This window comes from Leptospira stimsonii (assembly GCF_003545885.1).
GTDB classification, from domain to species: Bacteria; Spirochaetota; Leptospiria; order Leptospirales; family Leptospiraceae; genus Leptospira; species Leptospira stimsonii.
Genome location: NZ_QHCT01000004.1, coordinates 215,001 through 330,343, shown reverse-complemented (window position 1 = coordinate 330,343; position 115,343 = coordinate 215,001). Strand labels below are relative to the sequence as shown.

106 protein-coding genes and 1 pseudogene (2 of these 107 cut by a window edge) are annotated in these 115,343 nt (G+C 43.9%); 38 read left to right on the top strand and 69 right to left on the bottom strand.

What is annotated here, in order from left to right:
- Nucleotides 1–110 carry the start of a hypothetical protein gene (locus tag DLM75_RS16030; RefSeq protein WP_241547948.1) on the bottom strand. It extends 628 nt beyond the left edge of the window, so the window shows 110 of its 738 coding nt (coding positions 1–110); its start codon is at nt 108–110; its stop codon lies beyond the left edge, outside the window.
- Between the two features lie 119 nt (nt 111–229).
- Nucleotides 230–478, bottom strand: coding sequence for a hypothetical protein (locus DLM75_RS16025; RefSeq protein ID WP_118969629.1), 249 nt, complete (start codon nt 476–478; stop codon nt 230–232).
- Between the two features lie 535 nt (nt 479–1,013).
- On the opposite strand from DLM75_RS16025, the gene DLM75_RS16015 reads away from it, so the two are divergent.
- On the top strand, nt 1,014–1,352 hold the full coding sequence (locus tag DLM75_RS16015) for an ArsR/SmtB family transcription factor (RefSeq protein WP_118969628.1): 339 nt from the start codon (nt 1,014–1,016) through the stop codon (nt 1,350–1,352).
- Nucleotides 1,353–1,354: 2 nt separating this feature from the next.
- Nucleotides 1,355–1,864 (top strand): SRPBCC domain-containing protein, encoded by a 510-nt coding sequence (locus DLM75_RS16010; protein WP_118969497.1) that lies wholly within the window; start codon nt 1,355–1,357, stop codon nt 1,862–1,864.
- Nucleotides 1,865–2,193: 329 nt separating this feature from the next.
- On the opposite strand, the gene DLM75_RS16005 is transcribed toward DLM75_RS16010, so the two are convergent.
- The 4 genes from DLM75_RS16005 to DLM75_RS15990 form a co-directional block, all read right to left on the bottom strand.
- Complete coding sequence (locus DLM75_RS16005) at nt 2,194–3,327, bottom strand: carboxymuconolactone decarboxylase family protein (RefSeq protein ID WP_118969496.1); 1,134 nt, start codon at nt 3,325–3,327, stop codon at nt 2,194–2,196.
- A 136-nt stretch (nt 3,328–3,463) separates the two neighbouring features.
- Entirely contained in the window at nt 3,464–4,582 is a 1,119-nt protein-coding gene (locus tag DLM75_RS16000) for an alpha/beta hydrolase (protein ID WP_118969495.1), read from the bottom strand.
- 123 nt (nt 4,583–4,705) lie between these two features.
- A complete protein-coding gene (locus tag DLM75_RS15995; RefSeq protein WP_118969627.1) occupies nt 4,706–5,761 on the bottom strand; it encodes an alpha/beta hydrolase in 1,056 nt (351 codons plus the stop codon).
- A 16-nt stretch (nt 5,762–5,777) separates the two neighbouring features.
- On the bottom strand, nt 5,778–6,647 hold the full coding sequence (locus DLM75_RS15990; protein ID WP_241547947.1) for an aldo/keto reductase: 870 nt from the start codon (nt 6,645–6,647) through the stop codon (nt 5,778–5,780).
- 114 nt (nt 6,648–6,761) lie between these two features.
- On the opposite strand from DLM75_RS15990, the gene DLM75_RS15985 reads away from it, so the two are divergent.
- Nucleotides 6,762–7,673 carry an AraC family transcriptional regulator gene (locus DLM75_RS15985; RefSeq protein ID WP_118969493.1) on the top strand — a complete coding sequence of 304 codons (912 nt, stop codon included), beginning with the start codon at nt 6,762–6,764 and terminating at the stop codon, nt 7,671–7,673.
- 287 nt (nt 7,674–7,960) lie between these two features.
- Here the strand turns inward: DLM75_RS15985 and DLM75_RS15975 are convergent, their stop codons facing one another.
- The gene (locus tag DLM75_RS15975) at nt 7,961–8,692 is read right to left on the bottom strand and encodes a class I SAM-dependent methyltransferase (RefSeq protein ID WP_118969626.1); all 732 of its coding nucleotides are present in this window, start codon (nt 8,690–8,692) and stop codon (nt 7,961–7,963) included.
- Between the two features lie 62 nt (nt 8,693–8,754).
- Nucleotides 8,755–10,095, bottom strand: coding sequence for a hypothetical protein (locus DLM75_RS15970; protein WP_118969492.1), 1,341 nt, complete (start codon nt 10,093–10,095; stop codon nt 8,755–8,757).
- A 110-nt stretch (nt 10,096–10,205) separates the two neighbouring features.
- Between DLM75_RS15970 and DLM75_RS15965 the strand changes: the two genes are divergently transcribed.
- The 3 genes from DLM75_RS15965 (at nt 10,206) to DLM75_RS15955 (ending at nt 15,563) form a co-directional block, all read left to right on the top strand.
- On the top strand, nt 10,206–12,218 hold the full coding sequence (locus DLM75_RS15965) for a protein meaA (protein ID WP_118969491.1): 2,013 nt from the start codon (nt 10,206–10,208) through the stop codon (nt 12,216–12,218).
- Nucleotides 12,219–12,240: 22 nt separating this feature from the next.
- On the top strand, nt 12,241–13,191 hold the full coding sequence (locus tag DLM75_RS15960; RefSeq protein ID WP_118969490.1) for a P-loop NTPase family protein: 951 nt from the start codon (nt 12,241–12,243) through the stop codon (nt 13,189–13,191).
- A 575-nt stretch (nt 13,192–13,766) separates the two neighbouring features.
- Nucleotides 13,767–15,563 carry a transglutaminase-like domain-containing protein gene (locus tag DLM75_RS15955; protein ID WP_118969489.1) on the top strand — a complete coding sequence of 599 codons (1,797 nt, stop codon included), beginning with the start codon at nt 13,767–13,769 and terminating at the stop codon, nt 15,561–15,563.
- An 88-nt stretch (nt 15,564–15,651) separates the two neighbouring features.
- Here the strand turns inward: DLM75_RS15955 and DLM75_RS15950 are convergent, their stop codons facing one another.
- The gene (locus tag DLM75_RS15950) at nt 15,652–16,188 is read right to left on the bottom strand and encodes a DUF1564 domain-containing protein (RefSeq protein WP_118969488.1); all 537 of its coding nucleotides are present in this window, start codon (nt 16,186–16,188) and stop codon (nt 15,652–15,654) included.
- Nucleotides 16,189–16,314: 126 nt separating this feature from the next.
- On the opposite strand from DLM75_RS15950, the gene DLM75_RS15945 reads away from it, so the two are divergent.
- Nucleotides 16,315–17,523 (top strand): ankyrin repeat domain-containing protein, encoded by a 1,209-nt coding sequence (locus DLM75_RS15945; protein ID WP_118969487.1) that lies wholly within the window; start codon nt 16,315–16,317, stop codon nt 17,521–17,523.
- A 7-nt stretch (nt 17,524–17,530) separates the two neighbouring features.
- Here DLM75_RS15945 and DLM75_RS15940 read toward each other — a convergent pair whose 3' ends face one another.
- The gene (locus DLM75_RS15940) at nt 17,531–18,181 is read right to left on the bottom strand and encodes an NADPH-dependent F420 reductase (protein ID WP_118969486.1); all 651 of its coding nucleotides are present in this window, start codon (nt 18,179–18,181) and stop codon (nt 17,531–17,533) included.
- Between the two features lie 459 nt (nt 18,182–18,640).
- Between DLM75_RS15940 and DLM75_RS24125 the strand changes: the two genes are divergently transcribed.
- Nucleotides 18,641–18,922: a hypothetical protein gene (locus tag DLM75_RS24125; protein WP_147456647.1), complete on the top strand. Its 282-nt coding sequence runs from the start codon at nt 18,641–18,643 to the stop codon at nt 18,920–18,922.
- A gap of 198 nt (nt 18,923–19,120) precedes the next feature.
- Nucleotides 19,121–19,936 carry an acyl-CoA desaturase gene (locus tag DLM75_RS15925; protein ID WP_118969483.1) on the top strand — a complete coding sequence of 272 codons (816 nt, stop codon included), beginning with the start codon at nt 19,121–19,123 and terminating at the stop codon, nt 19,934–19,936.
- A 441-nt stretch (nt 19,937–20,377) separates the two neighbouring features.
- Here DLM75_RS15925 and DLM75_RS15915 read toward each other — a convergent pair whose 3' ends face one another.
- Together DLM75_RS15915 and DLM75_RS15910 are read right to left on the bottom strand one after the other, a co-directional pair.
- Nucleotides 20,378–20,851 (bottom strand): hypothetical protein, encoded by a 474-nt coding sequence (locus DLM75_RS15915; protein WP_118969481.1) that lies wholly within the window; start codon nt 20,849–20,851, stop codon nt 20,378–20,380.
- Nucleotides 20,848–21,768 carry an ATP-binding protein gene (locus DLM75_RS15910; RefSeq protein ID WP_069609463.1) on the bottom strand — a complete coding sequence of 307 codons (921 nt, stop codon included), beginning with the start codon at nt 21,766–21,768 and terminating at the stop codon, nt 20,848–20,850. The genes DLM75_RS15915 and DLM75_RS15910 overlap by 4 nt, the downstream gene beginning before the upstream one ends.
- 238 nt (nt 21,769–22,006) lie before the next feature.
- On the opposite strand from DLM75_RS15910, the gene DLM75_RS15905 reads away from it, so the two are divergent.
- The 3 genes from DLM75_RS15905 to DLM75_RS15895 all read left to right on the top strand — a co-directional run bounded on the left by DLM75_RS15905 (nt 22,007) and on the right by DLM75_RS15895 (nt 25,867).
- Nucleotides 22,007–24,406 (top strand): SpoIIE family protein phosphatase, encoded by a 2,400-nt coding sequence (locus DLM75_RS15905; protein WP_118969480.1) that lies wholly within the window; start codon nt 22,007–22,009, stop codon nt 24,404–24,406.
- 220 nt (nt 24,407–24,626) lie between these two features.
- The gene (locus DLM75_RS15900) at nt 24,627–25,526 is read left to right on the top strand and encodes an NAD(+)/NADH kinase (protein ID WP_118969479.1); all 900 of its coding nucleotides are present in this window, start codon (nt 24,627–24,629) and stop codon (nt 25,524–25,526) included.
- Nucleotides 25,523–25,867, top strand: a complete 345-nt coding sequence (locus DLM75_RS15895; protein WP_118969478.1) for an STAS domain-containing protein — start codon at nt 25,523–25,525, stop codon at nt 25,865–25,867. The genes DLM75_RS15900 and DLM75_RS15895 overlap by 4 nt, the downstream gene beginning before the upstream one ends.
- 7 nt (nt 25,868–25,874) lie before the next feature.
- Here DLM75_RS15895 and DLM75_RS15890 read toward each other — a convergent pair whose 3' ends face one another.
- On the bottom strand, nt 25,875–27,506 hold the full coding sequence (locus DLM75_RS15890; protein ID WP_118969477.1) for a PhoX family protein: 1,632 nt from the start codon (nt 27,504–27,506) through the stop codon (nt 25,875–25,877).
- A gap of 126 nt (nt 27,507–27,632) precedes the next feature.
- Here DLM75_RS15890 and DLM75_RS15885 point away from each other — a divergent pair, with 126 nt between their 5' ends.
- Nucleotides 27,633–28,133 carry a hypothetical protein gene (locus tag DLM75_RS15885; RefSeq protein ID WP_118969476.1) on the top strand — a complete coding sequence of 167 codons (501 nt, stop codon included), beginning with the start codon at nt 27,633–27,635 and terminating at the stop codon, nt 28,131–28,133.
- Here the strand turns inward: DLM75_RS15885 and DLM75_RS15880 are convergent.
- From DLM75_RS15880 to DLM75_RS15770, 19 genes and pseudogenes are all read right to left on the bottom strand, one after another.
- Entirely contained in the window at nt 28,114–28,689 is a 576-nt protein-coding gene (locus DLM75_RS15880; protein ID WP_118969475.1) for a hypothetical protein, read from the bottom strand. The two genes, DLM75_RS15885 and DLM75_RS15880, sit on opposite strands and share 20 nt — an antisense overlap.
- A gap of 17 nt (nt 28,690–28,706) precedes the next feature.
- The gene (gene htpG / locus DLM75_RS15875; RefSeq protein WP_118969474.1) at nt 28,707–30,536 is read right to left on the bottom strand and encodes a molecular chaperone HtpG; all 1,830 of its coding nucleotides are present in this window, start codon (nt 30,534–30,536) and stop codon (nt 28,707–28,709) included.
- The gene (locus tag DLM75_RS15870) at nt 30,537–32,201 is read right to left on the bottom strand and encodes a BatD family protein (RefSeq protein ID WP_429945478.1); all 1,665 of its coding nucleotides are present in this window, start codon (nt 32,199–32,201) and stop codon (nt 30,537–30,539) included. It lies immediately after the preceding gene.
- Nucleotides 32,198–32,890, bottom strand: a complete 693-nt coding sequence (gene batC, locus DLM75_RS15865; protein WP_118969472.1) for a TPR repeat-containing protein BatC — start codon at nt 32,888–32,890, stop codon at nt 32,198–32,200. Before batC ends, DLM75_RS15870 begins: the two co-directional genes overlap by 4 nt.
- Nucleotides 32,887–33,930, bottom strand: coding sequence for a VWA domain-containing protein BatB (gene batB, locus DLM75_RS15860; protein WP_118969471.1), 1,044 nt, complete (start codon nt 33,928–33,930; stop codon nt 32,887–32,889). Before batB ends, batC begins: the two co-directional genes overlap by 4 nt.
- Nucleotides 33,927–34,865, bottom strand: a complete 939-nt coding sequence (gene batA, locus DLM75_RS15855) for a VWA domain-containing protein BatA (protein WP_118969470.1) — start codon at nt 34,863–34,865, stop codon at nt 33,927–33,929. Before batA ends, batB begins: the two co-directional genes overlap by 4 nt.
- Complete coding sequence (locus tag DLM75_RS15850; RefSeq protein WP_118969469.1) at nt 34,862–35,731, bottom strand: LB_053 family protein; 870 nt, start codon at nt 35,729–35,731, stop codon at nt 34,862–34,864. Before DLM75_RS15850 ends, batA begins: the two co-directional genes overlap by 4 nt.
- A complete protein-coding gene (locus DLM75_RS15845; RefSeq protein WP_118969468.1) occupies nt 35,728–36,558 on the bottom strand; it encodes a DUF58 domain-containing protein in 831 nt (276 codons plus the stop codon). The genes DLM75_RS15850 and DLM75_RS15845 overlap by 4 nt, the downstream gene beginning before the upstream one ends.
- 8 nt (nt 36,559–36,566) lie before the next feature.
- Nucleotides 36,567–37,556, bottom strand: coding sequence for an AAA family ATPase (locus DLM75_RS15840; protein ID WP_118969467.1), 990 nt, complete (start codon nt 37,554–37,556; stop codon nt 36,567–36,569).
- Nucleotides 37,557–38,168: 612 nt separating this feature from the next.
- Nucleotides 38,169–38,783 carry an LIC20036 family protein gene (locus DLM75_RS15825; RefSeq protein WP_118969464.1) on the bottom strand — a complete coding sequence of 205 codons (615 nt, stop codon included), beginning with the start codon at nt 38,781–38,783 and terminating at the stop codon, nt 38,169–38,171.
- A 271-nt stretch (nt 38,784–39,054) separates the two neighbouring features.
- Nucleotides 39,055–40,374: an LIC20035 family adhesin gene (locus DLM75_RS15820; RefSeq protein WP_118969463.1), complete on the bottom strand. Its 1,320-nt coding sequence runs from the start codon at nt 40,372–40,374 to the stop codon at nt 39,055–39,057.
- A 75-nt stretch (nt 40,375–40,449) separates the two neighbouring features.
- Entirely contained in the window at nt 40,450–41,517 is a 1,068-nt protein-coding gene (locus DLM75_RS15815) for a DUF1574 domain-containing protein (protein WP_118969462.1), read from the bottom strand.
- A gap of 94 nt (nt 41,518–41,611) precedes the next feature.
- Nucleotides 41,612–41,983 carry a hypothetical protein gene (locus DLM75_RS15810; RefSeq protein ID WP_118969461.1) on the bottom strand — a complete coding sequence of 124 codons (372 nt, stop codon included), beginning with the start codon at nt 41,981–41,983 and terminating at the stop codon, nt 41,612–41,614.
- A gap of 59 nt (nt 41,984–42,042) precedes the next feature.
- On the bottom strand, nt 42,043–42,465 hold the full coding sequence (locus DLM75_RS15805; RefSeq protein ID WP_118969460.1) for an SRPBCC family protein: 423 nt from the start codon (nt 42,463–42,465) through the stop codon (nt 42,043–42,045).
- Between the two features lie 9 nt (nt 42,466–42,474).
- Nucleotides 42,475–43,288: pseudogene (locus DLM75_RS15800) on the bottom strand (SDR family NAD(P)-dependent oxidoreductase).
- 1,137 nt (nt 43,289–44,425) lie between these two features.
- The gene (locus DLM75_RS15785) at nt 44,426–44,878 is read right to left on the bottom strand and encodes a sugar:proton symporter (RefSeq protein WP_118969456.1); all 453 of its coding nucleotides are present in this window, start codon (nt 44,876–44,878) and stop codon (nt 44,426–44,428) included.
- 171 nt (nt 44,879–45,049) lie between these two features.
- Entirely contained in the window at nt 45,050–46,318 is a 1,269-nt protein-coding gene (locus DLM75_RS15780) for an NAD(P)/FAD-dependent oxidoreductase (protein WP_118969455.1), read from the bottom strand.
- Between the two features lie 24 nt (nt 46,319–46,342).
- Nucleotides 46,343–46,894 (bottom strand): low molecular weight protein-tyrosine-phosphatase, encoded by a 552-nt coding sequence (locus tag DLM75_RS15775; protein ID WP_118969454.1) that lies wholly within the window; start codon nt 46,892–46,894, stop codon nt 46,343–46,345.
- Complete coding sequence (locus tag DLM75_RS15770; RefSeq protein ID WP_118969453.1) at nt 46,870–47,616, bottom strand: SDR family oxidoreductase; 747 nt, start codon at nt 47,614–47,616, stop codon at nt 46,870–46,872. The genes DLM75_RS15775 and DLM75_RS15770 overlap by 25 nt, the downstream gene beginning before the upstream one ends.
- Nucleotides 47,617–47,766: 150 nt before the next feature.
- On the opposite strand from DLM75_RS15770, the gene DLM75_RS15765 reads away from it, so the two are divergent.
- Nucleotides 47,767–48,783 carry a GGDEF domain-containing protein gene (locus DLM75_RS15765; protein ID WP_118969452.1) on the top strand — a complete coding sequence of 339 codons (1,017 nt, stop codon included), beginning with the start codon at nt 47,767–47,769 and terminating at the stop codon, nt 48,781–48,783.
- Nucleotides 48,784–48,785: 2 nt separating this feature from the next.
- Here the strand turns inward: DLM75_RS15765 and DLM75_RS15760 are convergent, their stop codons facing one another.
- A complete protein-coding gene (locus DLM75_RS15760; RefSeq protein ID WP_118969451.1) occupies nt 48,786–49,184 on the bottom strand; it encodes a cyclic nucleotide-binding domain-containing protein in 399 nt (132 codons plus the stop codon).
- A 119-nt stretch (nt 49,185–49,303) separates the two neighbouring features.
- On the opposite strand from DLM75_RS15760, the gene DLM75_RS15755 reads away from it, so the two are divergent.
- Nucleotides 49,304–50,458, top strand: a complete 1,155-nt coding sequence (locus tag DLM75_RS15755) for an acyltransferase (RefSeq protein ID WP_429945488.1) — start codon at nt 49,304–49,306, stop codon at nt 50,456–50,458.
- A 10-nt stretch (nt 50,459–50,468) separates the two neighbouring features.
- On the opposite strand, the gene DLM75_RS15750 is transcribed toward DLM75_RS15755, so the two are convergent.
- The 3 genes from DLM75_RS15750 to DLM75_RS15735 form a co-directional block, all read right to left on the bottom strand.
- Complete coding sequence (locus DLM75_RS15750) at nt 50,469–51,071, bottom strand: NADPH-dependent FMN reductase (protein WP_118969449.1); 603 nt, start codon at nt 51,069–51,071, stop codon at nt 50,469–50,471.
- A 218-nt stretch (nt 51,072–51,289) separates the two neighbouring features.
- Nucleotides 51,290–51,997 carry a ParB/RepB/Spo0J family partition protein gene (locus tag DLM75_RS15740; RefSeq protein WP_118969447.1) on the bottom strand — a complete coding sequence of 236 codons (708 nt, stop codon included), beginning with the start codon at nt 51,995–51,997 and terminating at the stop codon, nt 51,290–51,292.
- Complete coding sequence (locus tag DLM75_RS15735) at nt 51,990–52,907, bottom strand: ParA family protein (protein WP_118969446.1); 918 nt, start codon at nt 52,905–52,907, stop codon at nt 51,990–51,992. Before DLM75_RS15735 ends, DLM75_RS15740 begins: the two co-directional genes overlap by 8 nt.
- Nucleotides 52,908–53,112: 205 nt before the next feature.
- Between DLM75_RS15735 and DLM75_RS15730 the strand changes: the two genes are divergently transcribed.
- Together DLM75_RS15730 and hemH are read left to right on the top strand one after the other, a co-directional pair.
- The gene (locus DLM75_RS15730) at nt 53,113–54,222 is read left to right on the top strand and encodes a putative porin (protein WP_118969445.1); all 1,110 of its coding nucleotides are present in this window, start codon (nt 53,113–53,115) and stop codon (nt 54,220–54,222) included.
- Nucleotides 54,223–54,240: 18 nt separating this feature from the next.
- Complete coding sequence (gene hemH / locus DLM75_RS15725; RefSeq protein WP_118969444.1) at nt 54,241–55,359, top strand: ferrochelatase; 1,119 nt, start codon at nt 54,241–54,243, stop codon at nt 55,357–55,359.
- A 375-nt stretch (nt 55,360–55,734) separates the two neighbouring features.
- Here hemH and DLM75_RS15720 read toward each other — a convergent pair whose 3' ends face one another.
- The 12 genes from DLM75_RS15720 to DLM75_RS15665 all read right to left on the bottom strand — a co-directional run bounded on the left by DLM75_RS15720 (nt 55,735) and on the right by DLM75_RS15665 (nt 67,880).
- Nucleotides 55,735–56,016 carry a hypothetical protein gene (locus tag DLM75_RS15720; protein ID WP_147456646.1) on the bottom strand — a complete coding sequence of 94 codons (282 nt, stop codon included), beginning with the start codon at nt 56,014–56,016 and terminating at the stop codon, nt 55,735–55,737.
- 28 nt (nt 56,017–56,044) lie between these two features.
- On the bottom strand, nt 56,045–56,617 hold the full coding sequence (locus tag DLM75_RS15715) for a hypothetical protein (RefSeq protein WP_147456645.1): 573 nt from the start codon (nt 56,615–56,617) through the stop codon (nt 56,045–56,047).
- Nucleotides 56,618–56,721: 104 nt separating this feature from the next.
- Nucleotides 56,722–57,999 carry a protoporphyrinogen oxidase gene (gene hemG / locus DLM75_RS15710; RefSeq protein ID WP_118969441.1) on the bottom strand — a complete coding sequence of 426 codons (1,278 nt, stop codon included), beginning with the start codon at nt 57,997–57,999 and terminating at the stop codon, nt 56,722–56,724.
- 118 nt (nt 58,000–58,117) lie between these two features.
- Complete coding sequence (locus DLM75_RS15705; protein ID WP_118969440.1) at nt 58,118–59,077, bottom strand: LA_0442/LA_0875 N-terminal domain-containing protein; 960 nt, start codon at nt 59,075–59,077, stop codon at nt 58,118–58,120.
- A 109-nt stretch (nt 59,078–59,186) separates the two neighbouring features.
- Nucleotides 59,187–60,536, bottom strand: a complete 1,350-nt coding sequence (gene hemN / locus DLM75_RS15700; protein WP_118969439.1) for an oxygen-independent coproporphyrinogen III oxidase — start codon at nt 60,534–60,536, stop codon at nt 59,187–59,189.
- Nucleotides 60,533–61,555 (bottom strand): uroporphyrinogen decarboxylase family protein, encoded by a 1,023-nt coding sequence (locus DLM75_RS15695; RefSeq protein WP_118969438.1) that lies wholly within the window; start codon nt 61,553–61,555, stop codon nt 60,533–60,535. Before DLM75_RS15695 ends, hemN begins: the two co-directional genes overlap by 4 nt.
- Nucleotides 61,545–62,237, bottom strand: a complete 693-nt coding sequence (locus DLM75_RS15690; RefSeq protein ID WP_118969437.1) for a response regulator transcription factor — start codon at nt 62,235–62,237, stop codon at nt 61,545–61,547. The genes DLM75_RS15695 and DLM75_RS15690 overlap by 11 nt, the downstream gene beginning before the upstream one ends.
- Complete coding sequence (locus DLM75_RS15685) at nt 62,234–63,148, bottom strand: sensor histidine kinase (RefSeq protein ID WP_118969436.1); 915 nt, start codon at nt 63,146–63,148, stop codon at nt 62,234–62,236. The genes DLM75_RS15690 and DLM75_RS15685 overlap by 4 nt, the downstream gene beginning before the upstream one ends.
- The gene (hemL, locus tag DLM75_RS15680; protein ID WP_118969435.1) at nt 63,148–64,473 is read right to left on the bottom strand and encodes a glutamate-1-semialdehyde 2,1-aminomutase; all 1,326 of its coding nucleotides are present in this window, start codon (nt 64,471–64,473) and stop codon (nt 63,148–63,150) included. The genes DLM75_RS15685 and hemL overlap by 1 nt, the downstream gene beginning before the upstream one ends.
- Nucleotides 64,470–65,423 carry a porphobilinogen synthase gene (hemB, locus tag DLM75_RS15675; RefSeq protein WP_118969434.1) on the bottom strand — a complete coding sequence of 318 codons (954 nt, stop codon included), beginning with the start codon at nt 65,421–65,423 and terminating at the stop codon, nt 64,470–64,472. Before hemB ends, hemL begins: the two co-directional genes overlap by 4 nt.
- Nucleotides 65,392–67,020, bottom strand: coding sequence for a hydroxymethylbilane synthase (gene hemC / locus DLM75_RS15670; protein ID WP_118969433.1), 1,629 nt, complete (start codon nt 67,018–67,020; stop codon nt 65,392–65,394). Before hemC ends, hemB begins: the two co-directional genes overlap by 32 nt.
- Nucleotides 67,005–67,880 carry a Rossmann-fold NAD(P)-binding domain-containing protein gene (locus tag DLM75_RS15665; protein WP_118969432.1) on the bottom strand — a complete coding sequence of 292 codons (876 nt, stop codon included), beginning with the start codon at nt 67,878–67,880 and terminating at the stop codon, nt 67,005–67,007. Before DLM75_RS15665 ends, hemC begins: the two co-directional genes overlap by 16 nt.
- A gap of 110 nt (nt 67,881–67,990) precedes the next feature.
- On the opposite strand from DLM75_RS15665, the gene DLM75_RS15660 reads away from it, so the two are divergent.
- Complete coding sequence (locus DLM75_RS15660; protein WP_118969431.1) at nt 67,991–68,203, top strand: hypothetical protein; 213 nt, start codon at nt 67,991–67,993, stop codon at nt 68,201–68,203.
- Here the strand turns inward: DLM75_RS15660 and DLM75_RS15655 are convergent.
- Nucleotides 68,174–69,034, bottom strand: a complete 861-nt coding sequence (locus DLM75_RS15655; RefSeq protein ID WP_118969430.1) for an HAD family hydrolase — start codon at nt 69,032–69,034, stop codon at nt 68,174–68,176. The two genes, DLM75_RS15660 and DLM75_RS15655, sit on opposite strands and share 30 nt — an antisense overlap.
- Before the next feature lie 627 nt (nt 69,035–69,661).
- Here DLM75_RS15655 and DLM75_RS15640 point away from each other — a divergent pair.
- A complete protein-coding gene (locus DLM75_RS15640) occupies nt 69,662–70,486 on the top strand; it encodes a 1,4-dihydroxy-6-naphtoate synthase (protein ID WP_118969427.1) in 825 nt (274 codons plus the stop codon).
- Between the two features lie 322 nt (nt 70,487–70,808).
- Here DLM75_RS15640 and metF read toward each other — a convergent pair whose 3' ends face one another.
- The 5 genes from metF to DLM75_RS15615 form a co-directional block, all read right to left on the bottom strand.
- Nucleotides 70,809–71,681 carry a methylenetetrahydrofolate reductase [NAD(P)H] gene (gene metF, locus DLM75_RS15635; protein ID WP_118969426.1) on the bottom strand — a complete coding sequence of 291 codons (873 nt, stop codon included), beginning with the start codon at nt 71,679–71,681 and terminating at the stop codon, nt 70,809–70,811.
- A gap of 10 nt (nt 71,682–71,691) precedes the next feature.
- Nucleotides 71,692–74,205, bottom strand: coding sequence for a discoidin domain-containing protein (locus tag DLM75_RS15630; protein WP_118969425.1), 2,514 nt, complete (start codon nt 74,203–74,205; stop codon nt 71,692–71,694).
- A gap of 25 nt (nt 74,206–74,230) precedes the next feature.
- Nucleotides 74,231–75,130, bottom strand: coding sequence for a helix-turn-helix domain-containing protein (locus DLM75_RS15625; RefSeq protein ID WP_118969424.1), 900 nt, complete (start codon nt 75,128–75,130; stop codon nt 74,231–74,233).
- Between the two features lie 374 nt (nt 75,131–75,504).
- Nucleotides 75,505–76,350 carry a ParB/RepB/Spo0J family partition protein gene (locus tag DLM75_RS15620; RefSeq protein ID WP_118969423.1) on the bottom strand — a complete coding sequence of 282 codons (846 nt, stop codon included), beginning with the start codon at nt 76,348–76,350 and terminating at the stop codon, nt 75,505–75,507.
- The gene (locus tag DLM75_RS15615) at nt 76,334–77,086 is read right to left on the bottom strand and encodes a ParA family protein (RefSeq protein ID WP_118969422.1); all 753 of its coding nucleotides are present in this window, start codon (nt 77,084–77,086) and stop codon (nt 76,334–76,336) included. The genes DLM75_RS15620 and DLM75_RS15615 overlap by 17 nt, the downstream gene beginning before the upstream one ends.
- A 360-nt stretch (nt 77,087–77,446) precedes the next feature.
- Between DLM75_RS15615 and DLM75_RS15605 the strand changes: the two genes are divergently transcribed.
- The 4 genes from DLM75_RS15605 (at nt 77,447) to DLM75_RS15585 (ending at nt 82,273) form a co-directional block, all read left to right on the top strand.
- The gene (locus DLM75_RS15605) at nt 77,447–78,814 is read left to right on the top strand and encodes a helix-turn-helix domain-containing protein (protein WP_118969625.1); all 1,368 of its coding nucleotides are present in this window, start codon (nt 77,447–77,449) and stop codon (nt 78,812–78,814) included.
- Between the two features lie 3 nt (nt 78,815–78,817).
- The gene (locus tag DLM75_RS15600; protein ID WP_118969420.1) at nt 78,818–79,831 is read left to right on the top strand and encodes a hypothetical protein; all 1,014 of its coding nucleotides are present in this window, start codon (nt 78,818–78,820) and stop codon (nt 79,829–79,831) included.
- 1,158 nt (nt 79,832–80,989) lie between these two features.
- Entirely contained in the window at nt 80,990–81,370 is a 381-nt protein-coding gene (locus DLM75_RS15590) for a phosphatidylinositol phospholipase (RefSeq protein ID WP_118969418.1), read from the top strand.
- A 687-nt stretch (nt 81,371–82,057) separates the two neighbouring features.
- Nucleotides 82,058–82,273, top strand: coding sequence for a hypothetical protein (locus DLM75_RS15585; RefSeq protein ID WP_118969624.1), 216 nt, complete (start codon nt 82,058–82,060; stop codon nt 82,271–82,273).
- A gap of 51 nt (nt 82,274–82,324) precedes the next feature.
- On the opposite strand, the gene DLM75_RS15580 is transcribed toward DLM75_RS15585, so the two are convergent.
- Entirely contained in the window at nt 82,325–83,776 is a 1,452-nt protein-coding gene (locus tag DLM75_RS15580; RefSeq protein WP_118969417.1) for a PP2C family protein-serine/threonine phosphatase, read from the bottom strand.
- A 160-nt stretch (nt 83,777–83,936) separates the two neighbouring features.
- On the opposite strand from DLM75_RS15580, the gene DLM75_RS15575 reads away from it, so the two are divergent.
- Nucleotides 83,937–85,385 (top strand): MBOAT family O-acyltransferase, encoded by a 1,449-nt coding sequence (locus tag DLM75_RS15575; protein WP_118969416.1) that lies wholly within the window; start codon nt 83,937–83,939, stop codon nt 85,383–85,385.
- Here DLM75_RS15575 and DLM75_RS15570 read toward each other — a convergent pair.
- The gene (locus tag DLM75_RS15570; RefSeq protein ID WP_118969415.1) at nt 85,370–86,911 is read right to left on the bottom strand and encodes a hypothetical protein; all 1,542 of its coding nucleotides are present in this window, start codon (nt 86,909–86,911) and stop codon (nt 85,370–85,372) included. The genes DLM75_RS15575 and DLM75_RS15570 overlap by 16 nt on opposite strands.
- Before the next feature lie 96 nt (nt 86,912–87,007).
- Here DLM75_RS15570 and DLM75_RS15565 point away from each other — a divergent pair, with 96 nt between their 5' ends.
- The 4 genes from DLM75_RS15565 to pyk all read left to right on the top strand — a co-directional run bounded on the left by DLM75_RS15565 (nt 87,008) and on the right by pyk (nt 93,179).
- Entirely contained in the window at nt 87,008–88,573 is a 1,566-nt protein-coding gene (locus tag DLM75_RS15565) for a hypothetical protein (protein WP_118969414.1), read from the top strand.
- 65 nt (nt 88,574–88,638) lie between these two features.
- The gene (gene asd, locus DLM75_RS15560; protein WP_118969413.1) at nt 88,639–89,688 is read left to right on the top strand and encodes an aspartate-semialdehyde dehydrogenase; all 1,050 of its coding nucleotides are present in this window, start codon (nt 88,639–88,641) and stop codon (nt 89,686–89,688) included.
- 12 nt (nt 89,689–89,700) lie between these two features.
- Nucleotides 89,701–91,668: a hypothetical protein gene (locus DLM75_RS15555; protein WP_118969412.1), complete on the top strand. Its 1,968-nt coding sequence runs from the start codon at nt 89,701–89,703 to the stop codon at nt 91,666–91,668.
- Between the two features lie 44 nt (nt 91,669–91,712).
- Nucleotides 91,713–93,179 (top strand): pyruvate kinase, encoded by a 1,467-nt coding sequence (gene pyk, locus DLM75_RS15550; RefSeq protein WP_118969411.1) that lies wholly within the window; start codon nt 91,713–91,715, stop codon nt 93,177–93,179.
- Between the two features lie 1,136 nt (nt 93,180–94,315).
- Here pyk and DLM75_RS15540 read toward each other — a convergent pair.
- The 3 genes from DLM75_RS15540 to DLM75_RS15530 are packed head-to-tail and all read right to left on the bottom strand — an operon-like array spanning nt 94,316 to nt 95,242.
- On the bottom strand, nt 94,316–94,570 hold the full coding sequence (locus tag DLM75_RS15540) for a hypothetical protein (protein WP_118969409.1): 255 nt from the start codon (nt 94,568–94,570) through the stop codon (nt 94,316–94,318).
- Nucleotides 94,567–94,950, bottom strand: coding sequence for an LBF_4227 family protein (locus tag DLM75_RS15535; RefSeq protein ID WP_118969408.1), 384 nt, complete (start codon nt 94,948–94,950; stop codon nt 94,567–94,569). Before DLM75_RS15535 ends, DLM75_RS15540 begins: the two co-directional genes overlap by 4 nt.
- A 13-nt stretch (nt 94,951–94,963) precedes the next feature.
- Nucleotides 94,964–95,242: a DUF883 family protein gene (locus DLM75_RS15530; protein ID WP_118969407.1), complete on the bottom strand. Its 279-nt coding sequence runs from the start codon at nt 95,240–95,242 to the stop codon at nt 94,964–94,966.
- Nucleotides 95,243–95,522: 280 nt separating this feature from the next.
- On the opposite strand from DLM75_RS15530, the gene DLM75_RS15525 reads away from it, so the two are divergent.
- Together DLM75_RS15525 and DLM75_RS15520 are read left to right on the top strand one after the other, a co-directional pair.
- Nucleotides 95,523–95,936, top strand: coding sequence for a hypothetical protein (locus DLM75_RS15525; RefSeq protein ID WP_118969623.1), 414 nt, complete (start codon nt 95,523–95,525; stop codon nt 95,934–95,936).
- A gap of 6 nt (nt 95,937–95,942) precedes the next feature.
- The gene (locus DLM75_RS15520; RefSeq protein ID WP_118969406.1) at nt 95,943–96,239 is read left to right on the top strand and encodes a 4a-hydroxytetrahydrobiopterin dehydratase; all 297 of its coding nucleotides are present in this window, start codon (nt 95,943–95,945) and stop codon (nt 96,237–96,239) included.
- 365 nt (nt 96,240–96,604) lie between these two features.
- Here DLM75_RS15520 and DLM75_RS15515 read toward each other — a convergent pair whose 3' ends face one another.
- Both DLM75_RS15515 and DLM75_RS15510 read right to left on the bottom strand, forming a co-directional pair.
- On the bottom strand, nt 96,605–97,126 hold the full coding sequence (locus DLM75_RS15515) for a DUF1564 domain-containing protein (RefSeq protein WP_118969622.1): 522 nt from the start codon (nt 97,124–97,126) through the stop codon (nt 96,605–96,607).
- 355 nt (nt 97,127–97,481) lie between these two features.
- Nucleotides 97,482–98,207, bottom strand: a complete 726-nt coding sequence (locus tag DLM75_RS15510) for a response regulator transcription factor (protein ID WP_069609813.1) — start codon at nt 98,205–98,207, stop codon at nt 97,482–97,484.
- A 227-nt stretch (nt 98,208–98,434) separates the two neighbouring features.
- Between DLM75_RS15510 and DLM75_RS15505 the strand changes: the two genes are divergently transcribed.
- On the top strand, nt 98,435–98,866 hold the full coding sequence (locus DLM75_RS15505) for a DUF4279 domain-containing protein (protein WP_118969405.1): 432 nt from the start codon (nt 98,435–98,437) through the stop codon (nt 98,864–98,866).
- On the opposite strand, the gene DLM75_RS15500 is transcribed toward DLM75_RS15505, so the two are convergent.
- Nucleotides 98,855–99,181, bottom strand: coding sequence for an STAS domain-containing protein (locus DLM75_RS15500; protein ID WP_118969404.1), 327 nt, complete (start codon nt 99,179–99,181; stop codon nt 98,855–98,857). The two genes, DLM75_RS15505 and DLM75_RS15500, sit on opposite strands and share 12 nt — an antisense overlap.
- Nucleotides 99,182–99,306: 125 nt before the next feature.
- Between DLM75_RS15500 and DLM75_RS15495 the strand changes: the two genes are divergently transcribed.
- The 3 genes from DLM75_RS15495 to DLM75_RS15480 all read left to right on the top strand — a co-directional run bounded on the left by DLM75_RS15495 (nt 99,307) and on the right by DLM75_RS15480 (nt 104,331).
- A complete protein-coding gene (locus DLM75_RS15495) occupies nt 99,307–100,254 on the top strand; it encodes an amino acid--tRNA ligase-related protein (RefSeq protein WP_118969403.1) in 948 nt (315 codons plus the stop codon).
- A 231-nt stretch (nt 100,255–100,485) separates the two neighbouring features.
- The gene (locus DLM75_RS15490; RefSeq protein ID WP_118969402.1) at nt 100,486–101,601 is read left to right on the top strand and encodes an OmpA family protein; all 1,116 of its coding nucleotides are present in this window, start codon (nt 100,486–100,488) and stop codon (nt 101,599–101,601) included.
- Nucleotides 101,602–102,057: 456 nt separating this feature from the next.
- Nucleotides 102,058–104,331, top strand: coding sequence for an aconitate hydratase (locus tag DLM75_RS15480; protein WP_118969400.1), 2,274 nt, complete (start codon nt 102,058–102,060; stop codon nt 104,329–104,331).
- Between the two features lie 344 nt (nt 104,332–104,675).
- On the opposite strand, the gene DLM75_RS15475 is transcribed toward DLM75_RS15480, so the two are convergent.
- Nucleotides 104,676–105,374, bottom strand: a complete 699-nt coding sequence (locus DLM75_RS15475) for a TetR/AcrR family transcriptional regulator (protein ID WP_118969621.1) — start codon at nt 105,372–105,374, stop codon at nt 104,676–104,678.
- Nucleotides 105,375–105,631: 257 nt separating this feature from the next.
- On the opposite strand from DLM75_RS15475, the gene DLM75_RS15470 reads away from it, so the two are divergent.
- On the top strand, nt 105,632–107,386 hold the full coding sequence (locus tag DLM75_RS15470; protein ID WP_118969399.1) for an ArnT family glycosyltransferase: 1,755 nt from the start codon (nt 105,632–105,634) through the stop codon (nt 107,384–107,386).
- Nucleotides 107,383–107,733, top strand: coding sequence for a Cys-rich protein (locus DLM75_RS15465; protein WP_118969398.1), 351 nt, complete (start codon nt 107,383–107,385; stop codon nt 107,731–107,733). Before DLM75_RS15470 ends, DLM75_RS15465 begins: the two co-directional genes overlap by 4 nt.
- On the opposite strand, the gene DLM75_RS15460 is transcribed toward DLM75_RS15465, so the two are convergent.
- The gene (locus tag DLM75_RS15460; RefSeq protein ID WP_118969620.1) at nt 107,727–108,323 is read right to left on the bottom strand and encodes a lytic transglycosylase domain-containing protein; all 597 of its coding nucleotides are present in this window, start codon (nt 108,321–108,323) and stop codon (nt 107,727–107,729) included. The genes DLM75_RS15465 and DLM75_RS15460 overlap by 7 nt on opposite strands.
- Nucleotides 108,324–108,427: 104 nt before the next feature.
- On the opposite strand from DLM75_RS15460, the gene DLM75_RS15455 reads away from it, so the two are divergent.
- Both DLM75_RS15455 and DLM75_RS15450 read left to right on the top strand, forming a co-directional pair.
- Nucleotides 108,428–110,725, top strand: a complete 2,298-nt coding sequence (locus tag DLM75_RS15455) for an ATP-binding protein (protein ID WP_118969397.1) — start codon at nt 108,428–108,430, stop codon at nt 110,723–110,725.
- Complete coding sequence (locus tag DLM75_RS15450; RefSeq protein ID WP_118969396.1) at nt 110,722–111,390, top strand: LIC_20245 family lipoprotein; 669 nt, start codon at nt 110,722–110,724, stop codon at nt 111,388–111,390. Before DLM75_RS15455 ends, DLM75_RS15450 begins: the two co-directional genes overlap by 4 nt.
- A gap of 76 nt (nt 111,391–111,466) precedes the next feature.
- Here the strand turns inward: DLM75_RS15450 and DLM75_RS15445 are convergent, their stop codons facing one another.
- The 5 genes from DLM75_RS15445 to alr form a co-directional block, all read right to left on the bottom strand.
- The gene (locus DLM75_RS15445) at nt 111,467–112,003 is read right to left on the bottom strand and encodes a DUF1564 domain-containing protein (protein ID WP_118969395.1); all 537 of its coding nucleotides are present in this window, start codon (nt 112,001–112,003) and stop codon (nt 111,467–111,469) included.
- 300 nt (nt 112,004–112,303) lie between these two features.
- The gene (locus tag DLM75_RS15440) at nt 112,304–113,098 is read right to left on the bottom strand and encodes a hypothetical protein (protein WP_118969394.1); all 795 of its coding nucleotides are present in this window, start codon (nt 113,096–113,098) and stop codon (nt 112,304–112,306) included.
- The gene (locus DLM75_RS15435; RefSeq protein ID WP_118969393.1) at nt 113,095–114,006 is read right to left on the bottom strand and encodes a hypothetical protein; all 912 of its coding nucleotides are present in this window, start codon (nt 114,004–114,006) and stop codon (nt 113,095–113,097) included. The genes DLM75_RS15440 and DLM75_RS15435 overlap by 4 nt, the downstream gene beginning before the upstream one ends.
- A gap of 19 nt (nt 114,007–114,025) precedes the next feature.
- Nucleotides 114,026–115,168, bottom strand: coding sequence for a 1-acyl-sn-glycerol-3-phosphate acyltransferase (locus tag DLM75_RS15430; RefSeq protein WP_118969392.1), 1,143 nt, complete (start codon nt 115,166–115,168; stop codon nt 114,026–114,028).
- A gap of 65 nt (nt 115,169–115,233) precedes the next feature.
- Nucleotides 115,234–115,343, bottom strand: partial view of an alanine racemase gene (alr, locus tag DLM75_RS15425; protein WP_118969391.1) — the final stretch only. 1,030 nt of this gene lie beyond the right edge of the window; only the last 110 of its 1,140 coding nucleotides appear in the window; the start codon falls outside the window, past its right edge; the stop codon is at nt 115,234–115,236.

The following is a 115,343-nucleotide window of genomic DNA, read 5'->3' as shown; positions in this document are numbered from 1 at the left end:
AATTGCAAATAAAAATCCGCCGGCATTTGTTTTGGCAAAGCGCTCAAACAAAACGTGGAAAACGTATGAATCAAAATCAAGAGCAGACAATTTCTTAAGAGGCGCATCATAAATTTTTTTACCTAAACATATCGCAAGGGTGAAGCGCTTCAATTTCAACTCAAATATGCGAAATTCAGAAAATCAGAACACGTAAACGAACCTGCTTATGAAATAGATCGTTCCCAGATCACTTCAGTCGAAATTGTTTCAGATCTAATTTATTCTTTACTGTAGCATTCGGATCATCGATTTCAACGACTTCGCCCCGGGAAATCATCGGTGCCACTGCTTGGATCACTTTCCCACGATTGATGAACGAATCCTTAAGGCCGATTCGTTTCACAAGATCCGGTAATGTCAAAGCCCCTCCGGCGTCCTGGAGTTCTTTTAGAATCAGAGGTTCCAATTTTTTTCCACGACGTGCAATCAGCGCCATAGACAAAGCGACTCCAATTCCGACGACGATACTCGTTAACGTTTTTTCATCCATGTGAATCTCCTTTTGCGAATCAATCTTTACGGAAAGTTCGAAAGCTCTGCCTTACTTTATCAGAAAGTTCAAGTTGTAAGAGTTCGAAACAATCTCCTAAAAAAATAAGCTGTCTCTTGCGATAAATCTAAATCAAGAAATTAATGTGTACAAAGGATCTATCCATTCAAATCGGAATGAACGGTTCGAAATAAGGAATGAATAGCAATCTTTTACGCAAATTGAATCGACCTATAGACAATCGATCCCGTCCTCCCTTCTTTTTAACAAATATCACACAGCAAACGGAGCTCGGAACATAAGAAACGAATCCGATTTCAAAACCGAAACGAAGAACTGGTCTTTTTCCAACCTTTTTCAATAAAAATGCCCCGAAATTTAGGCATAGACCCGATTCTCCTTTTTAAGCTCTATCCGAAAAAACATAAAAATGATTGACATTTTTTCTAATATAACTATTGAATTATATAACGGATTAACTATGGTAAACCTCGACAACACCTTTGCGGCCCTCGCCGACTCCACCCGCCGCGCAATACTCATGCGCCTCGCAAAAGGCGAAACGACGGTTACGGAACTCGCCAAACCCTTCAACATGAGCCAACCGGCCATTTCGCGGCACCTCAGGGTTTTGGAACAAGCCGGTCTTATCTCAACGTCGGTTCGTGCCCAGGCGCGTCCTCGCCGTCTTGAAACCGCACCGCTCAAAAAAGCAACGGACTGGATAGAGAAATACCGCTTAATGTGGGAGAAGCGATATCAAGCTCTTGATGGGCTTCTCGAAGAATTAAAAACGATACAAACAATAGGAGATCGATAAAGATGAAAGCAGATCAAAAAGAAGTGAAGATTGAACTTCGAGGAGAAACGGAAGTAGTACTCACACGGTATTTCGCGGCACCTCGGAAACTGGTATTCGACTGTTTTACAAAGCCGGAACTGATACTTAGATGGCTCACCGGTCCCGAAGGCTGGAAGCTCGAAATTTGCGAGAATGATCTAAAGGTAGGCGGCAAATACTTGTACGTCTTTTCCGACTCAACGGGAAACAAAATGGGCATCTATGGAAAATTCCTTGAGGTGATAGTTCCCGAAAAGTTCTCGAATAACGAGAATTATGCGACAGACATGTCTACGTTTAATCCTGATGGTCCGGAAAATCCGGATGCGACCGTCGAATCGCGCACATTCACGACGCAAGGTGAAGGAACACTCTTAACTCACGTATTCAAATATGCTTCGGCCGAAATACGCGAACTCGAGGCTGGCGCGGCTGACGGCTGGATTCCGCTCTGTTTGGAACTCGATAAATTATTGCTCGAGATCGGATAAATATTTTTGTAGATTGTTCTTTAGATTAACGGTAAATTTTTATGACGATTCGAAACGTTGCAACCTTGTAAAAATTTACCGTTTTTAAACAAGATTCTTATTTGAATTTAGGAACGCTCTAAATCAAACGATCTTTTTTATACACGTCTTCAGTTTTCAAACAAAAGTCGAAAACCAGAATGACTGGCCTGCCTTCTTACACATTGATCGGAGATTTCGAAAGAATGGATCCTTGCAAACTTGGAGGCAAAGTCGCACACGTTAAACGAAATTCTAAAATAAAGAACCGAGAGATTCGCGGAGAATTTCTTTTTTTCGTTCTCTCTTGATTAATGTGATTCTTCGTAACCGTTGTATTCTTTTTCGGTTACCGGATTTAACCAGATTACAGGTCCACTTTGCATATTGGTTCCGATCGCAAAATGGCTGAGTTCGCTCTTTGGCGTTGCGCCATGCCAATGCGGAACGTTTGGTAAACATTGAATCACATCGCCCGCTTTTAGCGAACGAATCGGTCGGCCTTTTTCCTGATAGTATCCTTCACCTTTCGTTACGAGTAAGATTTGACCGCCTGGATGATAATGCCATTTGGTGCGGGCCCCCGGCGCGAAAGTTACATTCCCTATTTGGGTGTTCCACGTGCGATTATCACCCAAAATCATATCTATCCAAACCTTCCCGGTAAAATTTTGGTTTAAAGTTTTGTTCTCTTCGGGTAAAGATTGGGACTGTGCATTGGGCTTTAGGTTATTCTCCAAAATTGTTTTCGCCTTTTGTCCGTTTTCCCAGCTTACTTTCGATTCAATTATGGAAAGAATACTTTGAAGTTCGTTCTCCGTTATTCCTATTTTGATAGCGACTTTTATATGGGAACGAAGCTGGGATTCTACACCTCCAAGGCTTGCAAGAATGGAAAGAGTTGCAATTTCCCTTTGCTGAAAATCTAATATGTCTCTGCTAAAAATATCCGCAAAGAGATGTTCTTTCAAAAATCGATCGATAACCGGCGCGAAGGTGTAGATTTCGCTCTGAGCGGGTGAGCCTATCAATTTCGTTTGAATTTCGGTTCCCAATTCAATTTTGTTTTTATTCTCGTGAATCAGACTTGTATCTCTACCAAGTACGTCATTGATCCCGCTTTGCTTGCGATCCTTCAAGACATGTAGAAATACGGAAAGTCCGTTTAGGCTTCGTGGAAAACCGGCATAAGCATAGACATGTATTAGAATCTCCTTTATTTCGTTAATCGTCAATCCTGCGTCTAAGCCATTTCTAATGGCGCGATTCAATTCGACTTGATCGCCTTTTGTCGTGAAGGCCGATATAAGAACTATACTCTCTCGTTTTGTATCGAATGATCCTCCCGCTTCGACTCGACTTTGTGAAAGAATAAGTTGATACGGCGTTGCTATCAATAGGGTTACAACGAGGAGATTTACATTGAATGTTTTTAAGAAGTACATCTTAACCTCACGAAAATTATATTTATAATTCGTCTTCGCTCCTTTGAGAGTATCTTTTGCCTATTTCCACAATTCTTTATGCAGGAATAGATCACAATGATTTGGAAGCATGAAACTCAGCGATGATTTTGAAACGTTAGTCGCTTTCGTCTGTCCAATCCAAACCTTTTCGATTCAGAAATTCAGACATTAAGTCGGCGATTTGAACGTTATTCAAATCAGAAAATGGGAAATGAGTGTTTCCGTTGATACCAATACTAGGCAAGTGAACAACGGTAACATCTCCACCGTATCGGTTCACAACCTCGGCCCATTGTTTTGCCATCGTTAAAAAAACGCGCCACTGTTCCTTGCCCGGATTTTCACTCGGTTTATCCGGAATATTATCACCGTAGTATAGAACGATTGGGATTTTAGTAAATTTTATGAATTCGGCTTTCGGGACGAAAATGGGCTGGAGCACTCGAGCACCAAGTTTAATCGGCTCGACGTTCTCGCCTTCCGGAAATATAAACCCTCCGCCCGGCTCATACGAGACAATTGCCCTTATGTTTTTATTTTTTAAAGCCAGCTTCCAGCCGAGTCCACCGCTGGCGGAATGGGTCACTAAGATCGCATTGCCGATCCGATCAAACAACGCAGAAGTTGCGTCCACGTAAAGATCCGATTGAAAACCGGGTCCAGCATCCGGAACCGCCTGCCTGAAAAATTGATTGAGAGCTTCCGGTTTTCGTGAAAAAGATACCCCCTCGTAAAAATTTGGCCAAACACCAAGACGAAAGATGCCGAACCAAAGTTGTTCATCCGCGGCCGCAGTAATCGCCGTTCCTCTGTTGGCCTTCGCGGCTCTTCCCCGTCCCGGCTGATCCATCAAATAAACCGGAAAACCGCGACACAAAAATATATTCTGAAATCCTTCTCGTCCGTCCGGAGTTGTCTCCCAAGTTTTTGCGGACTGTCCATACCCATGCCAAAAGACAATCGGATGTTTACGAGCTCCCGTTGGAATTTGATAAAAAACGTAAGCATGATCTCCGTGACGGGTTTGACCTACTGATTGTGGACCGGCCGGATCGAAAACACCGTGTTTGATTGGATCAAATTTTCCAGGCTCCACAAACACAGTTCCGCCAACCGCAAAACTACCTTGTTCTTGAAGTATGATGTTTTTTTGAGTTTCACTTTCTGAATCGGCGTTATTTACTAAACCGATAAATAACATTATAATTATTTGATATATAAATAACTTTTTCATTTTAATTCATTCCTCATCCTTGAAGATAGGCTAAACAACGTTCAAAATTCAATTTTAACTTTAAAATTCATTCTTCGATAATGGAATTGTACAATTACGCCTTGTTTTTGTTTTTTATTACTCTCATTTCATTCTCGCGAAAAATACGATCAGCTTTTTCATCGTAAGGTCAACGTATTCAGGTACCCAGTAGGTTTCGATATGGGAAGCTCCGTTGATTTTATAAAGTTCTTTATCTTGAGTCCCGATGGCTTTTTTATAGGCATCCTCAGTCATATAAAGGCTGTCCGCATTGCTCCCCGCGATCATCAGTAGAGGCTTATCGATCAATTCGATTTGATCGACGGCGTCAAAACTCATCAGATCGAGCAGACTACTTGTCGTATATTTGAATGTAGAATTCGGATGTGCATGGGTCTTCCAATAGTATTCATATCCTTGACGATACATTTCAAAAGGCAATTTGGCGATTTGCTCATCCGTAAGATTTGCATCGCCGGAATAAAGCACTTCTCCGCCAGCAACTTCCTGAGCTCGAGCTTCAGAAGCCTGTTGCAACCGCTTCTGAACCGTATTCAACTGCGAATCCGCAAAACCGTTTCGACGAACTCTTCCGGAATTGAACATACTAAGAGTTGCAACCATTTTGAATCTTTTGTCGGTTTGCGCGGCTTTCAGAGAATAACCACCTCCACCACAGATCCCAAAAAGTGCTAAGCGAGAGTTATCGACACCCGGAAAACGCATGATATAGTCTGCCATACCGTGAATGTCTTCGACACGATAGGATGGCTTATCCACGTTGCGTGGCTTACCTCCACTCGCACCTTGATAGGCGGCGTCTGCGGTGATAGTGATATAGCCAGATTCCGCCAAACGCTCCGCATATAATCCTGCAACTTGTTCTTTTACTCCTCCGTTCGGATGGGCCACAACGATTGCGGGATATTTTTTCTTCGGATCGTAGTATGCAGGGATGTAAACGTTAGCCGAAATATCCAGGCCGTTGAGTTGATAAGTGACAGGGCTGATATTTACTTTCCCTGGTTCGTTTTTCGTGATCGCCCTTGCATAGGTCAAGGTAAATGGATTTCGTTTGTAGTCTTCCGAATGAAGTTCACTTGCTAAAATCACTATCAGGATCGTAATATATGAAACATTCGATAATTTACGTTTCATATGATCATTTGCTAAATTAAACATCAAGTTTACGCTCTCCGAGCCATTTAACCATCGCCGGGTCATTGTGGTTAAAAAAACTGCTTACTTTTTTATCTAATCCTGAAATACGAACCAAATCTTCGGGGCTTAATTCGAAATCAAAGACGTGAAAATTTTCCTCAAGACGTTCTTTTTTAACAGATTTAGGGATTGCGACGATACCTCGTTGAATCAACCAACGGAGGACGACTTGAGCAATCGACTTCCCGTGCCTTTTTGCAATTGAAAGTAAAACTTCGTTTTTAAAAAGGTCGTTCTTTCCTTCCGCGAAAGGTCCCCAAGATTCAATTTGGATTTTGTTTTCTATTAGAAACTTATGATTCTCAATCTGCTGGTTGAAAGGATGGGTTTCTATTTGATTGATCGCCGGAATTATTTGATTATGGAGAATCAGATCCATGAGACGGTCGGGCTGGAAATTGGCGACGCCGATCGCACGAATTTTTTCTTGCCGATATAACTCTTCCATCGCCCTCCATTCTCCGTAAATATCTCCATAGGGTTGGTGAATCAGATAGAGGTCGAGATAATCCAATTGAAGACGGTTCAGAGTTCGTTCGAACGCTTTTTTTGTGCCATCATATCCGTCGCTTTGAATCCAAAGTTTAGAAGTGACGAATAAATCTTTTCTTGCGATGCCGCTTTTTTTAATCGCGTTTCCTACCGCTTCCTCGTTCAAATAAGATGCCGCCGTATCGATTAGACGATAGCCTATTTCCAGAGCATCAGAAACGCACCGTTCACACTCGGAGAGATCCGTTATCTGAAATACTCCAAAACCTAAAATAGGAATTTCTACGCTGTTGTTGAGTTTGACCGTTTCCATTGTGAAAGAACTTAGCATATTTCCACGAACCCGACAATACTCGTTTGTTTTGATTTCTTGCCTAATCCTCCTAAGATTCTGAAAAATGAATGCTTTTTCTAAGGGAAACGATAAGTTCATTCTAAAGCAAATATGAAGTCAGTAGAGTTACAGAGTAAGAGAGGACAAATTTCGGAACCCTTTGCGACCCTTGTTCCAGAGAAGGGAATTCTTCAAACGGAGATAGAAGGTGTAAGAATCTATCGAATCACGGAATCCTCACCAAGACAACCGCAATCCTACGGTCCGAGGATTGTTTTCCTTTTCCAAGGACAAAAGAGAATATTTTTAGGAGATAAAACTTTTGTCCAGGACGCCTCCAATTATCTCGTACTTGCGGTGCCTTTGCCGGTTGAATGTGAAATGACGGCTACCTTAAAAGAACCTTTGCTTGGTGTATCAGTGACCGTTACTCCGGAGGCTATCGTTGAAATTCTTCATCAGAGTAATGATAAACAAGGAAATGAGACGATCGTTCCCGAAGGTCCTTATACCGCTGAGCAAACTGAAACTATAATTGATACCGTTTATCGACTTCTTCAATCTCTAAGAAATAACCGCGATGCTCGACTCCTCGGACCCATGATCGTAAGGGAACTAATCTACAGAGTGGCCTTCGGAGATGGAGGAGAATCATTGCGTGCGATCGCCTACCGAAAACGACACTTCTTTATGATTGCGCGGGCACTGGATACGATTCACGAGGCGTTTTATGAAAATTTGGATATTCAAAATCTTGCCGCTGAAGCAGGAATGAGCATATCCATGTTTCATTCCTGCTTTAAGACGGTGACGAATACGTCACCCATTCAATACATAAAAAACATTCGGCTTCATAAGGCAAGAGCGCTCATGCTACACGATGGATTGAATGCTTTAGCCGCCGCAACCAGAGTAGGTTACGAAAGCCCATCTCAATTCAGTCGCGAATATAAGCGTTTTTTTGGTGTAACTCCGGGACAGGATACAGCTAAGATCCGTGAAGAAGGAAGAGTATCGATCTGAGCGCAAAATCTAAAGACAGTAGATACAGGTTAGCAAAGAATCGTTGGTGTAAAGACGGAATCCACAATCAAGTCGCTGAAGGAAATCATCGTTTAGTCAAAAGTGCTTTCTCTGCGTACGGTTACATACGACCAGAATTCAGTCAGTTGTATTTGGATGAGTTTAGTTTTTTAAAGAATGCGAATCTGTTGGGATTCGAAGATTTAGGGATCAACTTTTTAAGGACGAAAGTGGTGAAATCCTTTGACTCCGATCCGGTGAGGATTGGAGGGAAGGGATATTAAGGATTATTCATCCTTAAACAATTGATCGGTAAAACGGGAATCTGCGACAAGGCGACTTTCTAAAAGATTAAAACCGACTCTTCGGAAGTAAGGTTCAATCATCTTCATGTATTGCTTTTTAGTTCTTACGAATGCGTAAGGATCTTCAAAGTAGATCTCTTTTTTCATTCTTATATAGTCGTCTTTTGTGGGAACGGAGAAGTAGAGATACTTTACAATTCTATGAAGTTTCTCGAAAACCGGTTTGAGATCTCCCTCGATATATTGTACAACGGAATTACAAATTCCAAGATCAAAAGGAAGATGAACAAAATAAGACAAATCTAATTCTTGAACGGTTGTATTTAAGACGGAGATATTCCAGGCGCGGATCCATTTTTGCGCGATCAGTTCGTCGAGCATCTGCTCCGAAGGATCGATCGCGAGAACCCTTCCGGGTTTGAAGATCTTTACCATCTCTTTCAAAAGAATCCCTTTCCCAAATCCGAAATCGGCGATCGAGTTTACGTTGATCTCCATCAGGTTGAGGATTGATTTCGCATAACGTGCGTGTTCTTTTGCGTTGAATGTCGCGTCCACGTCCGTCCCGGAACCGTAGATATCCCTCCAATATGCGGTTTCAAAAGGAAGTCCGTTGGCTCCTATCGTCAAACCCTCATCCTCGGAAGATTCTTCTTTTTTGCCTCTTACGCGAAACTTTAGTTTTTCTTTATATTCTGAAAAAGAGACGGCGATCTTTTGACTCTTGGAAGTCGGATTCTTATCTTTTGAATTTTTCTTTTGATTCCAGATGGATTTCAAGGGTTCTCTTCCGGACTCAGCGCGGAGGACGTGAAGATTCCCGTCAGAAAACGATTGAGCCCTTTTTCTCCATTCTTAGAAAGCAATTGAGAATTCGCTTTTTCGACCTGGATCTTGATCTGCGTATTTTCTTTCTCACCGCTGATTACTTTTGTAAGAAAGCCGGTGATCAGAATTTGTTCTCCGGATAAAAAAACGTATTGTGGATTCTTAAACTTATATCGTTTTAAAAGATCTCTCTTGTCCGCGAGCCAGACCTCTTCTAAAAAGAGATAGTCCCGATTCTTCCATTCCTTCGGTTTGATAGAAAGAAGCCTTTGTTTGGAATGAAAATACACGTAAGACGAAACAGCGGGGCTTGCAAAGATCTTCTCCTCCGCTTGGATCACTTCCCTACTCTTTAAGTTTACAAGATCCTTTGTAAACGCGCCTAACTTCGTCGCGTTGATTCCGGTCGTAGGTTTCACCGAAAAATATGCCGAAACAAGAAGCGCCACGAACAACACCGCGCTCGCGGCGATCGTGCTCAGCTCCTTTTCCGATTTCAAAAGAAAACTTCCTATGTAGAGAATGAGGAACAAAGGACCGATATTGATCAGATAATTCCAGCCGAGTTTATAGAAACTCTCGAACGAGTGTTCTCCGTAGAAATCGACGTTTACCAGAATTGTAAGAAGAGCAAGAAGGGCTCCTAAATAAACGAGAAGGACGAGTTGCGGAATATTTCTTCTCTTAAAGAAAACGGACTGATGTTTTTTTCTCTCTTTGATTCCCACGGTTCCGGCTTTGATCACAAAGACCGTCATTCCGAAAAGAAAGACCGAGAAGTGGGAAAAGAAACTTCCTAGAATACAAACCACGAGCAAGAATATGTCGCCCAAGGTCTCCATTCGAAACGCAAGAAAGAGGATCAACAAAAACGAAAGACTGAACAACTCCGAGTAAAAATGCAAGGACATAGAAAATGTAAGCGGAGTCAGCGCGGATAGATAACAGATCAAATAGTGATTCGGCTTCCACTTTTCTCTCTGAAGAATCAAACCGATCACGTGTATACAGAACGAAAAAATAAATGCAGAGAGAGAATAGAAGGCCGTCGTATAGTTGAGTCCTGTGATCGATTTCCAAAAATCCAGAATGAAAAAGGAAAGCGGAGCTTGATCGGAGAAAAATTTTCCCTCTTCCGTAAGAGAACGAAGATTGGCAAGAACACTCAGAGCTTCCGGATTCAGAGGTTCTCCAAACCAGTTGTAAAGGACGGAAAGCACGACTGAAAGGCCGATCGCCGAGAGAAAAAGGTAGATTGGGTTGGCTTTGTTGCTTCTTTCTAAATCCATTGCGGGTCCGTTGGGTTTTTGCGGAAATCAGAGCAAGGATAAAAATTGAGGTGAAATTCTACCAACACATTTTGAAGTAACAATGAGAACCTCGAATCGGGACAGAATTCATGGAAAATAAAGATCATATCCTTTACGACAAAGCCGGAAAGCCATCCAAAGAAGCGGCCTGGATCTTCCGAACCTACGCGGGACACACGAACGCAAGAGAATCGAACGAACTCTTCCGAAAAAACCTCTCCAAAGGTCAAACCGGACTCTCCATCGCCTTCGACCTCGCGACCCAATGCGGTTACAGTTCCGATCATCCGATCGCAAGACCGGAAATCGGAAAAGTCGGAGTTCCGATCAACACCCTTGAGGATTTTAGAATTCTCTTCGACCAGATTCCACTCGAAGAAATGAACACATCGATGACGATCAACGGGACTTCGATGTATCTTCTGTCTCTTTACGTCGCCCTCGCTCAAGAAAGAGGCGTGGACATCGGACTCCTCCAAGGGACCACACAAAACGACATCATCAAAGAATACCTCGCAAGAGGAACTTACATCTTCCCACCCGCGCAATCCATCCGCGTGATCGTGGACATGTATGAATACAGTTTGAAAAACATTCCTAAATGGAATCCATCTAACATCTGTTCGTATCACTTGCAGGAAGCCGGCGCAACTCCGGTGCAGGAACTCGCTTTCGCTCTCGCGACCGCGATCGCAATTCTCGACGCGATCAAAGAAAGAAACTGTTTTACTCCGGACGAATTCGAACAGTGCGTGGGAAGAATTTCGTTCTTCGTAAACGCGGGAATTCGTTTCGTGGAAGAGATGTGCAAGATGCGCGCCTTCACCGATATGTGGGACGAGATCACGAGAGATCGTTATCAAGTAAAACAGGAAAAGTATCGTCGTTTTCGTTACGGGGTTCAGGTAAACTCTCTCGGTCTCACCGAAGAACAACCGGAGAACAACGCTTGGAGAATTCTCATCGAAGCGTTAGGCGTCACCATGAGCCGGGACGCTCGCTGTAGAGCGCTTCAACTCCCCGCTTGGAACGAAGCCCTTTCCCTTCCAAGACCTTGGGACCAACAGTGGTCCTTAAGACTTCAACAAGTTCTCGCGTATGAAACGGACTTATTAGAGTATCCGGATCTATTCGAAGGTTCTAAAGTAGTAGAGAGCAAAGTAAAAGATCTCAAAGAAGAAGCCTACAAAGAAATTCAGAAAATTCTGGATATGGGCGGAGCGATCAAGGCGATCGAGAACGGTTATATGAAATCGCAACTCGTCAAATCGCAAGCGGAACGTCTCGCAAAGATCAACAACAACGAACTCATCATCGTCGGAAAGAACAAATGGACGGAAGGAATTCCATCTCCTCTGATGACCGACCAAGACGGAGGGGTTTTCAAAGTGGATCCGAAGTCCGCGGAAGAAACACTCAAAGTTTTGGCGAAGACAAAAGAAAAACGAGACGCGAACCAAGTAAAGGCCGCTCTTGCCAAGCTCGAAGCGGACGCAAAAGCGAATAAGAATCTGATGACCGCTTCGATTGAATGTGCCAAGGCCGGAGTTTCCACGGGAGAATGGGCCGACGTCCTACGATCCGTTTTCGGAGAATACAGACCTTCTACCGGAGTCGAAGGACAAAAACTCAATCTCGAAACCGAAAAGGTAACGAGAGTCAGAGGAAAAGTCGAAGCCTTCCTAAAAACAAACGGTTCGAGACCGAAGATCGTAGTCGGCAAACCGGGGTTAGACGGACATTCCAACGGAGCCGAGATGATAGCGGTTTCCGCAAAACACGCGGGCTTTGACGTGATCTATTCCGGAATTCGTTTAACACCGGAGGAAATCGTTCAGACCGCCGTGGAAGAAAACGCGGACGTGATCGGAGTTTCGATCCTTTCGGGTTCTCACCAAGAACTCGCGGAACAGATCTTCCAGGAATTAAAACACTACAAAGCGAACATTCCCGTCGTTTTCGGGGGAATCATTCCTCCCGGAGATTTCGAGGCTCTTTTAAAACTCGGCGTAAAGGCGATCTTTACTCCGAAGGATTACGATTTGATGGACGTGATGGAGAAAATCATCGATATCATTTCCAAAACCGTAAAAGCCGCATAACGCGTCCTCTTCGGAAATGTCTGTGAATCCATCTAGGACAGAACTCGCGGAACTCATCGAGGGAGCGCGAGAGGGAGAAAAATTTCCTCTCGCGAAACTGATCTCGGGAGTGGAAAGGCCGGATTCCTTCGAATTTAGAAAAAATCTTTTTGAAGAACTCTACAATCGAGGTTTGACAGGAAAAAATTCTTTGACGGTGGGGTTTACCGGAACTCCGGGCGCGGGAAAATCTTCCTTGCTCGGAGAACTTGCGACTCAATTCTTAAAAGGCGAAAACGAAGAGACGATGGCGATCGTTGCAATCGACCCTTCGAGTCATATCTCCGGAGGTTCTCTTCTCGGAGATCGAACCAGGCTTTCTCTTCCGGCGAGAGAAAAAAGAATCTACTTTCGTTCCCAACCGAGCCAACTCGAACTCGGAGGAGTCAATCCTTACACGTATCACGTCATACGCCTTTTGCGTTGTTTTTTTCGTTATGTCTTTATCGAAACCGTCGGGATCGGGCAAAACGAAATCGAAGTCTCCAAGCTCACGGATCTTTCATTTCTCGTCTTGCAACCATTAGGCGGGGACCAAGTTCAGTTTATGAAGAGTGGAATCATGGAAGTTCCGGATTCTTTTATTTTGAACAAATGCGACGAAGAACAACTCGCGAATTCTAGCTATCATATGTTGATCACGACCCTGGAATTCTTAAAAGACATGATGCCGGGAAAAAATCTTCCTCCCGTTTTCAAAACTTCCACAAAAACAAAGGTCGGGATCGTAGAACTTCTGGAATTTATTCGAAAAGCAGTTCCCTCCGGAGACCGTTCGAAAGAAACCCTTCTTCAACTCAAAAAATGGATCAAGAACGACTATGGAAACTTCGGCCTAAAGTTGATCGAACATCTTCCCTACTCCGGCTCCACAAATTTTGAAACCTTAGAATCCCTGGCCTTGGATGAAATCAAAAGACATCTGAAAGTTTGAGTCCGATTCTTCGTTCTTTTTTACAATCAGAGCTCCCCGAAAAAATTTCGGATTCGATGTTTCGGAAGTGAAAGGCAACGATCGAAGATCCGTTTGAACGGGCTCGTATGCATTCAATTTTGAGCCTGTCCCAAAACCTCGAAATCCAGAAGAGATCCGCTTAAGAAAATTCTAATAAAACGTATGAGGTCCTACAAAATAGAGTCAAAGCCGACGTTTAGTACACTTTGATTGTTTCTTTTGATGTTAGAGTTCCCACATCCTAGGTTTTGGAACAGGCTCTTTTTATTTTAGAATTCGGATCAACTCGCAAACGTTTCGAAATTTCGGAAGAGTGGGAACTCCTCCGTTTTTAGATCGAGGGAGGAATTTCGGAATTCGCAAAAGAGGGCGTAGATAGGAAAATCAGGTAGGAACTCTTACAGATTCTTTTTCCGGTTTTGGGAGAAGCTCCTTGTTCGATTCAATTTTAGAGGAGATCGTTTTGAGTTACGGCAGTTCGATTTTTTAAGAGATTCTCTTTTTTAGAATTTGGAAAGGTTAGAATCCGGGACTTGTCCGAGTCGGATTCTCTCATGTCGTTCCAATCTTCTTTTTCGATTTTGATCCTCTCTTTTCCACTTCTTTCGTTTCCGATTTTTTCTCAGTCCGCCTATCCGGTGTTCGACTGGGAAACGGTTGCGAATACGGATTACGCCCAAGTCGCTCCCCCACAGAGCGAAGAGAAAGTCCGGAGTTTTCAAGGCGCCTTGATCGCGGGAAACTGGATCCTCTGGCCCGCGATTCTTCCGGGCGAAAATGGAAAAGAAAGTCACGGCTTGATCTTGCGGAATTTTAAAAACGGAGATTCGAAGCGCATCGATTTCGGAGAACCGGTTCGAGGTTTGGCCTGGGACAAGGAGAAGAATCAAATCTTCGCGAGACTAAAAAAAGAAATCGTAGTAATCGACGCCGATTCTTTCGAAACAAAAAGAAGGTTTCCATTCCCCGCGACGAACTCCGGTTGGACCTCCCTCGGATTTTTTCAGGGAAAACTCTTCGGAATCCAAGGAAACACATTCACTTTTTATGATAGAGAAAACGGGAATGAAATCGAAAGCAAAGAAGTGCCCGTTTCGAAAATCGCTCAGGCCTATGCCTGCTCGGAGAAGGAAATTTTTCTCTGGAACAACGATGGAGATTTCAATCTCCATTCTTACAACCCGATTCTAAACTCCATAAAAGATCGTTTTTCGGTGAAGATCGACGGGAAACTGGCGCCTAAGGTGACCTGTCGAGGAAAGGATTTCGCTCTGATGGATCCGGAGAAAGGATATTATCAAAATCTAATCAAGATCGGAAACCAGTTTTATCCCGTCGTTCCGGGAAACCAGATTCTCAAAGGGAATCTGAGTTATCGTTTTGCTCCAAAGAAGGAGAAAATTTCTTTTTCTCTCACGGTGAGTGCGAAGGAGAAGGATTCCCCGGAATCCGAAATCGCGGTTGCAATTCCTCCTAAAGAAACGGCATCGCAGACTTTGAGCGAAGAATCCGTTTCAAAGTTCGGCTCTTTTCAGGAAGACGCGCAAGGGAATCGGACCTTGTTCGTCAAAATTCCCGCCTTATCCGCCGGTCAGTCTTGGACGGAAGTCGTCTATTCTGCGAAGATTGAAAGATTTAACTTGGACTCCGGACTCTCCAATTTCAACACTTCTTGGGAAGATTGGAAGGTCGATCGGAAATGGAATCAATTCTTAGAAGATAAATCGGTATATTTGATCAACGATCCGGGGATCACTTCCATACGAGATCAACTCAAAGCGGAATCTTCCAGCGTCGAAGGTTATATCCAAGCGGTCTATAAACATATCACAAAGAATCTCGTCTATAAACAAGACGGACGTTTCGACGCGGCGCCCACAGTTCTTCAAAACGGTCATGGTTCTTGCACAGAACATAGTTACGCTCAGATCGCCCTCTTGAGAAGCGCTGGGATTCCTGCGAGGCTCGCTTGGAACTGGCTTCCGGTCTCTCCGAAGGTGGAGCTAAATCATAAGGTCGCCGAAGTCTGGCACCCGTCCTTCGGTTGGATTCCGATGGAACCTCTTTCGTCTCCAAGGACGAGAGCCGGGCTTACATATGCAAAACATATTATATTCGCAGTTTTGAATTCTCCTTCGCATTCGATTATCAAAGGCGGAGACGTCTTGCTGAATTTTACGAAACCTTCGGGTGGCGCTTCCAGGTCCTTGGAGATCGAGTTGTCCTCGGATGATTCGGTCTCTTCAAGGAATCTTTTGGATGTAGATTCTTCTTGGATGGATTCTTTCCCGAAAGTCAAACCGATTTCGAATCGAGTCCTCTTGAGAGGAGATGAGAGGAGCGTGGAATGAAGGTCTGTCCGTGCGGTGCCGAAAGTCTCGGCGAGGATTCGAGACCTTTCGGTTGGTTTTGGGTCCTTTTTTGAGAGGGGTGGTTTGTTTATGTGCCCTTGGGTGGGAGATGATAGGGGAAGGTGTCGGTCATGGGATTTGGTTCGAATTCCAGCTCTCGGGAAATGAGATTTTCTCGTAAATTGAGGGTCCAGATCATTCTGTAAGACTCGTGAAACCTAGGAACTCCTTGGTTCAAAGTATCCACGATAGAATCTCCGACCCCAACCTCATCCAACCAAAGCATATAATTAAAAAGATAACACCTCGAAACCCCGTGCGCGGCCGCGAGCGCACCGAGAAGAGCCCACGCTCCAGTGTTGACCCGAATACTCATCTTCTTCATCTTCCCGACGCCTCGATTGTATTTGATCTTTCCCGCTCTCCAATGAAGCCTCTTTAGAGAACTCACATACTTCCCGAATTTCCTCAGAAGATAGGGAAGCTTTCTCCGAAGAATTCTTCTCTCATCCTCGTTCAATTTATCCCAAAGGGAAAGAGGAATTAGAATCGAATCCGTCCCCAGCGGGCCTTCAATCAGAGCGGACTGAATTTTTCTCTCGGAGCTAAAAGATAGAATTTCCATACCCAGAACGGTTCCCTTCGCATTCAAGGTGCCGTCGTCTTACGAAAAAAAAAATCATTTAAGAATCTTTTTTTCGAGCCTACTTCTTCTTGACATAGGAAATTTCTTTCTTAGATTCCTTCCACTATGAATCCTTCGAAGATCCTCTTCTTATTCTTCCTTTTCACCTTCCCTATTTTTTCGGAAGGAGAACATCCCAATCACGCAATCGGAGAATCGGTCCTCAAAATCTCCAAACGAGCCAACCTTCCCGAAGCGACAATCTCCGGAAGCGGATTTAAGGCGGTGGCCATCGTAGGAGACGTCGACGGAGACAACGGTCCAAGCACGTTGGGTTATATTAAGAATATGCAAGAAGTGACGAAGGTTCTCAAAGCGAGAGGAGTTTCAGTCTTGGAATTTTATAGCCCTCGAACGCCTTGGGAACAAATCAAAGAGGCGATCAGAGGCGCGAACATCGTCCTCTATGCAGGACACGGAATCGGAAGCAATCTCACGAACTCTCCTTTCCATCAGAAGTATGTAGGAGGATTTGCATTGAAGGGGAAATTTGTTTCCAATGACGAAGTGGAGAATTCTCTGAAGCCCGCACCGGGTGCGATCGTTCTCTTCCTCGGCGCCTGCTTTACTGCCGGCAACATGGCCTATGACATGGGAGTCATAGACGCCGAGGAAACCAAACAAAGAGTCACCATGTATTCCGCACCTTTTTTAAAAGCGGGCTTTCAAGGATATTATGCGACATGGGCGCCTTGGACCGCGCAGAGTATCGTCGCCGATCTATTTACCGGAAAGAATTTCGGAGGAATCTACGATGCGCAGACAAAACTCTCCGAAGTTACGAAACTCGATCATCCTGGATTCTCCGGTGGAAAACTATTTTTTCATCGAGGCATTCAAGATTCAAAAGTCATTTTTGACTACGCTTTCTCGGGAGACCCAAACGCTAAACTTTCCAATCGAAACATTTCTGAAGAATCGAAACCCTCCAACAATCCGATCGTTTTGACACCGGAAGAACAGACTTCGAAAAATAACGCTCTCATCAAGGCGACGTATAAGAAGGATCTCAATACCGCTCTTCGTTTGTTAAACGAAGGAGCCGATCCGAATTCGGAGACGAAAGGATGGAGAATTCTCCACCTCTCCGTTTACTTTGATCTTCCTGAACTTACGAAAATTCTTCTGGAGAAAAAAGCGGATCCGAACTACCAAGTGGATGGATATACGGCACTTTCCTTAGCAACGGCTTATGAAAGAACCGCGATCATTCCTCTCCTCGAAGCGGCCGGAGGAACAAAATCCAGATCCGCTTCGAGCAAACCGAAACCGTAGTGGTCCCTTATTTTAAGAGTTTAAAAGCGTGAGTCCAGGATTGAGATAAGAATCCGGGAATACACCAGAGAATACAAAGCGGTTCGATTGCGCGGGCCGCTTCGACTTTACCCATGTCCTCCGTTTCCCAACCGAAAGTATCCAGGATCTCTTTCGTTTGTTTTTTTGCGTTCTCGTTATTCCCGCAGATAAACATGCTCGGCTTTCCTCCTTTCAATTGAGGATCCACCATCAAAGAACTCCCGACCGAACTGAAACACTTCACAAAATTCGACTTTGGATATTCTTTTTGAATCTGCTCCATAAGAGATTCGTTATATGTTGTGAAAAAATTAAGAACGCCGTTGACAGGCGCTTGATCACCGATCGGATTCGTTGTATCGAGGATCGTCTTTCCGGTTAGGAAATCGTTTCCGGCGAGCTTTAAGACATCCTTTGCCGCATTTCCTTTTGAAGCAAGAATGAGAATTTCTCCGAATGCCGCCGCTTCTCCGAAGGATCCGACCGAAGCCCCCTTCCCTGCTTTGGACAACCAGTCTTTGAGTTTTTCAGGATCTCTGGTCCCAATCTTAACTTCCGCCCCATATTTTAGGAATCCATTGGCCAATGTTTGACCTACGATCCCCGATCCTAAAATTCCAATTTTCTTTTCTTTCATTCAATTCTCCGTTCCTTTCTAATCGATTTCTCTGTAATTGATCCGATCTAAGTGGGATAAACGCTCGTCGTTCTTCGCCTTTTCTTTTTCCAGAATTCACTTACCCTGAGTCTCGAGACAAATCAGTCGGAAAAACGACATTCCACCGTAAAAAACCTCACCCCACCCTGATCTTGGGTGGAGGGGTGGGTGGTGGAAACTCCGAGAGACTTTTCTCTATCAGAGAATTCTAATTCTTTCAAGTAAAAAGTTTTTCCGAGTCGGAACTCCGACAATCGATGATTTCAAAACGCTTCCGAGTTGGCAGGCGAGAAAAACACTGAACAAAGGAGCGACCCCATTCTACTCTTACAAAGCTTTCCCTCTTAGACGTTCTTATACCCGAATCGAATTCCGCGAGTGGCTCCGTTCTTATAAAAAATGAGGCAGAGTCTCTTCAAGTTCACGACAGAAATAAAATTGGGACGAAATTCTTCTCTGCAACCGAAATCGCAAAACCAAACGATCTCAAAATGGTGCGATTGTTGTGCCCGACCTTGGAACGGACGATGGATATCGTGCACTGGAAAGTACGGAAGAATCACGCCTTGCCAGTGGTTGATCGCCAAAGTGACTGATGTTTCGGATCTCTACAAAGGAATCGCAACCGTTTCCGGAGGGAATAAAATCAAAGGGGCGGCATTCGCATTCCGGTTAAAACGATCCAAAAGGAAAATCATTTCCATCGAACCTTTTGTTTAAAAAAGTCGGGAATTCCCTTCGGTTTTTGCCTTTCCGGGAAAAGTCGGCGTTTTTGCGTTTCGAAAAGAACTTCTTTTTTTTCCTCGAAAATCGATTTTTGGAACGAGTTCGGATCCTTTTTTTAGAAAATTCCAAAACTTTTTTGCAACACGCGATCGGTGTTCGGCTCCTATTGAATACAATAGGAGCTAATATTCGATGGCAATCATCCTAACATTCTTTTTTGCGCACTGGTTTTTATCAGCGTTTGCGCAATCCTTCTTTCTTCACAGATACGCCGCTCATGCGATGTTTAAGCTGAACAAGTTTTGGGAAAAATTCTTTTATCTTTTTACTTGTGTCGCTCAAGGTTCTTCCTTTTTAAACCCTCGCGCTTATGCGATCATGCACAGACAACACCACGCATATAGCGATACCGCGAAGGATCCACATTCTCCGATCGCATCGAAGGGATTTTTGGATATGATGTGGAAAACGGCGCTTAACTACGAAGCGATCCTTGACGAAAAAGCAAACGTCGAAAAGGACTTCCGTGGAAATTATCCGCAGTGGCCTGCAATCGACAAACTCAGCGATTCTTGGACATTTCGCTTAACTTGCGGAACTCTCTATACGTTATTCTATCTTTACTTTGTCCCTGCGGGTCAATACGGCTGGTATCTTTTACTTCCGATTCACTGGTTGATGGGGCCTATTCATGGTGCGATTGTAAATTGGTGCGGACATATGTATGGTTACAGAAACCACAAAGAAAATCCGGATCATTCGATGAACACACTCTTTGTGGATTTTTTAATCGCCGGAGAATTGTATCAGAACAACCATCATGCTCATCCGAATTCTCCGAACTTTGCGTTTCGTTGGTTTGAATTGGATTTAACCTATCAAGTGATGAAGGTCCTTCATCTCCTAAGAATCATAAAGATCCAAAGAGCCGTCTGGACGGAAAAAGGGAAAAAAGTTCTTCGCGGTTCCGATGTAATCGTCGACCCTTCTCCCAGCGTAGCCGCCTAAGAATCGCTCCTATTAACAAGCCCGCCTTTCGGCGGGCTTTTCATTTTATAAACCAATTTCTTATTTAAGTCTTGTTCCGAAACAAGGAGCCGCTTCATTCATTGCTCTTCTGTGGTTCGTAACCAGAAACGCAGGAGTTCCCACAAATTGCATCGTGTAGCATTGTGAATTCTTTAACCAGAGCTCTTCTGTTAATTTTTGATTGGAGTTCCTACACCCTGTCCTTTCAGAGTTAGACCTTAAATGAAATCTTGGGATTGAGAGATCGTCTTTCGGCGGTCAAACTGGCCGGACCGATTCTTCCGACAAACGAATTCTTCGAAAAAACTACTTGTAAACGGACTTTAAGTCCGTCCGAGATAAAATTACGGAAAGACTTTGACTTTGCTGGAAAACAAAAAGTAGGAACTCACACTTTCAGAACGGTCTTTCAAAAAGATCCTATTCCAAACTCTCCAGATCTTTTAGAACTTCCTCTTCGTAGTTTTTCTTAAGATTCTCGAGAAAATTTTCCGGAAAGGAAATCTTTTCGTTTAAGACAAGAGAAAACAATTCGTTTAATAATTTCTTTTCTTCAAAGCCGGTAAAGAGCCATTCCAAAAGTTCCAGTGCAAGATCCATTTTCCCTTCGGAAGCGATCATCGTCCTAAATTCGTTTTTGATTTCTTCGGATTTTCCGGCTTTTAAAAAACCGCGAATCTTCTCCGGATAAAGATTCATCAACGTTTGTTTTTTTGCGTTGGGTGTGAATACGAAATCCTTTTGACCCGGCGGAAGATGAGAACGCACGGCCTCTTCCGCGGTTTCGGAGGCAACATTCGATTCCTTTAATGTTCTTAAAATGACTTCGCCGAGAAGAAAATCCTGGAACGGGTGAAACGGAAATCCGGTCCCCGATGAGGAATCGGAACTCATTCCTTTTCGATCTCCACTTGTTTACGGACCTTCTCGAATAAATTCTCCAATTCTCCGGGCGTGAATTCCCGAGTCGGCTCAAAAGAACAAAACACGGCTCTGTAATATTTATCCTTGTGCACAAGATAGAATCCGGCTTCTTCCATTATGGTTCTGAGTTTGGTTTCTCTGGAAGCGGTGACTACGATCGTCACGGAAGACAATTTGCTCTTCCTGTGATCGATATGAAAATAGCAGAGCGCTTCTTCCGGGTCCAACCGATCGATTTCTTCTTTGATCTCGTCGAAACTCGTTACGTCTCTCGGTCCCTTTGGGTCCCTATAATTGATCAAAACCCTTTTGAAATAATGGACTTTATTTCCTTCCGGAGTGATTTCAACTCCGTTCAGAACCCTTCTTTCGTCGGCGAGTTCTTTCATCAAAAACTCCCCTCTTCCTCTGGAACTTTCTATATCGAAAAGTTCCGAGGAGAAATCCCCTTTTTTTACGTTCTCGTTGATCTGAGAAAGTGTGTATTTCATTCCGGGTTTCATCTCGTGTTTGAAAGACATCTTAAAAAACGGATTTACAACTTCATTATGTAATTCTAATTCAATTTCGGCGTATTTTCCTTGTCCGTGCTCCACTATGTTTTGTGTGGCCTCGGTCGCGATGATTCGAATCGTATCCGGGTCAAGACCGGCTAACGACGAATAACGATGAACGAAATTCTTAATCTCGTACAGGGTTCCCAAACTTTCGTCAATCCTTCCACGGATCTCGTTTTCGACGATTTCTTCCCGAAAAATTCTCGCGTAATATCTTACGCTTGCCATTCCCTTTTTTAGATAAGGGGATTGAGCCGTGTTTTCGATCTGCCGTTTGAGTTTTTTGTTTTCATCTTCTAATTCTTGAATTCGTTTCTCTTCTGGGGACATAAAGCTCTTTATTTCTGTAACGAGATTTTCACATTCCCGATCTGAAAACCGGGGGATTTCTAAACTACCTTCCACTGCTATGGGTTCAAGTGATAATTCACTTTCGATGCTGAAAAAACAAATTGAGCCAGTTTTGACCTTTAGAATTTTTTTTCGAACCGGCTCGATCCCAATGAAAAAATTCTCAACATTTGAAATCGAATGAACTGAGTTTATCTCGAACCCGAGCGAGTTTTTTATGAGTTTCCGACAAAAAATATTTTTAATCCTCAGCGCAAGTCAGTTGTTTCTTGTTCTCATTCTCGCGTTTACTTTCATTCAGATGATCGACCGAGTCAAAAACGAACCACAGGATAAACGCGCCCTCGACAAATCCGTGGACTTTCAAAAAGAACTCAGGCATAAGGAAGAAACGATTCGTTTTATGCTGAAAGAGCTGGAACGAAATTCGAAAACGCTTTCCATCTTAGAATCCGGTTCGAACAACCGCGCCATCTTGGATTCACAAAGGGATTACTTTCTCGGAATCATGAAACAATACGACCTTTCGATCTTCGAAGTGATCTCCGCTTCCGGAAAAGTCGTTTATCGTTTTCACAGACCCGCGGATTTCGGAGACGATAAATCAAAACAAAAAATCGTCCAAGAAGCGCTTAACGGTAAAATCGCCTCCACTCTCGAACTCGGCCACAGCGGCCTCGGACTTCGTATGACATCGCCTCTACGAAACGGTTCCCTCGTTTTGGTGGGTCAGGTCGTCGACCAAAAGTTCACGGAGAACATCACGGGTTCCACTGACGTCCACATGGCGATCTACGAAAAGGACAAACAAATCTCTGTCTCCGGGGATCGAATCCAAAATTATCTGAAGAATCACCCGCTTTCCTCTCTCAAAAACGGCTCCCGCTTTGCCTTTGACGGAAAGTATTATTATCTCACGAGAATTCCATACGAGAACAAAGGCCTTACCAATTTAGCACTCGAATTCGTTCTTATGATCGACGAGACCGAACTCCACACGACCACACAAAACCTCTGGATCTACTGTGGCCTTCTCGCGCTTTCGATTTTTATAGGAATTCTTCTCGTATCGTATCTTTTTTCGAGGGACATCATCAACGCAGTCAAAGCCTTGAACTTTGCGATGAAAAATCCATCCGAAGACGAGACCACGATCATCGATTTGGATCGAACGGACGAACTCGGTCAGATGGGAGAAGTTTTCGTACACATGAAAAAGGAACTCTTGGACCACCAACTTTCTCTGGAAAGAAAAGTCGAAGAAAAGACACAAGAGCTACAAGATACTCTGAGCGAAGTCCAAGCATTAAAGGAAAAACAGGACGGGGATTATTACCTCACTTCCCTTCTCATACAACCTCTCACTTCGCTTCGATATTCGGATGAAAACACAAGAATAGAATCCGTTCTCAAACAAAAAAAGGAATTCCAATTCCGCACGAAAAATTCCGAGATCGGAGGAGATCTCTGTTCCATTCAAGAAATCACTCTGATGGGGAAAACGTATCTCGTCATTCTCAACGCGGACGCGATGGGTAAATCGATTCAAGGCGCCGGCGGAGCTTTGGTGATGGGAACCGTTTTTAAGGCAATCATCACAAGAACACAACTTTCTCGTTCCAATCAGAAAAAAAGTCCGGAGAAATGGTTAAAGGACTGTTATACGGAACTTCAGAACGTCTTCGTAACGTTCGACGGAAGTATGCTCGTTTCCGCAGTGATCGCGTTATTCGATCAGGAAACGGGCGCCTTGTATTCGATCAACGCGGAACATCCCTGGATGGTTCTCTACAGAGACGGAAAGGCGAACTTCCTGGATGACGAACTTCTTCTTCGAAAGATCGGTTTTACGGAAAACGCTTCGGAGCCGATCATCCGAGTGTTTAAACTAGAACCGAACGATTTCGTTTTTATCGGCTCGGACGGAAGAGACGACATACTTCTGAAAAGACCCGGTTCCGATGAAACGTTTATGAACGAAGACGAAACCTTATTCTTACGTCTCGTGGAACTCGCAAACGGAGACCTCGCCGATTTGGAAAAACTTCTTCATCACGCAGGAGAAGTCACAGACGATCTTTCTATTATGAAAATCGCATATAAGACCGAGGCGGAACTCCCCTTGCAAAAAATTCCTTCGGCAGGAGACGAATACAACCGCCTTGTTAAGGAAGGAATCCAGGAAATCCGTAAGAAGAATCTGAAAGTGACGAGAGAACTTTTTGAAAAGGCGCTTTCCATAAGCGACGCGGATCCGGGTCTTTACAAACAACTCGCAAGAATTTGTATCAATCAAAAGGATTTTTCCGCGGCCGCCGGATATTCCGAAAGTTACGTGGGCAAGTTTCCGTTCGACAACGAATTCTTATATTATACTTCTTTTACGTTGCGTAAAATCAAAGAATATTCCAAGGCGATCGAATATTCGGAACGTCTTCGCTCCCGCGAGCCGGAGAATATCCGAAATCTGAAACACCTCGTGGAACTCTATAGACTCGTGGGGAATCGCTCCAAATTCCGCTCTATCATGACGAACCTAAAAGCCCTCGTGGCCGAAAAAGAAGCGAGGGACGAAGACTTAGATCAGGACGTATCTTCGGAAACGATTTTGGTCTAATCCGGAAGCGAAGCGTTCGATTCTTACGAGCCTTTTGAAAAGAATCGAGCGCATTCTTATAGACCGATTTTCGATCGGCAAAGATCGCATTGTATAAAAATTCTTCTTTCCCGAAAACGTTTTCGAAAGAAGACTCCTCTTTTTTGAGCGGAAACAAAAGATCGGAGAACCTGAAAAATGGGTTTCTGTTTTCCAAAGGATCTTGTATTTGGATCATTCAATGCCTTTGGAGAAATTACAGTCCGTCAAACGAGTTCTCATTTTAGGGAAACGTACCAAGTTCGAATTGGATTTGGAAGAATGGGGTTCTCTCGAAATTCTCCAAAGAATCTATAAGATCCAAAACGACTCCTTTGCGAGAATCCACGAATCGCATCTCAGACAGGTCTCAAATCGGGAAACGCTCAAAAAACTCTTCCCCGATAGCACCTTTATCTTTCGTAAATCCATGGAGGAATTTCCGCCTTCTTCCTTCGACCTCGTGATCGCGCTCGGCGGGGACAATCATTTTACTTACGTCGCGCACCACGCAGTGGACACTCTCGTCCTCGGGTGTAATTCCGATCCTCCCACGTCGGTCGGCGCCCTCCTCTCATTTCACGTGGAAGACATCAAAGAAGCGTTGGAAACCGGTTGGAAAAACGCGATGATCGAAGAATGGCCTTTGATCGAAGTGAAGATCCATTATCCGGACGGAAGAAAGGTCAGCACTCTACAAGGAATCAGCGAGATTTCGATTCGAAACAATAGTCCCGATCTTACGAGCCGTTTTTTTATCTGCCACGGCGATGAAATGGAAGAACAAAAATGCTCCGGACTCCTGGTCTACACGGGCGCCGGTTCCACGGGTTGGGTTATGTCCTGTGAAAACAAGGATACAAGTTTTGACAAACAATCTCCGTTTTTCAAAGTCTATTGTAGAGAGCTTCGGAAAAAAGAACATACTCGATATACTCTGGACCATTTTACGGTCTCGGATAGTTTTAGTTTAATTTCCGAAATGAAAGGTGGAATTTCGATCGACTCGCTTGCGGAAACGATTTACGATTTTCCACCCGGCGCAAAAGCTGATTTTAAACTCTCTGAAAAAAAATTACATGTAGTGGTTCGTAAGTTATGAGTCAATTGACCATCAAAATAAAAGAGACATCTGCGGGAATTTTCGTTTATACGCTCGATGGAAGACTGGACGAAAGTAGCTTTACCGATTTTAAAAAAGACATCATCGATCCTCCGCATCCGGACGTCGTGATTCTCAATCTCGCCGAACTGAAATACATTTCCAGTTCCGGAATCCGTGCGATCTTTGAACTCAGAAACAAACTCGCAAACGAAAGTAAAAAACTTCTTCTCACCGAAGCATCGGACAAGGTCATTCAGATCTTCAATCTTCTGGGCTTGTGGAAACCGTTCACCCATTTGGAATCGGAAGCGGAAGCGATCGAAGTCGCCAAAAAATAACCGTTTACTACTTTAGATAAATTGCAACCACTCCCGATTTCGGGAGGGAATTTCCGCCTTGAGGCCAATGACTCGTCGGATTCCGATAATCCTTCGTGGTTTCTCCGGGATGTTGTACGGAAACGAACAATTCTCTTTCGTCCGGAGTAAACCACAACCCCGTCAATTCCGAACCGATCGGAGCGGAAGCGAACTGAAACGCCCTCCCCGAATCCGATCCCGCAGTCGGAATCACGAACATTCCGTTATTGCCGAATTTCTTATATACGGAAAGATTGAGATTCTTTTGGGAAACGTCCGTCACCATCCAAAGATTTCCTTGTTTATCGAAAGCGAGATTGTCCGGTGCGGCGAATCCGGAACCTCGACCGCCTGCGGCAAACACTTCGAAATCGAATTCCAATCCTGCGTGGTCGCCTGACTTTTCCTGAATTCTTACGATTTGTCCGAAAAAATTTCCGTGAGAATCGTTGTTCGTCATAGCGATAAAAACCGTTCCGTCGATCGGATGAATTTCGATGTCTTCCGGCCGGTCCATCGGAGTCGCTCCACAGATTTTCGCCGCGTCTCTGCAATAAACGAGAACGTCCGCTTGGGAAGAGAATCTTCTTTTGCCGTTTTCTAATTTAGAATTTTTTAATGTTTCATTGATTTCCAAATCCAGAGGAATCCAAGTTCCTTTCTCGAAATTGGCCGCGTAAAGAATCCCTTCCTCCAAAAGACTCGAATTGCCCGCTCCGAGTGAAGGATCGTAAGAATTCTTCGATATGAACTTATATACGAACTGATCCTTCGCGTCGTCGCCCATGTACACAACGAGTTTTCCTTCCGGAGATAATACAAGAGCCGCGTTCTCATGCGAGAATCTACCGAGAGCCGTATGTTTTACGGGAGTCGACTTCGGATCGAACGGATCGACTTCGATCACCCAGCCGTAGTGTGTTTCGTTCGGAAGTTTACAGGCTTCTATCACCCATTCCACGTTTTCTTCGCAGGAAAGAATCGTTTTCCAAAAGGTAGTTCCGCCCGCGCAGTTCGCAAAGGTTCCGAATACACGATTCGTATTTCCTACGACCGGACTTCCGGCGGCTGGACCCGTTAGACGAAATTCAGTAAGGCCGTTGATTCTTCTTCCGTATTTCGAATCGGGAGACATCTTCCATTCTCCATTCTCCTTAGAAACCCGTATAACCGAACCGCCTAACGCATACAGATGCTGTTCGATTTGTTTGTCCGTTCTCAGATTCGGACCCGGCTTCTGACTATCGTAGCCGTTTACGTAATATTCCAAAACGCCGAGCGTTTCGTGATTGTTCCAGAGAAGTCCGCTGTCTTTTTTTCCGTTAAACGGAAGATAACAATTGAAGTCGGAATTAAAACCGAACGTATCTCCTTGCGGGTTGATACGATCTCCGAAGAGTGCGATCGTATTGTATCGATATCCGTTAGGAAGAATCAAAGAATCCTGTTCGCTCGCGGAGATCGGTTGAAACTTAGGAAAGGAATTTTTTACGGTACGAATGGAAGGTTTGTTATTAGTGCTTTTATCGGAGCCGAAAAGACCGCCGGTCTTTGCAAGAGCGAGAGCTCCGATTCCCTTCCCTAAGTATTCTAAAAACTGGGATCGAGTCAGTGTCATACGTCTAAGTTTTCAGATTCTGAAACGATCGCCATCCTGAATTTCTCGAACGCTTCCTATTTTATCTGGTTGTAATAATCCGAAGCCATTGGAAACTATCTGACAGAACTTGATTCTTCTCATTCCATGAATTCATCTTCCTATTCAACTCCGTTTTATAAGATTCTGTTCGTTCTCGGGTTGGGTTCGATCCTCTTCTTCCTTCCTTTCTATCTCGTCGTGAACGGCGAAAACAATCATCTCGATCAAGTTTATCAAAGCCTAAGAGAACCGGGGCCAACCGTTTTTGGAACGCTCACGGAATCGGTTCGTGTAGAGAAGTCCGGGAAACGGGCTTATCTCGTTTCGTATCGGGTTCCTGACGAATCAGGAAAACTTCATGAGGTCACGGAACAGGTGGATGAGAATCTTTACCAGAGACTTCGGGTCGGCGACAGCATCGAAATCCGCAGAAAAACTTTCGAGACCTTCGGCAAAATCCGGGTATTGGCGAGGATCAAAAAAAATTCTCTCTTTATCAACGACTTTGACTTTTTGGAAATTTTCGCCCTGACCGGACTTTGTTTTTCCGGAATCCTGATATTCGCAGGAATCTATTACAGAGTTTTCAAGGGTCGGGAAGCTTGATAAAGAAAGGATTTTCCTTCTTAAATATCAACTGAACCTGATACGGTTCCATGACATAGCGGGAAGGATTCATCTCGTAGGAAATATAACAGAAATACTTATCATAGATTACGATGTACATATATTCTTGAAATCGAATGTGTTGCATCTGATTTTTGATTCCGCGCATCCATATCGAATCCGGTTGCACACGTTCGTAACGAACTCCGGACGCCTTGATCTGCTTTAGGTATTCGCGCGGGGTTTCCGGTTCTCTTCTTCTGAGTTCCAGCTTAAAGGAACGAACCAGATTGTATTCTAGTTTCGCTTTCTCTAACGCGTCTACGTCCGGAATCGTTCGGAAATAGTATTCGTAGTATTCTTTGTCTAGGGAAGCGGCGTTTTTGTGAGCGTCACCGTTTTCTTCGGGAGTTCTGGAGATAGGTTGCGAGGTCGGAGCGGAAGGTTCCTCCGCGTAGACGATTCCAGAAAGAATCAGCAGAAGGAAGAGAAATTGTTTCCGAAATCGGTCCATAAAACGCACATTATATGTATCGGACCGACTCCGGAATTCCAAGCTTTTTTTCCGCGTTTTTAGGACTTGCTGAGTTCCTCTAATGTCTCCGTAGTTCGTTTGAGATATTCCGCAAACTCCGCCTCCCCGAATATCTTCGATGAAAGAAGCGCCATGTCGTATACGGTACGAGTCAATTTGGCCGCCTTTTCCGCGTTAGGTCCTTTGGAAAGGGCAAGGATGTTTTTCACCAAGCCGGAACGAGTATTGAGAACCAACGTATGATTTTTCAGAAGATCCATCGGCTTTTGACCGCCCATGAGATTCATCTCGCTCAGACGTCGCAGATGTTCGGGAAGAAGAACCACGGCGGGAACTCCCTCCGCTTTGAGAGGTTCTGCCTTAATCTCCAATCCGTCCCGTTTGAGGGTTTGTTCAAAACATTCTTTCACACGATCGGCTTCGGTTTTATTTTCGGAATCGACCAAAGTAGAAGCGCTTTCCTTGTCTACGACTCCGTCCGCGAGTTCGGAATCCACTCTCTGAAACTTCATTTCTGAATTTTTCGATTCGATAAACTGAACAAAGTGAGAATCGATTCTGGAATCCACAAGAATCGCCTCTAATCCCTGCGACCGAAGAAGATCCATATAGACGGAGGAAGTTTCCGCTTCGTTGGCGTAGAAGACTTTTCCTCCGTTTTTTTCCTTATTCTTATTCCAATACTCGTCCAAACGAACGATATCTCCGTTCGACGTTTTGAAGAATACGAGATCCTTTGCGGCTTCGTAAAACTTATCGTCCGTCAACATTCCGTATTTTACGAAGATGGAAATTTCCTCCCAATTCTTCTTGAACTCTTCCTCGTTCTTTTTGAATTCTTCGTGAAGACGATCCGCGATTTTTTTAACGATATGAGCGGATATCTTTTTAACGAGAGGATCGCTCTGAAGATACGATCTGGATACGTTCAACGGAAGATCCGGAATATCGATCGTTCCTTTGAGAACCGTCAAAAACTTAGGCACCAATTCGTTCGCGTCGTCGCTTACGAATACGTGATTACAATAGAGTTTGATTCCGGACTGATTTACGTCGAGCTCGTGTTTTAATTTAGGAAAATATAATATTCCCTGCAATCGAAATGGATAGTCCACGTTGAGATGAACGTGAAAAAGAGGTTCTCCGGAAAACGGGAAAAGATAGTTATAAAATTCGTCGTATTTTTCCTTCGTTACCGAGGAGGGAGTTTCGGACCAAAGTGGAGTTTGTTTGTTCGCTTGTTCCGTTTTTACAAAGATCGGCACGGGAAGAAAATCGCAGTATTTGCGGATGAGTTCTTTTAACTTCCACTGATCCAGGTATTCTCCGGAATCGCCGTCGAGATGAAGTGTGATCTTGGTTCCTCGAGTGGACTTGTCGGATGCGCGCAAAGAGAACTCGGTTCCGGATTCGCTTTCCCAGACAACGCCCGCGGATCCTTTTCGATAGGACTTGGTTTCGATGACGACCTTCGTCGAAACCATAAAGCAGGAATAAAACCCGAGACCGAAATGACCGATGATCTCCGGTTTACCGCCGTCGCCTTGAAACTTTTTGACAAACTCTTCGGCGCTCGAGAATGCGATTTGATTGATGTATTTCTGAACTTCCTCGGAGCTCATCCCGATTCCGTTGTCCTCGATCGTAAGAATTCTTTTTTCCTGATCAAAATCGAGGTCGATCCTGTAATCGGTGCCACCTTCGAACTCTTCGGAAAGGGCTATTTTTCTCAACTTAGTGATCGCGTCGCTTGCATTGGACACGAGTTCTCGAATGAATATGTCTTTTTCTGAATACAACCATTTCTTAATGATTGGAAATATGTTCTCCGTCTCTACGGAAATTCTTCCTTTGATTTCTTCGCTCATTTAGGTTTCCTCCTTTAATTTTTTAACGATCGTCTGTGCGATCCGAAGCAAATTCTTTTTCCCATCGGAGTTCAATCGACGGGAAATTTCGACAAAGTTGGATTCCGTTCGGGAAATGTTTGCCAGAAAGGAAGCGTCCGATTCAGAGATCCCCTTTGACAGCAGAGATTGCTTTAATACCAAGCCTCTTTTGCTCCCTACCAACAAGTCAAGCTCTTTTAGAACCGGTCCCCCTGCGATCCAAAAGATTCCGGGAATCCAATCGAAAATTTGCAGTGTAATTTCCGTCTTTTTCCATCGGATCCAAATCGAAACGCAGACCGCGAGTAAAATCAAAAAACCGAATGAAAAGAATAGAATTCGTTTCGGAGAAACAAAGGCGGATTCTTCTTTCATTTTTTCGTCGAGTGGAGTTTTTTTTCTCTTGGATTCGCCTAACACTTCTATAGACGGAAATTCTAAGAATGCGTTTTTATAACTTCCGGAATCCGGATCGAAATAGACAAAAACCTTGGATTCTTCCTTCCAGATTCCCTTTTTGGTCATCGGAATTCCGTACTCGAACTTTGCGGTGGAATAGAATCCGTAACCCGAGTTTTCCAACTCCGTAAACTTCCAGGATCTATGTGTGTCATACAACGTGGCTTGCGGAAAACAATCCTTCCCTTCGCTACAAGCGGAAGACAAAGGATCGGAGACGGAAGAAAGATTTCCTTCTCCTTCGATGATCACAGTAAGATAAAGAGTGTCGCCTACGGCGACTTCATCCCGAGGATCATTTTTGATTCTTACCTGAGCCTTAAACTTACCGACTCCTCCGCTGAAATTTCCATCGTATTTCGGAAGAGGACGAACCGTGATCAGATTCGGAATTGTCGAAACTGTCTTTACGTTAAAGTAGGATTGTAGTTGTCCTTCCAACGAGAACGTAGTTTTTCCGAGATAAAAATCGCCAGGACGCAGAGGAATGAGAGAATAAATTTCCTTGTTGTAAACGGCGACGTCGTAGACATTTCCTTCGTATAAAATCTGTTCCGGAATTTTTACGGCCACCCCGGAGAGAACCTCGCTTCTAAAATAAGGAAACTGAATCGAGTCTGCCGGATTCCGATCAAAGTAAGGCTTTCGAACGTCTCGAAAATATAGGGTAAAATATCCGATGATCGGTTCTCCAATCCAGGCTTGTTTTTTACTCGTCTGAAACAAAACTCGAAGATCCGCGTTATCCGGAAGATCTTCCCCTTCAAATTGGAAGAATCGATCGAAGAAAGATCCTCCCCTACTCTTCGCGGTTTGTGCTCTCGCAAGAACCTGAACTTGGACCGCGCCGGGTGTAAACGTTTTGCCGTTGACTTCGATACTCAGAGGAGGAAGAGCGAAGGTCCCTTGTCTGGAAGGTTTGATTCTAAACTTCAATAACCTTTTGCGAAAAACCTGAAAGTTGATGATCGTCGTATTCTCTTCGATACCGGAATAGAAAACAGTGACGTCCCCGTTGGAAAAAGAGTTTTGAGGAATTGTGTATTTGGAATTGAGATCCATCTCGAAGACGGCGTAGGATTCTTCTCCGAGGTGAAACATGTTTCGCGTAACGTAGAATTTGGTTTCTTCCGCGGAAAGCGTGAACGCTCCGAAAAACAAGAAGAGAGTAAAAATCCGTTTCACCAAAAGACCTCTCTATCCCGACTTTTTCTGCTCTTTCTCCGGATCTGGTTGAGATCCAGAGAATCTAGAATTCTTTTTGCCTCTTCTTCGGTTAACTTTCCTCTTTTATCGCGAGAGGATTCTCCGGTTGTTTCTTCGTTTGAAGATCGTTCGTTCCCGTTCTGAGGTTGGTTTCCTTTTTGTGGAGTAGAATTCTTTTGATTCGGATTGGAGGAGTTCGGCATCGTGTTTTGAGAATTTTGAGGAGGAGGATTTTGTCTCAGATACTCGAGATTTTTTCGAGCCTCCTTGAGATCCGGATTGAGTTTGAGAGCCTTGATATATTCTTCCGCGGCCTTTTTGCGATCCCCGGCCCGCATATAACTGTTTCCCAAATTGAATCTCGATTTCCACTGCACTTCCGGTGAATTCGAGGCCGCCGATTTTTCAAAATGACGAATCGCCTTGTCTAAGTTTCCAGCCTTAAATTCGACCGCTCCACGATTGAATTCCAAACGTGGGTCGTCCGGAAAAAAGGATTCCGCTTCCTGGTATTTCCGCAAAGAATCCGGGTATTCGCCCTGATTATAGTGTTCCAGTCCCTCACTGATCCGATTTCCACCCGGATCCAGTTCAACCGCGTTTCCGGGCGCTGACAAGAGAAGAAGCATAAGAATTAAAGAATATTCTAATCTATGAATTCGTTTCATGATAGAGCCGGCTCCTTCTTTTTGGAGAACAAAAATGCCTCGACGAAGACCCAGTCAAAGATCATACAAAGGATCGCGAGAATCAAATACTTTGCAGATCCTTCCGCTCTTTTGAGATCCTTCTTTCGAGAATAGAGATTTTCTTCGAGGGAACGGATCTCTTTTTGAAAAGACTGCAAGTCCGGCGGATTTGTTTCCAAAGAATACAATTCTCCGCTGTTCTTTCTCGCGAGTTCCTTTAAAAAAACGGGATTCATCTTGGACTGAATGACACCGGGAACGTTTGCGTTCGGACTCAAGGTTCCATCCTTCAAGAGATAGCCGCTGAGTCCGGATTCTTCATCGTTGTATGCGATCGGTCCCCCGGTTTCCGTTCCGGTCGCCCAGATCTGAAAGTTCGCCGGAAAAGAAACGAGTTCCGGATCGTTCTGATCCTCTCCGTCGGTCACTAAGATTAGAATTCGATTGCGAAACACCTTCTCCGAGTTTAACAGATCTTCCGCTTTTTGAAAGGCCTTCTTTAGATCCGTTCCCCGATCTCCGACCATATCCACGTCCAATCCTCGGACATAATCCGAAAACGCGGCAACGTCCGAGGTCATCGGACAATAAAGAAAAGGACTCGCCGCAAAGACGATCATTCCAAAACGATTTCCGTTTAACGAAGGCAACATCCTCAGAAGAATTTCCTTAAACTTTGCGAGCCTGGTAGGTGCGTTATCGATCGCTTGCATCGAAAGACTTACGTCCACGAGAAAGAGGATATCGACCCCGCGAAAGGATTCCTCCTTTTTTTCGTCCTTATAATTCGTTTGCCATCCCGCGAAAAAGATACAGATCAAGATGACAAACAAAAGAAGAATTCTCGCGGAGACAAGACCAGCCCTTGGAAAGGAAGAGGTTCGTTCCAAACCGGGATATTGGATTCTCCAATTCGATACTTTATAAATAAGATATATTCGAATACTGGAATAGATGGACCAAAAAGCAAGAACCGTGTAAAATATATTCTTCAGATAAGAAGAGAACTCGTGACTCATACGTAATACCGGAACACAAACGATCGTAGAATCAAATCCATGAGAAGAACGGCCAGCGCTCGGTAGATCCAAAGCTCGTATTCGGTTTCTCGAACCTCTTTCGGTGGGGCGGCGAGCGGATCTTTTTCGAGCGAATCGATGGAAGTAAGAACTTCCTTCATTTCCTCCGGATCTTCGGCGCGGAAAAACTGCCCTCCCGTGTTTGCGGAAAGTTCTTGTAAGATTTCGAAATTGATCTCGTAAGAACTATCTTCCTTTCCGATTCCAATCGAATAGATTTTTGCCCCGATATGTTCGGCGAGATCAGTGGCCGTGACCGGATCGATTTTTCCCGTATTGGAAACCCCGTCCGTGATCAAAACGATCACCCTCGAACGAGCGTGAGACGCGCGTAGACGATACGTCGAGAGAATGATGGCGTCGCCGATCGCGGTCCCTTGCTCCGCCACGGTTTCCTCTTCGATCGTGCCCAGGATTTCGTTCAGTGATTCCCGATCGCCCGTAAGGGGTGCCTGTAAATAAGCCGCGCCCGCGAAGACGACAAGGCCGAGCCGGTCATTCTTCCGTTTTTCTATAAATCGTCGAAGGAGTTTTTTAGAAACACCCAATCTTGTTTCCGGAAGAAAGTCGCGACTCCTCGACATAGAACCGGAAACGTCGAGGGCGATCATAATGTCCACGCCCTCTTTTTCGTCCGGAAGAAAGGTCACCTTCTTTCCCGGGCCAGCGAGCGCGACGATCAAAAAGCTGATCGCAAGAGGACGAAGCAAAGGAAGAAGAACTCCGAATTTTTCCAGTTTGGAAAGTGAACTCTCTCTTCTTCCCGGAAGACGGGCTTCCATCCTGTGAAGATACATTTTATTTTTATAATATACTAAAGTCCAGATCCACACCGGAGCCAAAATTAAGAGCGCGTAAGGATATTCAAAATTCATGATCTATCCCAGGTTTCCTTCCAATGAGAGAATTTTTCTTCGGCGTCCTCTTTTGCGAGAAAGGCTTCGCCGGGTCTGAATTTTCTTTCGGTTAAGAATTTTCTCCAAGACTGAAGTTCCCTTTCTTCGAAAGGAAACTGATCGTATAAGAATTGAAAGAGTTCCGCTTCGGTGAAGGCAGACGTTTTCCTTCCGGAAAGGTTGGCCGCTTTTTCCCGAATATAACCCGATAAAAGTCTCGCAAATTCACGAGCAGAGATCGGTTCCTTTTTCAAAAGTTCTCTCAGACGAATTTCATACACTTCCATCCGTTCGAGCTGAGGTGTGGCCTGTATGATCGCGTCCATCGGAGAAGATTGTCTTGCATACAATCGATAAGCGTAGATTCCGAAGGTAAGAAGAATTCCGAAAAGAATTAGAAAGACGAGAAGTCTTCCCAGATACGATCCGGAAAAACTCAGAGGAGGAATGATATCGGATGGTCCCGTGTCCGTTTCGGAAAGAACGGATTCAACGATCACTTTTTTTTGGGAAGATTCCCGCTTTCCGTTTGAGAGAGTCCAGGAAACCGGGATCGGAAATTCTCCCGTGGCGTAATAAGAAATTTCGAGTGCGATTCTTGTGTCCTTTTTTTCGGAAAGAAGAACTTCGAACCAAGGGAGATCCGGAAGTCCTTCCGCAAAATGAATCCCGAGCTGAGGAGCGACGATCTCTTTGATTTCACCGGGAGCCCAATTGAGTTCGTAACGAACCCTTTGTGCGATCAGAACTTTTTCGGGAGAAAGGGTTTCGGCCGTTTCTCCGAACAAAGAAGAAGAATAAATTAGAATCCAAGAATATAAGAATATTTGAATTCCTCTTTTCATTTTGAAAAATACCGTACGACTTCCTTTGAATCCAATTCCGGCCCGGTCAGATCCAATAACGAACCCTGAAAAAAGGAGCGCAATGCCTTCGTCTCGTATTCCGGCGCGAGCGTTCTTGCGAATAGACCGCCGCCTCTTTCTTCCGGATCCCTCGTATAAAAAAAGGAAAGCATCGATTTCGGAGGTTCGAGTTCGATCGGATCCCGAAATCGGATCGCATGGAGAGAATAGAGTTTTTTTAGACTTGAATATTTTTTAAGAGTTCCGATTCCGATGAAGTCGCTTAACAAATAGACTTCCGCGTGTCTGTGGATTCGATTTTTTAAATATCGAAAAGGCAACAGAGGATCGGAAACTTTTTCTACCAATCCCTTCTTGGATATTTTTTGGAGGGTTGGAAGAAGTTCGTCTCGAGAACGGAGAAAGTCGGTCTCCCATTCCACACGATCGCTAAAAAGAAGAATCTTGACTCGATTCCCTTTCTGAACGTAGAGAAGGGAAAGAAGAGCCAAAACCTGAAAGGCATTTTCCGAACGCGAGAATTCTCCGGAGCCGAATTCCATAGAACTCGAGACATCGAAAAAGAGAATCGCCTGTCTTTCTTTTTCTTCGTAGAATTCTCTGACATAGAGTTCCCCAAAACGAGAAGTCACATTCCAGTCGATGAGACGAGTGTCGTCACCGAAACTATAGAGACGGACGTCCTTGAAGTCAAGGCCCCTTCCCCGTTTCGAACTCTCGGCGCTACCCGCCTTCTCCCGAAAAGAACGCGTTCTTCGACCTAGTTCCAGGCTCGAAAGAATGGATAAGAATTCTTTGCGAATCATAAGGATGTTTAAGGAACCGGAGTCGCCTCGACTACGGTATTGATCAGAGATTCTACGTTTAATTCTTCCGAAATCGCCTCAAAAGTAAGAAGAATTCTGTGTCTTAGTATTTCCACGAGAGAAACTTTGACGTCCTCGGGAATCACGTATGTCCTTCCGTTGAGAAGCGCATTCGCTTTAGAACTTTTTAATATACTCAAAGACGCTCTCGGAGACGCGCCGTGACGGATATAAGGAATGAGTTCCGGGATCGTTCTTTCTTCCGGTCTTGTATTTCGCACGAGTCGAACGATATAGGACTTGATCTTTTCTTCGATAAAAACATTGTCCAAGAGGGAGGAAAGTTTTAAGATCTCTTTCGAGGAGACGACTTTTTTGATCTTCGTATCCTCCGTATTGAGTCGTCCGTGTTGCTCGAGAATCCCGATCTCTTCCTCTAACGCGGGATAACCTACGTTGACCTTCATAAAAAATCGATCCATCTGCGCTTCGGGAAGAGGATAAGTTCCGTCTTGATCGATCGGATTTTGCGTTGCGATCACAAGAAACGGTCGATCCAGTTTGTATGTCTTATCTCCGATCGTAATCGTCTTCTCTTCCATACTTTCCAAAAGAGCGGATTGCACCTTTGCGGGAGCACGATTGATTTCATCCGCGAGGAGAACGCCTGTAAAGACCGGCCCCTTTCTGGTTTCAAACTCGGTCGTCTTCGGATTAAAAACTACGGTTCCCACAAGATCCGCGGGCAAGAGGTCGGGAGTGAATTGAATTCTTTTAAAATCCAAATCCAAGGCGGAGGCAAGAGATCGCGCGAGCAATGTTTTCGCCAACCCCGGCATCCCTTCTAAGAGGACGTGCCCTTGACACACAAGACAAACGAGAACGTTTCGAATCACCTCGTCCTGCCCCGTGATTTCCTTACTGAGTTCTTTTTTGATTGTTTCCAGAGTTACCCTGGCGAATTCGACGTCTTCTCCGGATAGAAGATCTTTTTCCATAATGTAAGAATCGGAAAATGTAGGATCTGCTTCAAGCGAATTCCCTCGATACGGTTCGAAGCGCCAAGAGAATGGTCGTCTTCTTTCTGATCTTATTCTCGGATTGAAATTCCGTTCTTTTGCTTGTTTTCGAAACCGGTTTTTTCTCTCTTATTGTTCTTTGTGAAAGCCGATCAAACCCAGGGAGATTTCGGAGAGGAAATCGAATCGAGAAAGTCAAGAAATTAGTATTCGCTTTGTCGGAGTTCCGACAATGGAATTTCGGAAAATCGTCCTTGCGAGAATTGTCCTTTTGTGATACAGGAAAATCCTCCGATTTTTTCCCGCCACCTCTCCTCCTCCGCCCAATCAGGGTGGGGCGCGCGACTTTCACGGAAAAGGCGTCGTGGCTCCGACGGATCTTTCTGGAGATTCAAGAACCTTGTCCAAATCGTACTTGCCGAATACGGGAAGAGCAAACTAACTTTCAATGCCAAAATCGGAACGCCGAAAAGGGTTCTCCGTTCGATTGATTTTTCGGAAGAGGACATTCTTTCGCCCTCTCTCATCCAGCCCAACTGCGTAGATCCTCACCTGATTCTTTTTTGGAGAAATCGGAATCGCGGCAAAGTTTTATTTCTTCGCTTCCCAGTTCCCGGAACTATTGTTTCCGCGATATGTTCCCGAGATGGAACGTCCTTCCAAAACTCCAATGTATTTTTGGGAAAAGGGAACGTTGCTTCCTATCTCCGAACATTTCGCTCCGGAACAAGATCTTACGAATTGAATTTGATTTCCTTTTATAAAAGGCGCTCCGACCGGTTCCCACTTTCCCTTTCCCCAATTGGAGAATTTTAGATTTCCATAGAGACGCCCATTCTTTCCTCCGAAAAGTTGAAGAACCCCTTTGTGCGGGCCGACCGTAAGTTGATACGTTCCGACGAAGAGTTTATCATTCGCAGAAAGTTCAGTGGACATCGTAGGATTTTCTTCGGCAAAGAATTCTATCTTTTCCACCGAATCCATCGCGATCTCTTGATCCGGATCCTTCAACCTCACCGTATTCTGATCCAAAAAAATAAGCGTTCCCTGCGTAAAAGAACCGTTATACGTCACCTTTGCAGATCGATGCATTCCCGATCCGCAGGTTCTCAAGAAAAAACCTAAAACGAAAAATAGAATGGCGGTGGGAATAAAAATCGTAAGATCTCGTTTCCAAAAAGAACGAGGATTGGTTTCAGTGCTCATACGATATTATCGGAGAATTCGAAAAAGCATTCAGGTCTGAAAACAAAAAAGCAGAAGTTTACCTCCTGCTTTTTCTTTGATTCTTAGATCCTTATTTTTCGATTTTTTAAAAACCGAAAGGTTCTTCCGAGAAAACGGATCCACGCACACACAAACCGTTTCAAAAAAATCCACCGAAATTCTACTCGAAAACGGACTTCAAGTCCGCTTCAATCTTTTTTCGACGCAACTCCTTTGTCGGAAGAACAAATACAGAGTAAAAAAGGGAGGACTATTTACAACCCTGCATTTCTCCCATTCTTTTGTTCTCGTTTCCGTTGATGTAATACGTCTTACCCGAACCCACAGACCAACAACCGTTCTTCTTGTTCGTTCCAGGCATGATCGGACCTTCCCCGAGTTTCGCTCCGCTTTCGTCGTATTCGATCGCTTTGGATTCGCTCAGGATCTCGAATTGTTTTGCCCCATTCTTATAATACGTAAACGGAATATCGGGTCTGTAACTCGCCTTCAGCTCGTTAGTCGCCTCGTCTATATTCATGATGGAAAATTGAAGTTTTCCTTTTCCGATCAGTTGTCCTTCCTTGTTGTATGCTTCCGCGGAGGACATCATAAACTCGTTCATCATCTCGCCTTTGTAAGCAGGATTTCCGTTGCTCCAGTTAAACTTCCAAACTCCCTTCCGAGTGTGTTCTCTCTGGCCTTCGGCAAAGACATTTCCATTTTTATAATATTCTTTCCAGTAACCGGAACGAAGCGCTTTTTTCTCTTTCGGATCTTTTTCCTTTTCATCCGCAGGCGCCGGTTTCGGTTTGTAACCGCCTTCCATCTGGATCGAACCGTTGTCGTAATATGTTTTCCAGATTCCTGTCTTCAAATCGTCTTTGTAAGAACCTTCACTCTGAACAGTTGTCCCGTCTTTGTGATAAGAAGTCTCCGGACCTTGTTTGATCCCGTTGGAATAAGTAGAAACTTTTTTCTTCGCTCCGTTCTGTCCTGGCTCGGCGTAATATTCCGTCCAAACTCCGTCCTTCTGGTCGTCTTTGTAAACTCCTTCTTCGTCCATCAGGCCTTCATTGTTTTTCTTCCAATAAGGGCCGTTTTTCTTATCCGCTTTGTAAACGGTGCTTTCAGTCTGAACTCCGTCTCTTTTGAGCTTCTTTTCTTCGCCTTCTTTTAAACCGGCGACATACGGAGTATCTCGAAGAACTTCTCCCGTTTCATACAACGTTTTCCAAGAACCTTCTCTTTTATCGTCTTTGTATTCTCCGGTGCGAATCAGGACGCTGATCTTCTTCTTGGTCGCGGAATCTTCCTTCTCTTGGTATTCTTTCCAAGCTCCATTCTTCTTAAACTTTTTGATCTGATCCGGTTTTAAACCGTCGAGTTGTTCCGGAGTACAAGGTTTGCCGGAACAATCCGTAACGACCGGACCTTCCGCTTTCATATTGAATGTATCTTTGTATTTTTCCACACGAATGTTTGGTGGAAGGATTTGAATTTCTTGATCCTTGCCTTTATTTTCCACGCCCGGAATCGTAGAGCAGGAAACGGCAAGAACGGCGAGCAGAGACAAACAGAATTGTTTCATGATATTCCTTATGAGTTTAAAAACTTCTCCCAAACGTTAAGGAGGTGAATCCAAAAGTCAAGAAATTCCGAAAAATTACTTCGGATCCAGGTAATAGTGGAGAAGAATAAAACGAATGAAGGGGCGATAACAATCCAAAGAAATATGACCGCTATCCGCAAACGTATTACAGGCGTAATAAGAATCCTTGCTCATGTCGACCAAAGGAATCCCCGCTTTTTCATGCATCGGCCTTACGATCTCAAACCAAGGTCCGGGAATATTCAATTCGTCTAAAACTTTTTCCATGGGAATGGAAGAACCGGGCTTTACGAACAAAGCCTTCCAGTGTTTTTCATTCAGCAAAGTAAGAATTTTCTGATAGAACTCATATTGCATTTCCGAAGGCGCGTAAGAAGGATAAATCCATCCCACCGTCTTTTTCGCGGATTCTTGAATCTTCCCGAAATCCCTTTCTACAAACGCACCCGCGGGAGAAATCGAATTCCCTTTGTCGTTCTTAAGGGTCGCGATCGTCATTGACTTCAGCATTTCTCCGATTTCAAAATTCTCATTCTTCAAACGTTTTATAACGTTACCGATATACGGTTTATTGTAACTTACTCCGAAAAGATAATTCCCGAAAAAATAGTTTACGTTTTCCTTTCCTAACGTCCAAGAATATTTAAGAATAAAAACCGGATCAAAGCTGTTTGCTAAATTCGATTTTTTGAATGTAGTACTGTTCTTATTGAATTGAAACGGATCGCTTTCGATCACCACGAGGTCCGGATGAACTCCTCCTTTCGCAAGCCCTTCCAAAAAATAGAGATAATAAGCGGGAGTTGTAACGGCGGAAGAAAGGTTGTAGATATCCCAATCCGGATAAAACGCCTCAAGATCGGAATTCTGAAAGTAGAGCATCCGGGAAGAGCCCATAAGAATCATGAGCTTTTTCTTTTTAGAGGAATCTTTCTCGTATTCCCCGCCGATCCCGTATTTGGAAACGATCTCTTTGAGAAGTTCTTTTTTGACGTCGTAGTAGATATATGTGAATTCTTGTTTTACGTAATCTCTTACGGAATCGAGGAAGAAAAGTTTATCGAAGAGAAAAATCGCGAAAAAAAGTAAGACTGGATACCAGAGGAAAGGCTTGGACTTCAAGAGATTCTCCAGAGAGAAGAATGTGTTAATATGAAAAGAGCCGGTGAAGACACCGGCTCAGATTCTTAGAGAAGCGGGTAGCTGTCAAATGAAATCAGGCAGTTACCATATCTTTCTGCGAGAACTGCTTTCGTTTCTTCTGAAGTTCAGCAAACCATTCTTCAGCGTGCTTATGATAAGCGACAAGACGTTTAACGAAGATCCTTCTTTCAGGCATAAGAACTCGCCTTGCTTCATGAATGATTTCCTCCACGATCTTTGCGTGAAACGTAAAGTGACTGGAGAAAAGATTGAAATAATCTCTTTCCGATGTTTCCCAGGGTCGAGAAGCAATATCAGAGAAATACTGTTCTAACTGTCCGATATCATGGTCAAAGTCTGATTCGTATGGAGAATTGACGACCGCTATGGTATCAGTGAGATCTGTGAGTGTTTGAAAGTAACTTTCTAAATCGGGTAGTTCCACAGGTAAAATCACCTTTCCTATAGGTTCCTTTTACCATCTTTTTTAGAGGCCTTGCCCGCTCAAGATTTTTTTAGGTATTCTCTCAAATGTTTTCCTTCTTCTTCCCATCCCTCAGAGGCCGCTTCGATCCAAACGTCGAACTTATCACCCATCGGATATCCGGAATTTGTTACGATGAGCTTGGAAGAATTCTCACCTAAGGATTGAAACTCGAGCTTTAATTCGATTTCCCCGGCAGGATGATCCTGCCAGTGCAATATCAATTCTTTTAAGGGAACTATCTTTTTATAAATCCCGTTTGTTGTAAGATCGCCTTCCATTCCAAGTCTCCAAGTCCACGCAAAATGTGCGCCTTCCTTCGGACGTCCCGTCACCTTGTCCGCCAACCAATGAATCAACTCTTCGTTAACGGTCACAGCGTTCCACACTCTCATCAGAGGATAGTCGAACTGAAATTCTTTTACAACACTTCTCGTTTCCATGCTTTCCTACTAGTGAAAATCTTTATAAAGTTTTTTGAATAGAGTTCTTTCTAAAAATGCCGGAGCGATATTCCGAAGCCATTTCAGGAAGAATCCGGAGCTGTCCATAATAACCAGCCTGGATTCCGGGTCTTCCACAGCGTTTAACATTCGCAAGGCGACTTCTTCCGGAGTTTTGATCTTCTTACTCGGATAAAAACCTTCGTTCAACGGTTTACCGTCTCCGTCCAATCCGCTTGCTCTCAGTTTGGTTTTCGTATATGGAGGACAAAAAATAATAAAAGAAAGTCCTTGTTCGGAGAGTTCGATTCTTGCCGCTTCCAAAGCGGCGTGGAGCGCGGACTTGGAAGAAGAATACGCGCTTCTTCCGGGAATTCCGTAGAGACCGCTGACGGTGGAAGTCGCAATCACCGTTCCCAGATTGAGTTTGATCTGCGGAAGTAATCTTTGTATAAGATAGATCGGTCCGAAAAAATTGATATCGAACGTTTTACGAAACGTCTCGATTCTCGTTCCGTCGAAACGAGAATGTGTGGTAACTCCTGCATTCGCAAAAAGAACGTCGACCCCTCTGTATTCTTTGGAGATTTTTTTGACGGCCTTATCGATATCCTTCTCCGAACTCAAATCGGTTTGGATATGGATCAAATCCGCGGCAAACGGATTCTTACGTTTTAAGAGTTCAGGTTGTGTTCTAGAAAGATTGATCAACTTACAGTCGATCTTAGAAAGAGTGGAAAGAATCGCTTCTCCAATCCCGGATGAACCCCCGGTCACAACGATGGTCTTGCCTTTCCAATAATCCGGATTCATTCCAGAGCATTTTGTCCGCGAGAAGAAGGGGTTCAAGGATTTTTTCAAGGAGAAAAGGGAAGAATCCGTTCCGCCGAAACAGGATACAATGCCCTGTATGTTCTATCCATTGAAGAAATGCGAAAGAATGTTTCTCTAAGGAAATTCCGTTAAAAAAAAATGAAGAAGAATCCATGCAAATGTTTTCCCGAAAAACGTTATAGAATTGAGTTTTTACAAAACAAAAACGTGTTTCAAAATAGAACGTTAGATATTTTATCTTTTCCCTTATTTTTTTCGTCTTCTCCTTTAGGTTTTGTAAAGAAGATTCCCCGGCGGATAAAAATCAAATCTAGGATATTACCGATAAGAACGGGCCGGATTTCGAAATGAAGAAGACTTGGATTGCGTTTGCAAACTCAGCCGAACAAAACGACCTTGTCGCGTTAAAAATCCTTTGCACAAAATGGTCTCAAAGCATCGACTGATTTGTCAGAGAAGAAGAATCATCAAAGAAAGATTTCTGGATTTGAACCTGCTTCTTTGGTATAAAAAGAATAACTCCGATTCGTACGAGCTCGATCTTTCCTCGATACCCATCAATCCATTTTTTCAGAAGAATCATTCAAACGTCTTTGACGAAGAAACAAAAAAGCTCTCAAAGATCCCAAACGATACGGCTCATCGTAGAGAGAAAAATCAAGAGCCAGAAATCGGCCACGTATCTTTTCGATGGAAAAACAACCAAACAACTCCGAAGCCTTCATCCATAAGGTTGTCTATATCTTAAAAAACTGTAGGAACAACGACACTTTTCCGTAAAAGCCGCGCGCCCCACCCTGATCTTGGGTGGAGGGGCGCGGTGGCGGGAAATTTCCGGAAATTTTCCTATATCACAGAATCCTAATTTTGCAAGAAAATATTGCCTTGTAGGAACTCCTAAATATTTCCTTTCCAATAGTAATTCCTCTCGCCTTGTTAAGCAAGGTTTTGATCAAACAAATTCGAAATTAAGAAGGCCGATTGGAAAACGAATCGAATTTGATAAACGAATTCCTCTCCCGAAAGCCGTTCAAGAGAAAAATCCATCGAAGTTTCGGAAACGACAGAGATACACTTCGTTGCTTATGCAGAATTTAAGAAAAGTCGATCTTAATCTTCATCGGACCTATTCCGCGTGAGACTGAAAATTTACAACTTTCCATTCTCCGCTTCGATTGAGACGAAGAGAAATTCGAAACGGGATCCCGCACGGATCGTATTCGACGTGGAGCGGATCGACTTCGACGGAACTTCGGTTCCAGAATCTACGAAACCGATTTCCATACGATTGTTTTGGATAAGAATCGCTGATCGAAAGATCACAATCCGTTAGTCGTCCTTGTCCCAACTCTTTGCCGACCTTCTTTTGAAATCTTTCAAAAGAAGTCCCCACGATCGCATTTTCATTGGTAAGGGTGTAAGCCTCTTCCAGTCGGTTTGTGGCCAACGATTTCAGAAAACGATCGGAAACGCTCCTCCCATCTTTCGGGATGTATTCTACATTCTTCAAAAAATAAAAAGACGCCAAAAGAAAACAGAGAAAGAAAAAACCGATCGCAACCAAATGCCTAATTTTCATTCGAAACCAATCCAAATTTTTCTCGGAACCTTTCCAAGAAACGGAGTTCTTTTTTTGAAATCGTTTTCCTTTTGCCGAAAGAAAACCGCATAACGTGGAAATCCGATTCCTTTGCGGATCGGAGTTTTGCGCCTCGAGATCGTTCTCGAAAATCGATTCTTTAAGAATTTTCTAGTCCTTGTCCGCGCTGACCTCGTCTTGGATCACTCTCGCTTCCGCGCTGAATGCGATGTAAGACCAAACCCAAGTGATCAAAATCGTGATCTTATTCTTAAATCCAACCTGATAGAACAAGTGAACGAAAAGCCAAGCGAGCCATCCAAAGAAACCTTTCATCTTGAGAAACCCGATTTCCGCCACCGCGTCCGTCCTTCCGATCGTCGCCATGGAACCTTTATCGATATAGTGAAACAGTTTCCTTTTTTTATTCTTTAGATCGTTCTTGATCAAGGCCGCGACGTATCTTCCTTGTTGCATCGCTACGGGAGAAACTCCGGGAAGAGGACGCTCCAAACCTTTCGTATAATTGGCAATATCTCCTATGACAAAAACTTCCGGATGGCCTTCTATATTGCAAAACTCGTCTACCATCACTCTTCCGGAACGATCTAAAGGAGCGCCTAACGTAGCCGCAATCGCATTCGCCTGAACTCCCGCCGCCCAAATCACCGTCTCGGAATGGATCGTCTTTCCTTCCAGATGCACTCCCTTCTCATCGATGTTCACGACTCTCGTCCCGGTCAGCACTTCCACTCCTCTTTTCTCCAATCTTCGTTTCGCAAATTCTCCAAGGGAAGGTGAAAACGCCATCAGGAGTCGCGGAGACGCCTCGATCAGAGTGATCTTGGAAAGCGCCGGGTCGATCGTATGAAATTCGTCCCGTATGATTTGGTGGGAAAGCTCTGCGATGGAACCCGCGAGTTCCACTCCGGTCGGACCTCCTCCGATGATAACATAGTTCAAAAGTGACTTTGCGATCTCCGGATCTCCCGAAAGTTCCGCTTTTTCAAAGGAGATCAAAAGTTTATGACGGATTTTCAAGGCATCCTTCAGATTTTTAAGTCCGATCGTATGTTGCGCCCACTGATCGTTTCCGAAATAACTGGATCTAGCCCCCGCAGATAATATTAGATAATCATAATTTGTTGAAGTGTTTTGATAATAGACGGTCTTATTCGAAATATCGATCTTAGTCGCCTCTCCGAGAACTACGGTGACATTCTTGCTTTCCCCCACAAGAGAACGAGTCGGAATCGCGATATCCGCGGGACTCAGAACAGCCGTTGCAACCTGGTAGAGAAGCGGTTGAAAGAGGTGATGATTTTTTTTATCGATGACCGTGATGTCAAGGTCCGAGTTTTGAGAGAGTTTTTTAACGGCCTGAAGACCGCCGAACCCCGCGCCGATGATGACTACTTTCTTCTTTCCGGATTTACTCATAGAGAGATTTTTTCCTCCCGGATATTAGGCTTTCAGATCCAGTTTTTTTGAGAGGAGGAATTCCAGAAAGTCTTCTGCGGTTTCCGAGACAATATTTTGCACCTCGTCGAAGTCCTTTAGAGTTCCATAAAACGGATCCGGAACTTCCGAATCTTTTTTGGAGTCTTTTTGGAAGAATCGAAATAGTTGTACTTTTTTTCTTTCTTCTTCCGTGGATGCAAAGTAGAGGATATCTTTCTGATTCGACTTATCCATCGCGAGAATATGATCGAATTCTTGAAAGTCCTCCTTTCGGAATTGACGAGCCCTGTGAGTGAGTTCGATCCCACGTTTACGCGCGGCTTGCCTCGTTCTCGGATCGGGAAGTTCTCCGAGATGAAAGCGGGACGTTCCGCAAGAATCCACGAAGAAGGCGGATTCTAAATTCTTCTTCTGAATCAAATCTAAGAATGCGCCTTCCGCCGCGGGAGAACGGCAGATATTTCCGAGACAGACGAACAAAACCCGGATCGGATTTCCGTTTTGTGCGCCCGTCCTTTCAAGAGGTAAATTTATTTCGGGTTGATCTTCGACCATAAAAACTCTGGCATATTTCTCATCAGGGAACCGATGAATGCCCAAGGGAACCAAGGAACTGTAGCCGATAAAACTTTGTTTTCAATTCTTTTATAAATTTTTTGTGCACCCTTCTCGACCGGGACTACAAACGGTCGTGACTTCATCTGATTGTTGATCGGAGTATCGATAAAACCGGGATGAATCACCGTTACGAGAATTCCATAACGACTTACTTCTCCTCTCAACGCTTCCAAATAGGTGGAAAGCCCTGCCTTCGAAGAAGAATAACTCGCAGAACCCGGAAGCCCACGAAAGGAAGCGACGGAAGAAATTCCAACGATCTGACCCGATTTTTGTTTTTGAAAGGTCGGAAGGACGGCCTCCACGCCTGCCATCGCCCCGATTAAATTGGTCTCGATCACTTTTCGATCCGCCTCAAAACTCCTTCCGCCAAACGAAGAACTGGTGGAAATCCCCGCATTGAGAATGATCAGATCCAGTCCGCCCAACTCCTTCACGAGTTTCGGAATCACTTTGAAATTTTGTTCGTAATCCGCCACATCCAAAGTTGCGAATACGATCTTCCCTTTTGCACCCTTTGTCTTTACATCATCGGCGATCTTTTTGAGAGAATCCTTTCTTCTTGCGGTCAACGCTACGTTAGCTCCAGCCTCGGCATAGAGCCTGGCTAATTCTTTTCCGATTCCCGAACTCGCTCCGGTGATGAGAACATTTTTCATAGAAACAACTTCCTGTTATCTTATAACTCGCTTCAAACATTAATTTCCGAGAAGATTCGCTTTATTTAGTTTACCTGCGAAACCTTGAAACGATAAATTTGTAAAAAGGCCTTTTTGGGCCAAGTGCGAAAAAGAAGGGTGGTGAGGTGCATGGACCGGAACCAGCAAGATGAAATTACCAGACTCAAAAGTTTAGTGGAACTCTACGAAAGAATTTCCAGGTTGAGCGAAAGCGAACTCTTAGAAGCGGAAAAAACTCTCGAAGCACAAGAAAACACGGCAGGAATGGCGAGGCTTGAACTCATCAAAATGAACGAACAACTCAAAGCCATCCGTAACATCGGTCCCGACCTCAAGACAAAAGTAATTTCTCTCCTTCACGATCACGAGTCCGGCTTGGCTGAATTCAAAACCAGAATCACGGAACTTGCCGTAAATAACCCGTTTTTTTATTCCGACTTTTTTAGAATCATCTCTCATCTCGAAATTCAAGAACCGGAAGCGAGAGAACTCTGGGAAGAAATTTATAAACACGGTGAAAATATGAGCGCTTCTTTGGGAAGAAGCGTAAACTTCATCGTTTCCATGCTCGATTACGTCTTTAGTAAAAATAGAATCATAGAAAATCCTAAAATCGTGGAGTTGTATTCTTTTGAAGAAATCATTCTCAACACGGTCATAGACGAAACGAGCGGAATCTATAACCGAAGATATTTCAACATCATACTCAACAAAGAGATCAACCGAAGTTCGCGTTATCGAAGGGATTTTTGTCTTTTGATATTGGATGTGGATAACTTTAAGATCATCAACGATACATACGGACACGGATTCGGAGACGATATTCTTCGATTGATCGCAGGAACCATGCTCTTCTCCTTTCGACAAGAAGACATCTGTTGCAGAATCGGCGGAGAAGAATTCGCGGTCATCCTTCCGGAAACGCCGAAAGAAAGCGCTCTCGTCGCCGCGAATCGTTTTCGAAACTATCTCTTAGAAGCATCAATGAGTCAGTATGGTTTGGCGGTCACTGTTTCCGGAGGAATCTGCCGATTCGGAGAAGATGGAAAGGATACGAACGAACTTTTTAAGAACGCGGACGCGGCCCTTTACAAAGCGAAAAAATTAGGGAAGGATAGGATTCTCATCCATTCTCCCGAACTCTAAACTCATTCGGTAGAATTTCCGAATTCCAATTCTCCAGAAGCGTATTCATCCAATTTGGAAATTAAGATCGCGTTTGTGTTCGCGAGGCGATCCGCAAGAATTCGCACCATCTTCGCGGAAAAATCGGGATTATTGACTAAAAATCTTTCGAGTTGTTGTTTACTTTCGATCACAGCCAGCTCGCAATCCACAATCGCTTTCGCAGTTGCGGTTCTCGGCAAAGAACGAAAAAGAGCCATCTCGCCGAAAAAATCACCTTTTTTCATGATCGCAAGACGCTGTACTACGTTTTTACGCGTAAAAAAAACTTCGACGGATCCGTTGAGAATCACGTACATCGCGTTATTCAGTTCGCCTTCGCGAAAGATAATTCCGCCAGCAGGAATCTGCACCTTGTTCATTTTTTAAACCGACCTAACAAATTAGATTCTTTACCAAAAACTTGCATATTGACAGATGAATATAATATTCACCCTGGAAAAAGTACACTCTTTTTATGAATTTACATCTTCAACTTTATATGGATCTGTTCGGCCTGATCCTCTTGTTCGCTTTCTTCTTTTTATCCGATCGATCGTCTCAAATTCTTCTTTCTTCCCCAGAAAAAGATAAAGTCGGCGGAGGAAGAAGTGAATCCATCGATTTTATCCGAGGTCTCGCGATCACAGGAATCGTTTTTATCCACGTAAATTCTTACTTTCAATACTTCGGACCGGCACAAAGCGCTTCGATCGTAACTCTATCCTTTTCAAATATAGCAAGATTTAGCGTTCCGGCATTCATCCTTTCTTCCGGAATCTTTTTGAAATATACAAACTTTAGAGACTACTGGAAATCGAAGATCCTTTCACTCATTCTTCCTTATTTCTTCGCAAGTCTCCTCGCGGCGTACGTGAAACTCGGGACATTCCCAGAGTTGGAGCCGTTTCTTACTGGTTTGTTACTCGGGACGTGGTGCACTCCCTATTATTTCGTCCCGCTCCTATTTTCATTTTATCTAATATTTCCGCTTTTTTCGAAAATTCAGGCGAAATTTAACACGAACAAGGCGATTTTTTCGATTCTCCTTCTAAGTCTGATTGTGAACCTGTTCTCCAATCATATCTTTTTTCTATTTCCGGAGGGAATCCTTCGAACGATAGAACCCATTTTGTTTACCGGGTTCGTGTTCTTTTTCACCTTTGGAATGTTAGCGGGAAAGTGGTTTAGACAACCGGAGAGTTTTTTGACTCTTTCGGAAGAGAAATCGACCGCCCTCCCCTACTCATTAAAGACGATTCTCTGGATCGGAATTTCGATCTACTTGGTGGGAATGATACTCGCAGGGATCTTTTGGAAATTCGACTCCTCGAACCATCTGCTCTTTTATCCTCTTGGAATGTTTCTTCTTCTGTTTTTCTGGTCACAGAAAGCCCAAGATCAGAAGAGACATAAAACCTTGATCCGGTGTTTTGCTTTCATCGGTAAGAATAGTATGGGAATTTTTCTCTTACATCCGATTCTGATTCATCTGATGCACGCCATCAATCCTTTCCATTGGGGAATCGCGGTTTCCTGGTTATTGATCCTGATTACAGGATTGATCAATGTTCTTCTTCCTCTTTTGGTATGGCTCGTCGTAAATCGAACCTTAGAGCTTTTGACAAAATCGATTTTGCCTAAATCCAAAACGTAAATCGGAAGAATTACATTCCGTTTGAGAATTCTTTTTTAACCGTTAGCCCTGACCCACGAACGGACCTCAGGGCCTCGCCGTAACTTACAAGTATTTTTAAGGCAAAGTCGATCCTTTCACGAATATAAGAATCTTCTTGGCTAACCGATTCTGGTCCGTTCAAAACCTTTTCGGCGTCCCTTACGATGATATGCTCCGGGATATAACACACTTTTGTGTTTTTATAACTACTCATCCTGAGTTCCGCGACCGGATAACTTCCGCCCCGCCCCGAAGAAACTGCTCCGATCAAAACGGGTTTATGCCCTAAGATCTTATTGTTGCAGTAGAGTAAGAAATTCTTTAATCCGGGAGAAGCCATTCCCGCATACTCCGGCGTCACGAACACGAGCGCGTCTGCTTGGTCCAACTCGGATTCGATCGGTTTCCAAATCGTATCCCATTCCGAACCGCCGTCCCAAAACGAATCATCCCAAATCGGAAGCCTATGATTTCCCAAATCCAACGACCAAACCTGGTGACCGAAAGAAACAAGACGAGTTTTCATCCAGTCCGCGACTTTGGCTGACTGTGATATTTTTCTGTGGGACGCCGATATGATGGCAAGCTTCATGTTTTCTCCGATCTCAAAAACGTTACGGTTTAATTTTTTAAAACTGGTTCATCTGCTTAAGAGCAGTTCCAAAAATTCCGAAACGAAAAATTACTTAATTATAACCTTAGAATCGTTTTCGAGATCGGCTTCAAGCCATTTTCAGAAGTCGGGTTTAGACAAAACGGAAAGAGCATGGTCCTTCCTTAGGATGGGTTTATTTTTTTTGCGAAAAATAATCAGTCCTTGAGGCCGTATTTCTTTTTTAGAGAGGAGAGCTCTTTTAAGAATTTTTCCCTTTGCTGAGATGTCAGCTTTCCCAGTTGTAAAACTATTTTTGCGGGGGTCGTCTTCCGGGGTGAAATCATTTCACCCCCTCTGCCTTCTTTCTGTTTGAGGAGGTCCTCCAAATTTTTAACGGAGGCGTCTTTTCCCGATTTTATAAGATCGGCTACCGACTTTTGATCCAGACGCGCAATCGAACTGAGTTGTTTTACGTATCTTTCCGTAAAACCTAAAACCTTAGAAACTTCCTCCGCGGTCTTTCTTTTTTCCTTTCGTAAATACTGGATCGCACGCCCAACTTCCCAGGGATTGAGGCTTTTTCTCTTTTCGTTTTCCGCCAGCGCCATTTCAAAACATTTATCTTCGGAAGCGGAAGTCTCAATTGCAGGGATCGCGTTCCATTTAAGAACTTTCGCCGCTTGATACCTTCTTTCTCCGGCGACGATTTGATATTTTTTTCCGGATTTTCTAACAACGATCGGCTCAATTAATCCGAGACGTTTCATAGACTCGACGAGGTCCGAAACCTCTTCTTTCCCGAAAACCCTCGGCTGGACCGGGTTCGGTATTATATCCGAAAGTTGGATTTCTGTTTTAGAAGATTCTTTTTCACCGAAGGCGGTGAGAAGATCCATTCCTGCAAAGTCAGATCGTTTAGCCATTGGAAATCCTCTCAATCAATTCGTCCGCAAGGGAGAAAAACATCTGCATCGCCTTGCCGTCATATTCTCCCAGGAGTTTCTTCTTCGCCTGAGCCTGAGGAATCGACTCTCTTCTATAAATCACGGTTTCAAAAACTCCGAAATACTTCCGAATCGCGTCGGCGAGACCGGCGAGCGCCCTTGCGTCCTCATACTGATTTAGAACAGCGCCCAAAAGGTTGAGGGACGGATTCGCTTTTTTTTTGATTTTCAAAATGGTAGAATGAAGATCCTTCAAACCTTGAACACTAAAAGCCCTTGTCTGAATCGGGATCAAAACGTGGTCCGCCGCGATCAAAGCGTTTTCAAGAATCAACCCAAGAGACGGCGGGCAATCGATGATGATATATTTATAACTGGAACGGACCGGCTTCAGGGCGTCTTTTAAAAGTTCGAAGTCATCCCTTTCATACGGGGTCGTAAAGTTTGCAAGATGTATCGAAGAAGGAAGAAGATCCAAGCCGTCTTTTAGTTTTACGATAAGGTCCTCAACCGCAACGGGTTCTTCACCTCTGTAGCCGAGCGCGTGAAAAACGGATTTTTCGACGGACCCAAAAAACAATTGTGTGATATTCGCCTGCGCATCCCAGTCCACAAGAAGAACGGGAGCGTTTTTAGAAAGGGCTTCCGCGAGGCAAACCGAAACGGTCGTTTTCCCTTCTCCTCCCTTCTGATTGGAAACCGCGATGATTACGGATTCGTAAACGGCCTGATCCGACTTCTGAAAGTATTTTTCGATCACTTCCCGGTCATACTTTCCTTTCCCGGAAGTTGGGATTTTCCATTCCTTTACTTTCGATAAAAACTCTTCTTCCGAAGAGATATCATACTCGTCTAAAACCTGGCGTGTTGTAAGGACTTTGGAACTCATAGAGATGGCGCTCGAGATCAGAATCGCTCGAACTATAGCGCTTTGTCAAATCAATACTATGTCTCATAGATTTACAACGCCTAAAAAACTGAATTGCGTGAGTAGGGTAGGGCGGTTATTCTGCCTTGATTCCCGGATCCAACCGACAAGGGGTGAAATGGTTTCACCCCAAAGCGATCGATTCATACTCGTTAAAAATAGATTTATGAATATAAAAAAACATTCGTTTAGAACATTCTTCTTAATTGCAATTATCCAGATCTTCCTTCCAACATTTCTTTTTGCTGAGAACGAAACAAATACCGAAGTACAACCTCCGAGGATCATTCAAGAAAAAGAAAAACCGTTGGCCGAAGAGGAATCATTGTTTCGAAAGATCATCAAACAATCCTCGTTTACTCTGATCGCGGGTAGAAACGGAGGGGACAATATTTTTGAAACAGGCACCAAATACGCGAATCTATCGGGACTAAAAGGCGGATCCAGAATCACGTATCAAAGGGACTTCAACTACGCGGGTCTGGGGTTCACTCTTCGTTGGAAAAAATGGGAGGCCAATTACGGGGGAAGAACCACAGGCTGGTACGTAAACGCGGGCGAGGGGAGAGACGAAGACTTCTTCTTAGGGGATCCCACGATCGAACGTGGAACAAAAATTTCAACGCGAGAATTCTCATACTACGACACACCTTATACGTTTATAGGCTCGAGAAATTTCGCTGACGGAAAGGGAAGACTTTCCATGAAACAGGATCGCCACTCCTTAATCCTAAGAAGGTATTTCGGAGACTCCGATCCCGACGCGAGAAAGGAAGGAAAAGGACTTTTTCTCACCGGCGGATTTCAATATACTTTTATGAAATACGTTCTCTACGACGTTTTTCAATTCTTTGATTCCAATCCGGTTTTTTTAAATCGAATCGGACTCGGACTGAGTCTTTCGTATTCCACTTATGAATTCCCTTTGGGTCTCGGATATCGTTACTCAAACAACGGCTGGTTCCTGGAAACATCCTTTTCCGGAGTTTTTTGGACGGGTCATTTTCGGGACTTCCATTATCAACGTGCTCTCAACTTCATTGGGGACGTCTCCGGCTTCGGGCTCGATTTCAATTTGAGCGCTGGGAGACTTTTCGGAAACTATTTGATCTTTCTTAAACTCAACGAACATAGACTTTTTGGGGACGGCCATTTTGTGACGAAAGGGGGTCTAAGCTACAACGACATTCTTTCCCAAAATCTTGGTCAGTATAAGAATTATATGAATCTCAAAGAATGGAATGTCGAACTTGCCATCACTGGCTATTTGTATTAATAAAAACTGGAAACTGGATTGAAAAATAAAATTCTTCTCATCAACTTAGGCGGACCACGCAACACTTCCGAAATCGAAAAGTTTCTCATCGACCTATTCGAAGATCCGCTGGTGTTCGACCTTCCACTACCTGAATTTCTAAGAATCAGACTCGCGAGATGGATCGCGGTAAAACGAGCTCCAAAGGTCGCGGTAACGTATGAATCAATGGGTTTTGGAGGCGGCTCTCCGATCGTATCGGAAACCGAAAAACAGGCGAAAGAAATTGCAAAAGCCCTGGTAAAACTGACCGGAGAAGAATGGGAAGGAGAAGTAACGATGGCCTGCGGATATCCGGATATCCGAGAACTGGACAAACAAACTCTCTCCCCTTCTAAAAACAATATTCTTCTCCCCTTGTTTCCTCATTTTTCAAGATCAACCGTCTTGAGCACGGCAAAGCTCATCGAGAAGACAACCGAAACGTGTCCCGTGGGTTTTGAAGGATGGGTTCCCCCGTTTCATTCTTCCCCTCTTTATTTGGAATCGGTCCGAGATCTCATTTTAGAATTTTTTCAAGGAAAGCTGGATAAGAATCTATTCTTACATTCGGATTCGTTTCAAGAAGTGGCAAACTGGCAAAACGTGGACCTTATCTTTAGCGCTCACGGAATTCCTCTTCGTTTGATTCAGAAGGGAGATAAATACCGAGAAGAAATCGAAACGAACGTAAGAAACCTAACGACTTTGTTACGAGAAAAGGGATTTATAGGAGAATGCCATATCTCTTTTCAGAGTAGGGTAGGGCCTTCGAAATGGACCGAGCCGAATACGATTACAAAGCTGGAAGAACTCGGCAAAAAAGGAATCAAACGAGTTGCTGTCTATCCGATCAGCTTTGTGAGCGATCACCTGGAAACTCTCGAAGAAATCGGAGAACAACTCAAAGAGATCGCACACAAAAACGGCATTTCGGATTATTACCGAATCCCGGCGCCGGGAATCTATCCGAAGTTTATTGAAGCGATGGCGAAGATTAGTTTAGAATCGACACGAGAAGTCAAAAAAGAATGTCTTTGTAAAACTTTAGGCGGATTCAAACCGAACATCAAAACAAAGGAATGTATTCTTTCCTCTGCGAATGCCGTAGATCGATAACTTAGTCCATTTGAAACCTTTGGAAATTTACGGTGATACTGTGAACGTGAAGTTCTATGGACGTTTTTGGTTCATGGAACTCATCTTTTGATACGCTCCATCTCCATCGCTCAAATCCAACCAGAATCATCCTGCGGTTATTGGAATATATTGATTCGAATGGTTTCCGTGCCTTTTGTTTTTGTTTGGCTCAAGAGAAACAAAAACAACCCGTCGTTTCCAAACTGATACGATAGGTCAGAATTCTAACTGCCTTCTATTGAATCATCAAAGCATATATAGCCCAGAAATTCTTGAGCTTGGCCGAAAACAGATAAATCTGCAAGAAAGCTCGAACTCATTCCGGATTGTGGAAATTTTGAAACGAGTTCGTTCTCACTCAAAAAATATTACGTTCTTATAGATATCTGAGTCGATCGTCAATTCCCACTCACGAGCAAGATGTCGCTCAAAGCCTTTCCAAGTATTTTCAAGATTCAAATCAGAGAAATAATCCCACACCTTTGGCTTTAATAAAAAATATTTCAATACTCCCCTTGCTAAGACCTCCAATTCGAAAGTAAGTTTTTGAAATTCGCCTTCGGTAAAACCTTCAAACCCCCGAAATGGATGGTGCATATGTTCAATGCTGGAGCGTAGGGAATACACTTTCTGCAATCTAGTCTTATCAGGAAATTTTGTAAGCTCAAAAAACCCGTTTGGCGAATTCTTTTTTGCCTTCTCCCGGCATAAGATAAATAAATGCCTCTAACGTCCTCACAAAAGAATGGAATCGATCTTCATAATGATAGGATGCGATTCCTTTCTCAAAAGCGCGGATCCCTCTGGCAATTCGGCCAAAAGAATCAATGTTTTCGTAAAGCGCAGACAATGAGTTCGAAATCTCATATACCGTTCTTATCGATTCTTTCGTGATTGCGTTCTTCGGAGAGACCAAAGAAATCGGCTTGTTTATTTCGGAAATCGTTTGTAATGTCACAGAATCCTTTTCATATTCTCCCGTAAGGACAAACGGTCTATGAGTGGGTTCGTTAAAGAAAATATCGTTGATTCGTAATGAAGAATCAATACGAAGAATCTGATCCGATAAAGACCGATTTTCATCTCCGATTTCATCCGGTCCCATTGCATCCCTAAAAATAAAGATAAACAAATTGGAATCTTTCATTTTATCCGCATTGATTTTCCCTAACCATTTCTCCCAAGTTGAATCCAATAAATCGCCGAGATTCGGCTTACAATAAAAATTATCATTCACCGTAAAATCAGCCTCCGCGAGTTCGGAGTCTATTTTCGTATTCAGGTTTATTGCGGCAAATTTTCTCATTGTTCAACGGACGTGCCGTTCATCGTCCTGACCAATCAAGCACGCATAACGTTCCAAGCGCGTTCCAAAATGGAGCTGAGCCCGATTCCGTATCTAAAGTTTCCTTCCACATAAACCCCGTCCGGAAGACTTCGATCCAATTCCTTGTTAAATTCAAGAAGAGCGGAATCGTAGACTGGAAGAGCCGATTTCCAAATTGTTACGTAGTGATTGATCGGTTCGTCCTTCTGCGAGGAGATCTTATTTCGGTCCGCTTCCAGGATGGAAACGATTTCACTTTCTTTTAGTTTTGAAATTTCGGTGTCCAGCGCGCCTCCGAAAATAAAAGTCTCGGAGTAGACTCCATTCGAAACCCTGCCGGGAAATATCGATGAATTCAAGAGAACACCTCGTGCCCGAAAACCGGAACCGGGAGGAAAAAGGATTCCGAACCCAGTTTTTTGACCCAGGAGCGGTGTCTTTCCGAATCGAGTCGCTGTGACAACTCCTAAAGTTCTACAAACCTTTTCATATCTTTTAAAAACTCGATCACTGGAAGCGAGGATTTTCAAAGTCGATTCTAAACCGCAGGCGATGGTGATTTTCGCTTTCGGATATTTTTTTCTAAGGGCGAGCAAGGAAGGAGCTTCTTCCGAATAGACAAACTTACTATTGGAAGCGGATTTCACCTTAGCTTCCATTGCGCTTAACAATTCACCGAGGCCGCCTCGAAAACTTACGGTTCCTCTGCGTTGTTTCGGCACTTTCGGCTCCGACTTTCTATTCTCCATCGTCTTCTTTAGATTCTTCCAGAGAGGCTCGTTCGAATGAACAAATCTTCCTAAAACGAGTTCCGCGGACATGTTTTTCAAATCTCCCGCATAGACGCCGGAAAGACCCGGTTCGATCACGCTCTTTACTGCGTCCTCCCCTAAAACTCTCAATCCCCAGTGATAGACGGATTCATCCCTTTGAAAGCCGGACGGAATTCTAAACAATCCGTATAACGCACGTAAGGCGCCCATAAAAGAAAGCGGGATTCTTTTGGGAACTCCGTCCTTCCAGATAAATCTCTTTTTGGAAATTTTTTGCGTAGGAATGATTTCTAAACCGAGAATCGTAGCCAATTCTTCCAAACGAAACGAGTTTAGAATTCCGTTCGCCGCAGTCTCTACGAGACCAAACGGGGTTTGAACGGATTGAATCAAACCTCCGAAGCGGTTTCTTTTTTCATAGATAAGAACAGATTCCCCTCTCTGGACGGAAAGGGTTGCGTGAAGTAGTCCGGTAAACCCGGCTCCAATGACGATATGATCCGGTTGTTGCGATGCCACGGATCGATTTTTATAAGAATCCGGAGATTGTAAATCAGCAATCTTCCTGTTTTAACGAAACTTTACGTATGATCCCTACCTTCGAATATCGAAGGGAGATTCAATCTTTAGAATCGACTTAAAAACTATATCTATAACCGAAAGTGTATTTGGATTCCCAGGAAGCGGACGAAGTTCCGCCGACCGTGGAGCCGGAGTTCGCCATCGGATTAAAATCAAACAGCAAACCTTTGCTCGAACCGTCCGAAATCCCCACTGTGGAAGAAACCGCGCCTCCGAAAATAAAAGCGTCCGCTAAGTTGATCAGATAAATCCCTGCTAATACACCGATGCTCGCCTGTAAATTCTTATACGCCTTATCTACCGCTTCTCTTTTGTTCTGATATTCATTGCTGGAAGTTTCGTTATAAACGTAAAGCGCCAACGGATCCGTTATCACGGGCGGAAGCGTCGGATTCGGAATACCTAATACGGATAAGGTGATCGCGTCCTTTGAATACGGATTTCCGTAACTTTCATATTCTTTTCTTGCGACGTGGTATTTTCGATTATTCTCATATACCGCATAACCGGCGGCCAAAAAGAGAGTAGGGTAGATAATCGCGGCAAATTTTCTTCCACTTGCCCATTGTCCCCAACCGGGAAGCGCCGCAGATCGTCCGAGTGCGCCTGCTCTCGATACGGAAGGTTTCGGAGGAGGTGTTGGAGCAACAGGTTGTTGATTTTTTTCCGCGGCCTCTTTTTCTTTACGAAGACGTTCTTCCTCTTCCTGTTGCTTTTTGAGATCTAAGTTTCTTTGTTTGGTTAGTTTCTCTTCTTCCAGTCTTTTGATCTCGGCGTCTCGGATTCTTTCTTCCTCTTCTTCGTCGATATCCTTATAGATCACTTTTAAAATTTCTTTTTTAGAGACGACTCGTTTCCCTTCCTTTGTCTGAAGAGTGATCGTCTTTTGATTTTGTGTGACGACCTTGCCGCGAAACGATCCTCCCTCGTGCAAGAGGACTGTTTCCGCAAAAAGCGATAACGGCAAAAGGAAGAATAGGCTGAGGAATAAAAATAGTTTTCTTAATAATTGCATCTAAACGGGCCTTCCCCGATCGAAACCGACTCGAACTTCAATAGGTACGAGTCGTCCTTCCTTATCAATAATTTATTGGACGACTTTTTGACTGAAATTCGAGCGATTCTTAGATGGCGCGTGAAAAAACCCTAGATTCAGGACTTTTTCGACGAAGTCGAAGATCCAGCCCCGTGCACGCGTTTCTAAGAAAAGGCCAACCCCTTTCCGTCAATGACAGGAGATTCCCCTCCCATCTAATAAGAGTATCGTCTTCCATCGAAGTCAAATAGAGTCGCACATCCTGCAAAATTTGATCCGGCACTCGAACCTTCCCGGTGGTAGAAAGCTGTAAGATCAAAGCTCTTTGAACAAGATCTTCCTCATCGAGTTTATGTCCCCTGAGTGTGGCGAACTTACTTTCATGAATGTGCTTCTGATATTTTTTTACGATCTTCTCATTCTGATGAAAACAATCCCAACTATCGGAAATTGCAGAAACTCCGAGTCCCAAGAGCATTTCCGTAGTTTTTGTTGTGTATCCCATAAAATTTCGGTGTAAAGTTCCGCTTTTCGCGGCTGTGGAAAGGGAATCCGTCTCCAAAGCGAAATGATCCATTCCGATTTCATGGTAACCTGATTGTAGAAACATCTCTCTTGAGACCTCGTAGAGTTCCCTTTTTTCCGTTCCGGAAGGAAGATCCGCTTCGGTAAAAAGCCTCTGCGCCGCTTTGATCCAGGGAACATGCGCGTAGCTGTAGAATGCGATTCGATCCGGACGAAGCTCGAGTGTTTTTTCTATGGTCCGTTTCATACTATCCAGCGTCTGTTTCGGTAGACCGTAGATCAGATCGAAGTTCACTGAATTGTATCCGATACTTCTGGAAACGTCCGTGATTCTTTCCGTCATCTCGAAAGGCTGAGTCCGATTGATCAGCCTTTGCACTTCGGGATCAAAATCCTGGACTCCGAGACTGATTCTTCTAAAACCGAAATCGTGAAGAACCTTGAGCTGTGTCTCTCTGGTCCTTCTCGGATCCACTTCGAGGGAAAAATCGGGTTTGGAAGAAACATTCATTCTTTTTAATATAGAATCCAATAAGAATTCGATGTTTTTCTCGGAAAGATACGTGGGGCTTCCTCCTCCGAGATGAAGTTCTTTTAATTCTCTTTGCCCGATCTCCGGAACCGCCGCAAGGTAGTTTTCAAATTCTCCGAGAAGCGATTGAATATACGGATCTTCCACGGTATGATTTTTCGTGATCGACGTATTACATCCGCAAAAGGAGCATAACGTTTCACAAAAAGGAATATGAAGATATAAGGAAAGGGAAGAATCTTCCGGACTCAGACGATTTCGTACCTTATCCAACCATTCTTCCGTCGTAGGGTTTTCGGACCAATAAGGGACCGTGGGATAACTCGTATATCGAGGAGCCGGAATGTCGTATTTTGCGATCAAATCTTTTGCTGTTTTCATCGGAATGTTTCTCTCACTGTTTCTACGAAAGTTTTTACGTTGTCTTCGGGGGTCTTCGGCATGACGCCGTGTCCAAGCCCGCAAACCCAACCGATCCTATCCTGAGGAGCAAGATCCTGAAACGGTCTCAAATATTGCATTAGGGTTTTCTTAAATTCTTCTCTTTCCATAAACAACAAGGCCTGGTCGAAGTTTCCCTGAATCATCCTCTTCTCGGTTTTGAAAACGTCTCGAAGATCCCATCTGTGATCAAGCCCGTAGCCGACGAGCGACGCAATCTTCTGCACGCTTTGAAAGTGCGGAGAAGCGGTTCCTCTACTATAATATCCGACTTTTCCAGGAAAGGCGTCGGCGAGACTTTTTATTCCGGGAACGACGATCTCTTCGAAAAGCGCGGGAGAAAGATCTCCGCCTGCGGTATCAAAGATCATAATCGCGTCCGCGCCACCTTCCAACTGCAAGGCGATATTGGCCTTTAAGAATGGGACGATCCGTTCCATAAATTCTTTCCTGACATTCGTCAATGTCTTCGGAAGTGAAAGATTGCCCTCGTGTTTTCCCGCGACGGCATATGTAAAAAGCGTCCAAGGTCCCCCAACAAAACCGATCAGCGATTTTTCCTGAGGAATTCTTTCCCGAGTCAGCTTCATCGCATCCTTTTGAAACTGCATAAAGGAAATCGAATCTTCCACGGACTTCAACTTAGCGAAGTCGTCCTTGGATCGAACCGCAAATCCGAGTTCGGGACCTGCGTCCGTATATTTCAAACCCATTCCTAACGCTTCCAAAGGGAAAAGAATATCGGAGAAAAGAATCGCAACGTCGAAGTCGAATTCGTCTACGGGACCAAAGGCGACCTCGGCGGCGAGTTCCGGAATCTTACAGAGTTCTTCGAAAGAATGTTTTTGCCGCAAGGCTTGGTAGTGTTTGTGATAACGCCCCGCTTGTCTCATCATCCATACGGGCGGAATTTTCTGCGCGATTCCTCGCAACGCGTTCGAGTAGCGTTCATTCGACATTTTTTATTTCTCCAGTCCATTGATAACCGACTCCTCTCACGGAACGAATCACACTTTCTCCGTCATCTCCGAAGGCTTGTCTGAGTCGCACGATCGAGTTGTCTATCGTTCTATTTGTAGGGAAGCTTTCTTCTCCCCAAAGTTTGTCCAAGATTTCGGCGCGGCTCACGGTGCGATCCCGTTCGCTCACCAAAAAATGGAGTAGGGCGCAGTCTCGTTTCGAGAGAGGAAATTCTTCCGTTCCTTTTTTGACCTGAAACCCTTGAAAATCTAAAATATAATCTTTATAACGAAATTTGGATTCTTCTATGGAATGTTTATGAGATTCTAATACGTGTTTAACGCGGATCAGTAATTCCTTAAGATGAAACGGCTTCGGGATGAATTCTTCCGCGCCTAACTCGAAACCCCTCAGTCTTTCAGGCGCTCCCGCCTGCGCGGTTAGAAATAAAAACGGAGGACAATCTTTTGTTTCTTTCAATTCTTCCGCGAGAGTAAAACCGTCTCCGTCCGGAAGTCGTACATCGAGAAGAATCAAATGTGGCCGTTCCTCTTTTGCGAGTTTTTTTGCTGAAACCGCGGAGACAGTCCAGAGAACCTCGTATCCTTCTTTCTGAAGCCTTTCTTGCAGAGTTTCCCCAAGAGAACGATCGTCTTCGACTAACAAGAGTTTGGCTTTCATGAAATCGCCTCGGGAAGAATCAGGTCCACTCGAAATCCGGAATTCAACGGAACGATCTCCATTCTTCCTTTCATCTTCTTCATCAATTTTTTTATGATATAAAGTCCGATCCCTGTTCCGCTCGTACTTGTATGTCGATTGAAAGGAATTCCGAGCGTCTTGTATTTCCCGTCAAAACCGGAGCCGTTATCGATTACGTTGATCCGGATTTCTCCTGCCTTCTGCCTTTCGGAAACGACAAAGAGTTCGGTCGCCCTTCCGTGTTTGATCGCATTCTCGGCGAGATTCTTAAAAATACTTTCCAGCGCTTTTCGATCCGCGGCGACATTCAGATTTTCCATTCGACTCACGTCGATCTTCAAATTCGGGAAATCATCCCGTATGGAATCGATCACTTCTTTGAGGTTTGTTTTTTCTATATAAAGAATTTCCGATCTGGTAAGACTTGCGAGATACATCGCACGATTCATCTGTGATTCGATACGGACCGAATCCATGAGCAAACGGGAGATGAGTTTGTTTTCGCTCGGATTTGGCAATTCTTCCTGAAGACTTTCCGCCTGAAGACGAAGACTTGCAAGAGGAGTTTTCATCTCGTGAGTCACCGTGGAAAAAAAATCGTGAATCAGCTTGTTTCTCAACGCGTCCTTATAGGAAAGCCAGATCAAAGTGCTTCCGCCTAACACAAGCATGGCGAGAAAAAAATGACCTTCCATCTTGATCATTCTGCTCTGTCTTTCGAGGATGAGAAGATTCTCCGTTCCCGCGGCGCCGCCGAGCTTCGTACTGAGTTCAGCGATCATATTCGTAAGTTTTAAACCGAGAAGAAACCACCAAACTCCGAGAGAAAAAGTTACAAGAAGCCACACGACCGCAAAAAGAATTCTTGTATTTTTCCAAACCGAGGACATCAGAGATTTTTCAGAGCTTTTCTTGCCGTCTCCAAAGTTTTTGCGATCACTTCGTCCGTATGTGCGAAAGAAAGAAAACCGACCTCGTATCCGGAAGGTGCGAGATAAATTCCGTTCTTTAGCAAAGCGTGAAATACCTTTGCAAAACCTTCTTTGTGTCCTTCCGGAATTTGTTCGATCGTTCGGATCGGTTCCGACGTTTTTTTATGAAACCAAAACAAAGAAGAATGAGAAACCGCCTCCCATTCTCCCAAACCGCTTCCGTCGAGAATCGCCTTCATTTCTTCCGCGAATTTTTTGGTCCTTGTTTCCAGAATCGAGTAAACGTTTTCTCTTTGTGCCTTTTGCAAAGTCGCCAATCCGGCTCTCATTCCGAACGGACTCGCGCTCAAGGTCCCCGCTTGATAGACAGGACCTGCGGGTGCCACAAGATCCATCAGATTCTTTCTTCCCGCGTAACAACCGACCGGGAAACCGCCACCGATGATCTTTCCATACGTTACAAGATCCGGATTGATTCCGAGAAGACCGGCCATCCCTTGGAAGCCGGCTCTAAAACCGGAAATGACCTCGTCAAAGACGACTAACGTTCCGTGTTTCCTTGCTATCTCGACGATCTTTTGAATATATTCTTTTCTCTGGATCAAAAGTCCGTAGTTCGCCGGAAGCGGCTCGATGATGAGAGCCGCGATCTCTTTTCCTTCTTTTGCGAACAACGTTTCCACGTTCTTTTCGTCGTCTAGCGGAAGCACGAGTGTGTTTGCAATCGTGGTTGCGGAGATTCCCGCGCTGTCAGAAGAGGACTCTCCAGCGAGACCCGATCCTGCTTTTACAAGAAGAGCGTCTAAATGACCGTGATAACAACCGTCGAACTTTAGAATTTTTTCCCTTCCGGTTGCGGCGCGAGCGACGCGTAACGCACTCATTACGGCCTCGGTTCCCGAATTTACAAAACGAACTTTCTCAGCCCAAGGAATTTGATTCGTGATAAATTCCGCTAGTTCAAGAGAGTAGGGCTCCGTTGCGCCGAAACTCCAGGCAAGACCCGTTGTCTCACGAACCACTTCCTCCACTTCCGGATCCCTGTGTCCGAGAATCAGAGGACCAAAACTCAGACAATAGTCTATGTATTCCTTTCCGGCAATGTCGGTTAACGTCGCCCCGTTCGCGGATGCGAAAAAGACGGGAGTTCCCCCTACGGAGCGAAACGATCGAACGGGAGAATGAACTCCTCCGGGAGAAACTTTCTTTGCACGTTCAAAAAGTTCTTCCGAAGTTTTTCCTTTCCATGAATTTCCGGATAATGACGTTTGGTGATGACTCATTGAAAAATCTCCTTTCCTCTTCTCGCCGCGTATGTGATGAGATACGCAGAGCCGGCCCTCGAAAAAATCTGCCATGTTTCGCGTAACGCGGAATCGAAATCACAAAAACCATTCTGGGCCAAATAGTGAATCGAAGCAAATTCTCCGCTCACTTGATACGCGCCCGTCGGCAAGCCGGTTTTTTCCCGGATCGGACCGATGAGATCGATCGAAGTCATTCCGGGTTTGACCATTAGAAAGTCTGCGCCTTCTTCTTGGTCTCGAATCGAGGAAAGAATCGAATCTTCCCGATTACGAACGTCGATTTGATACGAAGAACGATCTCCGTGTCCCGGAGCGGAATCAGCCGCCGCACGAAACGGTCCGTAAAAATTACTCTTAAATTTCGTGGAATAACTCATCACGGGAACCTGAGAGAATCCGTTTGTGTCCAGGATTCTACGATGACTTGCAACTCTTCCATCCATCATATCACTCGGTGCGATCCCGTCGGCGCCTGACAGCGCGTAGGCGAGCGCGATCTCCGAAAGATGTTTTACGGAAGAGGGATTATCGATGCTTCCATCCTTGTGTAAAAGACCGCAGTGACCGTGGGTCGTAAGTGAACACATACACGTGTCGATCCAGAGAAACGATTCCGGGAATTCTTTTTTAAGAGAAGAAATCGCACGCTCGTAGAATGACTTCGGAAGTTCCGTGTTTGATTTGAGTTCAGGAACCAAGAATAGGATAAAGTGAGTCACTCCGGCTTTCAGATCGGATTCGACTTGTTTGAGAACGCTCCGTTCCGTATCGCGAAAAACGTCGGGGAGAGAATCCATTTTCTCTCTTTCATTGAGACCTTCCACGATAAAGAGGGGCTGTATTAGTTTTTTATAATTGAGACTTTCCGAAGAAGCGAGATCTCTGAGGGCGGCGTTAAGCCGAATTCTTCTCTGTTTGGTTTCCAAGTTCCTTTCCTTTGAATTCCTCGAGCCCCAAACTCGCAAGCCAGGACTCGTAGTGTATAAAAATAGAAATGTTTGCGGATTCTCCCAGAACTTTTCGGATATGCGAAGAAGTAATCCCGGGCCCGCAGGCATGATAACGGTCTCTGATCTGGGGAAACAAAGAAAGCGCTTTGTCGAATTGGGAAGCGCTCATCCAAAAAAAATGGGTTTTATCGGAAAGATCCGGATGATCTTCGAGAGGAGTCGTTTGATAGGTAAGAACTCTTTCTAAACCGGATTCTATTTCCGTAGAACCGATGTGAGTGCATTTCACAAAATTCAATTTTTTTCCAAAAAGAGAACCCTTCGGCAATTCCTCTTCTCCTAAAGCATCGAGAGAACCGTGCACCCAGACGTCGCGTTCCGCGAGCTGAAGCCAAGTTTTAAGACCGCTCGTCCAGACAAGACCCTTGTGTTCCAAAGAAGAATCCAAATTCGGATAAGCGCTCCCTCTCGTCACAAGCCAATCCCTTTGGATCAATTCTTCCGGAAGAATGTGATTTCCCTTTTTTCCGTCCGCTGTGAGCACATAACCTTTGTTAGACGGAAGAGGGGTTCTTTTCTGTTTGATCGCCTCTCCCGGAACCGGATACGCTTTTTTTGCGGATTCTACCGAAGGAGCGGAGAAAGAAAAAAATTGTTCTTCGATTTCAAGGACTTCGCCGGCGTCCGTAAGTCCCCTTTGATATAAGATTTTGCCGTAAGGACGTTTCAAAACCGAAACCCCGATCTTTTGATGACAACCGCCGCCGAATTTGTGAAGAATGCTTCTTTCCTCTTCAACCGCGGCTACTACGTCGGCAATGCCGAGAGCTTTCAAAATATCCAGAGCCCAAACGTCGTCGGCTCTGACTTCGGCCGCAACGGCACCCTGAGCGGGAGCGGAAGGATTCAACGAAAGAGGAAAGATCTGAAAAACAGATTCTTCCAACGCTTCTTTTAAGAACATTCGTATTTCTTGATATTCTAATTCATCGGAATTGAGAAATTCCGTCGATAAAAGTCGATCGAGAGCGGCCTTAGCGACGACGAGCCCGTCCGCGTCCGATTCTTTCCATTTGCGAACTCTCGTCTGAATGTTCCCTCGCACAGGAAGAAAGGTCAGCTCGGAATCTTTATAACGAGAAGGAAGAAACTTAGGAAGAAATTTTTTGAGATTGTATTCCCTTCTCGGAGAAGAAGTCTGAATCTTCAATTCTTCCGGAGAATGTTTTAAAAGAGAAGATTTTTTCCAAAGAAGAACGTCCCTCTGATCCGCTCGATCCAAAACGCCCAGAATCGTGGTTCCAGGATGTCCTTCCAGATCCAAGTCCTTCCAAGAGTGAACAACAAGATCCACTTTTCCGTCGACGAGTTCTTTTGTGAGATCCTGAGTAAACACACCTCTTGTTCCCATCTTCCAGAGAGGGGTTTGTAAGTCTTGATCACCCGAAGCTTCTCTGAAATAGAGTTCCACTTCCAAATCCGGAAACTTTTTTCGGAGAGCACCGAGTACAAGGTAGGTTTGAAGTCTTGCGAGAGCGCTTTTGCGGGAGCCGATCTTTAGAACGCGGGACAAGTCAGGTCTTCCCAGCCGAAAATGAATTGTTGTGCTTCAAGTTCCCGTTCTTCAACAATTTCGTCTAACGCGGGCTGGATTCTTTCCCGAATCTGAAGGGCTCTTTCCTCGGTTTCCCGGAGAGAATCCAACATCGCCGCGAAAGAAACCGATTGAATCGTATCAGGAAGTTTTTTTTCCAGAGGAACTTCCCGAAAATCCACGATGCAGGTTCCCGGTTGAATTTGATCGAGATGCGGAGTCAGATCCAGTGGAGCCGCGACGACGATCGCGGAAGAGTCAGGCTTCCAGTCGCTTAATAATTTCGAATCCACTTCAAACATCGCTGAAAGTTCTTCCAAGCGCGCTTTGTTTCTACCCACGAGTGTCACCTTTCGATTTTTCAGCCAAGGGAGAATTTTTTCGGAAAGTTGACCCGTTCCGAGAAGAATCACATGAGACGCGTCTTTCAGATATTTATTTGCGAGTCCGCCGTAGGATTGTTCGCCGATGTTTTGAAGATAACGAGAACGGATTGTTCTTGAATCCTGAATGAGACTGTCGCGGAGCCTTGCTAAATATTCTCCGAATGCGGAAGAGGGAAGAGAAGAATTCTTAAATTTATCGCGGAACTGAGCGAGAACTTCCGTTTCACCCAGAAGTCTGGAATGAAGACCGGAGATGACTTCCAAAAGAAAACGATATCCTTCATAGCCGGAATAAACTTCCAGAGTGGAAGGAAGAAAAGAAGGACCGCCGTGAATACGGCTGTCAGCGATCCAAATCGTGCGCATACAAGTCATCCAGGAAAAAGAATCCGGATTCTCAATCATCTCTCTGTCTTTTTGAGTAGAATGATAAACGCGAAGTGTGGACCACATATTGTTAAAAGAACTATACCAGTTTCCCTTGTTTGATTGTCAAAGAAGTGTCACCGAACGGAAAAACTTTCCATTGACTTTATTGAGACTGATTTTCAACTTGGTCATATATGCAACTTGATATTCAAACTCAGGATTGGATCGTCTACGGAATCGTGAGTTTGACCGCAATTCGGTTGTTCTTCCCTCTTCTTTCCGTAATTCAAGAATTTACCGGAAAAACGTCTCATTCTAAAGACGAAGATTTCGGGTGTTATACACAGGCCTGCAAGTCTTGTGAAGTGAAGAGTTCCTCAAAAGGAAACGATCCGATTCTCCACTAAAGCAAGAGCGACTCCGTCTTCTTCATTGCTGTATCGCGTAACGTGCTTCGCGGAACTCTTGATTTCTGGAACCGCGTTTTTCATCGCAAAACCGACTCCGCTATGAAGCAACATTTCGAGATCGTTTCTTTCGTCTCCGAAGGAAACGACACCATTCCCATCTAAACCCTTTAAGGAAAGAAAACGAGAAATTCCGGACCACTTGGAAACGGAGAAGTTGATGATTTCCACACAATAGGCGACTCCGGGAATTTTCGTAAGAATACAACGAAGATCGGAGGCCCCGGGCAACGCGGAAATTTTTTGAACGAGAGAATCCAAATCTTCCCTTTGGAGCGATAAAAAACAAACCACAAGAATTTTATCGAGTTCGAGAGAAAGAAAATCTCCGATGGAACGTGTGCGAGAACGATCTCCTCCCGAATAGTTATGATAAATATCGCTCGTGATCGGAACTTCGGTAAACATGTCGATCCCTTCCTCGAATCGATCAACGTGAAGAATCGGAGGAGTATGAAATTCTTTTCCCAAGAGAAGGATCTGAGAAACGAGTTTCGGTTCAAGATAACTCTCGGCGATCCGCTCAGCGCTCGGAGAATGGCGCAAGATTTGTCCGTTGTTGGAAACAACGTGAACTTCTCCGCGAAACTCCTTCGCAAAGGAGAATGTGGAAAAAAATCTTCTCCCAGTTGCGATCACAAGATTCTTTCCTTGGTCGATTGCCTTCTGAAGGACGGAGTGGGTGAGGGGAGAAATTTTACTTTTTGAGTTAAGGAGAGTTCCGTCCAAGTCGACGGCGATCGTATGAATCTGAGAAGGATCGAATGACATGTTTTGTTTCAGGAAATCGCAAAGGAGAATTTAGAGAAAGGAGTTTTTCTTTTTCAAAACTCCAATGGAGGAGGAAAGAGAACGTTGGCTTTCTCGGAACGAAAAGCTTTTTTTTGCGAGACCGAATTCTCGCCAAAGCTCCAAAAAAAAAGCGAACGTCGCCAATCAGAAATTTCAGATTTTGTCGATTTGTTTTCTTACCTTTGTCGGAGGTACGACAAAGAATGGGAGAAGGAAATTCTCTGATATTGGAGCATTGTTGGAGATTCTTCTGAAACACTTTCTGAATCTTATAAGAACCTCTCGTAGGAACAACGACGCCTTTTCCGTGAAAGTTGAGCGCCCCACCCTGATTGGGTGGAGGAGGAGAGGTGGCGGGAAAACTCGGAAAAATTTCCCCTAACACAAAAAGACAAATCCCGCAACTCTATTTCGATCCTCAAAAATCTCGTCGGAACTCCGACAAAAAAAGAACCGAACGTTTTTCCAAAATGGAGAACCTTCCGCAAGTCCCTTCAAAAAAACATTCACATCGGAAGCCTTTCTTCAGAAGCTTCTCCAAAAAGAAAGAAGAGGCTTTCTTTTTTCGACAAAACCCAAAGAATGGGAATCTAAAGAAGAAAGAAGATGGAACTCAGCTTAGCCTATTCTCCCTGCCCAAACGATACATTTTTATTCTATCATCTCGCACATGGAAAAGTTACCGATCAATTTCGAATCCGAGAAGAACTCCACGACGTAGAAGAATTGAATCGAGCCGCTTTTTTAGGAAAATACCAGACCACAAAACTCTCCTTCGCAGGATATTTTTCGGTGATGGATCGATATTCGATTCTCGACTCCGGCTCTGCCCTTGGACGGAACTGCGGCCCTCTTTTAGTTTTTAAAAAAGGGAAAAATCTCCGATCGGCAAAAGGAAAAAAAATTCTCATCCCTGGGGAATTCACAACGGCAAATCTTCTCCTAAAATTATTCCTCAAAAATGATTTTCAGGCCGAGGCGATTCGCTATGACAAGATCATCCCACTCCTCTTATCGGGAGAAGCGGACTTCGGAGTTTTGATTCACGAAGAGCGCTTTACGTATGAAAAGCAGGGTCTCGAAAAACTCCAAGATCTGGGGGAATGGTGGGAAGAAACGACCGGAAAACATATTCCCTTAGGCGCCATCGCGATCCGGAGAGACCTGAGCCCGGACCTGAAATCGGACTTTGACCAAGCTCTCAAAAAAAGTTTGGATCTCGGATATCAGAACAGGGAAGAAACGTACGAATACATTCTCAAACATTCCCAAGACACGACGCGAGAAGTTGTGGATGCCCACATCGCATTGTATGTCAACGAGTTCACTCGTTCCCTGGGAACCGAAGGAAGAGACGCGATCTTGGAACTCTACCGGAGAGGGGTGGAAGCTGGCTTCCTTCCCGGAGGCCAAGAGAAGAACTTGTTTTAGAGAAGAAAAAAGATCCCAACCCGTTTCTTTCCGCGCAAAAAAAAACGGCGTTTATAAAAACGTGTCTAAGCCAACCGACGCAAAGAACGATCCTTACTTTCAATCTTTGACCGTCGGATCAACGACAACTCTTCCGTGAAAGTCGCGCGCCCCACCCAAATTGGGTGGAGGAGGTGGGCTGGCGGGAAAATTTGAGAAAATTCTCCTTATCACAGAAATTCTCCTTCGTAAAGAAAAATTCCCTATTGTCGGAACTCCGACAAGGAACGCCTCCGCAACAGAAGAAAGACTTCTTTTGAAAAGTAGGAACTCCTTCTTTTTTCTAACCCTTCAATTCTCTCACGATATCATAACTCGCGTGCGACTGATTCAGGGTATAAAGTTGAATTCCTGGCACGCCCATCTCCAAAAGTTCTCTGCATTGTTTTACGGTGAAATTCAAACTTCTCCTATAAAATTCTTCCGGACGATGTTCGACTTCTTGTAAATCCTCTATCAGAGAAGAAGGGAATTCACAGCCGGCCAACGTCTTAAATCTTTCGATCTGGGAAAAGGAAGTGATCGGCATAATTCCCGGAATCACAGGAATCTGAATTCCGACCTTTCTCACTAAGTTGAGAAAATTCTCAAAGGCAGAATTCATAAAAAAAAGCTGAGAAACTAAGAAGTCGGTTCCCGCGTCCACTTTCAACTTGAGATGTCGAACGTCTTCTTCCAAAGATTTTGCGCTCGGATGTTTTTCAGGGTAACAGCCGCCTCCGATACAAAAATCCATCTTCTCGGAACGAATAAAAGAGATCAGTTCCGTCGCGTTCTCAAAACCGCCCGGAGTTTTTCTAAATTCTCCTTCGCCTCTTGGAGGATCTCCGCGAAGAGCCATCAAATTTACGATCCCTTTGGAACGAATTCCCTGAAGCGTCTCGCGAATCTGATCTCGATTTGCTCCCACGCAAGTAAAATGAGAAACCGTAGGAACGGAATAATTCTTAGAAATTTCGGTTACGATTTCGATCGTCTTATCTCTCGTAGAACCGCCGGCTCCGTAGGTTACGGTTACGAAGTCCGGATGGACCTGAGACAATTCCCTTACGGTCTCCATCAACTTCACGTCTCCTTCCGGAGTTTTCGGAGGGAAGAATTCAAACGAATACACAGGCCCTTTTCGAGAGCCGTAAATTTCAGATACTTTTTTCATAAAATCTCGATCATTGAAAACAAAGAAGAATTTGAATCTGTCCTCTTCCCGAACGAAGCGGAGTCAACGCTTTCCCAAAAAGAGAACCCGGCCGAAGAGACTCCGCCGAAATTCGAACAGCGTGACCACCGGTCAAACCGGTCACGAGCAAACTTCCAGGTTGGATCGGATATGCAGATGCATCCGCGTTTACGGTAACAACACCCGAAACCGCAACCAGCCAATGAGTTCCGTCCGCAGGTGCAGATTCTCCGAAGAGTAGGGCCGCCGATTTTACGGCGACGCCGATCGCATTGGTTGCGTTAGCCGTCTTTGCCTTTTGCAAACGCCCGTCCTCTCCCATCACCAAGATGTCACCTTCTCCGATTACGTCGGACGGATTTATAGGAAAAAATCTCGCGATACAATCCGCGTTCTTTCCCGTCGAGATTCGAACACTTCCGGTAAATTCCGATTCTCCTTCGGCGAGGAACGCCTTTCCGGATCCGGTCTCTCCCAGAGAAGAAATTCCTTTTCCGTTTGCAAAAAGCGCGACGCCGGATCTCGAATGGAAGATTCCACCAAACCCACGTTTGGCAAGTCCCAAAACACCCGCCGAATCCTGGTCACCGGAAGAAGAATCCCCACGGACTCCAAACTTTTCTCCGTATCCGATCAAACCTGTATTGCGAGCGGATCCGACTACGCCGGCACCTTTTTCACTATCGTTTCGCGCATAGATCGGCGCATGATTTTCGGGGGGAGGTGCGATGTTCGTATAAGCCGCTTCCGTGGCGCCCTTAACTTTTAAGAATCCAGTATGAGAACTAAAGTCGTGATCGAGTGGCGCGTAATCGTGCGTATGTGGCTTCGGGTCTCTCTTGTCGGACAACCTCGGATCATCGGAAGAAACAACTTTGCCCGGTGCATTGTTTCCCAATGCGGCAATCTCTACGATTCCCGGATAAGAAGTCGTCGCGTTTCGAAGTCGCTTATCATTCCCCTGAACGACAAGGCCTTCTTTCGATTCTCCCGACTGCGCGAGTTGAACGATTCCATAGGATTCCGTACTGGCGATTTTTAGGCGTTTGTCATCGCCTTGCACAGCGGCTTCGGAAGAATCCTCTCCACTCTTTGCAAAACGAACAATCCCGGGAAACTCGGTGTTCGCTTTTCGAATTCTTGGATCATCGGCGGTCACAGCTTTTCCTGGTTCGGACGCACCCGGTTCGGAGAGGATCGCTAAACCGTATTTTTTGGTCGTTGCAATTTTCAAACGATCGTCATTTCCCTGAACTACAACGCCGTCTTTTGTTTCTCCATTCTCCGCCAACTCGACGATTCCCAAAGAGGAAGTAGTCGCCGCTTTCAAACGTTCGTCGTTTCCTTGAACAACTCTTTCCGCCCGATTTTCGCCATTTCCTGCGAGTCGAACCAAACCGTGCGCGAGTTCGGTTGCGTGTTTCAGTCGTTTATCGTTTCCTTGGACGACAACTCCTTCTTTCTCTTCTCCGTCTCCAGCAAGTTCTACGATTCCCTTATACTCGGTGGAGGAATCTCTCAATCTCCGATCGTTCGATTGAACCGCAACACCTTCGGAATTCTCGCCATCGACCGCAAGACGAACCAAACCGGAACGAAGGACCGTCGCGTACGGAAGCGGTTCCGAGGTCGGTTTGTTCGTGAGGTCGCTCAAATGCGGAGTCGCATAGAGTTCTAATTCTACAATTTTGGTCTGATAAAATTCTTGGCCTTTCTTTTCATTTTGACGCGCTACCAACTTCAAATAACGCACGTTTGTCGGAAGAAATCTCCACTGATACCAAACTCCGGGTTCGGATAAGAATTGGTTTTCTTCCAACAATTGATTCCAGGAAAGATCGTCTTCGCTATAATATACGGTGAATCGTTCCGGAAAACAAACCGGGTCCGTTTTGGAAGTAAGAAGTCGGAGCTCGTTCACGCGACTAATCGATCCGAGATCGGTAAGAAAAAATTCTTCTCCCGGTTTGGAAACTTCTTTCGATGCCCATCCGTAGTCAGGCCTTTGATCGATGAGGTTTTCTTTTACCCAAAATCGATCCTGTTCGGAACTGACTTCAATTTTCACGATTCCGGAAATGCCGACTTCCAGCTGACCAAGAGAAACCTTGTATTTTCCGGATCCGTCTTTCTCCGAAACCTGACTGATTAATTTTAAGAATTTTGCCTGAACAAGAGAAAAGTTCCACTGTCCGACCTTTTGATTTAAACGCCGAAATCCGGTCTCTTGGAGAATCGGTTCCCAAACGACTCCATCCATAGAAATCTCAAATCGAAACGTATCCGGAAAAAAAGCGACTTCTTGTGGGTTGGAATGAAGTCGGATCTGATTCAAACTCGAAACCCCGTCCAAATGTAGGGTGAGGGCGGAAATCCCGGGAGAATCCTTTGTCTCGTTGTAGCGTAAAAGTTTTCCTTCTTTTAAATCATAAGTTCCGGAAGATTTGATTTCCCGGATTTTTAATGGGCCGGGGTGGCTGATTCGAATCGATTCAGAGTTCATTCAAGATTTGTCCTGGTTTCTCTTTTTAATGTTTTGAGGAAATAGTTCGGTTTTCTTCAGTTTTTGCGGAAAATATAACCAATATCGGAGGACGGATTTCCTCTGTGAAGTACTTTGCGATGATCATTCGAAGAGACTCGGGTACGCTGTCTAAGACGCAGAGCGTCCTTCCGTCCGGTTCGATTCGGATTTGTTCTAAAATTTCCTGGCTGGAACGAGTGAGCCGTTCTCTCGACCAAAGCAAGAATCCCTTCCAAGTCGGATCTTTTTCTCCCATCCCAACCGGAGAAGAACTTTGATTAAATTCGGGCATGGGCACGGACTCTTCTGTCCCCATTAGATTCTTACAAATCCCTTGGACATATCTTAGGTTTGCTTCCATTCCTCGAAGTTTTGCAATTCCAAGTGCCTCTGACAAAATCGAAGTGCCGTATTTTTCTTCTAACAAAGACAAACTCAATGGCGTATTCTTCTTCCCTGGTTCTTGGTTTTGATTGTTGGTAATAGTTATATTGATATGGTTTGGGGACCCTTCCGCAGACCCCTGAGGTGCCTTTTTTGAACCCTCAAAGGATTCCATTTCGCCACCCCTGGGGGTTCCAAAATTATACCCCTGAGGTGGAATCTTGGAACCGGGATAGTTGAAGCAAAAATAATATCGAGAACTCGTATGTCCGGTTCCTGGTGTGACTTGAAGGAGCCCTGCTTGGATCAGATCTCTCTTTCCCTGGATGATAGATTTTTTCGTTTTGAATCCCGTAAGCTTTAAGAGGATTTCCGTGCTAGGCCAGACCGGCTTAAAGTGCTGGTCGCTAAATTTAAGCAGGACCAGATACAACGTCTTTGCCGCAGAGGAAAGGCTTGCCCAGACACCGGAGTCGATGATGTCGGCAAAAAATTTGATATATGGATAATGCTCGCCCATTTCCCTTCGGGACCCTCCTTGCTGGAAAGTACATTAATTTTAAGCAAAAGTTCCGAAGGGAGTTGACATTATCGGACATAATGATACTTATGTCTCATCCAACAACATTCCTTCGGGAAAATCCGGCCCCTGGTTAGCCAGGGGAATTTTTTTGTCCGGATCCAAAATAAATACGCCTTCGGCCTGAATCCTTTGGGATCGAGGCTTTGTACTATATTTCCGTTTACTATATTATGTCACATTAAACTCAATGTCGTGACTTTGTCAATCCCATTGGCTCGTTTTTGGCTGTTCTCTAAAAATTCTTTTTGCTAAGTACCTGTATGTACTTATTCTAATGTCGCTTAACAAAATTATTAAGCGACATTCATGCATTATTCGGAGTCGAATTTTTTGCGGATTTCTTTTTTGATTAACTTTAGGATTTCCGATAGGAGCTCGTCGTTCTCAGAGCTGATTTGAATCAATCCCGGTTTTTTCGTGATTTTATATTCTGTGGATTTTGATATCGGATTTTTGGAATTTGACGTTACGTTTTGTTTGGAAGAGAAGAGGCCTTCTTCTTCTCGGTTAAATGATTTTGCGTCCTTAACCGTCTTTAGCGCTCCGGTTGAGAATAAATTTAAGAATTCGGAGAAGGTGCCTTTTCTAGACGCGGAGACGGCTTGGATCAGTAGATTCTTACTTTCAATTCCCGCCTCTTTGCAGGAACGGAGTTCGTCTTTGCTGAGATCCGAAATCCCCAAAAGTTCAGTCATATAACTTCTGCTTTTTCCAAAAAGAGTTGCGAGCTCTTGATCTGTGTATTTGAAGCTGACTTTCAAATGGGACATCGCCTCTACTTCTTCGTAAGGCGAAAGATTTTCTCTCTGAAGGTTTTCTATGATTGCGAGGCGAAAGGTTTCTTTTTCATCTCGGTCTAAAATTTTACATTCGACCTCGGTCCAGTTTAGTTGTTTTGCCGCGTGGAATCGTCTTTCTCCGGCGACAATTCTGTAGTGCTCGTCTTCCGGATTTTGTTTTGTTACTATGATCGGCTGAAGTAGTCCGTCTTTGTCCAAGCTCCTTGCTAAGTCCTCGACTCCTTTTTTTCTGTCTTGTCTGGGTTGGTTGTCGGAAGGGAGAATTTTGTCTAATCGAATTTTTCGAATCGTTCCTTCTAATTTTTCCGCCTGAAATACATCGGCAAGAGAGCCTAATCGTTTACTTTTTGAGCTCATTCAAAAACTCCTCAATAAAACCTTCGTATTCTTGTGCCTGCTTGCTCGACTTATTGTATTCGAATACGGATTTTTTTGCCAGATGAGATTCTCCAACGGCGACTCCATCGGAAATGCTCGTCTCAAAGATTCGAAAGTATTTCGTTAATACGGGGACGATGGTTTTTGTCAAAAGGGTCTGGGGTTTGAGTTGGGTGATGAGCGCACCCAAAATTTCAAGATTGGGGTTGATTCTTTTTTTAATACTCGTGATCGTCTGTTGAAGTCCTACGATTCCATCCACCGAAAACTTTTCAGCCTGAAGAGGAATGATTACGTAATTTGAGCCGACCAAAGCGTTGATCGTAAAGATCGAAAGACTGGGCGGGCAATCGATGATACAAAAATCGAATCCTTCCAGTCCTTGGAGAGCGTCTCTCAAAATATAGGGCGCGTCCACGGAACTCCCGGATAGGGTTTCTACCTCCGCGAGGTTTGTCTTTGAGGGAGCTAAAAAAAGGTTCGGGAGTTTGGTATCTACCATGATTTCTTTGATACTCATTCTGGAGTTAAAAACTCCGTGCATGGATTTATCCAGAGTTTCCGGGTTGATAAAAATGCCAGTCGAGTTCGCCTGTGGGTCAATGTCGACGAGCAAGGTTTTTTTTCCTCTTCTCGCGAGCCCCATGGACAAATTGAGAGAAGTGGTCGTTTTTCCTTCTCCGCCTTTCTGGTTTGCAATGGATACAACTATCATGATTCTACCTTATATTCTATTGTCGGACATCCGACATCGAATCCTTATCAAGACGGAATTTTGATTGATAAGAATTTTGATTTTCGAAAATTTCTGTGCTTTCACGACCTAAGAAGAGGAGTCGCTGTTTGAATCCGAAGGTCTTTTTTGGGGAACGCGTTTCGCGAACTTGCCTTTTTTCGAAGTTAATTTTTATTAAAAACGAACGAAGCAATCTTCTTTTATGACTCCGTTTCCAGATAGAGTTAAGGTTTTTTATCTTCAATCATTTATCTAAAATTGGCTCCTTTTTCGTTAAAAAAAGAATTCAAAGTTCCGTTTGTCGGACGTCCGACATCGGCTCTGTACTTAGTTGACAGGATGCTTAATTTTAAACATCTTCCCTTTGTGCATCCGTCTCTTCTCAATCTTTTGTTTTCCGAGAATTCTTCTTCTTTGCGTAAAAAAGAAGATTTCTCAAAAGCTTTTGAAGATTGGATTCGGCTTTCGAATGCGCTCTGCGGAGTCCTTACGTTTAGCTTTGATCAGGGCAAAACCCTGGAAGAAGTTTCCGCCGTCGGCTACGACGAAGATGGTTTTTTTTATTCCTTTTTATCCCGTGCTACGGGAAATCTGGAGACCTTGAATCGGGAAAATTTTCCCCTCTGGTTTTCCGCTAAGGATCACGATCTTTTTGATTCTCGGGCTACCGGTTGTTTGGTGATTGGAATCCGTGGAGAATCTTTCTTGGACGGGTTTTTTCTGGCCGAGTTTTTAGAAAAACCTTCGGATGCGATTCTTGCTCTTTGGGGTTTGGTAGCGAAAAAAATTTCCGAAAGTCCTCTCCCTGATCTTTCCGTTTTAAAAGCTTCGTCTTCTTCTTCCATTCTTCGCCCCGAGTTTCCCCGAAAAGAAAATGTCGGCGAATTTTTGGCGGAAATATGTGAGGTCGCCATCGTTCCTGATTGGCTCAAAAGAAGTTCTTGGGTCCGAATTTTGGGCTCTTCCGGTGCGGGAAAAAAGACTCTTGGAAAATGGATTCATCGGACCTTGAGTCCGGAAAAAGGGATTCTCGTTTTAGGGTTTTTGCCCGAACAAATTTCAAAACTGGAAAAGTCTTTTGAAGAATGGTCTCGGATGACAAATTCCGGTACGATTCTAATCGAAGGGGCGCAGAAATTTACTTCGGTCCAACAGAAATTCTTTTTCAAAATTCTATCTGGAGAATCGAGTCCATTTCGTCTCATTTTTACGGAGACAAGCGGACCGGATCCCAACGAAATTTTCAGACCTTTTCGAGAATTTCTTCTTCAGAGGACGATTTCCGTTCCTGAATTTGCGGACCTAAATTCTTCGCAAAAAGAATCCCTGGTTCGGTTTCTCTTAGAGGAACTTAAGGAATCTTTGGGTCGAGAGGACCTTCGACTTTCGGAGGATAATCTGGCCAAGATTCTCCGAATGGATTTTAGGAATAATCTTTCCGGCTTGCGTAATCTTTTGGAAGAATCTATCTTGAGTTCCTCCGGTTCCGAGATCGGAATCCAGGAAAAAAAAGAGCGCAAGGATCGAATTTTAACGATTCCGGATTCGGAAGACTTGGATCTTCGCCGGGCGGTCGAGGCCGTCGAAAGACAAAAAATTCTTCTGGCCCATAAATTGTTCGGCGGAAACCAGATTCGAATGGCGAAGGCCCTCGGAATTTCCCGAGGTTCCTTACAATACAAACTGAAACAGTTGGAGATAGGTTAAAAAGTGGATCTTGATTCTTTATACGAAGAGCGGAAAACCCCGGGTGGCTTTTTAGTCAAAGTTCGTTTGGCGAAAATGACCTACGTGGTTTTTACCCAAAAAGGTCCCGAAGTTCCTCGAGGAGCCAAAAATAGCTCGATTGTCGTGGCTGTTCCCAGAGTCGTTTTTTTAGGTTCGGAATTCAATCTCGCTCATTTTCGTCTGGGAGAATTGAGTTTTGTGAACGTAAAACAAGGAAAACTTGTAATTCCGTATCAACATTCCAATACCGGGAACGAGGTCCGAACTATTTTTCTCAATTCGGGGAGCGATTGCGACGTTCTTCCCGTCGTTGTGTATCATTTTCAAAATAACGAAGACTTAATTCGTTCTCGGGACGAGGGCGTTGAAATGCATCATTTGGTCTTGGATGAATCCTATCCTCGACAGGATTTGATCACTTTGAAGATCCGTTTTCCGGCTCTAAACATGTTGATCGTTCGCAAAAAAGTCGCACTTCACAAGGCGGCGGAAGCCGCTCCCGCAGAAGTCACAAAGGGAAAAGAATCCGGAATCGTAGATTTCAACCGAGTGCGCGCGGCGGATATTATGGATTCCGGAAATCTGAATATTCACTCCGGAAATCCGGTCTTCTTGGCTCGGATTCATTTGAGAAGAATGGATATAGAAAAGGTAAAACAACTTCTTCTCGATTTCCAATTAAAGCCGGAAGAGGTCTCTTTTATTCGAACTTTTTTCTCGGTCATGATTCGGAATGAATTTGAAAAAGAGGAACTCAAACAAATAAAACCAAAACTTCAAAGTTTGGATGAAGGGTTTCGTCTGGCGGAATTAATCTTAGAGATGAAAGTTCCCGAATTCGAAATCGAACTCGAGAAGAATTTTGGTCCTGAGATTGCAAGTATGTGTTACGCGCTTTTGGAAAAAGAACAGGAGCGAGCCGAAGAAGAGGAAAAAGGAATTATTCTTTGGGAATGGAAGCTCCGCGTGAAGCGGTTTTTCCGGAAGAGCGCGTAGGGAAAATTCTTAAAAAAACACCGAAAACGGTGAAAAAATGCTTCCTTTTTCCTGAAAAACGGCCAAATTAAAGAAAATTGCTATGTTTTTTCGATCTCAAATAAATTTTTTGGCACAAATATTGCTTATCGGGTCTCTCGGGCTCGGTATGTCCGGAACCTTGTCCGCCGAAGAAAATGAGATTTCGGAAGTTCCGGAAAAATCGATTCATCAGTCGGAAGTGAATCGCGTTCTTTCCTCTCCCTTGGTCGGCAATATCGATTTGGATTGGGAAGTTTCTCCTTTCTCTCAGAAGAATCGGGCGATCTTTTCTTCTAAAAATAAAATCTCGAAAACCTCGTCGTTGAAAATTCAGAATTCTACTTCTTCCTCCTTTACGCAAACCGGCGACGAAAGGTGGAATCAAAATGGGAATCTTTGCCTTTCCGTTTTGCGCGCCGTCGATTTTGGTTTTGGTTCCGCTCTTTTCTCATTTCTAACCGAAGACGTTTCCGCCTCTCGAATGGCTCACCAGTGGCCAAGGGTTCTTGAAAACTCTTCTGTGAAAAAGGATCGTAAAAACGGAGTTCGCTCTATTTTCCAAACCGGATCGGAAGAATGTTCCCTTGTTCTGCACCGTTTCGCGGGAGAGAATTCCTGTTCCTTCGATAGAGAGCAGGGGGTTTTTGCCATTGCGCGGAGTAAGAATTTTGGCTATTTCCCTTTGGCTTTAAGATTGGATTTGTGGTCTAAAGAGCCCACTCGGTTTGTTTCTGGTTTCAGGAATATGAATACGCCGATCTCGGAAGATCAAAATTCTGGGCCTACGGACTGGGATTTCGTTCGAACGTTTAGACCGGGACAATCGCTTGAGGATTTGGGTAGATCTCCACTCTTTTTGCAGAGAACTTCAGCGATAGAGAATTGGGAGTCAAGCCATAGTGAAGCAATCATTTCTGCCTACTTCCAAAGAACTTTGCGGGAGCTCCTGTCTTGCATGAAACCTTCCTGGGAACTAGAACAAATCACAAAAATGGGTTCGCACCGTTCTTTCGTTAAAAACGAACTTCAAGAAAAATCAAATCCCTCATCTTCCAAGAAATTCTCTCCTCCTAATTCGCTGGTCGGATAAAATCTAAATTTGTTTGTTTTTCAGCCCGAGGTTGAAAATCTTTGTCTATGGCTTCCAAAGTGAAACGGTCCTCTTTTCAAAAGTTGCTCAATGCAATGAAAAAGATGTCTCTCGAAGTAAATGATTACGAAATTTGTAAACGTCTAGAGACGATTATGATGACTAGCAAAGAGGACCTGAGCCAGGTCGTAGTAAAATCTCTTTTAGACAATCCGACCGACTTTGATCCTAAAACGCTCCCGGAACCTTATGGCCAATACATAAGACATTTTGTGTATATGGTAAAAAGAAACCGAAAGCAGGGGATCGACACGAACTTTGACGCGCCGTCACATTCGAAGACTTCCGAAAAACAAAATGGGCTTTCTTCGGAGCCTCCAAAAACCACCGCAAAAAAGACTTCCTCCAAAAAAGCAATAAAACGCTAAAAAGTCCCTGTGCGGCGCACAGGGCGGAAACCCAATTTTCTAAATGCCAAAAAACGGGCACTTGTGGACTGAGAATGGCCAAGCCTGCCGATCTCCCGTTTTGGTCGCCTAATTGCGGGCAGTTGTAGAAGTGCCGGATGTCCGACATGCTAAAATTTGGGCGTTTTCGATCTTTTTATCCCGTCGCGGGCAGATTGCCAAAGAAATGATTTTCTACGCATTGGAGGCGAGTGAAAAAAACTATGTCTCTTAAATGTGCTGCTCATTTTTAGTCAGTTTTTTATCAGCGGAAGCGCCTGTCCTTACAGGGGGTGCCGGATTTTCGACTTTAAGCAAGGACTTTAGGTAGTAACTGGGCAGACGGGCAGGATACCCGGCCTCTCTGTGAGAAAAATTTTCCAAAAATTGATTTAATCCAATCTGCGAGAAAAAAGAATCGAAGTGACTACATCATTCGAAAACGACGAAAAACGGGCAGGTGCAAGTTCCAGGGAAACGTTTCATAGAGGGCTTATAGAGTTGCCCGTGCCTTTCTGCACGATCCAAAGAAAGGCAACTATTTGCATTTAACTTATGTTTAAATACTTGCCAGAATGTCATGTGTAGGAAGAATTCCTGCAAATGAAGGCCTGGCAGGAAAAGTGTTTTACGAATGGCGCCGTAATCCAGAGAATAGAGACCAAACTCATGGCTGAAGTAATAAAATTAAGAGTCCGCTGTCATGCCTGTTCCTATATGATTGAAGGCTCCGCGAAATACGGAGCGGGTCATTATGTCCCGGAAGGCGTCGATTTTGAGTTCGTAGCCATTGGAAAGGTAGAAACTCCGAAAGGAAGGCGTGTGAAAGCAGAGATTACGGCATTATGCCCAAATTGCGGCGTAAAAAACAAATGGACAGTTTGATTGAAATATTGATTAAATATACTTATATATAAGTGATTAAAATTAATCAAATTATTGAATATCGATTATAATTAAGCAAATATCGTCTTCTGCTCGAGGATCCCCGCGAAAGGTTGAAAGGTCTTTTTCGATCCTTTGAATGACTGAGAGCGGGAGATTTTCTTCAGCAGTAGGTTTTTTCGCGATGAGCCAGCGGTAAAGCTCTCGGTCCCCAAGCATTTGTTGATCCAGATTGTGGGTTTCAGGGATTCCATCGGTGAAAACGGCGATTCGATCTCCTGCCTTAAGCTTAAATTCTCGTTCTTTGTATTCCATTCTTGGAAAAATCCCAAGGACCTTTCCACCTGGAGAGAGAAAGCGCAGTTTATTTCGCGCTTCTATGTGATTAAAAATAATCCCTTTATTATGCCCAGCATTGGCGTATTTAAGGGTCTTTTTCTTCACATTCAGGTAGAGGTAGATTCCAGTTATAAAATTATCGTTTAACTTGCCATAAACCTCTTCGTTGATCTTTCGGAGAAGCTTCCCAGGCCTTTCCCAATAAGCGGAGTTTTTTTCGAAACTGGACTTGAGAGTGTTAAAGAAGAGCGCGGCTCCGATTCCATGACCGGAGATGTCGGCGATAAAAATTCCATATTCGGTGCCGGAAATTCGGCGGACAGTGTAGAAGTCCCCACCCACAGGAAGCACCGGTTTGTAGAGAATTTCGATTCTTACTTTTTCTTCCGGCCCTGGAACGTCCGCGTGTAGCGATTTTTTCTGAATTTTTTCCGCCTGTCGGAATTCTTTTTCTAAATCCAGTTTCTCCTTGAGTATGTGCTCGTGTTCTAACTGCCGTGCATTGAGCAGTTGTTCGAGCTGGTTTGATATGACTTCGTGAAGCCTTTGGATCAGAGAGTCCGATTCTTTTCCGAGAATTTCCGCGGAAATCAGGTATTTGAGTCGGTTTTCGACGCCGATTCTTCTCAAAAGAAAAAACTGAAAATTCTTACGTAAGAGAAGTTCTGCATCGTAGATCTGAGTGAAGTTTAACCCGGAGCTTTCGGGAGAGAGAATCCTTTGGATCACCTGTTCCGGATTCTGATACGTAAAAGGACGATCTTTGCTGAATGAATAAAGTTTCCAGCGATAGATCTGGAACGTGTCCACAACCCTTTGCAGGGAAAACGTCCATGTTTTGGAAAGCCCTTGGAACCACGATTCTAAGAGCGAAATTCGGGAGTAATCCCTCCCCGGATGCGGATGATGATAGTTGCCCAATTCTTTCAGAATCGCCAGAATTTCCCTGTGGATCGGAGTGAGATCAGGAAAGGACTCGTTTACGAACTCCGTTCCCGAAAGAATTTTTTGAAGAGAATAGACCATGTCTTCTCTTAAGAATAGGAACAGAGTTTGTCGAATTTCAGCTCGATCGAACTCTTCCTTTGGATTGGATTCTTTCCATCCTAAAAGTTTTATCTTGGATAGAAACATCTCCACTTCAAATCGAAGCTCCTCTGACATCGATTCCGGAATTTCGGAAACGGCTTTTTGGATCGATTGGATGATATCGTTCGATAAATCTTTCAGATTCTTTTCTCCTCGGAATCCGCGCTGAATTGAAAAACGACTGGAGGATTTCGGTTTTATACGAATCCTGGATTCGGACGCACAAACTCTTTCAATGAATTTTACGACTCCACAGTACTTTCTTTTTTTTGCAATCGTTTGGTGTGTCCGTTGGCTCCTTACGGCGATTTATCCAAAGAGAAGTTCGTTCGTTCTCTACTTTTTGCTTTTTGTAAGTTATCTCTTTTATCTTTCCTGGGATTATCGTTTTGGCGTTTTGATCCTTTTTACGACGATTTTGGATTATTCGGTGGGTCGTGCCTTGGAGTCTCAGGAGAATCTTCGAAATCGAAGGATTCTTCTCGGTTTGTCTCTTTTCGGTAATTTATCGGTTCTTGGATTTTTTAAATACTTTCACTTTTTTACGGATTCGTTCCGGATTCTTCTTTCCTCTTTGGGTTTTGAAGTTTCGGAACCTACGTTACGAGTCGTTTTACCGGTTGGAATATCGTTTTATACGTTTCAATCTTTAAGCTACTCGATCGACGTTTATCGAAAGGAAATCCCTTCCGAAAGAAATTTCCTTCACTACTCCCTTTTTCTTTCCTTCTTTCCTCAGTTGGTCGCGGGGCCGATCGTGTCCGCGAGAATTCTTTTGCCCGCACTTCGATCTCTTTTTAGCTGGGAGAACATTCCTCTTCGAGAAGCGATCTGGCTGATCCTTGTGGGTTTCGTGAAAAAGGCGGTGATTGCGGATCGAATTTCGGTCATCTCCGATTTCGCTTATCAATCTCCGAACGAAGTCTCAAGTCTTTTTGCATGGATGGGAGTTCTTTCCTATTCCGTTCAGATCTACTGCGACTTTTCGGGTTATTCGGACATCGCCATCGGTTCGGCGCTTCTTCTTGGAGTTCGTCTTCCGGACAACTTTCGACTTCCGTATACGGCAAAGAGTTTTTCGGATTTCTGGAGGCGTTGGCATATCTCTCTTTCGGGTTGGCTTCGCGAGTATCTCTACATCCCGCTCGGAGGAAATCGAATCGGCGGTTTGTTTACGTATCGCAATCTTTGGATCACGATGATCCTCGGCGGTCTATGGCACGGTCCGAGCTGGAACTTTGTGATCTGGGGCTTTTTGCACGGAACTTTTCTTGTTTTGGAACGTTTTGTTCGGGACCGTTTGCGTTTTCCCTGGATGGAATCAACCGCCGCGCGGAAGGCAGTTGATTTGCTATATCAGATTTTCGTAATTCTTACCGTTTGTCTGATTTGGATTTTTTTTCGTTCTCGTAGTATAGAGACTTCGTTCGGAATTTTAAAAAAACTTTTCAGTTTCTCCGATGGAATCGATCCCACATACACGATGCAGTCTCAATTCTTGACCGTTTTCTTCGTTTTGGCTTTTGCGACCTGGATCGGGAAAAAGGAAGAATCTTCCGGTTCGTTTTCCCGGTTTCGCGAGAATCTTCACTGGTCGCTCTTCGCCTTTTTGAGCGCGCTCGGTTTTATGATCGGTGTCGTCCTGACGGTCGAAACAAAACCGTTTCTCTACTTTGTCTTCTGAAACGGACGTTTGAGGGCTTCTTGGATTTTCGTTGAATCCTTGTAGAGAAAGACCGAAGTTTCGCCGCAAACCTCTTTCATGGACGGAACTCCGTACACTTCCAATACCCGATTCTCATCCAATCCTTTCGTGAAAACCGCGAAGGTTCCTTTGTAATCTTTTAAATACCAATCCCGATTGGAAATCGTATGAGATCCTTCTAATGTTCCATAGGCAACGTGAAGAGCGGGAATTTTTTTCTCGGAAAAGATGAGAAGTTTTTTTGCAGTCCAAAAATCGGCAATGGATAGTGTGATCGGTTCTTTTTCCGCGATTTCGTTCAAACACACGGTTTCCTGTGGTACCCACTGGGAGAGTCGAATCAGCCTATTTTCGAGTCCTTCCGGCGATTTTTCGGAGATTTTCCAAATTAGAAGAAATAAAAGAAAAATGCCTAGGGTAAGATTTCTTCTCGGAAATCCGGCGATCGAGATCAGAAAGAACGGAGCGAGGATGAGCGCCGGTGCCGCATAACGTAAGCTGTATTCGTCGATATAAGATCCGCTTGCGATCGGTGCGACGGTAAGAATCAAAAAGAAGAAAAACAGAAAGGCGCACGTCTTACTTTTTCGAATTCTCACAAGGCCGAAAAGAAGGGAGATCAAAAGAAAAACGAATAAAGTTGCCGCCACTGGGAACCCTTCCCTAAATCCCGAGTTGATCCAGGTTTGCGCCTCGGTAAAAAAACGAATTCCGTCTTTTTGGGCTTGGGAAAAAGCGACTAACGTTGGAATTTTTCCGGGCCTTTCAATGAATAAAAACGACTTAAGAATCGTATGAAGAATCAAACCTCCGATTCCCGCTAAAAGAAGAATCTTTGAACTTTCCGGAAAAAATCGTTTCCAACTCCGATTCGAGGATTTTGAATCCGAAAAGAAAAACCCGGCTAGAATTCCGGGAATTACGAGTTCTATCACAAGGATCCGATCCGAGGCGATCGTCAATACGATCCACATAAATAGATAAGCGGCTCTTCGTTTATCAAGTTTGTTATGAAGAAGCGGCCATGCATAGAGCGCGACGAGAAAGGCGCTTGCGTGGATCGAAGGAAGAAATAGAATATAAAGGGTCGGGAATTCCGGTGCGGCCAAAAGCAAACCGGAAACAAAAAGCAGAATCCAGGATTTGATTCTTCTTGTATCTTTTTTCGTCAGCGGTGTTCTCTTTTTTTCCTCCCTTTGAAAGATCCAAAATCGTTCGAGTAACACCGTACATAAAATCGTTTGTAAAAACGCGAACGTCAACAATGCCCTTTGTGCGTTTCCGAAGATCAAAAATAGAATCGATACGATCGGGAAGTCTGGAAAAAAATAGGGAGAGGGAGTAAAGGACCAAGAAAAAAAATTCCCTTTGTCTCGAAACAGGTCCAAAGCCAGGCTCGGCAAATAAAGAATGTCCGAGTTTTGGTAGATTTCTTCCGGACTCAAGGCCAAAGAAACAAAGAGGGATAGGAAGAATAGGATTAGGGTGATTCCATACTTGAACATTCTCTCCGAAAGGATTTATAGATTCTCCGAAGGGTAAAGCTAAAAAAAGAACTAATCCTGGACAAGCCAAGGCTTTCTCGAATCCTTCTTCCTAAGATGAGTTATTCGGCGGGAAAGAAACATTGGATTTTATTGGGAGCTGGTTTTTTGTTCCTATTCGTTTTAGATTTTCTTTTTTTCCGCGTTTTGATTTGGAAAGTCCCGAACGAATCTCCCTGGAGCTCGAATCACTTTTATAACTTTCTCTACGAGTATCATTCTCTAGTTTCTAAACCGAAACTTCGTCCGCGCATTCTCATCGTCGGTTCCAGCATCGCACACTATTCCTTCGATCGCGAGTCCTTTCAACGTGAAATTTTGAAACGAACCGGAAAAGAAATCGAAGTGGAATTTTTATCTTATGCAGGAATGACTCCTTTGGACGCTTGGCTGTGTAGAAAGAAGATCGCGGATTTGGGACCGGACTTTGTGATTTTCCCGATCAACTTTATCGACTGGAGATTACACCGCGCGTATTCTCTCGATCCTTCGAATAAAAACGAAACGATCCCTTCCGAGATTTTAGTCTTGGACGCGTTGAATTTTTTTGAAGCGCCTCAGTCTCGATTTATATTCCCTCTGGAGACTGCGAAGGAATTTTTTTCCGTCCTTGGTTTTGCAAAAACCTCCGAGTATATCACGGCGTATCTTTTCGGATTCTATCGTTATAAGGATATTTTTTGGAAGAATCTTCGTTCCCTCTATGATCACCGTTACGGAAGGAATACGAGCTATCACGGCTACAACGGAGTGCAGATTCCGGAGCGTGTGACTTCTCTCGGCTGGACCGGTAAGAAGTTTTCCTTTCTGTTGACTCCGAAGATGAGAAAAGAAGGCTTTTTGGTTCAGATCGTTCCCGAAGTTCTCAAATCCGGTCCCGTGAAAATCACATTCCGAAATAAGAATGGAGTTCAAGCGTTTACGTTTGCCGATCCCGGTTGGAAAAAAATTCTTCCGGATCGAACGTTCTCGGACGGATCGGAGAATGTCCCGATCACCGCGGAACTTTCCAATACCTGGACTCCCTTTTATGCGGAAGGGGAGAATAAAGATTGGAACTACGATTCTCTGGGAGTTCGTCTTCAGCAAACCTTCGGAACGGACGTTCCTCGGAACGGAATGCAATACACAAGAGAGGAACGTCTGGAAGACCTTCGATATTTAAACATGAGTGATTTAGAATATTCTAAATACTTTAATTTTCGATTACTGGACGATTACGATAAAAGACCGGGGATCGGATATCTGATCGCGCTTCGCGACGCCAAACACCGAATTGCCGAAGAAAAGTTCGTCCCCGTTCTTCATTTTGAGTATTTGCAAAAACTGACCGATTTCTTAAGGAAAAAGCGAATTCCTCTCTGGATCATCAACAATCCGGAGAACCCGATCAGTCTGGATTGGTATGAGAATTCTCCTTGGTATCGGGACCATCTTACATTCTTAAACGGTCTTTCCGGGGAAGGTGTTGTTTTCAGTGATTTGAGACATTCTCTCCGAATGCAGGACTTCAGCGATTATCATCATTTTACTTTTCCGGGAATGATTAAAATGAGTTCGATTTATGCAGAAGAATTCGTCCAAATTTCTGAAAGACAAGGTGATAAACCTGTAAAACCTTGATAAACAAGCCGTATGCGGTTAATTTTATAAATTGAGAGGGCGGGTTTCACCGTTTAAAATATAATATGAGCAGGGTCAAAGTTGCCGTTTTAGGCGCCACTGGTTCCGTAGGTCAGCGATTCATCCAATTGCTGGAAAATCATCCGTACTTTGAGGTCACACACCTCTGCGCTTCCGAAAATAGCGCCGGTAAGACGTACGGTGATGTAATGAAGAAGAGATGGAAAATTTCTTCCGATATCCCTGCTTATGCTAAGAATATTGTCATCACAACTCCCGAGCCCGAAAAAACGAACGGTGTCGCATTAGCATTTTCCGGTTTGGATGCGAGCATCGCCGGTGAAGTGGAGACCGCCTACGCTTCGGCGGGGATTCATATCATTTCGAATTCTAAAAATCATAGGATGGATCCGATCGTTCCGATTCTTTCCGCAGAAGTGAATGCTTCTCATTTGGATGTTCTCTCTTCGCAGAAGACAAAGGGAAAAATCATCACGAACTCGAATTGTACGATTATGGGCGTGACCATTTCGCTCAAACCTTTGTATGATCTTTTTGGAATCGAGTCCGTTATGCTCTTTTCGATGCAGGCGATCACCGGTGCGGGTTACCCTGGAGTTCCTACGATGGATATTCTGGGGAACGTGGTTCCTCATATCGGCGGTGAAGAGGAAAAGGCCGAAATTGAACCTCTGAAATGTCTCGGAAAAGTGGAGAATGGCAAGATCGTTCACGCGGATTTCCCGATTTCAGCGCATTGCAACCGTGTTGCCGTTTTCGACGGACATACCGTTTGTGTTTCCGTGAAATTCAAAAAGAAAGCCTCGAAAGAAGAGATTCTTTCCGCTTGGAAAAATTTTTCCGGAGAACCTCAGAAGTTAGGACTTCCTCAGGCTCCGAATCCTCCGATTCTTTATAGAGAAGAAGAGGATCGTCCCCAGCCTAGACTGGATCTGGAGACCGGACGGGGGATGACTACGGTTATCGGACGTCTGAGACCGGACCCGATCTTTGATTGGAAATATGTCGTCTTGAGTCATAATACGATTCGAGGCGCGGCCGGCGCTGCGTTATTAAACGCAGAACTTCTTTACAAAAAAAAATTCCTAGGATGATACTGTCATTCGATGTTGGAACCACAAGCCCCTGAATTAAAAGTCGCAGATTATAATACTGCATTACAGTTGACTCAGTCGCTGGAATCCAGGGGTGATTTCCAATACAAGGGAATTCACAAACTTTTGCTAGTGATCGGCGATTGGACGGATAAATACGTCGCGAATAAGATTCTTCCCAACGCCGATCAACTTACTCGGGAAATGAACATCGAAAAAGAGAAGATCGATCAATATCTTCGCGAACTCTGCACAAAATACAATCCTCCGATCGTAAAAAAAATCTGTATGGTGGATTTTAATCCGACCGGAGACGCTTCCGATGGTAAGATCGATTCTTATCTTCGGCTCAATCCAGTCTTTGCAAGGCCGCAACCGGCCGACGCTTCGACGAGTCATCGTTATGTGGACGGAGTGAACTCCACGACCTTTTCTTCGATCCAAAGATGGGCCAAAGAAAAACGGATTTTTCCCGGCAAGGAAGAATTTATCAAACGAATTCATACAGCAATCTTAGAGAATAAGCTTACGGATACATATGCGTCTACGGAGATCGGAAGTCTTTTCAACGATCCTCTGGATGTCACGCCAGGACTAAAACAAGTCACGGTAAATATTCATTTGAAACCGGTTCTAAAAAAACTCGTGGAACAGAAGACTTTATTCTTCTTTCGAAACGAAAACGCACTGAACCCCGGAAATCGTTCCGTATTTTACTATAATGTTCAGGATGAAATTCTCGCGAGAATCGAAGCATACAAATCGTTTCTCAACGATCGATTGCTTCCCGAACTCCAAAAAATCGGAGCGGTAGGATCCTTGTCTTCGGAAGAACAAGAAAGCACGCGCGCACTCGTGAATGCAGTTATGCCTTATTTGAGTCCCGCGTACGGGGATCAAAAGACTGCAATGGAAGAACTCTTAGCCCTCATTCACTTTGAGGAAGAGGATAAAGAGAAAAAAGAAAAGGAAGAAAAGAAGGTCAAACTCGGTGAGATTCTGGATTATATCAAATCCGCGAACCGTCTCGTGGATTTGAACTTCCTTCGCTTTCGCGGTCAGCAGATCGAAGAAGATATCCGTAACCTTGTCGCCAACCACGAACAGATTCTTCATACCGAGTTTGCGGATAAGAACACGCTCTATACCTATGTCCTTCATAAACTTTCGATCTCCGGCGCGATCGAAGCCGCAAGAAAAGTTTTTGCAACGACCGGAAACGACAGTGAGATCCGTATCCTGGATAGAATGAAGATCAAAGACTTTATCGATAACAGAGATCTGATTGCAACCTATGATAAATTAGAGATTTCCAGTCTTTTTAAATACCTGCCTTTTTTCACTCGTCTCTGGAGAAATATTTTCGGGAATCCGACCGTACACAAATACGAAGCGGAACAGATCCGAGCTCACAACGCCGTAGAATTAAACAAACGTGTAATGGAAGCGAGAACCAAGAAGATCCAAGAGGATGCGGCCAAACTCGCGGAAAAACGAGTGAAAGAGAAGGAAGCGAAAGAACAGTCCGAGAAGAATGCTCGTAAACAAAGTTCTTCTCAGAGTAAGGATGACAAGGTTCCTTCGTCGAGTGCCTCGAAGGATATTGATCCGATGAATGCCAAACTTCTCGAAAGAGTTTTGGACGTGTTGGACGATTATTGGTCGAACCGGCAATACCCGGATCGGAACATTCTTCTTTATGAAATGGAAGGAGAAATCAACGAGGAAGGTTTAATCAACTTCTTGAAGAAGTTCGGGAAGAACGAGATATTTTCTTTTATGGTTCGAAATCAAGAGGAAAGATATACGTTCCCGATTCTTGTCACCAAACGGTATCTAAAGAAGAACGGAAGAGATCTGATGGAAAAGGCATCCGCCATTATTAACGAGCAAAAGGATGCGAGTATGCCGGACCAGGACCTTTTTGACTTCTGTATTTCCCTCGATGATTTTCTGAAGAAAACCCTGCCTAAAATCTGATTCCCGATTGTCCAAAGCCCCGCTCTCCCGAATAAAGGTACTACATGAAGAGCGAATCCTCTGTTTTTAGAAAAACCAAAATTATTTGTACCATTGGACCTGCGACCGCCGAGAAAAAAATGATTCAAGCGCTGGCGGAAGCCGGGATGAATGTGGCGCGTTTGAATATGTCCCACGGGAATCATGAGTTTCATAGAAACATCATCCGAAATATCAAAGCCCTCAACAAAGACGTTCTTAAAAATCCGATCGCGATTCTACTCGATACACAAGGCCCTGAAATCAGAACGGGAGATCTTCAGGTGGACCATCTTGATCTCAAGGTTGGAGAAACGTTCACGTTTCATATTATTCCCGGAGAAGAATCCGAGGAACAATCCGTATTCGTAAACTATAAGGACATCGTAAAGGATCTCAAAGTAGGAGACCCGGTCACCGTAGACAACGGTTTGATCAATCTTGTCGTGGAAGAAATCAACGACTTCGCTTTAAAGTGTAAGGTTTTGGACGGGGGAAGGCTCGGCTCCAGAAAACACATCAATCTTCCCGGAATCCGAGTGAATCTTCCTTCGATTACCGCTAAGGATCAGAAAGATATTCTTTTCGGTTTGGAAGAAGACGTGGACTTTATCGCTCTTTCCTTTGTGCGCTCCGTCGAGGACATCAATCAATTAAAGAAGATCATCGACGATAATAAGGGCCACGCACAGATCATCGCAAAGATCGAAGATCAGGAAGCGGTTCGAAATATGAAAGAGATCGTCGCGGCCTCGGATGGTGTGATGGTAGCGAGAGGGGATTTGGGTGTAGAAGTCCCGATCGAAGAACTTCCGATCTTACAAAGAGCTATTATCAAAGAATGTGCGCTTCGCGGTAAAAGAGTGATCGTCGCGACCCACCTTTTGGAGTCGATGATCAACAACCCTTCTCCTACGAGAGCGGAAGTTACCGACGTCGCGAACGCAGTATATGAGGAGGCGGACGCTATTATGCTTTCCGGTGAGACTGCCGCTGGTAAATTTCCCGTTCGTTGTGTGGAGATGATGGATAAGATCGCACAACGTGTCGAACGGACCGGCGGTGTCGACTATGTGAGGGAAAAAATTCCTCAGGATAAAAAGGAACAAATGGCGAAGTCCGCTTCGGAACTTGCGGATTCTCTCAAGTGCCCCGCGATCATCGTTATCACGAGGAGAGGAACGACGGCTTTGAATGTGGCCGGCTTTCATCCTTACTACCCGTTGATCTACGCCTTTACCAATATGACAACGGTTAGACGAAAGCTATGGTTGACTCGAGGTGTAATTCCCTATCGTATCGATTTCTCCAGAGATCCTGAAAAAACGATTCGTCTTGCGATTGAAACCTTAAAAAAAGCGGGAAGGCTCGAAGACGGAGATCAGGTAGTGATTCTATCCGATATCATCGCGGGCGAGGACAGAGTGGAAACGATTCAGATTCGAGAAGTCAAGACCTATCCGGCAATCGAAGCGGAAGCCCTGTCCAAATAATCGATCGCGTGAATTATTAGCTTAAGAAGAAAACCGTCTTATTCGCACGAATGTCCGGGCAAAGACGGTTTTAGATTTTTTATAACCCTTTCTCTAAGTTCCAGAATCTGTTGAATATACTTTTCAAGTTTTTAGCTTTCAGAGTCAAAAAATTGAGTTCGGTATAAAGTGCAGTGGATAAGCGACAACGCATAATTCTTGCAGAAACGTTTTCGCATCGGGATGAGATTCCCACTCGCGGGTAAACGGTGATTTTAAGATCTTAAATCGTCTTTTCGAATCGAAAGATTATTATTTTTACGACCCTTAGAAACGTGCCTCCATTTTTTGAAGATTTGTCCGCGAGGATAATCTCGGAAAGAGAAGGAACACTTTTCAATTGAAAGATTTTTTTGTCTCCTTATAGGATCATTGAAGGAGTCGATGGTTCCGAGTCGAGAGGGTCCTTAGTGGAAACTATCCGCGTGAAATTGACTTCAATCTTGGGTCCGTTGGTTCTCCTTAAATTCTTAGATTGAATGAGAATTTGCAAATCGCAATGGAAAAGAGCGTTGAAAACAATACTGCCCTTTGAAGAGGTTCCCTAACACGACTCGGGGATGATATTTTGAGGGTGCACGCAAGTTTACGAAAAGCGGATTCATTTTTAATTTTATAAAAAAAATTCCAGCATATACTCGTCTTAAAAACTTCTATGGAATGAAGATTGCGAATCGAACTGCGGAAGGATATATTCTACGCAACTCAGGAGCGCATCTATTGAAATTGCTTGATATGGGTGCATTCACTTCCAAGAGAAGAAGACAGTATGGCCTTTTCTTTACTTGGATTCTTTTTTGAGAATTGCGATGATCCACTCGCTATGAAGCGGGCGATAGATAGATACTTCTAAAAAAGACCAATCCATCCTAACCTTAGAATGTCCTAGTGAGCCAGCCCGTAGAGTTCCTTTGTTTGAAAATACGAATTAAAAGGAAAATCAGGAACGAATTTTACGATGTAGATTGGAAAATTACAATCTGCGAGTGGATAGAATAAGTTGGTTACCGAAGAAACCATAAGGATAGAATTCGATGCTAAAAGAAGGCGGAAGAGAAGGTTAAAACCGGACTGGAGTCTTACGGCTTCAGCAAAAATCAATCTTTTGGAGAAACGTTATCCGGCACCTTCAAAAAAGATTGTAAGAACTCTCCCATTCCGAGTTTTTCGAGGGCTTCTACAATCATTCCTGTATAGTTGATTGAAGATTGAAATTTTTCAAATTCGAGGCGGACCCTAAGTTTCTGAATATGAAGGTATAACTTCAATTCTTCCATACTCATTTCAGAAGGATCTTTGCCAAGAAATCGGTCACTTCCTTCAAAAGGATTGAAATCCGGAAATTCTTTCATTTTCGATCCTTGATCTTTAAGGAAGAGGCCGCGAGCCAAAGAAAGACGAATGCGAAGAGAGAACTGGCTCCTCCGGTTCCGAGACTCGAGAGGAGAATGTCTCCTCCCGTGATTCTAAACAAGAAAAAGAAGAAGGCCCCTAAAAAAGAAACGGCTCCGATCCCTAAAAAGAAGAGGCCCAACTTTAAGAAGATATAGGCCTGGATTCCCGCCTGAAATCTTCTTAATAAATATTTTTGTCCATAGAGAAGGAGGGTCTGAAAGTATTCCAGGATGGAATCTACAAGGGAGAGGAAATGCGATTTGAGATCGTTTCCTCTTTTCGTATAATCGGAGTCATATGATTCCGTCGTGGAATCTGATTTTCTTTTTTTTGCCATCTTTTCCGTTTCGTTATTTTCTTCGGATCATCATTCCGATGAGGAGCCCGATTCCAAGTCCTACTCCGAGTCCGATGAGAGTTGCTTTCTGCGGATTTTCTTTGATATAAGTTCCGGTTTCGTCGATAATTTGTTTCGCTTTCTCGGAAGTGTCGCCTGAGATCTGTTTGATTTTCTCTTTGAGATCGGAGACGTGCTCTAAATATTCTTCTCGCGCCTTTCCGGTGATTCTCTTTGCTTTGTCTTTGAGTGATTCTACTTCTTCATTGAAATCTTCCGCTCTGGATGTCATGGATGATTCCTCCCGGATTCTTTTTCTAAGTTTTATACCTGTGGAATCAACCACTTTCGTCCTTTTGGGAACAGGTTTTTCTCTCGAATTTTAGGGTCTAATGGAAAGGATGGAAAGAATCTAACTTCGGAGATCTGTGTTTCCGAGTCTTCAGAATGAAAAGATAGAATCTTGGAGTATTTTCGGCCCAAGAGTGATGAACTGGAAGCCGATAAGAATTCTGACATTCTCATGTGAAATTTTTTTTTCAATAAGAATCATAAAATATCAGGACATACGTATGAATTGGATCAGCAAACTGGTTCGTCTCAGAAGACGTCAAAAGCAAAGAATCTTCAATAAGGCGTATCGCCAGGCCTTGAAGTTGATGAAAAAAGAATTCAAGGCAGAAAGAGAACGGCATCTTCAAGCTGAGAAAGAACTTGAGAAATATTATAGAAAGGACGTTGATACAGAAGCCAAGAAAACTCGGAAGAAAATTCAAGAACTGGACAACTTCAAACTCTTACTTGAAAGGAGAGAAATGGAATTGGATTCTAAGATTGCATTTTTGAACGAGCAACTTCAGAAGATTGAGGAACTCAAAGCAAGGATGGATGGGGCGGTGAACTTGATGGCGAGAGCCGGTTCTCTTTCGAATGGCGCAGTGGATGACGCGGAGAAAATCAAACAAACCCTCAAGAAAGTTTTTTAATTTTCTATGGATCCTTCCGAGCTGAAAAGAATCGAGGAACGAACTCCTTCCGGTTGGAAAATTTCTTTTCGGGACGAGGTTCCGGTTTTGGAGAAGATTTTTTGTTTCAGGTCCTACAAATCCGCCGTTGAATTTGTAAATGCGTTGGCCGGGATCGCGGAGGAGATGGATCACCATCCGGATCTTACGCTTCGGTATGACTCCGTTACCGTCGAGATCACCACGCATTCTAAGAGAACCATTACCGATCTAGATTTTTCCTTTGTAGAGAAGGTTGAGAGGGGATATCCTACATTCTTGTAGAGAATGTTCTTTTCTAAGGGGATTTGCGAATATAGCGTTCTTAACTTGGGAAGTCCTACGGACTGGGAATTGCCTTTAGGAAATATATGGTCATCTCTAAAACAAGTCTTACAAAATTACATACAGATTAGCTGACATCACCTTCGCATTTTTAAGTGGTACCTCCTATTTCAATTAGATTGGAGCCGGAGATTCCTCCTCTGAAAAATAAAATTATCTAAATTAAAAACCTCGCGAAATATTCCTTTTTTGCGTAAGTTTTTCCGAAGAATCTTTCGTTTCAGAGTTCGAAGAAAATTCTTTTCTTATGAAAGAGCCGCACTGAACTAGAATGGAAAATCGGAAAGGATTAATTGATTCTTTTCCTATGTTCGAGGAAAGGAGAAAATCGGATTCGGTTCAAATTCAAGACGCTTTATTATTCTATTTTTTGAAAGATCGAGAAGAAGAATGAATTTATAATATTTGTGAAAGGTGGGAGATCCTGAATTAAAAACATTTGAAATAGAATTTCCGACTCCCACTTCATCGATCCAGAGGAGATAGTTGAAAAGGTAGCAACGCGAAACACCGTGTCCTTGGGCAAGGGTTCCGAGGAGTATCCAATCTCTTGTTCGAATTCTTGCGTTGATTCTTTTCATTCTTCCCTTCCCGGCGTTTGCTTGGTAGAGAGTCTTTCCGGCTTTTCTATTCAGTCGTTTCGAAGAGGCGATGTATTTACTGTATTTTTTTAGAAGTTCAGGAAGCCTTTTCGGAAGTTTTTTGCGATCTTTCACATCGAGTCTTTGGAGATACTTTTTTGGAACAAGCAATGTGACTACATCTGCTGAATTTTCATTAAAGGAAGAATGAATTTCAAAATCCTGATTTAAGAATAACGCCTTCATACCTCTTACGGTTCTCAAAAGTATTTTTGCATCGTCCCAATTTGAAAAAAATCTCCTTTTTCAATATTTTTTTTACTGGAGGAGAAGACTCTGTTTATTGGAAGTTTTTCGAAGGTGAGAGTTCCCACGTCTTCTTGTGCCAAAGTTCGAATTGCGCTTATTAGGAAGGTTTGAAAATAGAATTCTTCTTAAGTATTTGGTGAACGAAGTAAGGAATGCAAATAGAAGCGTGGAGAAAGAGAAAATTCTTCGAAAAAAAATAAAAAGCCCGGAAATATTCCGGGCTTTTTATTAGGAGTTCCCACTATTGTTCTCGGTGGACACTCCCTTCAATGGGAGATTGATTTTACTTACTTCAGTCTGGGATTACAATATTATCATAGTTGTCGGTAAAGCGATATCCGATTCCCCAGATCGTTTCAATCCATTCCGGTTGCGCCGAGTTTTTTTCAAGTTTAGAACGAATTCTCTTCACGTGAGAATCTATCATTCTTTCAAAGCCGTCCCATTCCATTCCCCAGACTGCTTCTAAGATCATTTCTCTAGAGAAAACCTTCCCCGGGGAAGCGGCCATCAATTGTAGGATGTCAAACTCTTTCCGGGAAATATTCACGATGTTATCTTTGAGAGTGACTCTTCTTCGAACAGGATCGATTTTCAGAGAACCGCGGATAATTTCCCCGCTTGCGCCGACGTTCGGTTTGATTCCCGCTTTTTTATCCCATCTCCTAAAAAAAACGTCGACCCTTGTCTTGAGTTCTCTAACGGAAAAAGGCTTTGTAATGTAATCATCCGCACCCAATTCGAGTCCCATGATTCTGTCGATTTCTTCATTCCTTGCAGTAACGATGAAGATTGGAGTATTTTCGTCGTTCCTTCGGACGGTCCTGCAAACTTCGATTCCATCTATGTCGGGAAGGGAGAGATCCAAGATGACCATGTCGGGATGGTTTGCTTTGTAGAATTTAAGACCTTCCTCTCCGCTTGTCTGGAGAGTGGTTGAATAGTGCGCCGAATCTAAGGATTTTCGAATTAAATTTCCAATATCCGGATCGTCCTCAATCACTAAAATTGTTTTCATTATCAAGCCCCCGAGAGAGATTAGAGGATAAATTTACCTTATCTGCAACAGATAAAACCGATGAAATGTTAATAAAGGAAAATTTTTTATCCGACACATTTTTACCAGATTCTCATCCGAATTTATATTCTGAGAATATTGAAAACAGTCCTCAAAGGTGAAAAAACTGTGAATTGTGTTAAATTGTATTTAAAACGACTTAAAAATTAAAACTGTGTGCTAAATTCATGAATGCGTATACAAGCAACCCGCTTACCTGGGCGATCCTTTCAGTAAATGAAGACGAACTCAATTCAGAAGATGTTACGAGACAATTGGACTTAAAACCTGATTTCAGTACCCCGAGGATGGCGACCGATAAGGAAGGAAAGCCTCTCGGTTTTGGTCACTGGCAACTTCATTCTACCTTGGATGCGCATGCGCCACTGGAAGAACATATTCTCCAGATTTTAGAGAAAATTCTTCCTTCCCGCCATAAGGTGAAAGAATTCTCCGGGAAACATAGCCTCTGCTTGTATGTCTCCGTAGAATTTGCAGATCATTCTCTAAAGGAGACGGAGATATCCCCGAAACTTCTCCTTCTTTTGGGGAGTCTCGGAATCAAGTTAATTTTTCAGCCTTGGAAGAGGGAAGAAAAGAGAAGACGTTCAGAAGATTAAGAGAGAACGATCCATTCTATAGAATTGAATGAGCTTCTTAAAAGCTGGACTCGCACCGGTTAGAACCAAGGTTCTGTTTTTCAATCTCAGGTCGAATGCGAATGAAAGAATTTTCATTGCGACTGGAAGAGGAAGGACCTGAACCCCTCCGAGATTGATCTTTACATGAAGGCTCGACTGATAGAAGACAAGCGCGAGGATGGATTTTAACTCATCGAAGGATGATTCGTCGAAGATCGCGGTTAGAGGTACTACTTCCGTGGACTGTCGGTTCTTTCGGATTTCGAAATGCTGATACCTTTGGATAGGGTCCATTTTTTTTCTTCAATCGTATCTTTCTTTGGAAGCCTTTTTTGTGAGACATCCTACAAGAGAAAGATTCTAAAAGTCAGGAGAATCTTTTTTTGGAATGAAATCAAGGAGGAAAAAGCTAAAGTCAGATGAATGAATTGAGCCGGGAAATTTTGATTCGGAGAGCCAAATTCTTATCCGTTATAAGAAACTTTTTTGAAGAGAAAGATTATCTAGAGATGGACACGCCTTGTCTAAAAGCCGTTCCTTCTATGGAACCGTATCTGGATCCTTTTTTGGTTCATTCCCCTTCTCAAAATGAGAAGGGATATTTAATTACGTCTCCTGAATATTCTCTTAAAGAAATTCTCTCAAAAGGATTGGAGAGAATTTACGAAATTACCCACACGTTTCGTTCGGGAGAAGAAGGGAGTCCTTTTCATAGCGCGGAATTCCTGATGTTGGAATTCTACACTCTCGGAATGAGTTTGGAAGGTTTGATGGACTTTTGCACGGAATTCCTTGAAGTCCTCGAGAGGAGATTTCAGCCTTTCGGTTTTCAGAGGAGCGACGTCCGAAGAATTTCCGTCGAGGAAGCTCTCCGAGAATATGCCGGATGTGGGATCTCTCACGAGGAACTCAATCGTGTAGTGAAGGACCGAAGACTTACAGCAAATCCGGATGAAGAGAGGACGTATGAAGATTCTTTTTTCCTTGTCTTCTTAAATCTCGTGGAATCAAACCTTCCGAAAGGTTTTAATTTCCTCTATCATTATCCTCCGGAGCTTGCCGCTCTCTCTCAGATTGAAAACGGTTTTGCGAGAAGGTTCGAGCTTTATTTCGGAAACTTAGAATTGGGAAACGCGTTTCAAGAGCTTACAGATCCGGAAGAACAGTTTTCTCGTTTTCGTTCCGAGCAGAATCTTCGGAGAACTTTGGGAAAGGAGATTTTCCCGATCGACCCCGGGTTGGAACGGGCCCTCCGAGAAGGAATTCCGAATTCTTGTGGGATCTCCATCGGTTTGGATAGACTTTTCTTGTCTATCCTCGGAGGGGCCTCTCTCAGAGAAACGAGCCCTTATTATGGGAAGTTCTGACAAACAAAGGGTCAACAATTCGTTTCGAAAGTTCGATACTATATATACATAGCTTCTCTCTAACAAAAATTTATTCTTTTATAGGAAGACCTGAGATAGAATGGGAAAGTAGGACCTCCATCTTTCAAGGGGATTGCCTGGAAATTCAAAAGATAAAAAAAAGAATCCCATTACGGACCCGTAATGACATTTTGAAGAGAAAGAACAAAGAGAAGGGACTAAAAACTTTGGTTGCAGGGAATGAATTCTTCCCTAAATCTTGGTGCGGCGGGGATCATGGCGAAAAAAGAAAACTACTACGTTACAATCAAGGGTAGAAAGTACGACCGAGAGCTCATTCAGCTTGCGGAAGAATTTACTTCGAGCAAACGCGATGGTAGAATTTCGGTGAACGACGCGAAGCAACTCTTAAAAGCGGTAAAAGATAATAACAGTTATACGGATATCGAGAAAAATACGATCGAGCACATTCGGGAAAATTACAAATTCACGGAAAAAGCGGACGAATGGTTTCGGACCGAAGTTCGAAAATGGGCGGCAAAACGGGTTCAAGACGGCAAAAAGAAGAGTGAGAAAAGTGTCTCTCTTCACGTTCCGGAAGAAGAATCTCCTGAGGCAAATTTCCCCGCGAGTTGGGGAGAAGAAGACGTGGGAACTCCCCAAGAATCTCCAGCGAGAGAATACACGAATTATATCCCGACTCCTTCCGCAAAGCCGCATCTTAAAAAGGACAAGACGGTTCCGATTCTTATCTTCCTCGCTGGACTTCTGATTCTTCTTGGATTGATCTATTTTTTCTGGACCCTTTTCTCATCCGAGAATAAAGAAAGACCGATCGAAACGGCAAGAGTCGTTGAAGAGAAAGTTCTCCCGAAGGAAAATGTGGGAACTCCCAAAGAAGAAAAAAATCTTCCCTCAAAAGAGAACAAGGCAGAATCCGAAAAACAATCCTCTTTCTCTTGGTTTGGAAAAGGGGACGCGGAAACATTCTCTTCCAATCCGAAATTCAAGACGATTGAAACAAATCCGATTCGCTTTGAGAAAAATAGCATCCAGGTTCATAAGGAATCGAGACCAAGTCTCAATCAACTTTCAAGATGGATGAAAGAGGATTCTAAGATTCGTGTGAAAATCATCGGGCATACGTCTCTCGAAGGAACAGAGGCCGTAAACCGAAAGGTTTCCCTTCTCCGGGCCGAGATGGTTCGGGATTATCTTGTCGGAAACGGGATTTCCGGAGATCGATTTGAAATCATTCCTAAAGGTGCGAGTGTTCCGATTGGAGACAATTCCAAAGAGGAAGGAAAGGAAAAGAATCGAAGGGTAGAACTTAGAATTCAGAACTAAAATCTTTATTCCCCTCGAAAGAATCCGGAGAAAAAATTCTCCGGAGGACCTCCCACTTTTTCTCATCCAAAACCGGTTTTTTTCGGGATCATTTCTCCCTGATCTTGAAAATTAGAATTTCATCATTGGATTCTAAGAACTTTCTTTTGGTGTGGGAACTCTCACCTTTTCAAAATCCTATTTTTCAATCTTCTTCTGAAAAATCCTATACAAACTAAATGCTTGCAAGAGCATGAATTTATAACTTGTCCCCATATTCGATGAACTAAAAAGGACAGTGTTTTGGTGCGGATCCGATCTTGACGAAAGAAGGAAATCCAAACGTTCCCTTCCCCAAAAAGGATCCCAACAAAACGGACAGCGCTGAAGGCATCTTTGGATGCGCCTTAAGAACTCTTCGGTCCGCTCTCTTTGGTGTCGCACCAAGGACAGGTTTCAATATCAACGGAGAAAACAATGGCATTCGATATAGAAATGATTCGCGCCCGATACGCAAAGATCGGGGATCTTGTTACAAAAGCGAGAAACGTTGTTGGACGACCTCTTACTCTTACCGAAAAAATCCTCTATTCTCATCTCTGGGACGGGGAACCAAAAACAGCTTACGAAAAAGGAAAGTCTTATGTGGACTTTGCTCCCGACAGAGTGGCGATGCAGGACGCGACCGCGCAGATGGCGCTTCTTCAGTTTATGTCCGCAGGAAGAAACACCGTCGCTGTTCCTTCTACGGTACATTGTGATCACCTGATTCAAGCAAAAGACGGCGCAACGGAAGATCTAAAAACCGCAAACGACGTAAACAAAGAAGTCTATGATTTTCTTTCTTCCGTTTCCAACAAGTACGGAATCGGATTCTGGAAACCGGGTGCGGGAATCATTCACCAAGTCGTATTAGAAAATTATGCATTCCCCGGCGGAATGATGATCGGAACTGATTCTCATACCGTAAACGCGGGTGGCCTCGGAATGATCGCGATCGGAGTCGGTGGGGCCGACGCGGTGGACGTGATGGCGGGAATGGCTTGGGAATTAAAATTCCCAAAACTCATCGGAGTAAAACTCACCGGTAAACTTTCCGGTTGGGCTTCTTCGAAAGACGTTATCTTAAAAGTGGCCGGAATTCTTACCGTAAAAGGTGGAACCGGCGCGATCGTAGAATACTTCGGAGAAGGCGCGGAAAGCCTTTCCTGCACTGGAAAAGGAACGATCTGTAATATGGGCGCGGAGATCGGAGCTACCACTTCCGTTTTCGGTTACGACCAGAACATGAAAGAATATCTCTTGAACACGAATCGTAAAGACGTTGCGGAACTCGCGGACAAAATCAAGGAACATCTCAATGGAGACAAAGAAGTCTACGCGGATCCTTCGAAATATTTCGATCAGGTGATCGAGATCAATCTTTCCGAACTCGAACCACATATCAACGGTCCGTTTACTCCCGATTTGGCGACTCCTCTTTCCAAGTTCAAGGAAGCGGTCGCGAAAAACGGTTGGCCGACCAACTTGGAAGTCGGACTCATCGGTTCCTGTACGAATTCTTCTTATGAAGATATCACACGCGCGGCTTCGATCGCAAAACAAGCTTCCGAGAAGAATCTGGAAGTCAAAGCGGAATACACCGTGACTCCGGGTTCTGAGATGATTCGTTATACGATCGAAAGAGACGGACTCATCAAAACATTCTCCGATATTGGAGGAGTGGTTCTCGCGAACGCTTGCGGTCCTTGTATCGGTCAGTGGAGTCGTCAGACAAAAGATCCGGAAAGAAAGAATTCTATCATCACTTCGTTTAACAGAAACTTTGCGAAGAGAAACGACGGCTTTGCGGGAACTCACGCGTTTGTCGCGTCACCCGAAATCGTAACCGCATTTGCGATCGCCGGAAAATTGGATTTTAATCCGTTAACCGACACTCTGAAGAGTAAAGACGGAAAAGAAGTAAAACTCGATCCTCCTACTGGTTTGGATTTTCCTCCAAAAGGTTTCGACGTAAAGGACGCGGGCTTTCTCGCGCCGGCAGAAGACGGCTCCAAAGTAAACGTTGCGGTGGATCCCAAATCCGATCGTCTTCAATTGCTTTCTCCGTTTACTCCTTGGGAAGGAACCGATCTAAAAGGATTAAAACTTCTCATCAAGGCGAAGGGAAAGTGTACGACAGACCATATTTCGATGGCCGGTCCTTGGTTGAAATACAGAGGACATTTGGATAACATCTCCAATAACCTTTTGATCGGCGCGGTAAACGCCTTTAACGATAAAACCAACGCGGTGAAGAATCAGCTAACGGGAGAATACGAACCCGTTCCTCAAACCGCAAGAGCTTACAAGGCAAAGGGGATCGGATCGATCGTAGTAGGGGACGAAAACTACGGAGAAGGTTCTTCGAGAGAACACGCGGCCATGGAACCGAGACATCTCGGCGCGAGAGCGGTTCTTGTGAAATCCTTTGCGAGAATTCACGAAACCAACTTAAAGAAGCAGGGGATGCTTGCTCTTACGTTTGCAGACAAAGCGGACTATGATAAAATTCAAGAAGAGGATACGATCGACATTCTCGGTCTGACTTCTTTTCAAGAAGGAACTCCTCTGACTCTCGTTTTACACCACAAAGACGGATCTAAGAATGAGATCAAAGTGAATCATACGTTCAATGCTCAGCAGATTGCTTGGTTCAAAGCGGGAAGCGCTCTGAACCTGATCAGCGAAGAACAAAGAAAGAAAGGGTAAGCTTTTTCGATCGTCTTCTTTTTAAGATTTTTTCTTAGAAAGAAGACGTTTTCTCTCCTTCTCGTAATTCCTTTTTTCCCATAAAAAGTCGTACCTCTCACCTTCGATGAATCACTTTACCAAGAAAAGAAACTGAAACAAGAATCGCCAAAAAGTGAAGCGTTTTTGTAGGAGCTCTTACTTCTACATCATAGTAAAACTCTGTGAGAGTTCCCACATTTTCCTAAAATGAAACAATTTCGCGTCGAGGAGGAGAGAAGAGGTCGACAAAGCGACCGAACAAGCCGGAAAGCTCTTGTGGGAACTCTCACAAGATGCAAATTCTTCTAGGAAACGTTTTTAACTTACTTCGAAGATTTTTTCTTCGTTTCGGGTTCCAAACCTTTTCTGATGACTCTTGCAATTTCTTTAATCGTAGCTTGGATTTCTGCTGGGGGAATTTTATAGACGCACTGGCCCATAAAACCTAACGCGAAGGTAAGAGATGAGATTGCATAAGCGATCGATTTGAGGTCCGCTTTGGGGTCGATTTTCCCAGCCTTCTTGAATTTCTCAAGTTCGGCGGTGAACTCGGGAAGAGCCTTCGTATAGATTTTTTTCTGGATGATCTGACTGACTTCCGGATCCAAGATGATTTGGCTCACCGCGACTTTCATAAAATCTTCGGCTTCTCGAAAGTCTCTGCATTTTCCGGACATGGAATACTGAAGACTTGCTTCTAAATCTTGATAACTCTCTTGGTTTTTTTGACGCGTTGAGGTTTCATCCGAATTGATTTCATCGGATCGGGTAAGAATGGCTTCCAAAAGACCTTTTTTGTTTCCAAAGTAACGAAAGATCAAGGCTTCGTTGGCATTGGCAAGTTTCGCAATATCTTTTGTATTGGCCGCATCATATCCTTTTTTCGCAAAAACTTGTATGGCGGCTAAGAGAATGGCGGTTTCGGTGGCCGAACGGTCCCGTTTTCGGATGATCGTTTCACAAGCATTTTCATCCTTTATGAGTTGTTCTGAGTTGTTTGCCTTCGACCTTGCCGATTTCATTTTGATCCCTATAAAAGTTACGTTGGAAGCGGTGTCACTCACTATTTCCAGAGAATTCCCTGATAGGAAGTCTTTCAGAACGGAGTCGCATTAACACACGTTCGCTTGAATAAGACGCCCGATAACGGAACATCCTTTCAATGAGACCCTGTCTTCCCTTTTTTCCGTTCTGAATTTTAATCTAGATTGTCATTTTCTGAGCGTTTGAAAAAGATTGCAATAAGTAAGTAAGCAATTACATAAAAAGAGGACGTAAAATGACGCCAAACTCCTCCCGGAAGATCGGTTCTTCTTTCATTTCCAGTGTTTCGCAGGAAGGTTCTTTACAAAAGATTTCTTCGAATCGAAGGGACCTCCTGATCGCGGCGGTTCTCTTTGTGATTTCGGTGCTTCTTTTATTTCCCAACATCGGATCAAGGGCAGTGCTTCCTCAAGGAGACGAAGAGATGCACATCGCCACGATTCGAGAGAGCATTCAGAGCGGAGAAATTCTTTTCCCCAGATTCGAAGGGATCATGAACCTATATAAACCACCCGTACTCTTTTGGACTGGTATCGCATCCGATTTGATTTTTGGTATGAGTCTAACTGCGGAAAGACTTCCTTCTTTGTTTCTCTTTGCAGGTACGGGAATTTTGATTTATTTCGCTTTGAGGCTTTTCAAAGCGGCTCCGATCTATTCTGCGATCATCGCATCCAGTTATCTTCTTACCTTGGGAGTTTTTAAATTTTCGAGACTAGTGATGATGGAAGCGTTGATGACTTTTCTTCTTACGCTTTCCACGTTTCTCTTGCTCGTATTTTTCAAAAAGAAAAATCGTTCTTATTTGATCGGAGCCGCCTTCGTATCCGGGTTTGCTTGTTTGGTAAAAGGGCCATTGTTCCAAGTATATTCCGGAACTTTGTTGGCGGGTTGGGCGTTCCTTCACGCGTTTCAATTCACAGCCAATGGAGAATGGTCCGGTAAAAAAAGATTTTTCAGGATGACATTGGATCAGATTCTCTTTCACACGATTTCTCTCGGCGTCCTTGCGCTCTGGGGAGGAATTCTGACTTCACTTTCACCGGCAGGAAGCGCCTTTCTCAAAGTATTCTTTTTTACCGAGAACTTAGGAAAATTTTCTAACGCTACGACGAATCAAAATGAGTTGATTATCCTTTTGGGGTGGGTCCTGTACTGTCTTCCTTTTACACCTTTCCTTTTGGAAACGATGTCGAAGTCGATTCTAAAAGTAGCTCCTAGTTTTGGAGGAATGATAGGCAGGACCCTTATTTTTTCTACGGTTGCAATTTCCATAATACACGAATTGCCGAATCGAAAGGATTATTACTATATTCTTCCGTTGATTCCTCTAGCGTTTATCGGAGTCGGCCTGTATTTTTCCAGAAGCGAACAAGAATCCGCGTTATCCGGAACACTATCGAGAAACTTTCAATTTTTGGTCGTGGTCTCCATCGTCTTAGGACTCGGTAAGATCCTTTTGGATTTTCGGTCAGGGCAGGAAGCATGGGTGGATCTCCTCTGGGTCGGTTTTGCGAATCTTGTAGGAGCCTTCTGGATGATTCCCGAAAGAAAAACGGTGCTTTATAAGACTTCCCTGACTCTCTTACTCGGAACCGGATTCATGTTTTATCTGCAACTGATTCTGATTCCTTCGGTAAATCTTCCCGACGTTCCTTTGAGTGGAAGAATCCAGGAAAGTAAGAATCTTTGTGTCATATCCGAAAATCCTTGGGTTGCATTGACGTTTAAGAACGCATTGCCTACCGCGAAGGTGGAACATTCTTTACCCGGAGCGCAGAGGAATTGTATGGATGGAAAACGAGACGTAGTTGTTTACAGAACGAAAGCTTCGCTTCCGAACGTCTATTCGCCCGCACAGTCTTGGTCGATTTGGAAAAGAGATCTGGGAGTTAAAGAAATTCTAATACACCAGGATTGGTACGATAGAATCCAACTTTACAGCTCCGAGGCGATTCTTTCCGAAAACTCGAAGTCGGTTAACAAATGAATTCTACACTTCGACATCTGGTCCGGTACGCACCGGTTTATGTACTTTTGATTTTGATGTTCGGTGTAATGCTCATCAAATACGGAAGGGCGATTCAAAAGAACGAGTTCTATTCGGAAGAATCCAAAGAAGTGTGTCTAACGTATTGTACAAAATTGACGGGCTGTGTAACGGAAATGTTTCCCGGAATGGTGGCAAAGGAACAATCCGCGAAGATCGAAAATTCATGTCTTAGAGGATGCAGAAAACACTTCGACAAGATGCAGGTTTGTCTCTCCGAAATCGAAACCGCGAGTTGCAAAACTCTCACGGGATGTCTCGAAACCGAAATTAAAAAATACTATTGAGCTTCTTCGTAGAATTTTTTGACTTTCGCGACGTATTTCTGAGTTTCTTTGTAAGGTGGAATTCCACCGTATCGATCGACGGCGCCCGGGCCTGCGTTGTAAGCCGCAAGGGCGTGATCTAAATTCTTATATTTATTTAAGAGATCGCTTAAGAATTTCGTTCCGCCGGCGACGTTTTCAGCCGGATCAGAAGGATCGTCGACGCCGAGGAGACTCGCGGTCGACGGCATAAGTTGCATCAAACCGATTGCGCCCTTCGGGGAAACCGCGTTCGCTTTGAATCCGGATTCCGCTTTGATGACGCTCTGGACGAGAGTTGGGTCGAGGTGATTCTTTTCCGATTCCTTACGAATGATTTCAGCGAGGGTAGGTTCGACGCCTTTGAGTTCGCCTCTTGCGTTTCTCCAGGATTCCGTTTCCGAAGCAGGCTTCGGAATTTCTTGGGCCGATTTGAGAATCGATTCAAAGTTCGCGCTCTGGGTTTTTTGAATCGGGGCGGGAGCCTCCCGAACAAATTGACTCGGAAGACTTTCGATCTCGCGGATTCGATTCAAGATGGACTGTACGGTGGGAAGTTCTTCGATCCTCATATTATGTCTCTCGGAAGATTTCTCAAAAAGGATGACCTTTTTTTCTTTTTGATGAAAATTCAAGGGATTCTTGATAATTTGAAAGCCTGTCAAATACTGCCGCTGTGATTGAAATTGCCATCACTTCCAGAATTTCGGCATTCCCCATCTTATACGCAAAGTCCCGGGGCTTTTTTGAAAAAGAAGGCATCCAAGTTCAGGTGCGGATTCTTGAGAGTTACGATGCCATATTAGCATTTTTAGGTACTGGAAAAATCGAAGCAGGAGAAATTCCGTTTACGACTTGGTTGGACCTGCATCTCAAAAGGACCGCTCCGAACAAGTCGATTTATCGAGGAATGATCCTTTCGAGAATGATTCACTCTTTTTATTCAAGATACAATTCCAGTACGGATTCGATTCTGGATAGTACGCCGTATTTAGTTCCCGTCTTGCAAAATACTTCTTTGGATAAGTTGCTTGCACAGGAATTTTTGAGATCGAGCAAGTTTCGAAAAAAAATCAGCTGTGCCTACGTCTCCTCTCGCCCTTATCTTTTGGAATATGAATTCTCCCAGACGAACACGTTAGGGTTGATCGGTTCGGTTCAGGAATCCCATTTTTTAAACAACGGCTTTAGAATTTCGGACGGAAGAGATCTTCCGCCGTATCGTCTTCCCGTGAATATGCTCGCGTTCAGCGGAAAATTCGCGAAAACGTATCCGGAACGAATTCAGAAGGTTCAGAGCGCAGTGACGAGAGCGATCCAATCCTTGATCGAGAATACGAACGAATCTACGGATCACGCGATTCACGAAAGTGTTCCCGAATTTAAGATCGAAGCGGACCAGCTTCATTATTTTTTTAAACAACCGTCTCAGGATTTAAAGGAGATGCTTTCTCCGTCGGCCGATCCGGAGGAATTGGAATATCTCGGAAGAATTTATTGGAGATCGATGGATCATTTGACAGAGCCGCCTCCCGTATTGCTGGAAGCGCTACAGATCGCCGCAAAAGACCCGATTCCTCAATATCCGGAAGCGTTGAAATCAAGAAAGACTGCTCTGATGGAAGCGCAGTTTAGTAATAAGAATGAATCCAGTCTTCTTTTACAGAAGGCGGGGGATAGAAGAGAACTGGGAGATTTGGTTACGGATCTTCAGAATCTCGTACTCAATATCTATAATTCCAAAAAAACGGCCCGTCTGCCGATGATCCCTCTTAAGGGTACTGCCTCGGCGATTCGAACAGGCATCAATTCTATGTTGGATTATCTCTTTCAAGAAATTCGTGCAAAAGAAATTCATAATTTAGCAATAGATAATGTGTTGATGATGCAGGGATTAGAGATGGACAAACGGGCGATGGAGCTTCAATTCTCCGAAGATCGTTTCAGCTATCTATTCGAATTTTCTCCGATACCCGTGATTCTTCTGGATTCCATATCCGGAGCCTTGATCGGAGGGAATTATAATTTTCGAAGTCTTACCGGATATAGTAAAGACAACGTAAACAATCTAACTCTGGAAGATTTGTTTCCCGGTTTAAGCGAAATGAGCGAGTGGTCGTCTCCCAATAAATCGGCAGAGACGATGTTGCGCGTGGATCAGGCGAAGATGAGACTCAAAGATAAATCCGAAATGCAGGTGTCTTTGAGTATTACCGCATTATTTGAAAGGGCGAGAAAAATCTATCAGGTTCATATCCTATTCGATTCCGAAAAGAAGGAAACGGAACAGGCGAAGCACGAATTTATTTCGAATATAAGTCACGAACTTCGTTCTCCAATGACGAATATACAGGGTTACTTCGAACTTTTAAGAAATGAGTTGAATTCTTCTCTTTCCAAGGATCAGAGTGGAATGTTGGACGTGATCGAGAAGAATATCAAACGATTGAATCATTTGATCGAGAACCTGTTAAAATTCGAGGAAGTGAGAGGAGACGATAATTCAGGTTTGGTTGAGAATTTCGATCCGTCTCTTGTGATCGAAGAAGTCGTTTATTCCAACGGGCCATCGGCAAAAGAGAAGGGATTGGAAATCGAAGTCGGGTTATTGAAAAAGTTGAAGATTCGAGGAATTCGTTTTGAATTCTCGCAGGTAATTACGAATCTATTCGTGAACGCGATCAAATATACGGAAAAGGGAAAGATAGAGATCAAGATGATTCAGCCCGAAGCAGGAAAGCTGGAGATCCTTATTAAGGATACGGGAGTTGGAATCGATCCGAAGTATATCGAAAAAGTGTTCGAACGGTTCTTCCGAATTCCGAACGACAGAAATAAGAGGATCGGAGGAACCGGTCTCGGTCTTTCCATCTCGAGAACGATCTTACACAAGATGAACGGAGAGATCACTTTAGAATCGAGAGTGAACGGTGGAAGCACGTTTAGAATTTTCTTACCTCTACAAACAGAATGAAAAAAAATATATTTTATGCGAGTCTTGGGATCGCCATCCTATTCTTAATTTATCTTGTTTTTGCGAACGGAGAAACTCGATTCTCCGGAGAAAATGAAAAATTGAAGAGTGGTCTGAGCAGAAATACGGTTGTTCAAGATGAGAATTCTCTTTTTGAATCCGGTAACTTTTTGGATTTTTCGAAATCGGAAGTTGCCGAAAATTCAGAGACGGACTCGGGTTCGAATGAGGTTTCTTCTGAAGCCGCCGAAGGCGGCTATTCCAGTCTTTCTCCCGAAGAAAAGGAACGGTTGAGAAAGGAAGTGATCCAGAAAGTCAAACCTCTCGCAGAACGTTTTCCGAATAACAGTATGATTCCTCGAGAATTGACAAAGGAAGAAGAGGAAAAAAGAAGAAAAGACGAAGAAAGAATTTCCGAAATTCGGACCGCGTTGCTTGAAGGAAGAGAAGTTGAAAAGCCGGAGATGAAATTCTATTTGGATTCTAAGATCAAACGATCCAATGATATGGAGGAAATCTTAGAATACAGTCTGAAGTTTTTCAAAGATTCTCAGAAAAACTTTCCCGATTCTTCTTTAAAAATCATTCAAGAGCGTTTGCAAGTGATTCAGAAAAGTAGAGAAGAGTTGGTCCAGGTTAAGAAAAATTTGGACACAGGGGAATAAAATTTATACTTGGTTGCCATTTGCAAATTTTGACAACGCGTCGGTCATTGATCAAAATGAAGTAGTTTTGTTTGCTCTAAGACGTTCTTATCCAATAATCCCCGTAAAAAATTGGGAAAATGGGGTTCGGAGTGAACTCTAATTTTCTGAAAATCCTTTTGCTTTGCAGATCCAAGTGCCAGATGAAACTGTAATAGCTGTGAAATGTGGGAGCTCCCGCATTTATCGTTTCCACGATAGAATCTCCAACTTCTACAGAATCCAAAGCCAGCATATAATTAAAAAGAAAACACCGAGAGACTCCGTGACTCAGCGCAAGTAGACCCAAAATATTCCACATTCCGGACTCGACCCGAAAATTGATCCGAATCATCTTGCCTTGATCTTTTTGATAAAGAATCTTTCCCGCCCTTGCGTTCAGCCGAGAAGCTCCAGCGAGAAATTTTCCATACCTTCTTAAAAGTGCGGGAAGTTTCCTTCTAAGATTCTTTTGTTCTTCCGGTCCGAGACTATGATAATAGTTTTCTGGAACCAGAATAGTCACTACGTCGTTTTTTCTTTCCGTTAAAGTAGATTCGATGAATTGGTCCGCGCGAATTGAAAGCATTTCCATACCTTTTACGGTTCCGATGGCGGTCTTTTCCGTACTTCGATCGTTTCAAAAAAGAGAATTTTTTTAAAATAAAATTCGTTCTCGGAAGAATCGATCGGAAGTTCCGGCTCGGGAAAGGGTGTATCGCTTTTGAATATCAACGGGGACAAGGGGCCATCGATCATCCGACCAATAAAGCCGATTTCGGAAAAGCGGATGAAGAGCTTGTTTCAAGATTGAAATTAAGAATCGAAAACTGAAATTTCAGAAGGCAACAAAACGAAGCAACAACGAGAAAATAAGAAGGAAGGAATATTCGAATTATTTTATGTTCTTTCGTTTTTTTGCCGGAGTTTTTTTCTTCGCCTTTCCCTTTTTCTTAGGGACTTTTTTGGAAGACTTCTTCTTCTCTTTTTTCGCAGAGGAAAGCCCGGGAAGTTTCATTCCGGCGATCGTATAGGCCAATTCGATCAATTCTTCTAGACCCAGAACACCCATGATGTGGAGATTCTTCTCGAAACCTAGGGTTCTTAAAAACAAAAGAAGATTCTGAACTCCGAAAGCCTGAATCAGTCTAGGAATGTCCCCAACTCCTCTCTTTCGAATCCAAATCCCGGATTGTTCCGGTGTCAACTCTTGGACAACCGGAATCAATTCAGTCGGCGGAATCTGCAAGGAAAGTTGGATGAAATTCTGAACACCCACTTCCTTAAGCAATGCGACCGACTTAGCCGCACCGATATTTTTTAGAAGTTCCGCGGATGATTCTTTGCCGGTTTTCAAAGCCATTTCGGCGATATCGGACGCGGGGAGAGATGTGGACAAAAGCACCAAGTCGTCCATGGGAATACTATTTGCAAAATACGTAATGTCTCCGGGCTTCACCGTGGACAAAAGTACGACTAAGGTTTCTTCGGGAATTCGATTTAAGAATTCGACGATCGTTTTTTCATCGAGATTTTGGCTGATATAAAGAAGAGTTTTGTGATCTACTTTTTCGGAAAGGGAATATAACTTTTCGTATCCAAGAGAACGAAACAGTTGAAAAGATTTACCCGTACCAAGTTTATCAAGATATTCTAATGCCTTTCCGATCTGATTGATCACTTTTTTCATCCAAGCACATCCTCCAGAAGTCCGGATACAAGTCCAGTCAGCGGTTTTTGTTTATGGATTGCAAGAATGTTCGTAGCCGTGTTCTTGGAAACCTGATCGCGAAAACGAACGTATTCTTCTTCAGAATATCCTATAAATTCTTTTAGAGTTTCTCCTCTGTATTCGTTTAAGACGGAATCTCTCAGGTTTTCGTAGAACTTCTCCACACTCGTTTCCAAAAGAGGATCTTTGGCGACCGAATCCCTTAACTTTTCGAGATGTTTTCTCAAATCAGTCGATTCCAAATGACCCATTTCCGAAAATCCGGATTGAAAAAGAATTTTTAACGTATTGCGAATCAACGTCTTCCCCGCTTCGCTCTCGGAAGAGGAGTGAAGAATCTCGGCCATTCTTTCCGTAAAACCCGGAAGGAGCGTTCCCAAGAATCCTGAAATTTGTTTTTCAAAGCCAGCGGCTTGAAACACTCCAGCAAGAGGATTCAGTTTTTTATTAAATTCTACTAATATCTTTTCCAGACCTTGCGAAAACATTTCCTGTATCGGAGATTGATTGAGGATCTTCATCAAAAAAATCTTGGATGGAGCGGCGACCGTGCCGGTCGCCAATTCTAAAATCGCTTCCTGTGTTTCCAAGCTCATCGCTTCGGAAACCGAATTGAATGGGAGCAGGGCCTGAACATCCATTCCTTGCAGAATGATTCTTACCTTTTCTTCTGGAATTCGAATCCCAGCGATCGGTTCTAAAGAAATGGAAAGCCTTTCCGGCAAAAGTTCCTTCAGAGTGGAATTGAATAAAAAGTCCAGACTTCTATTTAAACTCTTTTGAACCTTCTCTGTGTTTTCGATCCATTCCTTTGCCGCGGTTTGGTATTCTCTTTTCGGAGAAAATAGACGTTTCCAAAATCCCATTCTTATTTGAGTTCCTTGATTAAGCGAGAGAAGGAAGAATTTTTTCCAACTCCGGTTTGTGATACGTGAGCTGATTGGCGTGATACAAGAGAATATTTTTTTTCAGAAGATTTCTCGTATCCCCTTCCTTTTGAAGTAACTTATCCGTTCCGGAAACGTTTCCGTTTCCATCGAGCTTCAAGAGTTTATGATCCAATCCTTTTTTAAGAATGTTTTGAAACGAGTCTTCCAAGTGATTCGTAAATAATTTCCCTGAAATATGAATCCCTTTGCTTTTTTCTTTGAGTTGGGAAGCCAATGTTTGCAGACGTTTGAAAAGAATTTCTTTTCCAAGCTGAGAATCCGGTCCTAACTGCATTAGAATTGTGGAAAGTAGATTCCCCGATGTCGCCACGTAATTCTTTCCCAATCTTTCCTTTACGATGTTCGTCACTTCGTCGCTGGTTGCGTCTTCTGAAATTTCGAAATTCTCACCGTAAGCGATATGAAGTTGGGCTTTCTTCGCGGAAATATAATCGTATGTCAACGTGAAGGAGATAAAGTGAACGTCTTTGATTTTAGTCCGTATGTAATAGACGCCTTTCTTGATCTGATTGAGGTAACCGTCGTGGTTGAATGTGCCTTCCGGGAACAGAAACAGATTTCTTCCCGAACGAACCCTTTCCACGAGCGTGCTCCATTCTTGGTCGACCATGTTTCTAAGTTCTCCGCTCTTGATCAGCTCTCTCGCGTTATCTCGGAATGGACGTTTTACCGGGAAACATCCGATGTATCTTAAGAATGTCGGAATGACGTTCGTCTTATCGATCAACCCGAAGATCAGTTTGAGAGTTCCTTTCGGACGAAATTCTTTTACTAGGAAATTCTTCCTTAAAATATCTTCTCTTGCGGGAATTGCGAACTTGATCTTGGGTTGAATCACTCTGTGAACCGCAGACAACGCTGGGACGTCGCCTTCTTCCACGTGATTTCCTATGATCACGGTCGGGTAGTTCGCTTTGAGAATCCGGTCGTGATTGGATTCCTCGAAGTATTCGTCGATCGAATCGAACATCAAACCTCGCGTTCTATAGACAAGGCCGATGAGCCAGTCGTAGGTTTTGGTTGAATAGACGATCTGAGTTGGATTTGAAATTGTAGAAGTAGCGGAGGTCTCTTGCATGCGGCCCCTATTTTTGTTTTTTATCGATCGTTATGATACAAGTTAAGCTAAGAAACAAAGAGTTTCTAGTCTACAACAATCCGGGGGATGGATTCGCTGATTCGAGTCGTTATCTCGTAGTTGATCGTATTGGTTTTATCCGCGATATCGTCCGCGGTTACGGTTTCCCCGTTGT

Bases quoted from the DNA above. Each gene is read 5' to 3' on its own strand.
- DLM75_RS16025 (WP_118969629.1), bottom strand. From the start codon at position 478: ATGGCGCTGATTGCACGTCGTGGAAAAAAATTGGAACCTCTGATTCTA.
- DLM75_RS16015 (WP_118969628.1), top strand. From the start codon at position 1,014: ATGGTAAACCTCGACAACACCTTTGCGGCCCTCGCCGACTCCACCCGC.
- DLM75_RS16010 (WP_118969497.1), top strand. From the start codon at position 1,355: ATGAAAGCAGATCAAAAAGAAGTGAAGATTGAACTTCGAGGAGAAACG.
- DLM75_RS16005 (WP_118969496.1), bottom strand. From the start codon at position 3,327: ATGTACTTCTTAAAAACATTCAATGTAAATCTCCTCGTTGTAACCCTA.
- DLM75_RS16000 (WP_118969495.1), bottom strand. From the start codon at position 4,582: ATGAAAAAGTTATTTATATATCAAATAATTATAATGTTATTTATCGGT.
- DLM75_RS15995 (WP_118969627.1), bottom strand. From the start codon at position 5,761: ATGAAACGTAAATTATCGAATGTTTCATATATTACGATCCTGATAGTG.
- DLM75_RS15990 (WP_241547947.1), bottom strand. From the start codon at position 6,647: ATGCTAAGTTCTTTCACAATGGAAACGGTCAAACTCAACAACAGCGTA.
- DLM75_RS15985 (WP_118969493.1), top strand. From the start codon at position 6,762: ATGAAGTCAGTAGAGTTACAGAGTAAGAGAGGACAAATTTCGGAACCC.
- DLM75_RS15970 (WP_118969492.1), bottom strand. From the start codon at position 10,095: ATGGATTTAGAAAGAAGCAACAAAGCCAACCCAATCTACCTTTTTCTC.
- DLM75_RS15965 (WP_118969491.1), top strand. From the start codon at position 10,206: ATGGAAAATAAAGATCATATCCTTTACGACAAAGCCGGAAAGCCATCC.
- DLM75_RS15955 (WP_118969489.1), top strand. From the start codon at position 13,767: ATGTCGTTCCAATCTTCTTTTTCGATTTTGATCCTCTCTTTTCCACTT.
- DLM75_RS15950 (WP_118969488.1), bottom strand. From the start codon at position 16,188: ATGGAAATTCTATCTTTTAGCTCCGAGAGAAAAATTCAGTCCGCTCTG.
- DLM75_RS15945 (WP_118969487.1), top strand. From the start codon at position 16,315: ATGAATCCTTCGAAGATCCTCTTCTTATTCTTCCTTTTCACCTTCCCT.
- DLM75_RS15940 (WP_118969486.1), bottom strand. From the start codon at position 18,181: ATGAAAGAAAAGAAAATTGGAATTTTAGGATCGGGGATCGTAGGTCAA.
- DLM75_RS15925 (WP_118969483.1), top strand. From the start codon at position 19,121: ATGGCAATCATCCTAACATTCTTTTTTGCGCACTGGTTTTTATCAGCG.
- DLM75_RS15915 (WP_118969481.1), bottom strand. From the start codon at position 20,851: ATGAGTTCCGATTCCTCATCGGGGACCGGATTTCCGTTTCACCCGTTC.
- DLM75_RS15910 (WP_069609463.1), bottom strand. From the start codon at position 21,768: ATGTCCCCAGAAGAGAAACGAATTCAAGAATTAGAAGATGAAAACAAA.
- DLM75_RS15905 (WP_118969480.1), top strand. From the start codon at position 22,007: ATGAGTTTCCGACAAAAAATATTTTTAATCCTCAGCGCAAGTCAGTTG.
- DLM75_RS15900 (WP_118969479.1), top strand. From the start codon at position 24,627: ATGCCTTTGGAGAAATTACAGTCCGTCAAACGAGTTCTCATTTTAGGG.
- DLM75_RS15895 (WP_118969478.1), top strand. From the start codon at position 25,523: ATGAGTCAATTGACCATCAAAATAAAAGAGACATCTGCGGGAATTTTC.
- DLM75_RS15890 (WP_118969477.1), bottom strand. From the start codon at position 27,506: ATGACACTGACTCGATCCCAGTTTTTAGAATACTTAGGGAAGGGAATC.
- DLM75_RS15885 (WP_118969476.1), top strand. From the start codon at position 27,633: ATGAATTCATCTTCCTATTCAACTCCGTTTTATAAGATTCTGTTCGTT.
- htpG (WP_118969474.1), bottom strand. From the start codon at position 30,536: ATGAGCGAAGAAATCAAAGGAAGAATTTCCGTAGAGACGGAGAACATA.
- batC (WP_118969472.1), bottom strand. From the start codon at position 32,890: ATGAAACGAATTCATAGATTAGAATATTCTTTAATTCTTATGCTTCTT.
- batB (WP_118969471.1), bottom strand. From the start codon at position 33,930: ATGAGTCACGAGTTCTCTTCTTATCTGAAGAATATATTTTACACGGTT.
- batA (WP_118969470.1), bottom strand. From the start codon at position 34,865: ATGAATTTTGAATATCCTTACGCGCTCTTAATTTTGGCTCCGGTGTGG.
- DLM75_RS15850 (WP_118969469.1), bottom strand. From the start codon at position 35,731: ATGAAAAGAGGAATTCAAATATTCTTATATTCTTGGATTCTAATTTAT.
- DLM75_RS15845 (WP_118969468.1), bottom strand. From the start codon at position 36,558: ATGATTCGCAAAGAATTCTTATCCATTCTTTCGAGCCTGGAACTAGGT.
- DLM75_RS15840 (WP_118969467.1), bottom strand. From the start codon at position 37,556: ATGGAAAAAGATCTTCTATCCGGAGAAGACGTCGAATTCGCCAGGGTA.
- DLM75_RS15825 (WP_118969464.1), bottom strand. From the start codon at position 38,783: ATGAGCACTGAAACCAATCCTCGTTCTTTTTGGAAACGAGATCTTACG.
- DLM75_RS15820 (WP_118969463.1), bottom strand. From the start codon at position 40,374: ATGAAACAATTCTGTTTGTCTCTGCTCGCCGTTCTTGCCGTTTCCTGC.
- DLM75_RS15805 (WP_118969460.1), bottom strand. From the start codon at position 42,465: ATGGAAACGAGAAGTGTTGTAAAAGAATTTCAGTTCGACTATCCTCTG.
- DLM75_RS15785 (WP_118969456.1), bottom strand. From the start codon at position 44,878: ATGAAAATTAGGCATTTGGTTGCGATCGGTTTTTTCTTTCTCTGTTTT.
- DLM75_RS15780 (WP_118969455.1), bottom strand. From the start codon at position 46,318: ATGAGTAAATCCGGAAAGAAGAAAGTAGTCATCATCGGCGCGGGGTTC.
- DLM75_RS15775 (WP_118969454.1), bottom strand. From the start codon at position 46,894: ATGGTCGAAGATCAACCCGAAATAAATTTACCTCTTGAAAGGACGGGC.
- DLM75_RS15770 (WP_118969453.1), bottom strand. From the start codon at position 47,616: ATGAAAAATGTTCTCATCACCGGAGCGAGTTCGGGAATCGGAAAAGAA.
- DLM75_RS15765 (WP_118969452.1), top strand. From the start codon at position 47,767: ATGGACCGGAACCAGCAAGATGAAATTACCAGACTCAAAAGTTTAGTG.
- DLM75_RS15760 (WP_118969451.1), bottom strand. From the start codon at position 49,184: ATGAACAAGGTGCAGATTCCTGCTGGCGGAATTATCTTTCGCGAAGGC.
- DLM75_RS15755 (WP_429945488.1), top strand. From the start codon at position 49,304: ATGGATCTGTTCGGCCTGATCCTCTTGTTCGCTTTCTTCTTTTTATCC.
- DLM75_RS15750 (WP_118969449.1), bottom strand. From the start codon at position 51,071: ATGAAGCTTGCCATCATATCGGCGTCCCACAGAAAAATATCACAGTCA.
- DLM75_RS15740 (WP_118969447.1), bottom strand. From the start codon at position 51,997: ATGGCTAAACGATCTGACTTTGCAGGAATGGATCTTCTCACCGCCTTC.
- DLM75_RS15735 (WP_118969446.1), bottom strand. From the start codon at position 52,907: ATGAGTTCCAAAGTCCTTACAACACGCCAGGTTTTAGACGAGTATGAT.
- DLM75_RS15730 (WP_118969445.1), top strand. From the start codon at position 53,113: ATGAATATAAAAAAACATTCGTTTAGAACATTCTTCTTAATTGCAATT.
- DLM75_RS15705 (WP_118969440.1), bottom strand. From the start codon at position 59,077: ATGCAATTATTAAGAAAACTATTTTTATTCCTCAGCCTATTCTTCCTT.
- hemN (WP_118969439.1), bottom strand. From the start codon at position 60,536: ATGAAAACAGCAAAAGATTTGATCGCAAAATACGACATTCCGGCTCCT.
- DLM75_RS15695 (WP_118969438.1), bottom strand. From the start codon at position 61,555: ATGTCGAATGAACGCTACTCGAACGCGTTGCGAGGAATCGCGCAGAAA.
- DLM75_RS15690 (WP_118969437.1), bottom strand. From the start codon at position 62,237: ATGAAAGCCAAACTCTTGTTAGTCGAAGACGATCGTTCTCTTGGGGAA.
- DLM75_RS15685 (WP_118969436.1), bottom strand. From the start codon at position 63,148: ATGTCCTCGGTTTGGAAAAATACAAGAATTCTTTTTGCGGTCGTGTGG.
- hemL (WP_118969435.1), bottom strand. From the start codon at position 64,473: ATGAGTCATCACCAAACGTCATTATCCGGAAATTCATGGAAAGGAAAA.
- DLM75_RS15665 (WP_118969432.1), bottom strand. From the start codon at position 67,880: ATGTGGTCCACACTTCGCGTTTATCATTCTACTCAAAAAGACAGAGAG.
- DLM75_RS15660 (WP_118969431.1), top strand. From the start codon at position 67,991: ATGCAACTTGATATTCAAACTCAGGATTGGATCGTCTACGGAATCGTG.
- DLM75_RS15655 (WP_118969430.1), bottom strand. From the start codon at position 69,034: ATGTCATTCGATCCTTCTCAGATTCATACGATCGCCGTCGACTTGGAC.
- DLM75_RS15640 (WP_118969427.1), top strand. From the start codon at position 69,662: ATGGAACTCAGCTTAGCCTATTCTCCCTGCCCAAACGATACATTTTTA.
- metF (WP_118969426.1), bottom strand. From the start codon at position 71,681: ATGAAAAAAGTATCTGAAATTTACGGCTCTCGAAAAGGGCCTGTGTAT.
- DLM75_RS15630 (WP_118969425.1), bottom strand. From the start codon at position 74,205: ATGAACTCTGAATCGATTCGAATCAGCCACCCCGGCCCATTAAAAATC.
- DLM75_RS15625 (WP_118969424.1), bottom strand. From the start codon at position 75,130: ATGGGCGAGCATTATCCATATATCAAATTTTTTGCCGACATCATCGAC.
- DLM75_RS15620 (WP_118969423.1), bottom strand. From the start codon at position 76,350: ATGAGCTCAAAAAGTAAACGATTAGGCTCTCTTGCCGATGTATTTCAG.
- DLM75_RS15615 (WP_118969422.1), bottom strand. From the start codon at position 77,086: ATGATAGTTGTATCCATTGCAAACCAGAAAGGCGGAGAAGGAAAAACG.
- DLM75_RS15605 (WP_118969625.1), top strand. From the start codon at position 77,447: ATGCTTAATTTTAAACATCTTCCCTTTGTGCATCCGTCTCTTCTCAAT.
- DLM75_RS15590 (WP_118969418.1), top strand. From the start codon at position 80,990: ATGGCTTCCAAAGTGAAACGGTCCTCTTTTCAAAAGTTGCTCAATGCA.
- DLM75_RS15585 (WP_118969624.1), top strand. From the start codon at position 82,058: ATGGCTGAAGTAATAAAATTAAGAGTCCGCTGTCATGCCTGTTCCTAT.
- DLM75_RS15580 (WP_118969417.1), bottom strand. From the start codon at position 83,776: ATGTCAGAGGAGCTTCGATTTGAAGTGGAGATGTTTCTATCCAAGATA.
- DLM75_RS15575 (WP_118969416.1), top strand. From the start codon at position 83,937: ATGAATTTTACGACTCCACAGTACTTTCTTTTTTTTGCAATCGTTTGG.
- DLM75_RS15570 (WP_118969415.1), bottom strand. From the start codon at position 86,911: ATGTTCAAGTATGGAATCACCCTAATCCTATTCTTCCTATCCCTCTTT.
- DLM75_RS15565 (WP_118969414.1), top strand. From the start codon at position 87,008: ATGAGTTATTCGGCGGGAAAGAAACATTGGATTTTATTGGGAGCTGGT.
- asd (WP_118969413.1), top strand. From the start codon at position 88,639: ATGAGCAGGGTCAAAGTTGCCGTTTTAGGCGCCACTGGTTCCGTAGGT.
- DLM75_RS15555 (WP_118969412.1), top strand. From the start codon at position 89,701: ATGTTGGAACCACAAGCCCCTGAATTAAAAGTCGCAGATTATAATACT.
- pyk (WP_118969411.1), top strand. From the start codon at position 91,713: ATGAAGAGCGAATCCTCTGTTTTTAGAAAAACCAAAATTATTTGTACC.
- DLM75_RS15540 (WP_118969409.1), bottom strand. From the start codon at position 94,570: ATGAAAGAATTTCCGGATTTCAATCCTTTTGAAGGAAGTGACCGATTT.
- DLM75_RS15535 (WP_118969408.1), bottom strand. From the start codon at position 94,950: ATGGCAAAAAAAAGAAAATCAGATTCCACGACGGAATCATATGACTCC.
- DLM75_RS15530 (WP_118969407.1), bottom strand. From the start codon at position 95,242: ATGACATCCAGAGCGGAAGATTTCAATGAAGAAGTAGAATCACTCAAA.
- DLM75_RS15525 (WP_118969623.1), top strand. From the start codon at position 95,523: ATGAATTGGATCAGCAAACTGGTTCGTCTCAGAAGACGTCAAAAGCAA.
- DLM75_RS15520 (WP_118969406.1), top strand. From the start codon at position 95,943: ATGGATCCTTCCGAGCTGAAAAGAATCGAGGAACGAACTCCTTCCGGT.
- DLM75_RS15515 (WP_118969622.1), bottom strand. From the start codon at position 97,126: ATGAAGGCGTTATTCTTAAATCAGGATTTTGAAATTCATTCTTCCTTT.
- DLM75_RS15510 (WP_069609813.1), bottom strand. From the start codon at position 98,207: ATGAAAACAATTTTAGTGATTGAGGACGATCCGGATATTGGAAATTTA.
- DLM75_RS15505 (WP_118969405.1), top strand. From the start codon at position 98,435: ATGAATGCGTATACAAGCAACCCGCTTACCTGGGCGATCCTTTCAGTA.
- DLM75_RS15500 (WP_118969404.1), bottom strand. From the start codon at position 99,181: ATGGACCCTATCCAAAGGTATCAGCATTTCGAAATCCGAAAGAACCGA.
- DLM75_RS15495 (WP_118969403.1), top strand. From the start codon at position 99,307: ATGAATGAATTGAGCCGGGAAATTTTGATTCGGAGAGCCAAATTCTTA.
- DLM75_RS15480 (WP_118969400.1), top strand. From the start codon at position 102,058: ATGGCATTCGATATAGAAATGATTCGCGCCCGATACGCAAAGATCGGG.
- DLM75_RS15475 (WP_118969621.1), bottom strand. From the start codon at position 105,374: ATGAAATCGGCAAGGTCGAAGGCAAACAACTCAGAACAACTCATAAAG.
- DLM75_RS15470 (WP_118969399.1), top strand. From the start codon at position 105,632: ATGACGCCAAACTCCTCCCGGAAGATCGGTTCTTCTTTCATTTCCAGT.
- DLM75_RS15465 (WP_118969398.1), top strand. From the start codon at position 107,383: ATGAATTCTACACTTCGACATCTGGTCCGGTACGCACCGGTTTATGTA.
- DLM75_RS15460 (WP_118969620.1), bottom strand. From the start codon at position 108,323: ATGAGGATCGAAGAACTTCCCACCGTACAGTCCATCTTGAATCGAATC.
- DLM75_RS15450 (WP_118969396.1), top strand. From the start codon at position 110,722: ATGAAAAAAAATATATTTTATGCGAGTCTTGGGATCGCCATCCTATTC.
- DLM75_RS15445 (WP_118969395.1), bottom strand. From the start codon at position 112,003: ATGGAAATGCTTTCAATTCGCGCGGACCAATTCATCGAATCTACTTTA.
- DLM75_RS15440 (WP_118969394.1), bottom strand. From the start codon at position 113,098: ATGAAAAAAGTGATCAATCAGATCGGAAAGGCATTAGAATATCTTGAT.
- DLM75_RS15435 (WP_118969393.1), bottom strand. From the start codon at position 114,006: ATGGGATTTTGGAAACGTCTATTTTCTCCGAAAAGAGAATACCAAACC.
- DLM75_RS15430 (WP_118969392.1), bottom strand. From the start codon at position 115,168: ATGCAAGAGACCTCCGCTACTTCTACAATTTCAAATCCAACTCAGATC.